General features: G+C 38.2%; 96 protein-coding genes and 1 pseudogene (2 of these 97 cut by a window edge). 57 read left to right on the plus strand and 40 right to left on the minus strand.

The annotated features are described in order from the left end of the window. Together H4J41_RS16740 and H4J41_RS16745 are read right to left on the minus strand one after the other, a co-directional pair. Nucleotides 1–1,572, minus strand: the 5' portion of a protein-coding gene (locus H4J41_RS16740) for an XrtA system polysaccharide chain length determinant (protein WP_182137255.1). The gene continues 21 nt to the left of window position 1, outside the view; the window shows 1,572 of its 1,593 coding nt (coding positions 1–1,572); it begins with the start codon at nt 1,570–1,572; its stop codon lies off the left edge, out of view. A 37-nt stretch (nt 1,573–1,609) separates the two neighbouring features. Next, nucleotides 1,610–2,233, minus strand: coding sequence for an XrtA/PEP-CTERM system exopolysaccharide export protein (locus tag H4J41_RS16745; RefSeq protein ID WP_259363405.1), 624 nt, complete (start codon nt 2,231–2,233; stop codon nt 1,610–1,612). 258 nt (nt 2,234–2,491) lie between these two features. Between H4J41_RS16745 and H4J41_RS16750 the strand changes: the two genes are divergently transcribed. After that, a complete protein-coding gene (locus H4J41_RS16750) occupies nt 2,492–3,901 on the plus strand; it encodes a TIGR03013 family XrtA/PEP-CTERM system glycosyltransferase (RefSeq protein ID WP_182137257.1) in 1,410 nt (469 codons plus the stop codon). A gap of 193 nt (nt 3,902–4,094) precedes the next feature. Here H4J41_RS16750 and H4J41_RS16755 read toward each other — a convergent pair whose 3' ends face one another. The 8 genes from H4J41_RS16755 to H4J41_RS16790 form a co-directional block, all read right to left on the minus strand. After that, nucleotides 4,095–5,081 (minus strand): polysaccharide deacetylase family protein, encoded by a 987-nt coding sequence (locus tag H4J41_RS16755; RefSeq protein WP_182137258.1) that lies wholly within the window; start codon nt 5,079–5,081, stop codon nt 4,095–4,097. Between the two features lie 3 nt (nt 5,082–5,084). Beyond that, nucleotides 5,085–6,179 carry a hypothetical protein gene (locus tag H4J41_RS16760; RefSeq protein WP_259364472.1) on the minus strand — a complete coding sequence of 365 codons (1,095 nt, stop codon included), beginning with the start codon at nt 6,177–6,179 and terminating at the stop codon, nt 5,085–5,087. A gap of 71 nt (nt 6,180–6,250) precedes the next feature. Beyond that, nucleotides 6,251–7,423, minus strand: coding sequence for a glycosyltransferase family 2 protein (locus H4J41_RS16765; RefSeq protein WP_182137259.1), 1,173 nt, complete (start codon nt 7,421–7,423; stop codon nt 6,251–6,253). Beyond that, nucleotides 7,423–7,947: a serine O-acetyltransferase gene (locus tag H4J41_RS16770; protein WP_259364474.1), complete on the minus strand. Its 525-nt coding sequence runs from the start codon at nt 7,945–7,947 to the stop codon at nt 7,423–7,425. The genes H4J41_RS16765 and H4J41_RS16770 overlap by 1 nt, the downstream gene beginning before the upstream one ends. A 1-nt stretch (nt 7,948) precedes the next feature. Continuing rightward, entirely contained in the window at nt 7,949–9,154 is a 1,206-nt protein-coding gene (locus tag H4J41_RS16775) for a glycosyltransferase family 4 protein (protein ID WP_182137260.1), read from the minus strand. Then, nucleotides 9,151–9,792, minus strand: coding sequence for a polysaccharide deacetylase family protein (locus H4J41_RS16780; RefSeq protein WP_182137261.1), 642 nt, complete (start codon nt 9,790–9,792; stop codon nt 9,151–9,153). The genes H4J41_RS16775 and H4J41_RS16780 overlap by 4 nt, the downstream gene beginning before the upstream one ends. Nucleotides 9,793–9,877: 85 nt before the next feature. Then, entirely contained in the window at nt 9,878–11,020 is a 1,143-nt protein-coding gene (locus H4J41_RS16785; protein ID WP_182137262.1) for a glycosyltransferase, read from the minus strand. Continuing rightward, on the minus strand, nt 11,010–12,350 hold the full coding sequence (locus H4J41_RS16790; RefSeq protein ID WP_182137263.1) for a phenylacetate--CoA ligase family protein: 1,341 nt from the start codon (nt 12,348–12,350) through the stop codon (nt 11,010–11,012). Before H4J41_RS16790 ends, H4J41_RS16785 begins: the two co-directional genes overlap by 11 nt. Before the next feature lie 299 nt (nt 12,351–12,649). On the opposite strand from H4J41_RS16790, the gene H4J41_RS16795 reads away from it, so the two are divergent. From H4J41_RS16795 to H4J41_RS17760, 5 genes are all read left to right on the plus strand, one after another. Continuing rightward, nucleotides 12,650–13,585: a glycosyltransferase gene (locus H4J41_RS16795; RefSeq protein WP_182137264.1), complete on the plus strand. Its 936-nt coding sequence runs from the start codon at nt 12,650–12,652 to the stop codon at nt 13,583–13,585. Between the two features lie 100 nt (nt 13,586–13,685). Continuing rightward, complete coding sequence (locus tag H4J41_RS16800; protein ID WP_182137265.1) at nt 13,686–14,879, plus strand: CDP-glycerol glycerophosphotransferase family protein; 1,194 nt, start codon at nt 13,686–13,688, stop codon at nt 14,877–14,879. A 26-nt stretch (nt 14,880–14,905) separates the two neighbouring features. Next, nucleotides 14,906–15,301: an adenylyltransferase/cytidyltransferase family protein gene (locus H4J41_RS16805; protein ID WP_182137266.1), complete on the plus strand. Its 396-nt coding sequence runs from the start codon at nt 14,906–14,908 to the stop codon at nt 15,299–15,301. A gap of 172 nt (nt 15,302–15,473) precedes the next feature. After that, complete coding sequence (locus H4J41_RS16810) at nt 15,474–16,670, plus strand: polysaccharide pyruvyl transferase family protein (RefSeq protein WP_182137267.1); 1,197 nt, start codon at nt 15,474–15,476, stop codon at nt 16,668–16,670. Between the two features lie 499 nt (nt 16,671–17,169). Then, nucleotides 17,170–19,104 (plus strand): tyrosine-type recombinase/integrase, encoded by a 1,935-nt coding sequence (locus H4J41_RS17760; RefSeq protein WP_182137268.1) that lies wholly within the window; start codon nt 17,170–17,172, stop codon nt 19,102–19,104. 276 nt (nt 19,105–19,380) lie between these two features. On the opposite strand, the gene H4J41_RS16820 is transcribed toward H4J41_RS17760, so the two are convergent. The 4 genes from H4J41_RS16820 to H4J41_RS16835 form a co-directional block, all read right to left on the minus strand. Continuing rightward, nucleotides 19,381–20,712 (minus strand): O-antigen ligase, encoded by a 1,332-nt coding sequence (locus H4J41_RS16820; RefSeq protein WP_182137269.1) that lies wholly within the window; start codon nt 20,710–20,712, stop codon nt 19,381–19,383. Between the two features lie 276 nt (nt 20,713–20,988). After that, on the minus strand, nt 20,989–21,954 hold the full coding sequence (locus H4J41_RS16825) for a GNAT family N-acetyltransferase (protein ID WP_182137270.1): 966 nt from the start codon (nt 21,952–21,954) through the stop codon (nt 20,989–20,991). Between the two features lie 139 nt (nt 21,955–22,093). Next, nucleotides 22,094–23,602 (minus strand): oligosaccharide flippase family protein, encoded by a 1,509-nt coding sequence (locus H4J41_RS16830; protein ID WP_182137271.1) that lies wholly within the window; start codon nt 23,600–23,602, stop codon nt 22,094–22,096. Nucleotides 23,603–23,749: 147 nt separating this feature from the next. Further along, on the minus strand, nt 23,750–24,607 hold the full coding sequence (locus H4J41_RS16835) for a sulfotransferase (protein WP_182137272.1): 858 nt from the start codon (nt 24,605–24,607) through the stop codon (nt 23,750–23,752). A 585-nt stretch (nt 24,608–25,192) separates the two neighbouring features. Here H4J41_RS16835 and H4J41_RS16840 point away from each other — a divergent pair. The 5 genes from H4J41_RS16840 to H4J41_RS16860 all read left to right on the plus strand — a co-directional run bounded on the left by H4J41_RS16840 (nt 25,193) and on the right by H4J41_RS16860 (nt 29,349). Next, entirely contained in the window at nt 25,193–25,597 is a 405-nt protein-coding gene (locus tag H4J41_RS16840; protein WP_182137273.1) for an FdtA/QdtA family cupin domain-containing protein, read from the plus strand. Next, entirely contained in the window at nt 25,587–26,036 is a 450-nt protein-coding gene (locus H4J41_RS16845; RefSeq protein WP_182137274.1) for an acyltransferase, read from the plus strand. The genes H4J41_RS16840 and H4J41_RS16845 overlap by 11 nt, the downstream gene beginning before the upstream one ends. After that, nucleotides 26,033–27,139, plus strand: a complete 1,107-nt coding sequence (locus tag H4J41_RS16850; protein ID WP_182137275.1) for a DegT/DnrJ/EryC1/StrS aminotransferase family protein — start codon at nt 26,033–26,035, stop codon at nt 27,137–27,139. Before H4J41_RS16845 ends, H4J41_RS16850 begins: the two co-directional genes overlap by 4 nt. A 313-nt stretch (nt 27,140–27,452) precedes the next feature. Continuing rightward, the gene (locus tag H4J41_RS16855) at nt 27,453–28,430 is read left to right on the plus strand and encodes a glycosyltransferase (RefSeq protein ID WP_182137276.1); all 978 of its coding nucleotides are present in this window, start codon (nt 27,453–27,455) and stop codon (nt 28,428–28,430) included. An 82-nt stretch (nt 28,431–28,512) separates the two neighbouring features. Next, nucleotides 28,513–29,349 carry a polysaccharide pyruvyl transferase family protein gene (locus H4J41_RS16860; protein WP_182137277.1) on the plus strand — a complete coding sequence of 279 codons (837 nt, stop codon included), beginning with the start codon at nt 28,513–28,515 and terminating at the stop codon, nt 29,347–29,349. A 114-nt stretch (nt 29,350–29,463) separates the two neighbouring features. Here the strand turns inward: H4J41_RS16860 and H4J41_RS16865 are convergent, their stop codons facing one another. Then, nucleotides 29,464–30,348, minus strand: a complete 885-nt coding sequence (locus H4J41_RS16865) for a glycosyltransferase family A protein (RefSeq protein ID WP_182137278.1) — start codon at nt 30,346–30,348, stop codon at nt 29,464–29,466. Between the two features lie 141 nt (nt 30,349–30,489). On the opposite strand from H4J41_RS16865, the gene H4J41_RS16870 reads away from it, so the two are divergent. The 5 genes from H4J41_RS16870 to H4J41_RS16890 all read left to right on the plus strand — a co-directional run bounded on the left by H4J41_RS16870 (nt 30,490) and on the right by H4J41_RS16890 (nt 36,736). Then, nucleotides 30,490–31,641: a glycosyltransferase family 4 protein gene (locus H4J41_RS16870; protein ID WP_182137279.1), complete on the plus strand. Its 1,152-nt coding sequence runs from the start codon at nt 30,490–30,492 to the stop codon at nt 31,639–31,641. 23 nt (nt 31,642–31,664) lie between these two features. Beyond that, nucleotides 31,665–32,657 carry a glycosyltransferase family 2 protein gene (locus tag H4J41_RS16875; RefSeq protein ID WP_182137280.1) on the plus strand — a complete coding sequence of 331 codons (993 nt, stop codon included), beginning with the start codon at nt 31,665–31,667 and terminating at the stop codon, nt 32,655–32,657. Nucleotides 32,658–32,761: 104 nt separating this feature from the next. Next, the gene (locus tag H4J41_RS16880; RefSeq protein ID WP_182137281.1) at nt 32,762–33,832 is read left to right on the plus strand and encodes a glycosyltransferase family 4 protein; all 1,071 of its coding nucleotides are present in this window, start codon (nt 32,762–32,764) and stop codon (nt 33,830–33,832) included. 9 nt (nt 33,833–33,841) lie between these two features. Continuing rightward, nucleotides 33,842–34,825, plus strand: a complete 984-nt coding sequence (locus tag H4J41_RS16885; RefSeq protein WP_182137282.1) for an endonuclease/exonuclease/phosphatase family protein — start codon at nt 33,842–33,844, stop codon at nt 34,823–34,825. Nucleotides 34,826–35,176: 351 nt separating this feature from the next. After that, nucleotides 35,177–36,736 carry a hypothetical protein gene (locus H4J41_RS16890; protein ID WP_182137283.1) on the plus strand — a complete coding sequence of 520 codons (1,560 nt, stop codon included), beginning with the start codon at nt 35,177–35,179 and terminating at the stop codon, nt 36,734–36,736. A 115-nt stretch (nt 36,737–36,851) separates the two neighbouring features. Here H4J41_RS16890 and xrt read toward each other — a convergent pair whose 3' ends face one another. Then, nucleotides 36,852–38,237: an exosortase gene (gene xrt / locus H4J41_RS16895; RefSeq protein ID WP_182137284.1), complete on the minus strand. Its 1,386-nt coding sequence runs from the start codon at nt 38,235–38,237 to the stop codon at nt 36,852–36,854. Nucleotides 38,238–38,561: 324 nt separating this feature from the next. On the opposite strand from xrt, the gene prsT (H4J41_RS16900) reads away from it, so the two are divergent. Then, nucleotides 38,562–41,321 carry an XrtA/PEP-CTERM system TPR-repeat protein PrsT gene (prsT, locus tag H4J41_RS16900; RefSeq protein WP_182137285.1) on the plus strand — a complete coding sequence of 920 codons (2,760 nt, stop codon included), beginning with the start codon at nt 38,562–38,564 and terminating at the stop codon, nt 41,319–41,321. Between the two features lie 251 nt (nt 41,322–41,572). After that, entirely contained in the window at nt 41,573–44,362 is a 2,790-nt protein-coding gene (prsT, locus tag H4J41_RS16905) for an XrtA/PEP-CTERM system TPR-repeat protein PrsT (protein ID WP_182137286.1), read from the plus strand. A 141-nt stretch (nt 44,363–44,503) separates the two neighbouring features. Here prsT (H4J41_RS16905) and H4J41_RS17765 read toward each other — a convergent pair whose 3' ends face one another. The 3 genes and pseudogenes from H4J41_RS17765 to H4J41_RS17670 all read right to left on the minus strand — a co-directional run bounded on the left by H4J41_RS17765 (nt 44,504) and on the right by H4J41_RS17670 (nt 45,377). Next, complete coding sequence (locus H4J41_RS17765; protein ID WP_259367428.1) at nt 44,504–44,623, minus strand: hypothetical protein; 120 nt, start codon at nt 44,621–44,623, stop codon at nt 44,504–44,506. Nucleotides 44,624–44,972: 349 nt separating this feature from the next. Continuing rightward, a pseudogene (locus H4J41_RS17665) lies at nt 44,973–45,191 on the minus strand (transposase); the annotation flags it as partial. An 18-nt stretch (nt 45,192–45,209) separates the two neighbouring features. Next, on the minus strand, nt 45,210–45,377 hold the full coding sequence (locus tag H4J41_RS17670) for a hypothetical protein (protein WP_259364475.1): 168 nt from the start codon (nt 45,375–45,377) through the stop codon (nt 45,210–45,212). A gap of 499 nt (nt 45,378–45,876) precedes the next feature. On the opposite strand from H4J41_RS17670, the gene H4J41_RS16915 reads away from it, so the two are divergent. The 3 genes from H4J41_RS16915 (at nt 45,877) to H4J41_RS16925 (ending at nt 48,295) form a co-directional block, all read left to right on the plus strand. Further along, nucleotides 45,877–46,605, plus strand: a complete 729-nt coding sequence (locus H4J41_RS16915; protein WP_182137287.1) for a PEP-CTERM sorting domain-containing protein — start codon at nt 45,877–45,879, stop codon at nt 46,603–46,605. Nucleotides 46,606–46,926: 321 nt separating this feature from the next. Beyond that, nucleotides 46,927–47,646 (plus strand): PEP-CTERM sorting domain-containing protein, encoded by a 720-nt coding sequence (locus H4J41_RS16920; protein WP_182137288.1) that lies wholly within the window; start codon nt 46,927–46,929, stop codon nt 47,644–47,646. Nucleotides 47,647–47,737: 91 nt separating this feature from the next. Beyond that, nucleotides 47,738–48,295: a hypothetical protein gene (locus H4J41_RS16925; protein WP_182137289.1), complete on the plus strand. Its 558-nt coding sequence runs from the start codon at nt 47,738–47,740 to the stop codon at nt 48,293–48,295. Between the two features lie 39 nt (nt 48,296–48,334). On the opposite strand, the gene H4J41_RS17770 is transcribed toward H4J41_RS16925, so the two are convergent. The 3 genes from H4J41_RS17770 to H4J41_RS16940 all read right to left on the minus strand — a co-directional run bounded on the left by H4J41_RS17770 (nt 48,335) and on the right by H4J41_RS16940 (nt 52,223). Next, entirely contained in the window at nt 48,335–50,362 is a 2,028-nt protein-coding gene (locus tag H4J41_RS17770; protein WP_182137290.1) for a ThiF family adenylyltransferase, read from the minus strand. A gap of 75 nt (nt 50,363–50,437) precedes the next feature. After that, the gene (locus tag H4J41_RS16935) at nt 50,438–51,256 is read right to left on the minus strand and encodes a PEP-CTERM/exosortase system-associated acyltransferase (protein WP_182137291.1); all 819 of its coding nucleotides are present in this window, start codon (nt 51,254–51,256) and stop codon (nt 50,438–50,440) included. 145 nt (nt 51,257–51,401) lie between these two features. Then, nucleotides 51,402–52,223 carry a patatin-like phospholipase family protein gene (locus H4J41_RS16940; RefSeq protein ID WP_182137292.1) on the minus strand — a complete coding sequence of 274 codons (822 nt, stop codon included), beginning with the start codon at nt 52,221–52,223 and terminating at the stop codon, nt 51,402–51,404. Nucleotides 52,224–52,337: 114 nt separating this feature from the next. Between H4J41_RS16940 and H4J41_RS16945 the strand changes: the two genes are divergently transcribed. After that, nucleotides 52,338–53,102: a S1C family serine protease gene (locus H4J41_RS16945; RefSeq protein ID WP_182137293.1), complete on the plus strand. Its 765-nt coding sequence runs from the start codon at nt 52,338–52,340 to the stop codon at nt 53,100–53,102. A 50-nt stretch (nt 53,103–53,152) separates the two neighbouring features. Here H4J41_RS16945 and H4J41_RS16950 read toward each other — a convergent pair whose 3' ends face one another. The 3 genes from H4J41_RS16950 to gpmI form a co-directional block, all read right to left on the minus strand. Continuing rightward, the gene (locus tag H4J41_RS16950) at nt 53,153–53,905 is read right to left on the minus strand and encodes a divergent polysaccharide deacetylase family protein (protein WP_310649815.1); all 753 of its coding nucleotides are present in this window, start codon (nt 53,903–53,905) and stop codon (nt 53,153–53,155) included. A gap of 94 nt (nt 53,906–53,999) precedes the next feature. Next, nucleotides 54,000–55,193 (minus strand): murein hydrolase activator EnvC, encoded by a 1,194-nt coding sequence (locus H4J41_RS16955; RefSeq protein WP_182137294.1) that lies wholly within the window; start codon nt 55,191–55,193, stop codon nt 54,000–54,002. Between the two features lie 29 nt (nt 55,194–55,222). Then, nucleotides 55,223–56,764 carry a 2,3-bisphosphoglycerate-independent phosphoglycerate mutase gene (gpmI, locus tag H4J41_RS16960; RefSeq protein ID WP_220460884.1) on the minus strand — a complete coding sequence of 514 codons (1,542 nt, stop codon included), beginning with the start codon at nt 56,762–56,764 and terminating at the stop codon, nt 55,223–55,225. A gap of 294 nt (nt 56,765–57,058) precedes the next feature. On the opposite strand from gpmI, the gene H4J41_RS16965 reads away from it, so the two are divergent. The 4 genes from H4J41_RS16965 to gpsA all read left to right on the plus strand — a co-directional run bounded on the left by H4J41_RS16965 (nt 57,059) and on the right by gpsA (nt 59,353). Then, the gene (locus tag H4J41_RS16965) at nt 57,059–57,484 is read left to right on the plus strand and encodes a rhodanese-like domain-containing protein (protein WP_182137296.1); all 426 of its coding nucleotides are present in this window, start codon (nt 57,059–57,061) and stop codon (nt 57,482–57,484) included. Nucleotides 57,485–57,511: 27 nt separating this feature from the next. Further along, nucleotides 57,512–57,766 (plus strand): glutaredoxin 3, encoded by a 255-nt coding sequence (grxC, locus tag H4J41_RS16970; protein WP_404842453.1) that lies wholly within the window; start codon nt 57,512–57,514, stop codon nt 57,764–57,766. Between the two features lie 66 nt (nt 57,767–57,832). Continuing rightward, a complete protein-coding gene (gene secB, locus H4J41_RS16975; protein WP_182137297.1) occupies nt 57,833–58,342 on the plus strand; it encodes a protein-export chaperone SecB in 510 nt (169 codons plus the stop codon). A gap of 3 nt (nt 58,343–58,345) precedes the next feature. Next, a complete protein-coding gene (gene gpsA / locus H4J41_RS16980; protein WP_182137298.1) occupies nt 58,346–59,353 on the plus strand; it encodes an NAD(P)H-dependent glycerol-3-phosphate dehydrogenase in 1,008 nt (335 codons plus the stop codon). A 388-nt stretch (nt 59,354–59,741) separates the two neighbouring features. Here gpsA and trmL read toward each other — a convergent pair whose 3' ends face one another. Then, entirely contained in the window at nt 59,742–60,206 is a 465-nt protein-coding gene (trmL, locus tag H4J41_RS16985) for a tRNA (uridine(34)/cytosine(34)/5-carboxymethylaminomethyluridine(34)-2'-O)-methyltransferase TrmL (protein WP_182137299.1), read from the minus strand. Between the two features lie 102 nt (nt 60,207–60,308). Here trmL and H4J41_RS16990 point away from each other — a divergent pair, with 102 nt between their 5' ends. Continuing rightward, nucleotides 60,309–61,208 (plus strand): cation diffusion facilitator family transporter, encoded by a 900-nt coding sequence (locus H4J41_RS16990; protein ID WP_310649816.1) that lies wholly within the window; start codon nt 60,309–60,311, stop codon nt 61,206–61,208. A 76-nt stretch (nt 61,209–61,284) separates the two neighbouring features. Here H4J41_RS16990 and H4J41_RS16995 read toward each other — a convergent pair whose 3' ends face one another. The 3 genes from H4J41_RS16995 to H4J41_RS17005 are packed head-to-tail and all read right to left on the minus strand — an operon-like array spanning nt 61,285 to nt 64,452. Next, entirely contained in the window at nt 61,285–62,355 is a 1,071-nt protein-coding gene (locus H4J41_RS16995) for an alpha/beta fold hydrolase (protein ID WP_182137300.1), read from the minus strand. Further along, the gene (locus H4J41_RS17000) at nt 62,345–63,751 is read right to left on the minus strand and encodes an ATP-binding protein (RefSeq protein ID WP_182137301.1); all 1,407 of its coding nucleotides are present in this window, start codon (nt 63,749–63,751) and stop codon (nt 62,345–62,347) included. The genes H4J41_RS16995 and H4J41_RS17000 overlap by 11 nt, the downstream gene beginning before the upstream one ends. After that, nucleotides 63,751–64,452, minus strand: coding sequence for a response regulator transcription factor (locus H4J41_RS17005; protein ID WP_182137302.1), 702 nt, complete (start codon nt 64,450–64,452; stop codon nt 63,751–63,753). The genes H4J41_RS17000 and H4J41_RS17005 overlap by 1 nt, the downstream gene beginning before the upstream one ends. A 237-nt stretch (nt 64,453–64,689) precedes the next feature. Here H4J41_RS17005 and H4J41_RS17010 point away from each other — a divergent pair, with 237 nt between their 5' ends. Then, nucleotides 64,690–65,196: a Spy/CpxP family protein refolding chaperone gene (locus tag H4J41_RS17010; protein ID WP_182137303.1), complete on the plus strand. Its 507-nt coding sequence runs from the start codon at nt 64,690–64,692 to the stop codon at nt 65,194–65,196. Between the two features lie 3 nt (nt 65,197–65,199). Here H4J41_RS17010 and H4J41_RS17015 read toward each other — a convergent pair whose 3' ends face one another. From H4J41_RS17015 to rsgA, 4 genes are all read right to left on the minus strand, one after another. Then, nucleotides 65,200–67,080 (minus strand): M56 family metallopeptidase, encoded by a 1,881-nt coding sequence (locus H4J41_RS17015; protein ID WP_182150460.1) that lies wholly within the window; start codon nt 67,078–67,080, stop codon nt 65,200–65,202. Between the two features lie 123 nt (nt 67,081–67,203). Next, nucleotides 67,204–67,590: a BlaI/MecI/CopY family transcriptional regulator gene (locus H4J41_RS17020; RefSeq protein WP_182137305.1), complete on the minus strand. Its 387-nt coding sequence runs from the start codon at nt 67,588–67,590 to the stop codon at nt 67,204–67,206. 412 nt (nt 67,591–68,002) lie between these two features. Beyond that, nucleotides 68,003–68,845 (minus strand): archaetidylserine decarboxylase, encoded by an 843-nt coding sequence (gene asd / locus H4J41_RS17025; protein WP_182137398.1) that lies wholly within the window; start codon nt 68,843–68,845, stop codon nt 68,003–68,005. Between the two features lie 69 nt (nt 68,846–68,914). Beyond that, the gene (gene rsgA / locus H4J41_RS17030) at nt 68,915–69,952 is read right to left on the minus strand and encodes a small ribosomal subunit biogenesis GTPase RsgA (RefSeq protein WP_182137306.1); all 1,038 of its coding nucleotides are present in this window, start codon (nt 69,950–69,952) and stop codon (nt 68,915–68,917) included. A 210-nt stretch (nt 69,953–70,162) separates the two neighbouring features. Between rsgA and orn the strand changes: the two genes are divergently transcribed. The 5 genes from orn to H4J41_RS17055 all read left to right on the plus strand — a co-directional run bounded on the left by orn (nt 70,163) and on the right by H4J41_RS17055 (nt 77,460). Beyond that, entirely contained in the window at nt 70,163–70,708 is a 546-nt protein-coding gene (gene orn, locus H4J41_RS17035) for an oligoribonuclease (RefSeq protein WP_182137307.1), read from the plus strand. Between the two features lie 378 nt (nt 70,709–71,086). Then, nucleotides 71,087–71,575, plus strand: a complete 489-nt coding sequence (locus tag H4J41_RS17040; protein ID WP_182137308.1) for a DUF4442 domain-containing protein — start codon at nt 71,087–71,089, stop codon at nt 71,573–71,575. 377 nt (nt 71,576–71,952) lie between these two features. After that, nucleotides 71,953–75,585, plus strand: a complete 3,633-nt coding sequence (locus tag H4J41_RS17045; RefSeq protein ID WP_182137309.1) for a hypothetical protein — start codon at nt 71,953–71,955, stop codon at nt 75,583–75,585. Then, nucleotides 75,582–75,788 carry a DUF1289 domain-containing protein gene (locus tag H4J41_RS17050; RefSeq protein ID WP_182137310.1) on the plus strand — a complete coding sequence of 69 codons (207 nt, stop codon included), beginning with the start codon at nt 75,582–75,584 and terminating at the stop codon, nt 75,786–75,788. Before H4J41_RS17045 ends, H4J41_RS17050 begins: the two co-directional genes overlap by 4 nt. A gap of 31 nt (nt 75,789–75,819) precedes the next feature. Beyond that, nucleotides 75,820–77,460 carry a response regulator gene (locus H4J41_RS17055; protein WP_182137311.1) on the plus strand — a complete coding sequence of 547 codons (1,641 nt, stop codon included), beginning with the start codon at nt 75,820–75,822 and terminating at the stop codon, nt 77,458–77,460. A gap of 170 nt (nt 77,461–77,630) precedes the next feature. On the opposite strand, the gene queG is transcribed toward H4J41_RS17055, so the two are convergent. Further along, complete coding sequence (gene queG, locus H4J41_RS17060; protein WP_182137312.1) at nt 77,631–78,776, minus strand: tRNA epoxyqueuosine(34) reductase QueG; 1,146 nt, start codon at nt 78,774–78,776, stop codon at nt 77,631–77,633. Between the two features lie 38 nt (nt 78,777–78,814). Here queG and H4J41_RS17065 point away from each other — a divergent pair, with 38 nt between their 5' ends. The 12 genes from H4J41_RS17065 to H4J41_RS17120 all read left to right on the plus strand — a co-directional run bounded on the left by H4J41_RS17065 (nt 78,815) and on the right by H4J41_RS17120 (nt 92,717). After that, nucleotides 78,815–80,341 (plus strand): NAD(P)H-hydrate dehydratase, encoded by a 1,527-nt coding sequence (locus tag H4J41_RS17065; protein ID WP_182137313.1) that lies wholly within the window; start codon nt 78,815–78,817, stop codon nt 80,339–80,341. 16 nt (nt 80,342–80,357) lie between these two features. Then, the gene (gene tsaE / locus H4J41_RS17070) at nt 80,358–80,843 is read left to right on the plus strand and encodes a tRNA (adenosine(37)-N6)-threonylcarbamoyltransferase complex ATPase subunit type 1 TsaE (RefSeq protein WP_220460886.1); all 486 of its coding nucleotides are present in this window, start codon (nt 80,358–80,360) and stop codon (nt 80,841–80,843) included. 114 nt (nt 80,844–80,957) lie between these two features. Continuing rightward, the gene (locus H4J41_RS17075; RefSeq protein WP_182137315.1) at nt 80,958–82,277 is read left to right on the plus strand and encodes an N-acetylmuramoyl-L-alanine amidase; all 1,320 of its coding nucleotides are present in this window, start codon (nt 80,958–80,960) and stop codon (nt 82,275–82,277) included. A gap of 7 nt (nt 82,278–82,284) precedes the next feature. After that, the gene (gene mutL / locus H4J41_RS17080; protein ID WP_182137399.1) at nt 82,285–84,267 is read left to right on the plus strand and encodes a DNA mismatch repair endonuclease MutL; all 1,983 of its coding nucleotides are present in this window, start codon (nt 82,285–82,287) and stop codon (nt 84,265–84,267) included. Beyond that, entirely contained in the window at nt 84,264–85,220 is a 957-nt protein-coding gene (gene miaA / locus H4J41_RS17085) for a tRNA (adenosine(37)-N6)-dimethylallyltransferase MiaA (protein ID WP_182137316.1), read from the plus strand. Before mutL ends, miaA begins: the two co-directional genes overlap by 4 nt. A 130-nt stretch (nt 85,221–85,350) precedes the next feature. Continuing rightward, entirely contained in the window at nt 85,351–85,599 is a 249-nt protein-coding gene (hfq, locus tag H4J41_RS17090) for an RNA chaperone Hfq (RefSeq protein WP_182137317.1), read from the plus strand. Between the two features lie 33 nt (nt 85,600–85,632). Beyond that, the gene (gene hflX / locus H4J41_RS17095) at nt 85,633–86,919 is read left to right on the plus strand and encodes a ribosome rescue GTPase HflX (RefSeq protein ID WP_182137318.1); all 1,287 of its coding nucleotides are present in this window, start codon (nt 85,633–85,635) and stop codon (nt 86,917–86,919) included. A gap of 66 nt (nt 86,920–86,985) precedes the next feature. Further along, on the plus strand, nt 86,986–88,131 hold the full coding sequence (hflK, locus tag H4J41_RS17100; RefSeq protein ID WP_182137319.1) for an FtsH protease activity modulator HflK: 1,146 nt from the start codon (nt 86,986–86,988) through the stop codon (nt 88,129–88,131). Nucleotides 88,132–88,134: 3 nt separating this feature from the next. After that, nucleotides 88,135–89,019 carry a protease modulator HflC gene (gene hflC, locus H4J41_RS17105; protein ID WP_182137320.1) on the plus strand — a complete coding sequence of 295 codons (885 nt, stop codon included), beginning with the start codon at nt 88,135–88,137 and terminating at the stop codon, nt 89,017–89,019. A 129-nt stretch (nt 89,020–89,148) separates the two neighbouring features. Beyond that, a complete protein-coding gene (locus H4J41_RS17110) occupies nt 89,149–89,334 on the plus strand; it encodes a DUF2065 domain-containing protein (RefSeq protein ID WP_182137321.1) in 186 nt (61 codons plus the stop codon). A 126-nt stretch (nt 89,335–89,460) separates the two neighbouring features. Further along, the gene (locus H4J41_RS17115) at nt 89,461–90,759 is read left to right on the plus strand and encodes an adenylosuccinate synthase (RefSeq protein ID WP_182137322.1); all 1,299 of its coding nucleotides are present in this window, start codon (nt 89,461–89,463) and stop codon (nt 90,757–90,759) included. A 716-nt stretch (nt 90,760–91,475) separates the two neighbouring features. After that, complete coding sequence (locus H4J41_RS17120; RefSeq protein WP_182137323.1) at nt 91,476–92,717, plus strand: malic enzyme-like NAD(P)-binding protein; 1,242 nt, start codon at nt 91,476–91,478, stop codon at nt 92,715–92,717. Between the two features lie 235 nt (nt 92,718–92,952). On the opposite strand, the gene metJ is transcribed toward H4J41_RS17120, so the two are convergent. Further along, entirely contained in the window at nt 92,953–93,297 is a 345-nt protein-coding gene (metJ, locus tag H4J41_RS17125; protein ID WP_182137324.1) for a met regulon transcriptional regulator MetJ, read from the minus strand. 233 nt (nt 93,298–93,530) lie between these two features. On the opposite strand from metJ, the gene metB reads away from it, so the two are divergent. Together metB and metL are read left to right on the plus strand one after the other, a co-directional pair. Beyond that, nucleotides 93,531–94,688 carry a cystathionine gamma-synthase gene (metB, locus tag H4J41_RS17130; RefSeq protein ID WP_182137325.1) on the plus strand — a complete coding sequence of 386 codons (1,158 nt, stop codon included), beginning with the start codon at nt 93,531–93,533 and terminating at the stop codon, nt 94,686–94,688. Nucleotides 94,689–94,784: 96 nt separating this feature from the next. Beyond that, a complete protein-coding gene (gene metL / locus H4J41_RS17135; RefSeq protein WP_182137326.1) occupies nt 94,785–97,316 on the plus strand; it encodes a bifunctional aspartate kinase/homoserine dehydrogenase II in 2,532 nt (843 codons plus the stop codon). Nucleotides 97,317–97,507: 191 nt separating this feature from the next. Here metL and H4J41_RS17140 read toward each other — a convergent pair whose 3' ends face one another. Next, entirely contained in the window at nt 97,508–98,152 is a 645-nt protein-coding gene (locus H4J41_RS17140; RefSeq protein ID WP_259364476.1) for a TorF family putative porin, read from the minus strand. A gap of 361 nt (nt 98,153–98,513) precedes the next feature. Here H4J41_RS17140 and rpe point away from each other — a divergent pair, with 361 nt between their 5' ends. Continuing rightward, a complete protein-coding gene (gene rpe / locus H4J41_RS17145; protein ID WP_182137327.1) occupies nt 98,514–99,185 on the plus strand; it encodes a ribulose-phosphate 3-epimerase in 672 nt (223 codons plus the stop codon). Nucleotides 99,186–99,246: 61 nt separating this feature from the next. Further along, nucleotides 99,247–100,251, plus strand: a complete 1,005-nt coding sequence (trpS, locus tag H4J41_RS17150) for a tryptophan--tRNA ligase (RefSeq protein ID WP_182137328.1) — start codon at nt 99,247–99,249, stop codon at nt 100,249–100,251. Between the two features lie 187 nt (nt 100,252–100,438). On the opposite strand, the gene H4J41_RS17155 is transcribed toward trpS, so the two are convergent. Both H4J41_RS17155 and H4J41_RS17160 read right to left on the minus strand, forming a co-directional pair. Beyond that, entirely contained in the window at nt 100,439–101,407 is a 969-nt protein-coding gene (locus H4J41_RS17155; protein WP_182137329.1) for an FHA domain-containing protein, read from the minus strand. Then, nucleotides 101,398–102,651, minus strand: a complete 1,254-nt coding sequence (locus H4J41_RS17160) for a serine protease (RefSeq protein ID WP_182137330.1) — start codon at nt 102,649–102,651, stop codon at nt 101,398–101,400. Before H4J41_RS17160 ends, H4J41_RS17155 begins: the two co-directional genes overlap by 10 nt. Before the next feature lie 587 nt (nt 102,652–103,238). Here H4J41_RS17160 and H4J41_RS17165 point away from each other — a divergent pair. The 5 genes from H4J41_RS17165 (at nt 103,239) to H4J41_RS17185 (ending at nt 108,919) form a co-directional block, all read left to right on the plus strand. Then, entirely contained in the window at nt 103,239–103,469 is a 231-nt protein-coding gene (locus H4J41_RS17165) for a FeoA family protein (RefSeq protein WP_182137331.1), read from the plus strand. Continuing rightward, the gene (feoB, locus tag H4J41_RS17170) at nt 103,466–105,646 is read left to right on the plus strand and encodes a ferrous iron transport protein B (RefSeq protein ID WP_182137332.1); all 2,181 of its coding nucleotides are present in this window, start codon (nt 103,466–103,468) and stop codon (nt 105,644–105,646) included. Before H4J41_RS17165 ends, feoB begins: the two co-directional genes overlap by 4 nt. 155 nt (nt 105,647–105,801) lie before the next feature. Further along, nucleotides 105,802–106,194: an MmcQ/YjbR family DNA-binding protein gene (locus tag H4J41_RS17175; RefSeq protein WP_182137333.1), complete on the plus strand. Its 393-nt coding sequence runs from the start codon at nt 105,802–105,804 to the stop codon at nt 106,192–106,194. Nucleotides 106,195–106,604: 410 nt separating this feature from the next. Further along, a complete protein-coding gene (locus H4J41_RS17180) occupies nt 106,605–107,627 on the plus strand; it encodes an NrtA/SsuA/CpmA family ABC transporter substrate-binding protein (protein ID WP_310649817.1) in 1,023 nt (340 codons plus the stop codon). A gap of 8 nt (nt 107,628–107,635) precedes the next feature. Then, complete coding sequence (locus tag H4J41_RS17185; protein ID WP_182137334.1) at nt 107,636–108,919, plus strand: GGDEF domain-containing protein; 1,284 nt, start codon at nt 107,636–107,638, stop codon at nt 108,917–108,919. A gap of 319 nt (nt 108,920–109,238) precedes the next feature. Here H4J41_RS17185 and H4J41_RS17190 read toward each other — a convergent pair whose 3' ends face one another. Beyond that, nucleotides 109,239–110,126 (minus strand): LysR substrate-binding domain-containing protein, encoded by an 888-nt coding sequence (locus tag H4J41_RS17190; RefSeq protein ID WP_182137335.1) that lies wholly within the window; start codon nt 110,124–110,126, stop codon nt 109,239–109,241. Between the two features lie 130 nt (nt 110,127–110,256). On the opposite strand from H4J41_RS17190, the gene H4J41_RS17195 reads away from it, so the two are divergent. The 3 genes from H4J41_RS17195 to H4J41_RS17205 all read left to right on the plus strand — a co-directional run bounded on the left by H4J41_RS17195 (nt 110,257) and on the right by H4J41_RS17205 (nt 112,558). Further along, on the plus strand, nt 110,257–110,715 hold the full coding sequence (locus H4J41_RS17195; protein ID WP_182137336.1) for a DoxX family protein: 459 nt from the start codon (nt 110,257–110,259) through the stop codon (nt 110,713–110,715). Nucleotides 110,716–110,787: 72 nt separating this feature from the next. Continuing rightward, entirely contained in the window at nt 110,788–111,738 is a 951-nt protein-coding gene (locus H4J41_RS17200; RefSeq protein WP_182137337.1) for a glutathione S-transferase family protein, read from the plus strand. Nucleotides 111,739–111,850: 112 nt separating this feature from the next. Next, a complete protein-coding gene (locus H4J41_RS17205) occupies nt 111,851–112,558 on the plus strand; it encodes a pirin-like bicupin family protein (protein ID WP_182137338.1) in 708 nt (235 codons plus the stop codon). Between the two features lie 168 nt (nt 112,559–112,726). Here H4J41_RS17205 and H4J41_RS17210 read toward each other — a convergent pair whose 3' ends face one another. Continuing rightward, nucleotides 112,727–115,343, minus strand: partial view of an EAL domain-containing protein gene (locus tag H4J41_RS17210; protein WP_182137339.1) — the 3' portion only. The gene runs 356 nt beyond the window's last position; the window shows 2,617 of its 2,973 coding nt (coding positions 357–2,973); the start codon falls outside the window, past its right edge — the gene reads right to left on this strand; it ends in the stop codon at nt 112,727–112,729.

Below are 115,343 nucleotides of genomic sequence, written 5' to 3' on the forward strand. Positions count from 1 at the left end.
CGCTAATATGACATTGGGTGCAATGGCATAGAGCATAAAAAATGCCAGCATGATGAAGAGCACACAATTAGAAATAATAAAAATTAGGGTTTTTCGTTTATGCCAACGCTGCAAGCCAAGATTTTCTGTGGCTGACACCACACCAAAGACAGGAATGCCTGTAATTTTTGCTACCTGGCTACTAGAGGTAACCACAGGGTTAACCTGACTAAATAACAGTGATAAGCCAACACCAACGCCAAAAGCAAAAACAGTCGAACCCACTAGAAATAGCATGCGTTTGGGCCCAACGGGTGCAGTTGGGGCTCGAGGTGGGTCAATAACTTTAAATTGTATTGGGTTGGTTGTTTCATTGGCTTGTTGAGCTAATAGTGCTGTTTCTTTGCGGTTGAGTAATTGTTCATATTTTTCTTTTGTAATATTATAGCCACGATTCAATGAGGTTAACTCTGCTTCAATTTCTGGCAAAATGTGAATTTTGCTTTCAAGCTCTTTAACTTGCCGGCGATAATCATTGGCTCGAACGGTAGTTGATGCCACTTGATTTTCTAACTGATTCACTTGTATTTGCAATTGTTGTATAACGGGATTTTGGCTGCTTAAAAGCTTACTGCCATCGTCATTTTTAGTGCTACTTAAATATTCATCAATTTCTTCACTGCGTTTATTATTTAAGTGAGCCAGTCTGCGTTTCACTTCTTTAACATCAGGGTGCATTTCAGTGTAACGTAATTGTAGTGAATCTAAATTTGCTTCTAATTCAGCAATACGATCGTCATAAGTGGTTTGAATGCTATAGGAATTCTTAATGTTATTTTGAGCATTACCGCCACTGGACGGAGAAGAGCTTAATTGCGCTTTCGCAGACTTTAATTGAGTCTCTAATTCACGTAAACTTAAATCAATTACTTTTAGTTGCTCTTTTACAAGATTTAACTTTTGATAATAGCCGCCATATTGACCGGGTAAAACGTCACTATATTTTTGTTTAAAATCGGTCAATCTAGATTCAGATGCTAATAAACGATTTTCATAGTCTTTGATCTGGGTATCTAAGAATTTTTGTGCTGAGTTGGAATCGTTTCGATTTTCACCTAACGTATTCTCAATAAACACAGTTAATGCCGAATTAACGACATTTTTTGCCATTTCAGGATCTTTATCTAGATAAGAAATGGTAAAAATATTATCTGCGCGACCACCCGTTTTTCTAATCGTAATATTAGATTTTAAGCGATCAATTAATGACTCATAAGCTGCAGGCGTAGTGGCTTGAACATCTAAATCTGTCATACGCGTTATGCGCTCTAGATTTGGGCGACTTAACAGCGTTTTAATCATTAAGCGGATTTGTGTTTCGGGATTTGTTTTAACCGTTAAACCTTTTAACAACGGACCCAGGATAGATTGAGTATCTACGTATATACGGGCTTCAGACTCATATACATTATCGAGTTGAGCAATATAAACCCACGCTAACGGGCATATTAACCAAGTTGATATGATAATAAAGCGACGCTTAAGCCAAATCCCTTTAAGGTAATCTATAATTTGTTCTATAATTTCTTGCATGCCCGGCCTCTAAAACAGGTAAATAAAGCTATTACGTTTAAAACCATGTTTCAGGTATTACAATAATATCGCCAGGTAATACATCAACATTTGCTGATATTTCCCCATTTTTAATTAGGTCTTCAATAAATATGTCATATTGTTTTTGTAGACCATTTTCTATACGCACTAATATTGCCCCGTTACCATTGGCAAACTCAGTTAAGCCACCAACGCGGATCATAACGTCTAATAAGGTCATATGTTGAATGTAGTTTACTGCTTTGGGCTGGGCTGCTTCACCAATAATGCGAATTTGCTCACTGAAGGGGCCAACAAAATTATTGACCGTTACGGTCACAACAGGTTCTCGCAAATAGGTAGCAAGTATTTCTTCAATTGAGCGGGCAAGTTCCGTGGGTGTTTTGCCTGATACGGGAATATCTTCAACTAGCGAAGTGGTGATCATGCCATCAGGACGGACGATAAACGTGCCGGAAACCTCAGGATTACGCCAAACAAAAATATTGACCACATCGCCGGCACCAATTAAATATTTGTATGAGTCAACATCAACAGTGTTGGACGGGTGAAGCTGTGCAGGAGGTAATGTAGGCGAACTACATCCGGTTACAATATAACCTAGTGCAAGAAATATAAGTGCTTTTAATGTATTAGTCATGCATTTTTCCATGGTATTAACCTTCTTATTTACAACCGTTTTTTATATAAGCAATCAGATTGTATTTGATTTTTACATCTGATGCACATTATTTAATATATTGTAAAGATATTGTAAATCAAGTGCATTAAATATACTAACATTTGCACATACTAATCTTTACATTTAGTAATGAATCAACTCTAATAAACACCTGAGAAAATAAAAGCATTGCATGCTGGTTTATTTTTATTCACTAAAAAGGAACTTTCCAACCTTATGTCGAGCCTTAAATTTCGCGACTTATCTTCGGGTAGCAAGTCTTTAGTCTTAATCGAATTTTTCTGTTTTGCGGGCGCTCTTTTACTGAGCTTATACTTAAATAGTTTATTTCATTTTGTTGCTTACGATACACAAAGTATCGCGTTAAACGTGTTGTTTATCCACGCAGTTGTTTTTGCTTTAATGGTTCAGCTTTCATGTTTGGCAATGGGACTTTATAACTCCAAGTTAAGGGAGAACTTGCGAGGCGTCATGAGAAGATTACTGGTGTCGGTCGCTATCGGTTTCTTTATTGTTTCTTTGCTCAATCCTATTTACGGTGCTGACGCATTAGCTATTGAGCTACTAGCTATGGCGTCATTGATAAGTTTGTTCATAGTGAGTGCTGTGAGGTATTTAACGCTACGAATAGACTTTTTTGGTTTCAATAAACGCAATATCCTAGTATTAGGAGGAGGTGAACGTGCCTCGATTATAGAAAGGCGAATGCGTCGTGATGTTGACCGACAAAACTTTTTTATGCATGGCTTTGTTGTCCTTAATGGCGATGCTGACCATGGCATCATCAATGAAAATATCATTAAGTTAGATACCTCATTAGTTAATTACGCGTTAGAGCATCAAATTGATGAAATTGTTGTGGCCAACGACGAGCGCCGAGAAAACCTACCTGTGGATGAACTTTTTGCCTGTAAAATTAGGGGCGTTGAAATAACAGAAATTCTTGACTTTATAGAGCGTGAAACGGGTCAAATTGCTGTTAATTTAATTTATCCAAGTTGGGTTATATATTCGAATGGCTTTGCATCACCTAATCATCTACGAAACACTTTAGACTGGGTCTTTAATGCGGGTATGGGCTTTATTTTATTGATGGTTACTTGGCCTATTATGCTCATTACTACCCTATTAATTAAGTTAGATGAGGGCTTAAAAGCGCCTGTTTTTTATTCTCAAGAGCGTGTTGGCGTAGATGGCCAAGCCTTTAGTATTATTAAATTTAGAAGTATGCGACTTGATGCAGAAAAAAATGGTGCTCAAATGGCCTCAGAAAATGACGATAGAACCACAAGAATTGGCAAGTTTATTCGAAAATATCGCATTGATGAACTACCGCAAATATATAACGTAATGCTGGGTGAAATGGGTTTTGTTGGCCCTCGTCCCGAGCGTCCAGAGTTTGTTCAGCAGTTGATTAAGAATATTCCATACTATAATGAACGTCATAACGTTAAGCCGGGTTTAACAGGCTGGGCGCAACTTAAGTACCCATACGGCGCTACAGAAAATGATTCTTTAGAAAAACTAAAATACGATTTGTATTACATCAAACATCGCAGCTTTATGTTGGATTTACTGATTTTAATAAGAACAGTTGAAATCATTTTATTTGGCAAGGGCCGCTAAACTTTCCACCCTAATGTCTTTAAACTCAAGTGCCTATGTACTTGAGTTTGAGAGATAGCTTCAAGAATAAACCCCCACATTTATGCAGGTTTACACCGTAATATTAATCACTTAAAACCGCTATTTGTTAACCGCTATTTGTTAACTGAAAGCTGACAGCTAGCAACTTAAAACTTCAAACTGTTGTGATCATTTAAAGGGTAGGTGCGTTAAGACACAACTCCATAAATCTTCTTTCAGTAAAGGGCTCAGAAATCGAGAATCGTCCTAATTGAAATTTGTTAGGCTTTAATTCTTGATTGATAAAGTATCGAAAAGTGAAAGCAAGTTGATATCCTTGTCGATCTATTTCATCAAACATGTCTTTGTTATAGGTTGAGGCATTACCCACGGGGTAAGAAATAGACAATACTTTTTGAGCTAATTTCGCTTCTAATAACATTTTTGCATGCGATAATTCATGTGATAGTTCTTTGGCACTTAAGCTTGAAAAAATACGATGCGAATGTGAATGAGCACCGATTGTCATGCCGGCTGATTCCATTTCAGCTATATGCGCCCAAGTCATAAATTCACTGTCATAATGCTCTAATACCAAGCCAGTAATCTGGCGTAATTCTACTAATTGCTTTTCTATCGGCGCCGATGCCGATTTGAATTGACTTAGTACGGCTTTAATTTTTTTATTTAACGTTGTGTTAGATAATACAACCGGCTTATGCCACGAAGGCAGACTCAGTTCATCTAAATTACACTGCCTAACATGCCAGGCGATTTCATCCCACCAGGGAACAACTTCTGATTCAATTAGCCCGGTAGCAACAAAAAAGGTGGCGGGAACATTCATGGCCCTTAAAACAGGAAAAGCTAATTCGTAGTTATCTAAATAACCATCATCAAAGGTAATGTAAGCGAGCTTTTTATCAACTATCTGGCCACTATTGACTATGGCTATAAAGTAAGCCTGATTGATAATTTCAAAATTATTTTTAATAAAAGCAACGTGTTTTTCTAAGTCTTCTACGCTACAAGAAAATATATTAGGGTCATACTTTCCCTTATTAGCGTCACCTATACGGTGAAAATTAAAGCAATAAATGCCATTTTTTCGATAACGCCATAATATTTTCGTCATGCCTAAATGACGGAAAATTCGCGTTCTAATTTTATTGATCAGCATGCGCTATTTCGCAATGAAATCAGGTTTGGGTAAGATATAATCACGGTATTGATGAGGACTTCCTGCCTCATTTGCTTCAGCTGCTTTAATCATATTGTACATTTCCCTGCTATTAACGTAATGCAGCTGATGACGCTCACCATCGTTGTATTTAGCTTCTAAATAAGAAAACATATCATCAGCAGGTTTCCCTAATATAACGTCCATATCTCTTTCTTGTGTGCCATGAGTGTGCACTTTAATGAATACCCAATCAGGCTTACCCTTAACATGCACATTAGCTTCTACCCATAAATCAACACGCTTATCAGTCGGCTCCATGCCTTTTCTAATGTCAGCGTTCTCGATTTGAGGGAAAATGCCTTTTTTTAATTTTTTCCAGTTCAACATCAATGGGCCGTTCACTATCATAAGGTCACCCCATGGGCTTCCTCCAACACTCACGTCAACACCCGTGTTATGCGATTTAGGTTTAAGCGCATCATCTTTGGCGTAATAGATACTATTAATGGTTTTAGGTTGTGTACTATGAGGGGCCGACGGATAGGTAAAGTCGGCGTAACAACCGGTTTCTTTTAAAACAATTAATTCGTCGTTTACACCACAAAGTTTACCGTCATGACCTGAATTATCTAGTGTCCAATTACCATGAATAAAGCCATACATTAATTGCCCTGTTTCTGGATGATGGGATAAAGCACCATGGTCATTATGTAAAACATGACAAAATTGGCTAATAGACGCTCTTAGGTTATCAGAGGTGTCATTGTCATGATGCAGGTGTACTTCTATCTCACCAAAACCAGCGCGACATAATTTAGCGATTTTATCTAAATGTTCAAAGCGATACTCTTCCTCGGGGTAGAAAAAGGTATGTTGAGGGTGTACGCCGTTGGCATCAAGGTGTTTACTGGCCATGGCTGGATATTCTTCACACCAACGGTCAACACGGCTGCGTTCAATATCAATGCTATTTGGCTTACCCCATTGTGGCTCATAGTGATCAACAAAGGAGAAAATAATATGTTGGGTATTTGCCGCGTTGTGGGCTGGCTTGTTCATGCGTTGTTTAATGTATTGTGGCAGCCACTCCTGCATATTTTTCTTCTTTAAAATAAGAAAAAATAGATATAAAGCTATGAAAGATAGAAATAAAAATAAAATGATCACTAGCGAGTTGTCCTTTGCCAAGTTCCCTGCACGTTGGAACTAAAATATTTAATAAATCCACGCATCAATGCCAGATTCATCGCTACAAAAAAAGCCAAAAGTGCGATTAACATTGTTGTTTTCTTGTTATCGGCCTGTTGTTTAATGCCATAAAAGGCAGTGAAATAAAATATTAATTGCGCCGCCAGTATCGCTTGATAAAAACCACTATCAAGTAACAACACATTGCTAATCAAGACGATCAACATCAAGTGTGGTACAAACCATCGGCAGACTTTATGGCTAATATAAGCGACAAAACGCCAACCTAATAACGGGTTTAAAGCCCAAGACATCTTAAAAAAAGCTTGGTAATTACCTAAGCCAATACGCACTCTTCTGCCTTTTTCTTCGGCAAGGTTTGGGGCTATCTCTTCAACAGCTATGGCTTCAGGGTCGTAAACTAAACGAAAACCTTGCTTTGCCACATTCATCGCAATTTGAAAGTCATCAACAATAGTGTTTGCAGGCAATGGCATAAAAAGTGACTTTCTAATAGCATAAATAGCCCCATTTGCCCCTTGTAGTGCATTCAGCCTAGATTCATGAAATTTTAGTACTTGTTCGTAACGCCAATATACGTTGTCTTTATTGTCACCCGTATCGCCATCTACTAGATGCAGCTCACCGCAAACTGCGCCAACTTTATCATTGTTAAAATGCCGAGCTAATTGCGCTATGGTATCAGATTGAAAATGGGTATTAGCATCAGAAAATATGATGATATCGTCAATGGTTTTTTCAACTAAGTCATTTAAAACACTCATTTTCCCTCTGTTGGTGTTAAAAATATGCACGTATAAATTTTCGATATCACAGGCTGAGAGTATGTCTGCGGTTTGATCGTTACTGCCATCTGAGCCAACTAATAACGTAAGCTTTTCTTTTGGGTAATCTAAGCTGACTAGGTTTTCTATTCTGGCTTTGATGCAAGACTCTTCGTTATATGCAGCAATAATGACAGTAACAGCGGGGTAATCCTTAATATTTAAGGTCCGGCGTTGATGTCTGCGCCATAAATACTTAGTGTCACTGAAAGCTTGTTTAATCCCACTAAAAGTAAATAAAACTAACGGGTAAATAAAATAACTGTAGATAATTATTGTGAGGCTAACCCAAAATAAGCTTTCCATTAACTCGCTGCCCCGTGATTTTTTTTCATATAAGCTTTAGCTGGTATACCCAGCATAGTGGCGCCTTTATTAGCATTTTTAGTCAGCACGGCATTAGCACCAATTTTCACATCATCAGCGACGGTTAGCCCGCCAATAATTTTTGCACCCGCACCAACAAATATATTGTTAGCTAAAATAGGTGATTGACCTTTTTCATCGCCAATAACTACGCCACTTTCTAGGGTAATATTATGGCCGCCAACCACTTTAGAATTAATAACGATGCCCATAGGGTGCATAATGACAAAGCCAGGGGCAAAGTCAGCGCCACTGCCGATAACACAAGCGTTTAAAAATTTATTAGCCCATTGAAAAAAGTAAGCCAATAAGCCAAGTTGGTGGGTAGCACACCAGCGCATACATCGATACAGCACATTAGCGCTTGTGCCGTCAGCCATGAAAATTCTGAGCATACTGACATCAGCACCATCTTGGGCAAAAATTTGTTGTTTTCTTCTTAAGTCAGCTTTTAAATTATCCATTTCAATTACCATCTCGATTTATATCTAGACTCACGAGCGATAATAACTGCGCCGCGTTATGCTGCCATTGGCGCTCGCTTTCAATATAAGCACGGGCATTAATACCGACGGCTTTATGTGCTTTTCTATCATTAACAATGTCAAAAACTTTGTCGATACAGGCTTGTTTATCGCCAGCTGGAAACAACCAACTGGTCACGTTATCTCGAACAACCTCGGCAATAGGACTAAAGTCAGGAGCGATCATGCCTTTGCCCATCGCCATAAATTCAAATAATTTCATCGGTGAACCATAATCATTTGAATCAGGTAATATCCCTAAATCCATGGCGGATAAATAGGATGAAACTTGGTGATGTGGCACTTTACCCGGTAAAATAACTTGCGATTCAACACCGGCTTCAATCACCTTGTTTTTAATGCCCTCAAAAGCGACACCATCGCCTACTAGCAATAATACTAGTTCAGGTGTTTGTTTTAATCGATGGCAAACTAAATCTACAAACCAGTCAATACCATGCCAATGCACAAATGCACCGACATAACCCAGCACTATTTTGTCTTCAATACCGAGTTTACTTCTTAAAGCGCCACCTGAGCTTTCATCAATAACAAACTTATCTAAGTCGGCCGCATTGGGTGAAACAACCGAGTTTGCAATCTCACCGTAGGCTTGCTCAGCGACTTGCTTAAATCGCGTTGAAATAAACACTAAGCCGGTAGCATTTTTAAAAGTCCAAGCCTCTATTTTTGCAGCAAGCTTTTTAAAGCTTAATGCACGCACCCTTTGAACTTGGCAAGAGTCGTTAATTTCTAGCACTATGGGTAAGCTATGACGTTTTGCCCACCAAACACTGGAAAACATAAATAAAGAATAACGTTCATAAATAAGGGTAATATTTTTTTCTTTAACCGCTTTACGTAAACGTATTAAGGCAATTAAATTAAAAGCCAGTTCAAAAATTTCAAAGACAAATTCTGGCACATGTTTAGTCAGATCAGAAAGTATGGAAAAACTACTTTTTTTAGTCGGTGCTTTTTTAGCCTGTTCAACTGCAATGTTTGTTTCTTCTGCTTCAGGTTCGGCTCCAGGTAAAGATAAAATATCCACGTTATTACCTAACTGCCTCAAGCCTTTAACAACACCTCGAATATGCACACCTTCAGCACCTCTGCCACGGGTTCTATGATGAAATAAAATATTCACTCGTATTTGTGCTCCAGTGCGCTAAAGCAGTAACCTTGCGCAAGCCATTGCGGAATTAGTATGTCAAGTGCATCAATACAACGTGTGTTGTCGTCATGAAATAGAATAATATCGCCAGACTTAACTGGCTGTTTTAGTAAGCGCTCGGCAATTTTATTAGCAGGCTCTTTTAAAAAGTCTTGAGAGTCGCGACTCCAATGCACGGCGGTAATTTTTTTCAGCAGCAGTGTCAATATTAAGCGTTTATCCCAACGCCCATGAGGCGCTCTAAATAAGGTACAAGGTTTACCCGTAATCTGTTTAATAATGAGATTAGTTTTATCAATTTCTATGATTTTTTCAGTATGTGAAATTTTATGAAACGCGGGATGACTATAAGAGTGATTCGCGATGGTGTGAGCGCGCTTGTGGATTTCGTGCAGTAAATCAGGGTTGCTTTCTGCTCGACTACCAATAATAAAAAAGGTGACCTTAATTTGATATTTATCGAGTAAATCCAACAAACGCTCGATTACGCCAGGAACAGGACCATCGTCAAAGGTTAAATAGAGTGTTTTTTCTTGTTGAGTTTTGCTCAATAAAAATAAACGGTCGGGCAGTATGATTGACCTGAGGAGATATTTTAATTTACCGAGCATTAAATCATAGTTCCATTATTTTGATTAAATCACATTGTAACAGTAACGATTAATAATCATACCCTGAATGTTAATAATATTGCTATCAAGTGTTAATTTTCATTAACATTTGCAGCAGTTGCTGGCGATTTTTTTGCCAAGAAAACTGTAAGCTATGCTGCTGTATTTTTTCTTTATCCCATGTGTTTGATAAAATATAAGCTAAGCCATTGGCCACGGCCAAGTCACTTTTGGCTGAAATTATTTTGCCACAAATTTTTTCATCAACCACTTCAGGAATACCACCAACATTACTGACCAATACCGGTATGCCACAAGCCATTGCCTCAAGTACTACATTTGGCACACCTTCGTTATAACTAGGTAAGGCTAAGGCACGAGCTTGGCTAATAAGCTCAGGCAATTGGTCATGATCAACACTGCCCAATAAAATAACCTTGTCACTGATGGCTAAATTTTTTGCTTGGCTAGAAATTTCACTGCGTAAATTACCAGACCCAGCATATAACAATTTAAGGGTAGGGTGTTTTTCACTTATTGCAGCAAAGCCTTTGAGAAGCTCAATGACACCTTTCTCTTTTTTTAAATTACCAACATATAAAATATAATCATCAGTTTTTTCTTTTGATATGGCATGCTGAACTTGAAATTTTTGCTGATCAACACCGTTGTAAATAACATGAATTTTTTCTTTATTAACACCCATAGCGATCATTTCATTAGCTAGAGCCTGAGAGACTGACAAAATGCCTAAAGCTCTTTTACTGGCATTAACTATTTGTTTGGCGCGAGCCGGCACTTTGCCATGCAAATTAATATCACTGCCATGCACTTTAAAATAGAAGTCACAATTAAATAGCTTGCTGATCCAACTAGCCGCTACAGCGTCAGGAAAGGCCCAGCTGGCGAATATTTTTTTCGGATTTTTGCGCATTAACCAGTAACCAGAATGCAGCATTATCGAGGCAAACATCATAGCGCTATAAAATCGACGACCAAACTTTGGCAGGTAAAAGTAAGGTACATATCGCAAGTTTTCTGTTTGTTTAAGCTCTTTTCTATGTGAAATCCAATCAGCAAAGGCAATGGGCACTAAAACACTTTTAGTAAATTTATCATCGAGTTGAGCAAACTGCTGACGGTTGAATGTTGCTCGATTAGGCTCCCAAGGTAAAGGGTATAAATTAGAGATTATAACAAGTGATTGTTTGCTTTTATCAGAGTTCACAAATAGTTACTCTGTGTTTGCCGCTAACGGTTAGCGGGATATCATCTACTAGATCAAACACCAGCTGTAACTCGTTTTCAGCGTATTTATTTATCTCTTTGGCAATGTCACTTCTGTTTTGTTCAGTAAAGTGCTTATTGGTAATCAACAATATCTGCAAACTAGATATTTCGCTTTGCTTAACTTGAAATTTATCTATGCCAATAAATTCTTTAAACAAGTGTGGGAAAAGCTCGCCGGGAATTGATTTGCCAGAAGCAGTTTTAATCATATCGAGTTTACGGCCATCAATACTGCTCATAATGGGTAACGGGTTTTCGCACCCGCAAGCTTGGTCTATTAAAGTGGCTCGATCACCATTAACATATCGAATTAATGGCATGCCATAATTATATAAGTCGGTAACAACCAAATCGCCTGACTCGCCAGTTATTGACTGTCCTAAATTGTTAACAGTTTCCACCACTAGGTGATCACTATTAATATGCAATTTTTTGTGTTCTTGGCATTCTGCTGACATCAGCATAAATTCACGACAACCAAAGGTATTATAAACCTCACAGTTAAAAGCTTTTTCGATGACTTGTCTCTGAAATTCGTGCAATGGCTCGGCACCCGTCAGAATCGTTTTTGGGGGGAATACCGATATTTTGTGTTCGATAATAAATCGAGCTAATTCATATAAAGGGTTCACATAAGAAACCATTGCTGTGGGTCGATAACTATTTATCTCCTCTACATAGGTATGCATATTGTTGGTGTTCATGGCGAACGAATTAAGCATTTTTCTATTGTAAAACCTATGGTACAAGTTATTTTTTATACTTTTAAATAATGTGGGTTGACCAATATCAGCCCCCCAAAGGTATAACGTTTTTTGCCCTAAGCCTGCGCCTAACCAACCATAACCGCGCCACATAATAGCTTCTCGGCGTGTATTGCTTTCTATATCAAGTTCGAAACGAAACGGTTGCCCTGTAGAGCCACCGGTCGCTTTTTTGATATTGTTTTTTGCGTTATTGGCGACAATGTCACGATAATGCTCGGTAATATCATCTTTAGTCACTAAGGGGAGTTTGGCAAAATCTGACATAGTCTTAATGTCATCAATAGAGTGTATGCCAACTTTAGCCCAAAACTTTGGATAAAAACTGGTATGTTGAAATGCATGCTCAAGTAATTTTCGCAGCTGCTGCCACTGATGTTGCTTTAACTCTTCAGGCGTCCAGGTTAAATGTTGTTCATAATGGGTGATATGTTCAACAAGATTTTTACCTTTAACAAGTTCATACATCGGCATTAATACATGACGAAAAATTGCGGTATACATCAGTAAAAACCTTCCTCTTATTTTTAGTCGTCCAATGACTTAAATTTAACAAATTAATTACATAAAAGTAACGCTTTTATAGTAATATTCTTAGATAATAAAAAATTAACTGCTTTGTTGATAATAATACCGCAGTTGTTATGACTTAAATAAAGGCATTTGTAGCGTTAACTATTTTAACTAAATATTTATGCACTTACATTTAGGGCGACATTTATGATGTTAACTTGGCAAGTTAAAGTTTGGCTACATGCTTACCTGTGTGGATTACATAGAGAAGTAAATAAAAGGAAGTTTTTGTGTCGCAAGTATTAGTTTCTGTTGTTGTACCTGTATATAACGGTGCAGAATATCTAGAAAAAACTGTTGAATCGATATTAGCTCAAAAGTATGAAAATATTGAACTTATTTTAGTTGACGACGGTTCTGTAGATAATTCAAAAGCTATTATTAGTCAACTTGTAGCGCAAGACCCCCGTATCAAGCCTTTTTTTAATAGTAATGGCGGTGTTGCTCACGCTAGAAACTTTGGTATCGCGCAAGCAAAAGGGGATTTTATCGCCTTTTGTGATCAAGATGATTTATGGCTACCAAGCAAGCTCAGTCAACAAATGCCATTGTTTAGTAATAACAAAGTTGGTCTAGTTTACTGTGGCGCCATTACTGATTATATTTTATATAAAAGGCAGTCAAAATCAGGCTTTAAAAATAAGCACAAAGGCAAGGTTTTTGAGCAATTAGTACAATTAAATATGCTCACTTGCTGTACCGCTGTAGTTCGGAAAAGCGACTTACAGCAAGTCGATGGTTTTGACGATGACAGAGCGTTAATGGGGGTAGACGACTGGCACCTTTGGCTTAAATTAGCCATGGTTTGTGAGTTTGATTTTGTTGCAGAATACCTCGCTGTTCACGTATTTCATGGCGACAATTACTCATTAAACGATGAGAAAATGCATGAAGCTGAAATGGTATGTTTAAAAAAAATTGAAACAATAGCGACTACTTACCAAAAAACTGCAGACTGGTCGTTAATCAAACAACAGCTACACCTTAGGTATGCTAAGTCTTATATTTATTCGGGCTTGTATAATTTAGCCGGTAATACTTTGATTCGTGCGCACCGAACTAAAAAAAATATTCCGTGCTTGTTAAAAGGCTGGTGCATAAAAGTAGTGCCAAACTTTATTTGGCATATACTGCAAAAAAATAAACGTAAATTAGCCGCTAAATAGTGACACTATATTCAGGTTTTCTGTTGGTGGTTTTTTCACTATAAGCGTTGGTTTAAGTAAGTTGGGTGAAGTAATAAAAAAGAATAAAAGGATTTTTTTGATGAATAAAATACAACTTGCTAGCGCATTAGTTATTAATTTGTTTTTTTATATGCTTGGTAAAATTATCCCAAAGCGTAAAAGTTTATGGGTGTTTAGCGCATGGTTTGGTCAAAAATATAGTGACAACCCTAAAGCTTTCTTTGAGTTTGTAAATAAGCATCATGGCGACAGAACGCAAGCGGTATGGATCACTAAAAATCCTAATATATTGACAGAGCTTCAGCAAAAAGGTTACTGCGCTTATCATGAGAGAAGCTGTAAAGGAATTTGGCATCAATTACGAGCGAGTAAGGCTTTTATTTGTCAGTCGCTGCACGATGATCTATTTTCTCCTTGTATAGGGCAGAGCACAGAGGTAGTTCAGCTCTGGCATGGCATTCCTTTAAAAAAAATAATGTTCGACGTCTTTGGTGGACGTGAAAATCAAAAAAACTCAATGGGGCGGTTTATTGATTGGTTGTCACCTTATAATAAACACCGAAATGATATTGTTGTCGCCACCAGCGAACTGACACAAAATATATTAGCAAAAGCATTTAGAGTTCCTCTAAACAAGGTATTAACTTGTGGCTTTCCTCGTAATGATGTTTTTTTTGAACATATTGAACATATTGAACATATTGAAAACGAACAATTTAAATGTATTTACATGCCAACATTTCGAGGTGGAATGGCGTCTGAATGTGATCTGTTTGAAAAGTACGGATTCGACATTGAGCAAATGGAAGCTGAACTTACAAAGCATAATATTAAGTTAACGTTACGCATGCACCCCGTAAATAAACCTCCCTATCAAATAGTAAAACAAATAAAAAATTCAAAAAATATTAAGTTAGATGCAGGAAACGACATATACCAAACAATCAACCAATATGATTGCTTAATCACAGATTATTCAAGTATTTATTTTGATTTTCTATTGTCTAATAAACCTATTGTGTTTGCACCGTTCGACTTAGACCTTTATAAAAAACGTGAACGAGCACTTTATTTTGAATTTGAAGAGGTGACATTAAAGCCCTATTGCTATAGTTGGAATGACATACTAAATCGGTTAATTATGCTAAAAAACAATAGTAAATCAATAGAGTATAAAAAACAGTATGATTATTTAAAAGCTAAGTTTCATGATAAAACGCACTATGATTCTTCGCCATTCTCCAATCAACTTTATAATGAACTGACCAAATAACAAATAACAAATAAGGATATAAGTTTATGAAAAAGGTACTGACCTTTGGCACATTTGATTTATTTCATATTGGTCATTTACAGATATTAAAACGGGCAAAAGCCCTAGGTGCTTATTTAATTGTTGGTGTATCAACCGATGCGTTAAATTTCTCTAAAAAGCAGCGAAACCCAATATGTAATGAACAACATCGCATGGAAATAATTAAAGAATTAAAATGTGTTAATGAAGTTTTCTTCGAAAAGTCACTGGAGTTAAAGCGCGAATATATCATCGACACTAAGGCTGATATATTAGTGATGGGCGATGATTGGCAAGGGCGCTTTGATGAGTTTAAGGATATATGCGAAGTTATTTATTTACCAAGAACACCTTCAATTTCAACCACTGAAATTATTGAAATAGTAAGAGAAATAAATTAAAAACAGCAGAACAAATGAAAACTTCCATTTGGTTTTATTAAGCACAACTACTAACTTTTAAAATACAGCCTAAACTCTGTTATTAAGTCGTGAACTGGTGGTTCATCTTTGTCATTTTAATGTCACACATTTGAAATACCCTTTAATCTCTATAGATTAAAGGGTATTTCAAATGAGCGATATTATTTTATATGGGGCTTTTGATCGTCACAATTATGGAGACTTGTTATTTCCATTAATAATGGAACGTGTCATTAAACACCAGTTCCCGGATAAGTCGGTAGTGGTAGCAGGCTTAATTAATAGTGATCTATCTGAATACGGCGCACCCAAAACTATTGCTATAAATAAAGCGTTGAAAAGTAGTAAGCCTGACGCAACGGTTATTCTTGCTGGCGGTGATGTTGTTGCTTGTGATTGGCAATCAGCATACGGCTACCTACTACCTAAGGTAATATTTCCACTATATGAGCGGATTGCTTGTTATTATTTTTCAAAAGTCACCGATAAGTTAGTTTCACGAATAGTGGGTTTAACCTCAATACTTCCCTTTAATTTAAATCGCAATGACTTAGGGGCTGCACGGAAGATTATCTATAATTCAGTGGGCGCTACAGGGGTTTCTAGCGTTACCAATGAAAATGAAATGTTGTCGTTAAGCAAAGTGATGAATGAAGCGAGTTTTGTCTCTGTTAGAGATGTATTTTCACAGACTCAATTAACAAGAATTGGATATTCATCCCCAAAACTGGCACCTGATTCAGCTACCGTTATGTCTGCATACATATCGGTTGATGAATTGGAAAAAAAATCGTCATGGGCAACTAAAAATATAATTGAAAAATATATTGAAGGGTATATCGTTTTTCAAATATCAGAAGCACATATTCATGGTAAGGAAGCCGCATTTGCCATGGCATTATCGAACGTAAGTCGCAATTGCAAGTTACCGATAGTATTTATAGCGATAGGAAATGCTGCAGGACATAATGATGCTGTAGGGGTGCATAAAGTTTCGGCTATGCTAGCTGATGATGTTACTTATGAGACCTACTTAGGTGGAAATATTTTTGATTTAATGAATATTATTCGCAACGCTGCTTGCTATTGTGGTACCAGCTTACATGGCTTGATTACTGCTATGTCTTTTGGCGTACCAAGGGTAGCTTTACTGCCCAACCTGAGAAAACAAATTAATTATATGCAAACTTGGGATCTGCCTCATATGCCTAAAGGAATTAAACCAGAAGAGCTAACCTCAGCGATAGAAGTAGCAATGGCTACACCAAATAAAGACTTAAAAGCATTAGGAAATAAATTAACTGATGCTTATATGACAAGCTTTAAGCGTTTAAGTGAAAGTTTTTAAATACAGCCTAATTAACCGTCTTTTTTCTGGGCGTTTGTTGGGTGATTTCTAATTCATAATGCTAACAAAACATTAAACAGTTATGTTTATTATCAGTTTTCAACAAAGTGGTAGAAATAGTTTCTTTGATTATTAAAGGTAACGTCGTGATGGTTCACTTCCTTTAAGAAAGCAGCTATATTTACACTTATCAAAATATATCTTAAAACTGAAAATATAAATATAATCATAGGTTTTTCCGATATCTATAAGTGAGAAATACTTTACAGATTTGAGTATGATTTTTTATTTAGCGTTTAACAAATTAAACTTGATGACTAGGTTCTCTGTACGTACAGGCGGAGAATATTAGCGGGGATTAAAAATGACTTTTAATCTGCCCTTTTGGTTATAGCATTAAATGAGTTAGCCATTTATTAAACCTATTGACTCTTAATCTTAGTCTCTTATACACCACACAAATGAGTAATAACTAGTGTCTTTCGATCGGAGCGTAGATGTGATATCTCCCGTATATCAAGCCCAAAATACAGAATTAGATTCCAATATTCAAAACGAAATTTTACAAACGAAAAAATGGAAAGTACTGATAGGAACATTTTTATTTGTTCTTATATTATCGTTAATCTTGGTATGGACGAGAGAAAATATTTTTGAAAGCCAAGCGACTATCCAGCTTTCTAAAACGCAAATACCCGTTGAGCAGTCTTCTGCTACTTTGATGACAGATAGTTTGCAAAGTCAGCAGCGCTTAACAAGCCACAGCATATTAACAGCAGTTAATCACAGTATATTCGTTAATTATGGTATACAAAGCAATGTGCAGTTACTGAGTGAAATGCTAAGTGCAGAGCTCCAAAATGGTCAAATTATTAACCTTAAGGCAACAGGTAGTAACCGTGAGCAATTGCAGCCCATCTTGTCTACTTGGGTAGAAGAATACCTTCATGCTTTCAGTGCAGAAAACAATAATAATAATGCTGACAGTATATTAAGAATAAGTACCATGCTTAGTGCTTTAGAGGAAAAAATATCGCAGCAAAAAACAGTGTTAATTGCCTATAGCCAAAATAACAACATTGTCTCTCTTGAGCGTGATGAAAATAGAATTTTAAATAAAGTAAACTCGTTGGGGAAATTGCTACATACTGCCGAACAAGACTACCTCAACCAGCAAGAAATAGTAAACCGTATTAACTATGCTAAAAAAGAAGACCAGTTAATTATTCATCCTAAAGATGAGGTTACTATTGGCACCATAAAACAAAATATAGCTGAAATTGAAAATCAACTGAGTGACTTTTCTGAGAAATATACCCGAAAATATATGGAGAAAGATCCTAGAATAATTTCGATGAAAAAAACATTATTAAACCTGCAAAACCAATTAGAAGAACAAAGTCTATTAAGCCAGACCATGTACGTAAAAGAAGCGAATAATAACTTGCTGGTAGCAAAAAGTAAGGTAAGCCTATTAACCGAGCAACTTGATACTCTCAGTGTAAAAGCGCAAGTTTTTAATCGTAGTTTAAAAGAATATACGCGTTTGAACGATTCATTAAATCAGTTGGTAACGCAAGCGCAAAGCCTAAAAGATAGCCTGCTTGTACAGGAAATGCAGCAAGTAGCTAAGTCTCAATTTAAGGTGCTAGAATATCCGTTTGTGCCTAGTTACCCGATTGCACCGAATAACCAAAGAGACTCTTTGATTAGCCTGCTAGTAGCGGTTGTTATTTCACTAATAGCATTATTTTTGTTTAGTTATATTGTACGACAAAAACAGGCATCAACAGTTTTTTCAAACTATACCGTAGTGCCCAATGACATGAGCGATAAGCGACAACTGCTTCATCAGCAAGAGGCTCAAACATCCGAAAATCAAGCACTGCTTGAACAAAAATCTGCTACGGAAAATGTTCGACTTTTAAGTGCTGGTGAATGTCATAAACTGGTGAGTTTTGCTAGTAAACAAGGAAAACTTGTTATTTTGCTAGTATTAAGTGGGGTGAATATTAAAGAGTTATTAGCAATTAAGTTACAGGATGTTGATTTAGAAAAAAACACCCTTGAAGTTAACGGAGCGTTCGCCAGAAATATAGTGTTAGCACCTGAAGTCAGTGTGCTAACTGCAGACGTTATGCAGTATAAAAACACGCAAGACAATATTTTTGATGAAGATTATTCACTTGAAGAACTATCTCATTTAATCACTAATAGCGCTCATGACGCAGCGTTAGCAAAACCAGAAGGCATTAGCCTAGAAAGCTTGCGACATACCTATCTTACTTTTCTGTCTGAGCAAGGAATAAAATTAAATGATTTGGAAAAAATAGCAGGATATATTAACCCCGCACAGTTGTCGCATTACCGTACAAATAGTATTAACACACAGTTGGAAAATACAGAAATTAGAACAATATACCCAACACATTAAATTAAGTATCTTTTGATGTGTTCAGGGCTTTATTAACAAGCCTTATAATAAATGTCAGGTAATTCTTGATACATTGAAAAACTTACAATCTGGACTAACTAGCAGGCTTTAGAGCTTAGAATAATCTCTAGTAAGTTTTTAGCCGGCTCTAGGTTACTTCCTAAAGCAAGTATGCTGTGGCTAATCATAACGGCGAGTGCCGCTAATATCCTAAATTAAATTATTGTTTTGCTATCAATAACGCAGCTAAGTGCAATTGTATTTTGGCGGCCCAAATTATAATCCTAATTTTAAGGAAATATAAACAGCAACAATAATTGACCAACAATAAAGCATAGATCGAACAGCAAGGCGTGTAGAAAAGTGTATTGCATATGCTGGATTGAGCTTTACGAGTCTAATGTGGGACGCTATTGCCATACCTAAAAAGATGAATAACAATAGTGTGAACATTCTACTGATAAAAAAGCCTGTTATCATAAAACCCACCAAAGAAAAGAACAGGGTTTTGTTTAGAAACAACTCTGCTTCTTCTTCAGGTGGGAGAGCTGTTTCAGCGTCGTCTAGCTTTTTCTTTCTAATTCTATCTTGAACAAATAGATATCCCGTTAACGCGGTAAAAATCAATGCCCCGCCCCATAAAGAATAACCAGGCACCCCTAATTCAGCAGCAACATGAATATATGAATTGTGTGCCACTAAGCCATGTTCTTCAAGAAACTGCCCCATGCCGATACCAAAAATAGGGTTGTGTAATAGCATGAGCACCCCAGCATACCAGGCCTCTAAGCGGCCATCGGCAGACTCGTCCATATTACTTTGTAGAGATGTTATTACTGTAGCGGCAATAGGGGCGAGAACTACAATGGTAATAAATAGTTTTGGCCCCGCATTCATTACGATAAAATATACCGCAATTAAAGCACCCGCACCGAGCATAGTGCCACGAGAACCCGTTAAATAAATACCATAAAATAGCGCCGCCAATACGCCAAACATAAGTATTTTACTGACCGCTTGGCTTTTTTTATAAAAATAAACAGCAAAAGGAATGTTCATTACTAAAAACATACCTAGGTCATTTGGATCATTAAAAAACCCTAAATAAGTAATGCGCCGCTCACCAAGATTAATGTAACCAACAGAGTATGTGCCTAATGCCCAACCAGCGCCTTGATATGCCGTTTGTTGTACATAACCGTTATGCACCATAAGTAGTGCAGCAAAAAGGCAAACAGCCATAAGTATGTGCTGGCGCTTAATACTGGTTATACAGTTTGAATATAAGAAGAGAGGAAATAGCGCACTGACCATTATGCGCTCAGATTGCTCTACACCTATCATGCCTGAGCCGTTCAAGAACCCTGAGACTATAATTAACGGCACTAAGCCTAATATCATCCAATGCTGTGGATACATTTTTATTGGTCTATGCATGGCAACAGTAGCGCCAAAGGCAATAATGATAAAAATTTGAATGGTTATCCACTCAATACTTATTTGAAACATTTCATGTGGACGAATAAGCACTGAGGCGGTATATAAAAATAAAAAGAAGAAGCCTAACGGGGAGTCTTCGGTTTTATTTTTTGGGAAATAACGAGCCATATTTTTATAATTCCTTTATAAATTTTTTCTTAACACTCGGAACAATACGTGTAATAACATAATGCAACAGAGTCTTTTTAATGTCCTTATTAAGTAACAATACCCAACAAATGACTATAATCATTGGCAACGTAATGTTGAATATCACGGCACAACTAGTAAACGCTGAGCTATAGTTATGATTCATTAACATAATTATAACTTATTTGACCTGGCGCATAAATTATATCGTTAAGGTTTTATTAAATAATCTAATGATAAATAAAATCAGTTTACTTATTTCGTCAAAGCTAATTTCCATTTTTCTAATACTTTATAAGCAAATAACCTTATTGGGTTTAAGTTGATTTTTAAGTTCACCATGTCTATTTTTACATTTGAAAATTTGGACTTGTAGCTATCCTGATTACTACCCATCATAAAATCGTAATAGCAATGGTTACAGTTATCTATACTCCAAATATGTAAAGCTAGCCCAGGTGATAACTTTGAATATTGCCCATCATCCCAGCCACACTGATAAAAATACAAGGTTGTAGCATCACTCAAATAATAGTTTATTGCGATAGCTTTCCCGTCAACTAAAATAGCACTCATTTTTATACTATCACTATTATTTAACAATAGTTGCTGATGAAAAGCATTAAAGTTAGGGTGAAAAAAGGCCCCTAACTGCCCTTTTTCTTGCCAACGTATTTGATGAAAGCTGACTAATGTTTGGTAGTAATCTTTAAAGTTTTCAGGTTTAATCCAAACACATTTTGCCGAATATTGTTGAAATTGGTTTAATGACCGCTTATGTCTTGATCGAGTATTTCGACTTAACTCTCTTATAGACCAACGCTTAGTTTCAACTAAGTATCTGGTATTGTTCTGTTGAATATTATATTTAAAAGCGCAAGTGATTAAGGCACAGATATGACTGTTAGATAATGCCGCACGCCAAATTATTTGGTCAACTTTCATTAGCCTTAAACACAAAGCGAGTTCTTTTAACGCGATATCTTTATATCCTGGGGATATTAAGATATCGAGATATTCTGAAGCGACTTCGGCGCTTTCTGGTTCTCCCTGGCCTAATGGGTATAAAAGCGTGGGCAGGTGCCATTTTTTTTCATTTTGACAATAAAAAGGGGCAATGGCGATTATGTTATCATTTTGGTAAATAACGATACTGTGCAGCTGCCAGCTCGTTTGCCAATAATGTGCATACCAAGTATTTAACCACACTAATGAATTCATTAGTGGTTGATTATTAGCTTTCTCGTAGTCGTAATAACATTGAGACAGCTCTTCAAAGGAGCTAACTTTTATTATTTTAATTTTTTTTAAAGCAGCTGTTGTCGGCATAGTTATATAGGTTTAGCGAATAATCATTAGTTTAAGCTATGGTCTTTTTTAATTTTATTTTATCGGCAAGCAGGTTAAATATTATTACTTTAAGATTTTGCGGTAAAAGCATAAACCAACAAATCAAGACAATAAAAGGGAAAGTAAGCGCGGCAGAAAACACTAGCTCTAACCAAGTATCGACAGCAAGCCTTTCTAATGTTGAAGACCCAATAAACGATAACGAATAAACCAGAAATATTGACATAGCCAAGCGTTGATAAATTTCACCTGTTTTATAATCATTATAGTGTTTAAATAGCGCCATTTTCACAAATACATGAAAGATTAAACTGGTAATTGCACTAGCCATAGCAAGTCCAATTAAGCCAAATTCTAACCCTAAAAAAATAGCCATAGGGATATTAAAAGCAACACCGAAAAGACTAATTAAAGACAATAGCTTATGGTTGGCTTGTGCGAGCAAAATGCCATTTGCGCTAGTATTAAAGCCAGCACAAAGTACAGAAAAAACAGAAAAATATAAAATAGAAGCTGAATATTCAAACGCTTCTCCGACCCATAAAACAATGAACACTTTGCTAAACATTAACAAACAGGTAAACATTACGCTCGCGAGAAAAATATTGATAGTGGTAGTTTGAATAAATATTTTTTCCATATTCTGTTTTTTAGCGGCCATTTTATTATAAACCGGCCCAAAAACACCGGTAATTGTGCCAACAAATGCTTGAGCATGCATAATTAAATTGGCGGCAATTTGTTGAATAGCAAGGGAAGATAGATCAAATAATCTTGTAATTATCATCGGGCCTGATTTTGAACCAATAGTTATTATAAGGCCGTTTAGCACTAAATGTTTTGAATAAGAAAAAAGTGCTTTTATTTCATTTAGGCTAGCTAATTTTACGTTAAAAGCGAGGCTAGGGAATAAACGTTTAGCATAAATGACTTTTAGTATATTGGTAAGCACATCAGAGGCTAGGGTGGCAACAACAGCCCCCCATATATTTAAGTCTGATATTAACCAAAATACGAGTAATGCTTTTACCATTGCATTTAAGGAAGATAAATTAGCGTCAATATCAAAGCGTAATAGGCCAGAGAAAAAACCATGAAAAGGGTTCATCAAAAAACCCCAAAAAATCTTTATAGAAAGTACTAATAGTATTTGAACTAGGGTTAATTGGTCAGGTCCAGTAACGCCAAAAATTGCAGGTACTTGGGTCAAGCCAACAAGTGCTAAAACTGAAAAAAGCCCTAAAATAGCAAAAAGCACTATCCCTGTTGAAAAAACAATATTTACCCGATGATTATCTTTAAGTGCAAGCGCTTGAACAACTTGTCTCTGAACGGCTTGTGGAAAGCCAAGATCGACAACATTAAACCAACCTAGAATAGAAAGTACCAATACCCATAAGCCATAATCATTACTACCAAGAACACTAATTAAGTATGGAGTGAGTAATAATGACGTGATGACGACAATGGCACGCTCTAGGAATCTAAAAATAGAACCTTTCAATAACTGCTTTTTCATGTTTTTTCTTAATGTGTGGCCTCTATGAGTTTAGAGGTATCGTGTTTAGTCATCAGACAGTTGAATTTAACTAAACCGCCTTTTACTTAAGACAATTGAGCCGTAGGTCTAGCGGCTATTTAATCAATAATTTTTTATTTTTTGGCGTCATACAGTGATATTAAATCGCGTCTTATAAAACTCCACATCATGCTTCAGCATTTCACCGACAGCGAGAATGGTACTTTCATCTAGGCTCGGGGGTTTTACTCTTCGTTGCCCTAATATTTTCTTAATAAAATTCTTCACGTTATTATCTGGATCAATGGCCCTGATCAGTTTCGCGGGCAATAAATTATACACCCAACCGAACCCTAGGTTCCTTTGCGTTACTTTATCCACTGTCTGGTTCGTGCGAATTTCTACCGTAACATGATGTGAAACCACACCAAGAAAATCAAAGCATTTATCCAAAAACGCCTGAGGACACGCCTTCAATTCATCTGAGCTGAGAACCAATACATTCTCGGAACCAAAAATATCTTCTATCAAAGGTACATAATATGAATATCGGCTGCCCCTTAGATAAGTTGCAAAACCACCATTTTTTAACGGGTTATGTATGTCGTAACCTTTAGCCTCTTCTTCGTGGATTGCCTGAAGCAATGGCCTATTTTCTTTCTCAAGCGCCCAAAGCCACCGATAGTGCGAAAGCAAACGTTCTACGGGATCTCTAAGTAGGAGGATGACTTTTGGATTTATCAGTTTCTTTTTGATACGACGAAGCGCCTTCTCATCATAACAGTAGCTGGTGCTTGATTCCCCACAAAAAGAGGGATGAAACCCTAGATCATAAGAAAATAGACGGTCATACCATGCTTCACCTTTTAAATATTGATCATCATGTGAAAAATAATGAGGCTCTTTTTCTTTTGACATACTGATTTCAGGATGCAAATCAAGATATTGGTGTAAGCTACTTGTACCACACTTGGGGAATCCAGGAATAATCAAATTACATTTCATTGATAACTCGAACTAAATTTTGCGCTCACCGCCTCATTATAAGGTACTCCAGTCATAAGAGAGAAGCGAACGTTCCATTTCAAAGGAATTGATTTTTTCTGTGGTTCTAATGGGTAATGTATTGTAGTAATTGTAACTTTTTCCTTGTTTAATATGATGATACCGTAACGAAATTTGACGAGAACACTCGGATTCACTATGGCCGCCGTTGTCCTAACCTCTACACTAAGATAGCTTATGTGCCGCTAGAATAAATATTATTTATAACAACACGAACGATATTTCATATTTACCATATCCTTGTAAATTAAAGAATGAATAAAATTCATTCACTTCTTGCCTATTAACTAACTCTTTTCGCCAAATTAATAATAAAAAGTAAGTCATTCCCCTGTACATTTAACAGCGAGTGTACATAGAATGTAAAGATAATGTAAACATTATAAAAAAATAGACTTTATTGATAATTAGATAATATGTGATTAACAATTAAGACAAAGAGCTTAAACCTGTTGAGAAGAGTTTCGAAAAGAGTCGTATTTAGACGGTAAATAGACCCAGTAATGTTAATAAAGAGTGAATGATATGGATGTTAAATTAATTAAGTTACAAAGCCATGGCGATGATCGTGGCTCACTGGTTGCTCTAGAAGAGTTAATTAATATACCTTTTGCTATCAAACGTGTTTACTACATGTTTGACACGCAAATAGAGGTTCGACGTGGTTTTCATGCCCATAAACGACTAAAGCAAATTGCTATTGCCGTTAGAGGGTCATGTAAATTTATGCTTGACGATGGTAAGGAAACCCAGGAAGTCTGTTTAGATAACCCTGCTGTAGGTTTGTGTTTAGATCCTATAATTTGGCATGAAATGTTCGACTTTTCGGAGGATTGCATTCTTATGGTGCTTGCGGACCAAGTCTATGACGAGTCTGATTATATTCGTGACTATGCCGAATTTGTTAAGGTTGCTAATAATGCTTCATAATTTATCGGATATACAATCTAAAAATATAGGTAAAGATACTAACGTATGGCAATTTTGTGTGATATTACCTGAAGCTGTAATTGGTGAAAATTGTAATATTTGTTCGCATTGTCTAATTGAAAATAAAGTGATCTTAGGGAGTAATGTCACAATAAAAAGTGGTGTTCAAATATGGGATGGCATTACAATTGAAAATGATGTGTTCATTGGCCCTAATGTGACATTTACTAATGATAAAAATCCACGCTCAAAGCAATATGCCGATATCCCTTTAAAAACAACGATTAAATCGAACGCATCCATTGGCGCTAACGCAACAATTTTACCAGGGATAACCATTGGTGAGTTTGCAATGGTTGGTGCGGGAGCTGTTGTTACTAAAGATGTAATGCCATATACAACCGTAGTTGGTAACCCCGCTCGAGAAATAATAAAATGATTCCATTTTTAGATCTAAAACAAATAAATGCCCAATATCAAAGTGAACTCAAGGCTGCTTGTGCAAAAGTTATAGACTCTGGTTGGTATGTATTAGGTAATGAAGTAAAAACATTTGAAAACGAATTTGCACAATATTGTGGAACAGTAAAATGCTTAGGTGTTGCCAATGGTTTAGACGCTTTAATTCTAATTTTTAGAGCATACATTGAACTTGGATTTATGCAAAAGGGCGACGAGGTTATCGTACCCGCTAACACTTATATTGCATCAATTCTGGCGATAACAGAAAATGGATTAGTTCCTATTTTGGTTGAACCCAATATACATACCTATAATTTGGATCCCCAATTAATTAAGAATGCTATTACGAATAAAACTAAAGCCATTTTGACTGTGCACCTATACGGACAAGTGACAGGTATGGATGATATCAATACTATAGCTACTGCGCACAACTTAAAAGTGATTGAAGACTGCGCACAGGCACATGGCGCTATGTATAAAGGACAAAAAGTTGGCGGTTTAGGTGATGCAGCAGGATTTAGTTTTTATCCTGGAAAAAATTTAGGCGCATTAGGTGATGCAGGCGCAGTAACTACAAATGATTTAGAACTAGCTAATGCAATATCTGCACTGAGAAATTACGGTTCACATGAAAAGTATAAAAATATTTATAAAGGCATTAATAGTCGCTTAGACGAAATACAAGCGGCGATGCTAAGAGTGAAACTAAAGTATATAAGTGAAGAAATAACAGCTAGAAAAAAGGTAGCTCAAGCTTATTTAAAAGGAATAAATAATCTGTTAATTGAATTGCCGCATGTTGATGATATGGGAAGTCATGTTTGGCATTTGTTTGTTGTAAAAACACCAGAACGTGAACAGTTGGCAAAGCACCTTGCCGATAATGGTATACAGTCTCTAATTCATTACCCAATTCCACCTCATAAACAGCCAGCATATAAAGAGTGGCAATGTTCTACCTTCGAAATATCTGAGGCGATCCATAATCAAGTATTGAGTATTCCAATGAGTCCTGTACTAACATCTGAGCAAATTGAAGAAGTTATTGCTGTTTGTAATGCGTTTGAGTGCAAGTGAAATCGAGTTCATTAAAGAGTAAGCTATTGTTTATCAGGGTTTTAGAGTAAGTAACGCGTGAATTTATAGTCTCTCTTATTGGATTTTATCTAATGTTGTTCCAATGGGAAATTTGGCGTTAGGAATCAAAGGCCTGAAATATTTATAGTTAATCGCATAATCGTTTATGAAAATAGTTTCGTTATAAATTATGCCGCGACCAATGTGCTTATCTGCTGGAAATCCAGGTTAAGTTAATTAAGTCTTTAACTTAATCTTTACAATACCTATTATGATTTCAGCAAACTTTTTTATAAAAACTAAGGAAATATCATTGATTGAAAATAATGCGAAGGAACGATTTCACGAGCGCCCATTAGTAACGTATATATTGCTATGTTACAAACAGGAACAGTATATTCGAGAAGCTGTCAAAAGCGCTCTTTCACAAGATTATGATAATATAGAATTCATCATATCGGATGATAACTCTCCTGATGTTAGTTTTGAGCTGATGAAAGCAGAAGTTGAAAGCTATGGCAAAACCTATAATGTCATTTTAAATGAAAATGAAAACAACCTTGGTTTAGTCCCTCACTTAAATAAACTTCTTAAAATGGCCAAAGGCGATATTATTGTACTTGCTGCGGGTGATGATATATCAGTTCCTAACAGAGTTAGCAGTACCGTTAAAATATTGGAAAATATTGACGTCACCTTTGTATCATTTAACGACCAACGAATCGATGAAAAGGGCAATGTGACATCAAATGGTACGCGAGTTCCATATGAGGGTGTAAAACTGTTTTCACTTGATGAATATATATCAGGTGAAAAAATACCTTTTAGTGGTGCTTCGCGAGGTTTCCGGAGAGTATTATACGACTATTATGGCGACCTTAATCAAGATTGCCCTACAGAAGATACGCCCTACATTATCAGAGGCTTGCTCACAGGCAAAGCTGCTATTTCATCAGAAATAGCAATAAAATATAGAGTGCATGGTGAAAATCTTTCTGGCCCAAAATATCTCCCGTTTATGAATATTAGTCATATTTCTAACCAATATCTTTCTGATTTGGATATTGCGTTAGAAAAAGGAATTGTAGATCAAACATTAAGCGAAAAACTAAAGTCTTGGATTACAACTAACCATTCTAGAAGGGTCAAATCAAATTTACGTACCCAATTATCAATCAAAAAATATACATTCAATTTTTTCTTAAACAATATATTACGTGATAGGCATTTTTCGATAAAGGAGAAGTGTATTTTGTTGATAAAATGCATTATAAAAAAACTATATATTTAGAGTGTTTTACAACTTTAAGTATAAGTAGATGAACTCATATAAAAAAAGTGGTTTTTAGTAATTTGGAATTATAGGTTAAATTATGGAATTTTTTACGAAAGTACAAAGAAAAGGGACTAAGTTATTAATTAGGGCAAAGGCTAGCGTTTTCAATAATGGCATTAATGCTTTTTGGTGGACCGGAAGAGTTAATTTCGGTGACTTGTTTACTCCTGAGTTGTTTCAATATTACGGCGTTTCGGCTCTTGAATCTAAACCTGAAAAATCCGACATTATTGGTGTCGGTAGTTTATTTGGAATGATACCATCCAATTTTGAAGGTGTTTTTCTTGGTACAGGTCTTATGAAAGATAAAAAAATGCATTTCGAAAAAGCCTCTTTTGCAGCGGTTAGAGGTGAGTTCACAAGAAGTAATCTTGGGTTATCCAATACTACTCCTATAGGTGATTTTGGTTTACTAGCTAACAAATTAATAAGTAAAAAGATAATCAAAAAAAAATACGCTGTTGGTTTTATTCCTCACTATGTTGATCAAGGTCATCCTTGGTTGAACACTATGCAAAAATACTTAGGAGTTGATGAGTGCACAATAATCGACGTTAGGAATTCTGCAGAAAATGTTACAAAACAGGTTGCTGAATGCGAGTTAATTCTTTCATCATCTTTACATGGAATTATTGTTGCCGACTCTTTAAATATTCCGAATGTTTGGGTTGAGTTATCCAGTAAAGTTGTTGGAGATGGTTTTAAATTTAGAGACTATAATACTGCGATTGATTATGAGCAGGCTGCATTAAAAATAGAAGAAAAAACAAAGTTTTCTGATATTACCAACTTTGTATCAGATAAGAATGCAGACAAAATTAGAGATAAAATAGACGAATTAGACGATATAATTGTTCAAGTAATAGGAAAATAAAATAATTAACTTATATGGGTAATATGAAAGCAGTTTGGATGATGTGATGGCGTAACCCAAGGACCTAAAGTGATAGTTACGCTATAAGAAGAAATTTTTGTGTTATTTTTATTTTTATTTTAAATTTGAATTTACTAAGGTCATAATTTTTCCTAGAGTAAACAAAATTTTTCTTTCAAGACTGCGTGATTTACCTCCAGCAGTCATAAGGGTTTTATATATATATTTAGACGTGAGCCCTTTATGTTGCCTAAATGCGTGCCAATGCTTTTTTAAAAGCTGGCAATGCCCAATCAATATAGTTCGACCATTTGATGATATGTTGCCATGATCCATTCGCCTTACCTTGGTTAGTGCTTGATTGATAAAACCTATTCTAAACCCCTGCTGAACTAGGCGTATACTTAATTCATGATCTTCAGAACATCGTATTTTTTGATCAAAATAGTTAACGGCCTCTAACGCAGCTTTAGTAATAAGTAGTGAGGGTGGAGTAACTTGCATTGACTCTAATAAATCAACAATTGTTAAATCAAAAGGTTTATTAACAAATGTTGAAAGATCCCCTGTTTTATCAAAGGTAGTGACACCAGTATGGCAGGCTGAAAAGTGCGGATGTTCTTCTAAAAAGGCTAACTGTACTTCAAGTTTAGTGGGTATCCACATATCATCAGCGTCTAAAAAAGCAATCCAAGTACTGGTTGCAGCTTTAGCACCCGCATTTCTAGCAGTAGATACGCCTTTGTTTTCTTCAAAATCTATGACTTTTATATCATCATATTGAGATAAAAAATCCAATGCTTTAGCACCACAACCGTCATTTACTACTATAATTTCTTGAGGTTGAATTGTTTGTTGCTTTATTGATTGGTATGTTTCGTCAAAAAACGCTTCAGCATGATAAAAAGGAATTACGACACTAATAGAGGGGAGCATTAAACATTCCATTGTTTGTTTCAGTAAATTAGCTACTAAATGTACTTTTATTCTAATTTCCATACAAGCTTTTAGACCTATTTCTTTTAATGATAAGGAAGATGTAGTAATTTATAAACAATAAAAGGCGATGTTTATTGTTACGGACAATTTGCTTTGGTAAGTAGATTTTATAAGGGAATATAATGCAAGTAAGGGAATATAATGCACAAAAATGAAAAGCCACTGAATATTTTACAGTTAACATTGTCATTTGAGAATGGCGGTCGCAAAGAGGCCATTAGAAACCTCGCAGCAGGTATGCAAGGAGCTGGACACAAGGTTTTTTTAGGTTGTGTTTCTCATTTAGGTGCAGATGAGATAGATTTAACCGTATTTGAAGACACCATTGTATTTGATCGGAAAAAACTGTTCGACTTTGCTGCGGCAAAAAAGTTAGCGCGATTTTGTGCTTCGCATAACATAGATTTAATACATACACATGATGCTGGCAGTTTGTTTTTTTCATCGCTCGCTAAATTTTCTTTCAATAAAACACCACCTCAAATCATGACTTTTCATCGTTCATTAAACTTTGAAACAGCAAGCTTTAAAAACAAATTACGTAATATGTTTTCGCTAATAGTTAGCGAAGGTGTCATTACTGTGTCAAATGCTCGCGGTCGAGATTTTATTGCCAGCAATTTAATTAAACCTAAACGATTACAGTTAATTAATCTTTCTGCAGATATAAACAGATTTACATTTGATCTTGATGCTAGAAATCGTATTAGGGATGGCTTTGCCATTAAACCAACCGATATTGTTTGTGGTGCCATGGGGCATTTTGGCTTAGAAAAAGGCATTGATGTAGTTATTAAAGGTTTTGCTGACTTGCAACAGCGCCTGGGTGGCGAAGGTAAGTCAGTACACTTGATGATTTTAGGCAAGGGTAATGAGCAAGACACTAAACGGTTAGAAAAGCTGATCAGTGACTTTAAGGTTGAAAGGGTTATTTTTGCCGGTTTTCATCCTGATCCTGAATCTTACTTTTCGGCATTTGATATTTTCTTACATTCTCCAAGGGAAGAAAATGGCGCTACGGTATTATTTGAAGCAATGGCGACAGGTTTACCTATAGTTGGGTCTTTAATTGGTGGTGTGCCTGAAGCTATCGTAGAAAATGAAACCGGTTTATTGGTTGATAGCGACACGCCCAAGCAATTGGCTGATGCAGCCCATAAAATAATTGTTAATAATGAGCTTAGAAGCGCTATGGGACTGGAGGGCTTTAAACGATGTTACCTCAACTTTACTCGAGAGCATTATTTTAATCGCCATGTCGACTTTTATAGAGAAGTTTTAAAACAAAATTAACCATAAGTCATAAAGGAAATGTAATGACTACTATTACCATAGTGATAACTCCAAGAGAGCGATATTACGGTGTTATTGAGTGCATTGACGCTGTTTGTGAAAATACTGATGAGCCATTTGATTTAATAATAACGGATATTGGCTACCCAAAGGCTCTTATTAAGCAAGTTGAACAACGTATTAAAAGTATACCGAATGCTAAAATAATTGATTATGGTGGCATGGTCACGCCTATGAAAGTGTTTGAGCATTTAGTGCCTATTATTAAAACCGACATGTTGGTTTGGGTTGAAACGGATACTACTGTGTTGCCTGGTTGGATGCCGCCACTGATTGAAAGTATTAATGATGGCGCTGCTTTTGTTTCTCCATTAACGCTTGAAAAAGAGGGCGTTGATCAAGGCGCTAAGATTCGAAACCATTTATATACTTGTAAAATATTGGTTGTTGAATATGAGGGTGTTGATTACTTAATTGAAGCTAAAGAATATAGAAGAGAGCTACCAGAGAATATACCGTTAGAAATTAGGCCGACAGAAACTTTTGAGTGGCATACCGTAGCTTTTAAAACTGAAGATCTACAAGAAATTGATTTTCCAGATATGGTCATGAGACAACAAATAGATATTCCTATGCAGTTAAGAGCACAGGGTAAAACTATGGTTGCCAACCCCTTTTCAAAAGTGATATTTGATAATTTATGTACTCGATTAACCATTAAAGACATGCAATATTTCTTTTTTGTTTGGTCGCATAAGCTTAATGAAAAATCGCATCGAGAGTTTGAAAAAAGATGGGGCTATAATTTTTATTCAGAGCAGTCTATTTATAATTGGGTATTTCGCCGTAAGGCTTTTTTGATTTGCCGATTCTTTTTTATTCCTATTCCCTTAGCAAATAAAATTACCGGGCTGGCTAAAAGAATTTTTTGTAAAGACTGGGATCCTTTGAAAGATCCAATCGGTGATTCAAGACAATTATCTCAAGAAATAGGTAATCCAGAGCCGAATCGTTAGTGTTTACTTAATTGTATTGTTATTTCCACCTCTTTTGAGGCTAACACTTCACAAGAGGTATTTTTACACATTCATATTTATTATATGTTCATTCTAAGTTTGTTATGAAACAAAAAAAAACAAGTAAAAAAGTAGCTCACATTATTGGTAGCTTAAAAATTGGCGGAGCTGAACGCTTTATTATCGATTTGTCGATAGCGCAAAAAAAACTCAATATACAACCTGCAATTATTTCATTAGGCAGCCCAACCGATGATTTGGTTGGTACTTGCCACGTCAATAACATTCCGGTTGCCTCTTATTCAAGTCACTCATATATAAAGTTATGTAGAGTGTTTATGGTTTTATTAAAGTTTGATGTAATTCATGTACATTCTCCTCATGCATTAAAATATTTAAGCTTATTTTTACCTTTGCTAAGAAAGACGGTTGTTTATACCAGACATGGTGCCGCACCATACTCTTCAACACCCTGGTTAAGGTTTCACCAAAAAATTAAGCAATATATAGCTGCCGTTACTTTTGTTTCTCAAGAAGGTAAAGATAACTTTCATCAAGCTCATGAATGGGGAAATGTTACTAGCGTTGTGGTTGATAACGGTGTTTTGATAGAACCAGTAAATAAAGTGCCTGCTAAAAGTGAAGTTTTAAGAATTGGTTCAGTCGGTAGGGTTATTCCTTTAAAAAACCAGATAGGATTACTTAAAGCTATTCAACGCTTACCTGCAGACTTACAAACTAATGTTGAAATACACTTTTTTGGTGATGGCCTAAGTTTAGAAGATTTAAAAACTTTCTATAAAGAAAAAACGCCTACTTTAGCTGTTACCTTTCATGGCATGGTGAACGACCGTGAACTGATTTATTCCTCTTTAGATTTACTCGTTGTTACTTCCGAAACGGAGGGGTTGTCGATGGTAATTATTGAAGCTATGGCCAATAGTATTCCCGTTGTCGCGACTAATGTGGGTGGTAATCCAAGACTAGTCAAACATGATGAAACTGGTTGGTTGTTTGAATTTGATGATGATCAAAAATTAGCAGAACAGATACTGAATATTATGAATAATAGATCGCTTGTTGATGAAATAGGTACCAATGCTCTTGCTTATATAATAGACAATTTTTCTATTGAGTCATCAGCTAAAAAATATGCTGAGCTTTATGAAAAATAGAGAAGCTACATGTTTAAACGTTTAAGCCAAGCGTATTTTATTTTCTGTTGTGGTATGTGCTTTTTGGTCACATTATTACCTTGGTGGCCGACTTACGAAATACTGACTATTCCTAAGTATGCGTTATTATTTGGTCCACGTTGGTGGTTGTTGATTGCTGTTATTGGTTTGTTGTTTTTCTGGCGTTATTTGTCAAAAGCACAATTATGGTTTTCTTCCTTGTTAATTTTATTATCACTAAATTTTTTAGACTTTCAATTGCCTAGCCCAAGTTCATACTTTTCAACTTCAACTGCAACTTCAGATGAAATATCAGTGCTTAGTGCTAATATTGGTGGTGGCGGCTCTAAGCGAGAGCTTGAGTATATTGGCTTCACTAGGAAGCCAGACATAATTTTATTGCAGGAAGCGAGAAACATAGCGCTTTCAACGCTATTTATTGATTATGATTTTAAGGAGTGTATTTCTGGTTTATGTATTTTTAGTAAATACCCTTTCAAACGAGTTAAAGTACTAAGTAGAAGGTTATTTGAGGGGTGGGGGACTTTTGCCATTTTCTATCAAATTGAAACCCAGTTTGGTCAAGTTTCTTTAGCGAATGTACACTTTGAAACGCCGCGTTCAGTACTGATGGGCTTAATTTATCGTTTTTTTGATTTTACATTGGCAAACACCATAGAGAGTAACCGGCAATTTGAAGCTGAATTAGTCAGCTTGTGGTCAAAAAACAAACCCTACACCTTAATTGTGGGTGACTTTAATATGCCGGAAGATGAAAATACTTATCAGCGTAATTTTACACATTTAAATAATGCGATTGGCATCAAAGGTATTGGTTTTAACGCCACTAAGCATACGGTATGGCATGGCGTAAGAATCGATCATATTTTATATTCTGATGACTTTAAGTTAAAGGCTGTTGATGTTGTTGAGGTTATAAATGGCGATCATCAGCCCGTGTTTGCTACTTTTAGTGTAGGTAATACCCATTAAATTTATTAAGGATTCAGCTTTACCTTTACCCTCACTTTACATAAGTAATGAGAGCAAATTTTAACAACAAGGTGCTTGATGGGTGCTTACATCGCCTTTACTCGTCATCTGGGTATATGCTTCATGTATTCTTTAATACCTTGCTTTAATGACTAACACCTCTTTAGAACATGGCTCCAGGGCATTAGTAAAACCTAATATATTGATGTAAGCCTCTAGAATAAAACAAGAATATTTTTTTGAGAAATAGCTGGCGTGTGTGCTTGAAAGCAACAATATTATTAAATATTTAGACCATTTAAATGGAGCACTTAGTTAGTATCATAGGTGTAATTAATAAAAGGATTTTTGATGTTAAAATTAGCGCTTATTGCGGTTTATATTGTTTTGGTTTTTTTCTCAACTCATAGCTTTAGTGTTGAAAATACTATTACATTTGATCTTGCCACCATTAATAAAACCATTAATGAAGAGTCGATATTTTTATTGCTACCCATTCCAAATCAACGTGTTGCTTTGAACAGTAGCTTTTTTTTAACTGCCAATAACCATCCGATTAAAGCTAACTACCAGGTACTTAATACTTGGCCAACCATGAAGAGTGAGCCATTTATTCGCCTGCTGTCGATTGACCTTAGTCGTTTGCAAGACTTTGCTGAAGCACTGGGGCCTAAAGAACTGACGCCTAAAACACTGACGCTTACTTGGTTGGATTCAGATAAAGCACTTGCTGTTCAGCAAATTAATGTTAATCAATCTAATTTAAGCCAGCTTGTTTATCCTTCAACACCATGGTTGGTGCAAAGTATATTACTACACCCGGATAAAGCAATAGACACCAGTTGGTACACCGAGCCGCAAAAAAAATACGCCCATTATTTAACCAATCAGGCCTTGTTGAGCAAAAAAGGTTATCCAGCACGCCAAGCAAGCCAATGGTTGTTTGACCGTCCGCAAGCCATTTATCAATTATTTTTAATGTCAGGTGAAAACCAATGGTTAACAAAAGCCAATAAACTTGCAGAATTTTATATTAATAATATTGATGAAAGTGGCCTATTTGTTCTGAAAAAAAACTTTGACCCTAAATATTTAATGCCGAAAGGTTTGTTGTATCGTTATTTACTTACGGGTGACGTTGAAGCAAAAAAAACACTTAAGCGAATTTTTGAACGTTCACTAGACTGGGATGAAAGTTATAGTTTAGGGCGTGGTTTTTGGACTGAGCGTAACCAAGCGGCAGCGTTAAATGTGGCTGTTTCCTATTGGGAGCTAACTCATGATGAGGCAGCCTTAGTCCGCATCAATAACATTATTGATGCGAGCGTTGCCATGACGTTTAATCCTGACAATAACTGGCCATTAAGAGGTTGTCCGCAGCATGGTTATAAATCACATGAAGGTTGGGGTGATGACACGCCGGCTTGTTCGCCTTGGATGATGGCTTTATTAGGTGATGCACTATGGCGCTTTTATCAACTAACCGGTGATGTGCGAGCCGCGTCTTTAATTGATGCCTTTGGCGACTTTATTTTGAATTATGGTATTTACTATGGTGATGCTAGGGTAAAGAATATTGTGATTGCTAAATACATAGTATCTATAGAAAACCCTGAGCAGGAAGAGTTGAATCAATGGACAGATCCGCAGCATGCTTGTGATGTTGCCGCTTTATTGGGTAAGTCAGCGTATATAAAGCAAATAACCAAGCAGGATAACTTTATGGTTAAAACCTTGTTTCGTGCTTTATTAGAGCAATGCTCAGGCGCTTATACAAAATTTAAAAAAGCACAAAAAAGCACACGAGAGAAAAATTACTGGGTGCTGAGGCCGCCGCGACGTTTTGGTTGGATGTATTCAACTACCAGTGACTTACCTTGGTTAAAGAGCTTGTTGTTAAATACTGACTAATATTGCAATAGGCTTACGTGACCTGGTCAACTAAATGTAGATACCTTAGTTAAGTCGTTTTCTTAATTTCATCATGTTGACCTGGTTAGCTAGCGTGTTAGTTGATGATATTACCTTAGAGGTTTTGTAACTCAGCTTCACAATTGTGTTGCTTGCAAGGTATAAAGGTCCAATGTAATTTTGTTTGATTGATGTTTTTGAATGCCATGGTTAATCGGGCGATTTTGAAGGCGGTAAGTGACGGAAATTGTTGTTGGTTGATTTCATAACTGACCAGAATTAATGCGCTTTTACCCTCCTTGAAAATGCGGTGTATTTTTATATTTTGATGGTTTTCTTGCCGAATGCTTTTCCAACCACTAGGTATTAAATTATTTTCATAATAACTGGGTTTACCATCTAAGGCTTCACCATTAAAAACATAAGTAAGCTTAATAGTGTTGTCGTTTGAAGGTATATTGTGAGTGACAAAAGAATAAAAATGTATTTTTGGCTGTATTTCAAAAGCAGCATCGCTGGTTAAATTTTCAGTAGCAGTAGCAGGTACAAGCATTGCGCTAAAAGTGGTTGATGACAAGCCCAACATTAATACCAATACCGTCATAGATGGATAGCTAGGGCTATTTTTGATTTGTGTTGTATTTGAGGTTGAGGCAATTAAGTCAATGTCAGAAAGCTTGTTACCCCACCAAAAAAGAAAAATCATAAATGGCACATAAAGATACCAGCCAAAAGTATTATGATCTTGCATCAAACTACTTTCCATATTGGTATATTCACCAATTAATATTAACGCTGTAATTCTTATCCAGTTAGTCAGTAGTGCCCCAAAAATAGCGAGGGCAAAAAATCCTAACGCCTTTTTGACATTATTAATATATAGAAAGCTAAATAGTGAACTGATCGCTAATGAAACGATCATGTACCTTAAACCACTACAACCATCAGCTATTTCAAAAACACCTGCAGGAATAGTGACAAAGTTACCTTCAACATAAGTCGGCACACTGGTAAAACTCATAAAGTAGGTCACTAGGCTGACCGATATTTCTTGAAGTATATTGGTCAACATGCCCCAAACTGGCATGATGAAAATTAGAAATATGCTAGGGAAAGCTATATATCTGTTCAATTTGTAAAGCAGATTAATACTAGTGACTAAAACTGCTAGCAGAGAGCACCAGTAACCTAAACTTATTTGGGCATTGCTCATTATAAATAATGCTAAACAAGAAAAAATAAATATTACCGTTGCAGGAATGGATAGTTTCTCTCGAAAAGTCAACTTTCCTGCTTTTTGCAATATATAAAACAAATACAGTGAAATAATGGGTATTAAGTAAGCATGAGAGTATGTGCCATCATCAAAACTATGTCGCCATAAAGTGACTAAAATAGGTATGTTTAATAAGGCAACGGTGAAAAAAATGAGCAAGATACCTAAAAGCGGTGTCTTAAAGAAAATACTAACAATTTCAATGTGTTTGTTAAATTTTATCATGTTATTTTATCTATAATATAACGGGAAGAATAAATGAAAAGCTTATCTAAAATTAACGCTACTGTTAATTACAATAATAAAATTTATTCAATCGAGTTATTGTTATTGTTGTTGTTATAATTAAGTTAACAAGATTTTAATGGTTTGTCTTTATTTAAAGGGTTATAAGCAGCTATATTTACTACAGACAATAAATAATAAGTTATGAGAGCAATATTTATCTAGGTATTAAAGTTAACTTTGATGAAAATTTAGTCGCAATGCTAGGTTAATTCATTGAGAGCATAGTTAAATATTAAGAATAAAACACAAGGAGTGGATGTTTTGAAATTCAATCAATTAGCAACGTATTTAGGGTTCGCGGTTTTTATATCTGCTTGTGGTGAAAATACAACGTCACAAGAGCATGTTGTCAAGGCGAAGTCTGCGATAGAAAAAAACGAACTAAGTACAAGTGAAATAGAATTAAAAAATGCTTTAAAAGTTGATGGGGAAAACGCGGAAGCACGCTTTTTATTGGGTCAGTTGTATTTATCTCAAGGTAATAGTTTAGTTGCTATTAAAGAGTTAGAGCGAGCGCATTCATTAAACTACGACGCCAATAAAGTTGTACCTTTATTGGCAAGGGCTTATTTTTTGGCTGAAAATTATGAAGATATTTCAAGCTTATCTGAAGACGGTGAATACTTAGTTATAGAGAGCAAAATTAAGTACTTAGCCTTTAAAATTATTGGCGCTGTCTTTAGCGAAAAACTTGAGGTAGCTCAAAAAATAACCCTGAAAATAATGTCACTGTCTGAGTCCAACTCCTATACCTTGTTAGCAAATGCTTACGTTAATTTTGCCGAAAATAATAATGAAGAGGCACTTTCTTTAGTATCAGCAGCTTTACTAGCAGACTCTCAAAATATTGATGCCTTGTTGTTAAAAGGTCATATTTCTTTTGCTTTAAATAAATTTGCCAGTGCGACAGAGAATTTCAAGCAATATGAAAAATACCAGCCACAAGTGGGCGTAACTAAATTGTTTATTGCTCATTCATTATTACGCGATAATAAATATGATGAAGCTGAAAAATATGCCGATGATATTCTTGCCTTTAGCAGTGAACAACCGCTAGCAAATTATGTAAAAGCTGTGGTTATGTTCGATAAAAAGGACTTTAGACTTGCCAAGTCACATGCCGAAACTGCGCTTAATCAAAACTATAATTTGCCAGTGTTAAAATTAATTGCTGGCACGAGTGCATTCAATTTAAATAATTATGAAAGCGCTTATCATCACTTAAACGCTATTGTAAAACAAATGCCAGATAACCACTATTCAAGGAAAATATTGGCGATAAGTCAGCTTCAGTTGGGGTTAATTGATGATATAAATGAAACACTCATTGGCTTTAACGCTACTACTTCTGAAGAAGTACGTTTTTTATCTAGTTTGAGCTTTCAACTTGCAGAATTAGGGGCCGTTGACCAAGCTAAGATTTTAGCAAAGCAAGCTAATGAGAGTGCAACCGAGTCGAATGCAGAGCAAAGTGTTCGTAGCGGTATATTAAAATTAATGACTAATGATCCTTCAGGGGTTGCAGATTTAGAATTAACACTTGAAGCCAATCCAAATTTTGAAGGTGCAGAGCTTGCGGTTACTTATGCTGCATTTCAAACAGGTGATTATGATAAAGCGCTTAAACTTGCTAAGGCATGGCAAGAAAAACAGCCTGACATAGCGGGTAGCTATAATATGCTCGCGGCTATTTATATTGCGCAACAAAAAAATGAGTTCGCTACCCAAGCATTACAAACAAGTTTACTTAAAGAAGCCAATAATCTATTTGCGCTTACCGAGTTAGCTAAGCTTAATTATACGGAGGGTAATAAAACAGCAGCTGAAAAATTTTCCCTGCGTGCGATTGAACAATATCCAGATAATGCAAAGGCTTTACGCTATAACTATGCATTAAAACGCGATGAGCAAGCGTTAGCTAAAATTGAGCAGGCTTATAAAAAAAGTAGCGATAATATGGCATTAACTTTGTTATATATTGACGCGCTTATTAATTCAGGTGATTTGACACAAGCGCTAGTTATTTCCAATGGCATGGAAACTAATATTAAAACACCCAAAAAGGCCTGGTTACAACGTATAGCTATTTATAAAAGGCAACAGAATGAGCTGCAATTAATTACCACCATCGAGAAGTGGTTAAAGGCTAACCCTTATCATATAGAGCCTATTTTAATGGTTTCGGATTATTACGTTAAGCAAAGACAAGTAGACAAAGCACTACATTATCTCGATAAAGCTTTGTTGGATCATCATAAAGAAAGCTTGGTATTGAAAATCGTAAAAATGCAATTGTTGTTGGATTATAATAAGCTTTATGAAGCCAAAAAACTCTATCAAGATCAACAGGTTCAGGGTGTTAAGTCTGAGTTTAAATCAGGTCTAGAAGGGCGTATCGCTTTTCTAGAAAAAGACTTCGTTAAGGCCGCTCAAAAGTTAACGCTTTTTTACCAAGCTTATCCATCACGAAAAAATGCCTTATTACTTGCCTTGGCGTTTAAAGGTAGCAACCAAGAAGTACGAGCACAAAAGGTTTTGCAGGAATATTTGGCGAAAAATGAGCAAGACGACCGTATACGAATGATATTGGCTGATAGCTATTTAGCTACGGAGCCTAACAATGCAATTTTAGCTTACGAAAAAATGCTTATTAATGAACCTAGTAATGTCATTGTTCTCAATAACCTTTCATGGCTATACTTGGAAAAAGGCGAATTAGAAAAAGCACAATTGCATTCTAAAAAGTCGATTGAAATTGCCCCTGACAATCCAAATGTTATCGATACAAGAGGCATGGTTCTACTTAAAATAGGGGAAAGGTTAGCCGCATGGAAAGCGTTATCAAAAGCATATAAAATAAGCGATGGGCAGGATATGAGTATCGCGCTTAATTATGCAGAGGTATTAATTGCCAATAACCTTAATAAAGAGGCGATAGCACTATTGCAACAATCAGCAACTAATAACAATGAACTTAGCCAGCGAAAATCGTCGCTGATGACACTTGCGAAAAAACAGTAGTACTTTGTTTTACATTGACTTTGTATTAACTATTTGTTAACAATTGGAGGTGGCAGCTTATCTTGTCTATAAACATTTACTTGCTATTGTTTGTTGTCCAAAAGTAGCAAGTAAATAAAATTTCCAATGATGCCTGTCATACTGCTAAGAATATGCTTAACTAAATGAATGTCATTAGGCTTTGGACAGCAAGTGCTTTGCTAATATGATAACCACATATGAAGATATTACAAAAAATGGAGTTTCCCCTAATGCCTCGTATAAGTTTAAAACTCATATTCGTATATTTAATAATAATAAATATTATGTCCTGCTCAGATCCGAAAACTGTTGAAGAGTATATGGCAGAAGCGCAAAGCTATTCTGAAAAAAGGGATTATGCCAGTGCAATAATCGTGTTGAAAAATGCGATTAATCTGGACAGTAATCATCCTCAAACTCGATACCTATTAGGTGTTTCTTATCTTGATCAAGGTAATTATGTGGGCGCTGAAAAAGAGCTTGAACGTGCATTAGCGCTTAATCCTAATAAACAACAGTTAATGTCAAAATTAGTGCAAGTAAAATATAAACTGGGTAAATATGATTACATTTATCAAGTAGCTGAGAATTCTAGTGTATACGAAGACGATGATATGATTGTGATCCTAACGTATGCGGGCATTGCTTCTATTAATGAAGGTAAAGATATTCAAGCTAAATTTTATGTAGAAAGTGCATTAGCCATCAGTGATAGTTCAATATATGGACAAATAGGACGAGCCTATATATCTCATAGTGAGAATGATTTTCAAGAAGGACTTAATACGGTCGAAACACTTCTAGCTACGGCTCCTAATATGGCTGATGCGATTATGTTAAAAGGTTATTTATTACAAGCAACCGAACAATTTGAATTAGCAGCGCAAACATTTTCACAATATGCAGTACTTAGGCCTAAAGATGTTCAAGTACGTTTTTTTATCGCTCAAAACTACATTTACGCACAAAATTTTGATGCCGCTGAATTAGAAGTAGATCGACTCTTAAAAGTGTCGGCTAGCCACCCTTTAGCTAATCAATTTAAAGCTGAAATAGAGTTTTCCAGGGCAAACTATCAAGCCGCTCAAGAGTACGCCCTAAAGTCACTTATGCAAGGGGAAGGCTTTCACATATCTAAAATTATTGCGGGTGTTAGCAGTTATAAGTTAGGGGATTTAGAACAAGCCTATAATTACTTAAATAGCGTGAAAGCAATGTTACCTGCTCAGCATATTGTAAGACAACTGATTATTGAGATACAGCTTAAGCTGGGCTATGAAATTGATGCGGTAGCAGACTTAAGAGCCATGGTGGAGCTAAATACAGCCGATCCAGCTTTGCTCACTATGGCTAGTAATGAATTATTGACGTCAGGTAAAAAAGAAGTCGCTGAAGAACTATTGCAATATTCTATTGATTTAGATAGCAAAAATCCTGAAGAAGTCGCTAAACAAGGTCTCACACAACTTTTCCTTAATAAAACAGAAAAAGGCATAGAAAACTTAGAAAAAGCTTTGAAATTAGACCCCAATTTAGAATTTGCCGAACAAAGTCTTGTCATGGGGTATTTAAAGAATAGCCAGTTTACAGAAGCGCTTGTATTTGCTAAGAAGTGGCAGAGTATCGAATCTAAAAGGGTGCAAGGCTATTTACTCGAAAGTTTAGTATTGGAGCAACAAGGGAATTTGGAAGAGGCCGAAAAACTTTTATATAAAGTAATAGAAATTGATGAAAACAATACGGCTGCATTGTTTAGGTTGGCCGTACACTTACATAAAAATGACATGAATAGTGAAGCGTTCAACTATTACACCAAAACGATAAAACTGCAACCTCAGCATCATAGGGCAATGATCAACTTCACCCGCTTAATTGCGTCTTCAATGACAACTAAGATGGATTTATCAAGTAAAGCAATTCAATTTTATCATACTGCACTGGAAGAGAATCCATCAAATAATTACCTGAAATTTGGTTTGGCGTTGATACATAATCAGAATAATACTCCTGAAGAAGCAATCGAATTATTTAAAGAGATTGAACAAAGCAGAGATCCTATTGTTGGAATTGAACTTGCTTTAGGTGATAGCTACAGACAAATAAAAGACTGGCGCAATGCAGAACGAGCATACCAAACATATAACAAAAATGAAGCTGAAGATTTACAGGTAATACATAAATTATTTTCACTGTATGAGCAAATGGGAGAATTTGATAAAGCCCTTGCGCTAGTAAAGGAGTCAATTACTTCTCATAAAGACAAACCAGGGTTAGTCTTGCTGAAAGTTTATTATCAATCTCTACTAGGTGAAGAACCAAATTCTCAAGATTTAGATGAAATTAAAGCGAATGAAAATATTGCGGATCATTGGTTTGCAGATAAAACATTCGGTCATTTGGCTTATCAGAAAAAAGACTTTGAAGCTTCCAGCAATTATTATAATGCCGCTTATAATAAGCAACCAAATGAAAAGAACGCAATGTATTGGGCAAAATCGGCAAGCTTGAAAGGTGATAAAGCACAAGCAGTGGAAATATTAGAAGCGCATGTCGCATCCAACCCGCTGGCGATTAAGGCGAAAATGATGTTGGCAGCCGGCTACATTGTTGCACAAAAACCAGAGAAAGCGATGGCTACATATAAAGCGGTTCTCCAAATTGAAAAGAATAATAGTGTCGCGTTAAACAACTTAGCAAACTTGGAGTTACAACAAAATAATACCACAGAGGCATTAGATTATGCTAAAAAGGCGTTAACAGTTAACCCCAAAAACGCTGATTTTATTGACACCTATGCACAAGCCCTAGTCGCTAATGGACAAATAAAGCAGGCAATTGAACAATACGATTTAGCGCTATCGTCAAATAGCGACCCTAAAGTTCAAATAATTATTCATAAGGCAGAGGCGTTAATTGCAGACAGTCAAAGTGAATTAGCCAAATCGTTCCTAACATCGATTAAAACTCAACAGCCTGATGAGCTCGAACAAATTAATAAACTACTAAGTGAAATTAATTAACTCATCATTGGCTGCTGTCAGTGGTAATTTGGTACTTAAGTACACAGTAACGCATTTTGTGTAATTGCCAGGTTTAAACAAGCTCTTTCAAACGGTCTTCGAATTGAATCATAAATTGATTCAAGGCCGTTTTCCAATTTCTTATTGCCATCGTCTATTTTTTGATGCTTGTTCAATCACTAAATAAAGTAATTTTTTAGCCGATTCATCATGCAGAAATAATTTGCGTTTTTTAATGGCCTTACGAATAACACTGTTCAATGATTTAATTGCATTAGTAGTCTATGGCTTTGCGTATATATCACTAGGCTAGTGATAGCGTGCTGACATTTTGCCAATTATCATGCTATGAGCGCGATATACTTGGGTGTTTACTATCCCTGCGTTGCTCAAGTTTTTCGATCGTCATTAAGCCTTCTTCTTCGGTTATCTAAATACCGAGTAATTATTTATGGCCGTCAATCTTGACGTTTGAAGTGAGGTCAGCGGTTTTTTTGATAAGCTGTTTATCTTGTTTGATTTTAACCACCAAACCGGCCAAATAAACGAGGGATAAACTGAGTCTAAAAGCCTCGCTTGCTATTCTTAACTTGCTCAATAACAGCATTCGTTAACCGAGAAATAAGCTTTGCTGATACAGCATATCGTACCTTTTTTTAAACGTCGCGAGAATGCCACGTGTCGTCATACCCTTGAAATACAGGTAGACAATCATGTCCTCCATCGAGGTAAAGCGGGCTTGATTTTTCTTGACGAGCAGAGGCTCAAAGCTTGCATCTCTATTACGTAGCGCGTCTAAATCGACTGCACTATCTTCTGTACGTATAGTTTTAGATGAATAACATTTTTACTGGACTGCTTGACGGGAATAACCAAGGTGCTCGCCTAATTCAGTATTGAGTGTTACCTCAACGGTCACTTTGGTGAACATTTTACGAAAATCAGTTAAGTCTACTTCACTCTTAATTGATTTGGCGGCTTTCTTCGTAAACGCTACGAGTGCTTTTTTATTCATAGTCTGCCTTAAACCCTAATCTAGGTACAAATGACAGGCAGTTACACAGATTTTGTTATAGGGCCTAATAAGGCTGTTATCAGTGTTAATTTGGTATTTATGTTTACCGCTGTCAACATAATCGTGTGTTCAATTTTACTGGCTTTGTTAACTGTTTATTTTTTAACGGCTATATTTTTCAAAATAAACAATATGTTATGAATGATAATTGGCTCAAATATATAACGGTATTAATGTTTTTTATTGGTAATTATTCTCAAAATAGACGCTTATCTTTATGCCTGAAATTTTTGATTCCACCATGCATTACATATGTCTGCTATTTTTACGTATTTACTTTGCTCACAATCTTGGTTTTCGCTAAGTTATTGTTAAATAATGTTAAATAAACAATGGCTTGATATTTGCATTTATCTTGGTAGTAGTAGTTGTTATTGATAAGGAGTTATTGATAACTAAGAAATATAGTTGTAATAAATTAATTTAATAGGAAGTAAAGATGTTTAATTTAAGAAAAAAAATAGGTTTAGCCGCATTGTTAACTGTAAGTTTAGTTGGTTTTAGTCACGCCGACATAATATTGGATGATTTTAGTTATAGCCCTGTTGTAGATATTGAGGTTAACTCAGGGTCTACATCAGAGACTACAGAAAGATTAGATATCAATGCTCTTGGTGGTGACGTAATTTACACGTTAATCTATAATGGTGGGCAACTTGATTCAAGTTCGACAAGTATAGACTTTGGTGGTGATGACGCTTTAACTTGGAATAATGATGCTACAATGCTATCTACTTTATCATTATTTTACACTGGCACTAATGGTACACCTAGTAGTCCTCTTGATTTAACGGCTAGTGGAAACCAAAATGCATTCTATTATGATATTATATTTTCTGATATCGGTTTTGATATCAGTATTATTGTAGGCTCTGGCGGCTTTGACTTTGGAACCCGCCATAGTGTTAATGAAAGTGCATATTCATCAGTATCAGCATCAGTTGGTGGTTTAACTCGTACTACGCTTAGTTTTAGTGATTTTAATGCAGTCTCAGGCTTAGGGGCAGACTTTGCCTCTGTAGACTATGTTCATGTGTTGCTTTCGACAACCACTGCCGGTGCAGATATGATGATTACTGAATTTGGTACGGTTCCAGAACCTACTAGCCTCGCTATATTTGGTTTAGGGCTAATCGGCCTAGCGTTTGCTGCAAGAAAAAAATCATAATTACTGATTTTCTTTCCTGTATTAGAAAAGTATAGAAAAAAACCTCGTTCAACGAGGTTTTTTTTTGCTAAAAATATCCTCATCATTTAAAAATCAATAACCTTTCTCTCCTTTACTTCATAGCAATGACAATTCATCAAAATAGAAGCATATTTAAATTGGCTAATTAGTGTCAGCTTTTTTTACAACTTGAGTTGTGCGAAAAGTAGACAATTTACTAGGTGGTTGTATTCAAATGATTTGTTATATTTGGCCTGTTTAATGCAATTGTTTACTCGCAACGGTTGTAACTTGCATAATTTTTAATTATGGAGAATGAAAATGTTAAATTTAAGTAAAAAAATATTAATGACAACAATATTAACCTTGGGAATGGCGAGTTACAGTTATGCGGACATAGTCCTAGATGATTTTGACTACACGCCTCAACCAGACATAGATATTGTAGTTAATCAGGGTAGTCCTTTTGATACGACCCAACGAAATAATATTAACGGCTTTGGCGGTGATGTTGTATATGAGTTAACTTATGGTGGCGGTGCCGCTAACACTGATTCATCTACTGTCACCTTTAGTCCTGGTCAAATGGCCCTTAGTAATGATGCTACAATGCTATCTACTTTATTGATAACATATTCAGAAATATTTGCTCCGGGAAATGCTACTATCGATTTTAGTTCTTTCAATGGTTTTTATTATAACCTGGTAAGCTCTGATTTAGGTTTTTCAATTGTAGTGACTATCGGTTCTGGCGGTGGCACAAATACAAGTACCTTTAGTCGTGTTTCATCTGCAGTATCAAATTTACCAGGTGAATTTACCCGTACTAATGTACTTTTTAGTAGCTTTGTGGCTGGGCTAGGCGGAGGCGCTGATTTTACTGCAGTAGACTATGTTTCAATGTCGTTAACATCAGATTTAGAAGCTGTAGACTTAGTATTTCAAGAACTTGGTGTAACAAATGTACCTGAGCCTACATCATTGGCCATTTTTGGCTTAGGCTTAATGGGATTAGCCTTTAGTGCGAGAAAAAAAGTTTAATCATCTATTGTGTCAGCAATAATATGAAGTATAAAAAAACCTCGTAAAAGCGAGGTTTTTTTATACTATTTTATAGCTCAGGAGTGTCACTGTGTTAGAAGAGTTTCTCCGCAGACAAGAAATATACGCGACTAAAAAAATATTATTTTTGTTTCTTCTGGTGTATCTGGTTTTTCCACTATATTTATTACCTAAAATTCTTCCTGAAGGACGTCCGTTAGACTTACACCTTTATTACACGCCAACACAGGCCGATACACTTATCGCATCTTATGGCGTTGAAAACCGCCTTGCATATATTAAGGGGCTCATCACTATTGATATGGTGTATCCGCTTTTTTATTCACTTTTTTTAAGCTTATTACTGACTTTTTTTATTGCGCGGTGTTATGCAAAGCATCATAAAATGCAGTACGTAAGAGTACTGCCTTTTTTTATCATGTTACTTGATATTATTGAGAATATTTGTATTATTTTAATGCTACTTGAATTTCCCAGCGCAATCGAAAGCCTTGCCTTAGTGTCAGGTTTGATGACGTTATTAAAGTGGCTACTCATTGCAATAATTTTTGTTATATTGTGCTATGCCGTGATTCATTTTTATCTGCATCGCTCTGATATTGAAGCGTCGAACAATAACGCGTTTTAACAGATAATTTTTAACACGGAGTGGGGGCTTATCATCGAGTTACTGTGAATCTTTTACATACCTAAGCTCTTCTAAGCTTAACCTTACTGATCTACTCGTAGGGAGTGTAGATCGCCCTAGGCGACCGGCAAATATAGCACGACTAGCATTACTGTCGCCTATTAAGCTTTTAAAAAAATGGTCCATTTTGATGGCATTTTCTCTGGCCTTTTTATTTTCAGTAAATCTTACATCCGTACGTAAATACTCAGAAAAAATAACAGGGGTCTGCTCGGGTTGAAAGCCAAGTTGCAACGCTGTGGCTTGCAGCCAAAATTTTTGTACTGCAGCTCCTGCCTCTAAATAGCTTGCTAGCCCAGAGGGCTCTTTGTCAGCAATAATAACAAAATGTGCAGAGCTTTTTATTGCGGTTGAAAAGTCCAATAAGAGCTTAGGCAGCAAAGTACCGGCCAGATACTTATCAAGAAAGTGAAAGCGTGACCAGCTTTTTAATGACCAACGGGATAGGGCAATAGTTAAGGGATCTATACCTAAAGACTTTGCCGGTAGTTTATCTTTACTAAATGTTGAGTTACAGTTTTTTCTCGGGCTGGTATCTTGCTCAATAGGAGTGAATTCCACTATTTTTGAATGCACGTTAAAGCCTTCTTTCATACTTAAACGAGTTGTGGCATTGCCGTACATCAACTTAGCAACTTGCCAACGTTCAGCAAAGGACTCTTTCCAAATCACTGAATAGCCTTCAGGTAGTGTTGCTTCTAATTTTTGTTTTTCGGTTGTAGATAACGGCCTTGTTCCCATCCTTTTTCTCTGCACACAACGTGTTTTTATATAAGGAAAAAGAGCATGAGTTGAAAGTGGCGTTTTAGACGCTTGTATTGCTAATTTAAAAGTAGGAAATAAGTCATAGCTTTCTTGGTCAGGATCAAGGCCGTTTTTATTGTTTATTTGGCTGCAGCATATTTCAAAATTGAGAGATTGCGCGGCAATTTTTGCATTTTCTAGAAAGCAACCAAGCGCAAGTTTACTGGCGTTACCCTTTAAATCATAAACAACATCTTTTCGGGTATCATGACCATGAATGATGCAGCTATGCTCGTCTAAGATTTCAATTCTTAGCGGTTGCATATTGTCGCCACTGGGTGACCATTTAGCGTATTCAAAAATTTGTTCTATCGGTTTCAATTCAGTATCAATCTTTATGTTTGTTGTTGGCCGCATGACAATTTTTTTAGCTATTTTAAACATTAATCGGGGTAATATGCCGGCATTACCAAATGGTCTCCATGTTTTGGCAAACTTATTTCTATAGGCATCGAAATGTAAGCCCCACGGGGCAGCCAAAACAGGCCCTCTATTAAGTAATATTTTTAAAGCATAAGTTTCGGCAATTCCGGCACATAAATTTACAGCCATGGGGGTTGAAGGCCCACGTTTTTCAATAAAACTGACGCGACTTTCATCAACAAGGTAAGAGCGCTGTAGCATAGCTGGAGATAAGCCAATGAGGAACTGAACTAGTTGGTCATTTTCAGTGTCTTTGTCGTCGAAGCGAAAGTATTGTTCGTAAGACATTTTACCCGGCATGAAACATAAAAATGCACAGCCCATTCCAAGTGGTGCTGCGGTTATAACTGGAATGCTATTCTCATAACATTTCTGAAAAACTGTTTTTCGAGCTTCTAAGGCAAAAAAATCGAGAGCATCAACGTAAATATCTACACCGCTTAGAAATTCATCTACATTATGAGAAAACACACCTTCTGGAAAAACTTGTATATCGATATTTGGGTTTATATCTTTGGCAATTCCCTCCATTACATCAGATTTTTGTTGTCCTAGGGTCGACATGAATGCACCCGATTGACGATTAAAATTGTGTACTTCAAAATTGTCAAAATCCGAGATGTTAAAATTATTGACACCTAAGCGGGCAAGAGTGATTAAATGAGCTCCTCCAACACCACCCATACCGGCAATTGCAATTTTTTTATGTCTTAATTGCTGTTGTTCTTCTTCTGTGACCCAGCCGACGTTTCTGGAAAATGCTTTATTATAATCAAACATCTACTTTCCTATTGGTATTTATTTAAGATAATGTTGTACTTAAATGTAGTGTAAGTAATAGGGTGAAAAATGTTTTTATTTGACTAATGATAAATTTTTGCAAATATCTTTAGCTATGGCTTTATATAAACATTTAAATCCAGGAGACAAATCTTCCATAAATATGGTTGCATTAATATAGTACGGTGCCCGTAAACCATGATAATCAATGGCTTCTCCAAGCTGAATATAATTGATACCAACAAACTTCATGCTACGTGCTAACCTAGGTTCCATCATGACGTAAACATGTTTAACACCTGTTTCCATACCCATTGCTGCTGCTGCCATATATAGCCCAATGGCTATAAATGGAAAGCAACGTAGTTCTTTTTCTGAGTAAGTTGGTTCGTTAATAGCACCAAGCGCGGAGCCTTTAAATTTATCAGTTTTACGTCGTCTAAATTCCGCTTTTACGGCAAGTCGTGATATTTCAGCTATTTCATGGCGTGGAAAGTTACTTGGGTGTAGTTCCATATTCTGTATGGAATCTAGGCAGTATTTTTCTATCGGTAATAGTTCAGTTTCGTTTGCTGATTTAACTACTCGTACACAGCTTGTATAAGTATCTGAAGGTTTGTGTTTTATCATTGCAAAAATAGATTGGGCATCAAATTCATCTTGCTCTTTGCCACCATCTTTTATTTTTTCATAGGCCAGTTCTTCGCAATAAACATTGTGTCGAATGCGAAAAACTTCGTCACGTAACTCATCAGTATTGGCAAATTCTGGCTGCAAGAATTGGGTGAAATGCTCAGCAATATTCATCGCATCATGATTGATTTTCATTGATGCAATGCGTTTGGTGATGGCTCCAACCACGGGCACGTTTAGTAACCTCTTGCTCCAATTCATTATTTTCAGTTCCTGACTTTTAGTCGGTTATGCATGATGATAATTATGTTGTTTTCAGTATAGCTATATAATTAATTTACCACTTTATGTAATTATTATGAAATAAAATTGTTAATTATTTATTAACATTCATGATTTTAAACACTTAACGGCCATGATTAATTTTAATGGGCACAATTTTCATTGCAGTTTCATAGCCAATATCAAAAAGGGAAAACTTTTTTTCTTTACTCATGCCAAAATCAACGGCTGAGCATAAACCGGTGTTGATAATGATAGTATTATGCCAAAAGGCGTCATTAATATACTCACGTGATATGGTTGTCATAAAGGTTCTGATCAATAAGGTTACGTAATTTACGATAGGAAATAGCCCATCTGTTTTGAGCTCGTCATATTCATGCTCACCGCGCAGACGAAAACACAATACGGGTGTGCCGTCCATAGCCCAATCTCGGTGTAAGGCATCTTCGGATAAAATACTGCCATCAACCATTAAATGTTTACCAAAGGGTTTAAAGCTGAAAACCAGTGGAATTGACATAGAAAAACGTACGGCCAAAGAAACTTTCATATTAGGTGTTCTTGCGCGGTTAAATATAACGGGTCGTCCAGTTTTAACGTCGGTTGCTACTATATGTAAGTTTCGATTTAGGTCGATAAACCTTTTACCTGCTAAGTGTTGGTCAACCCATTGTTCAAAAATGTCACCGGAACTTAAACCGCCATTACGAATTAAGCACACTAATGAGAAACCTTTAAATTGGTTGTAATCTGTGGTTATCGCAATATGTTTAATTTTTGCTATCGATAAACCAGCAGCATACAAGCTTGCAATTATGCTACCTCCTGATACGCCAACAAGATGAGAAAAATCGATATGCAAATCTTTTAATGCTTTCAAAACGCCGATATGAGCAGGTGAGCGTGTTCCCCCGCCAGCTAAAATAGGTACTATATTCGTCACATATATCTCCTCGCTGTATCCTATTATTTAATTATGGGTAAAAATGGCAAAATCGCTAGCCAAAAAATGTGCTAAGTTCAGGTAAAGCTTTAAATTTTTAAAAGGAGTGAAAATATGAATAAATTATTACCATTATTAATTTTTGTTGGGCTGATATTCAGTTCAATAGTCTGTGCTGACTTCGCGGATACGGTGAGCTTACTTAAACCTTCTGTGGTTGGCATTGGTGTTTATACGCCGACAGGACAGCCGAAAAATCAACTTTATGGCACGGGCTTTGTCATTGGTGATGGCACTTATATCGTGACCAATAACCATGTTATTGAGCAAGAGTTAGATGATAATTTATTACAGAAATTAGCCGTCTTTACCGGTAAGGGCCGAGCGGCGAAAGTAAAATTAGCTAAATTGGTTGCCCGTGATGAGGATCATGATATTGCTATTCTTAAAATTGAAGGGCAGGCGTTACCGGCATTATCATTAGCGAACAATGACTTTCGACGTGAAGGCAGTGCTATCGCGTTTACTGGATTCCCGATTGGCGCGGTGTTAGGGCTTTATCCTGTCACACACCGAGGTATTATTGCTGCCGTAACACCCACTATTATACCCGTTGATGATGCAAGACAAATAAGCATAGCTATGCTTAAACGCTTAAGAGATCCTTATTTAGTGTATCAATTAGATGCAACCGCTTATCCGGGCAACAGTGGTAGTGCTATGTATGATGTTAAAACGGGTGAGGTTATTGGCATTATAAATAAAGTTTTTGTTCAGCAAAGTAAAGAAACCGTGATCAGTAAGCCAAGCGGCATTACCTATGCGATACCCGTGAAGTATCTACATAAACTATTAAGAAAGCATAATATAAAGAGCTAGTGACTATATATGGCCTGATGATTTCATCCGCTGGTAAAGTACAAAGTCGGTTAATCTTCAGCATTTGTTTGTTGATTTGATCTGGCCGTTCTATTGTTTAGTAGCCTTGATATCGGTACTAGCTCTATGTTGTTTTTCTCGAGCAAAGGCAAGAGCTTATGTAATGATCTGATGGTTTCAGGATGTGGATGAGCGATAGCAACAACGCTACGATAACGTTTGGCATCGAGTATTAGTTGTTTAAATTGACTGAGAATATAGGCGTGTTCTAATTTATTATCGAGAAAAATATGTCGATGTAAACTAGGTACGCCAAAGCTTATGGCAACTTCTTCTGCTTGGCTAGCGCCAGTGGTTAAGCTATCAATAAACATTAAGTTTCTTTCACGCAAAAATTGCATGGTCCACGCCATAGGTTGATATAGCTCGGTAAGTTTACTACCCATGTGGTTGTTGATACCTAATGCGAAAGGAATTTCAGCAAAGGCATGAGTTAAGCTTGCTCGAATACCCGTTTCATTCATGGCACTGGTTAACGCGCCTGGGCCGAGTTTTTTGCCATTTTTTGCTTCCATTGGAATATGCAAAATAACATCATTTTTGTTTGCTTTTGCCTGTAACGCCAATATTTTTCCATAGGGTGTATGGGGAAGAATCGCGTAACTGATATTCCCGGGCAAATAGAGTGCTTGAGCGTCGCTTTTTCGATAGCCAATGTCGTCAATAATGATCGCTACTTGTGCAGGTTGAGCATAAAGCAAAGCAGGCCAAAGTAAGCTAAAGGTTAGTAGGAATCGCAGCACGGATAGTTTTTTTTGATGAGAGAATAAATCATTATTTAGGGTAACAGTTCAGATGGTCAAAATCGACTAGTTAAACGCTTAACAATACATAAACTTATTTACACCAAAGTTTAGGGTTGACGGCTATTCCGGTATGTCGAATTTCAAAGTACAGGCCTGAGTTGGCTTGACCACCACTTTGACCTACCAAGGCAATAGGTTCACCGGCTTCTACACGGTCGCCAACAGCTTTAAGTAACGCTTGATTATGGCCGTATAAACTCATGTAACCATCGCCATGATCAACCACAGAAACTAGTCCATAACCTTTAAGCCAATCTGAAAATAAAATAGTGCCATTGTGAATGGCTTTAACTTGTTGGCCAATCGGGGCTGAAAGAAATACCCCTTTCCATTTTAAGTAGCCCTGTTTACTTGAGCCAAAACGGTGACGAATTTGCCCTTTAATTGGCCAACTCAGTTTACGTTTTAATTTACTCAAACCGACTAGGTTATCTACTTTTTGTGCGGCAGCAGCCATTTTTCTCAACAAGGCAACCAATGCCGACTCTTCTTGTTCTAATTTAGCTAGCTTCTGTTGTTCGGTAAGCGCCTTTTTATTGAGCGCTTTTAAGGTTTGTTTTTGTTTGGTTTTTGATAATTCGAGCAGTTGTTTTTGCTGGTTTTGAGTTTGTGTTAATTGCGTTAATTGTTCAGCTTGCTGCTGGTATTGTGCTGTCACGTCATTCAGTTGAGTAATTGTGCTTTTAAAGGTTTCAATTTCTTTAATACGGGCAGCATTGAGGTATTGATAATGAGTAATAGTACGCTGTACGTTACTGGGTTTTTGTTGGTTAAGAATTAACTTTATATAGTCGTGATGGCCGGTAGAATAGGCGGCTCTAAGTTGCTTGGCTAATATCTGTTCTTGCTGTTTTTTGGCCAGTGTTAATTGTTTTTTTTCTGCGCTAAGTTGGCCTATTTTTTGGCGTGTTGTTGTTAGGCTAGTACTGGTGTTTGCTAAGTTTCGGGCCACTTCACCTATGGCGATATCGTCTGTTTTTAATTGTTGCTCTAGATCACTAATCTCTACATTAGTATTTGATAAGGTGTGTTTTTGTTGATTAATAGCTTGTTGAATATCAGACAGTTGCTGATTGGCTTTTGCACTGCTTTGGGCACTACTTTTAACATTAGCGCCTGTTTGGGCAAAAATATCAAACGAGCAAAACATCAGCACTAGGCCAATAAAAAAAGCGTAGCCAGTGCTAAACTGGCTACGTTCTAATATTGGCTTGCTGATATTCATCTTAAAAAGCATGTTTAGATTAAATTAAGTTAAGTTAAGGTTAATAATTTACACCCGGTCATTTCTTTGGGTTGAGGCATATTCATTAATGATAAAATAGTGGGAGCGATATCACTTAGCGCGCCTGTTTTGGCCATTTTTGCGTTTCGACCAATATAAATTAACGGTACAGGTTCACAAGTATGTGCGGTGTGCGCTTGTCCTGACACCTTGTCCATCATTTGTTCTGCGTTGCCGTGATCAGCGGTAATTAAACACTCGCTGCCAGTTTTCTCTAATGCGGTCACTATTCTACCAATACAAGCGTCGACGGCCTCGCAGGCTTTTACTGCGGCATCAAAATCACCGGTATGACCTACCATATCACCATTTGGATAGTTACAAACAATAAAGTCATGCTCGCCGCTTTCTATTGCGGCCACTAATTTATCGGTTAACAGGGTTGAGTTCATTTCTGGTTGTAGGTCATAGGTTGCTACTTGTGGTGATGGCACTAATATTCGTTGTTCACCAACAAAAGTATCTTCTTTACCACCGCTGAAGAAAAACGTTACGTGCGCATACTTTTCTGTTTCTGAAATACGCAATTGCGTTTTATCATGCTTTTCTAGCCATTCGCCTAATACGTTATTAAGTTTTACCGCTGGGAATGCAGAGGGTGCATCGATGTCGGCGGCATATTCGGTTAGCATAACAAAACTGCCGAGTTTGGGTTGTTTTTGGCGTGTGAAGCCTGAAAATTTTGTGTCAGTAAAGCAGCGGGTAAATTGGCGCGCACGATCGGCTCGAAAATTCATAAAGATCATGGCATCGCCATCTTCTACCTTAATTACTTCACCCTGTTCGTCGGTAATCGCTGAGGCTTTAACAAATTCATCATTTTCGTTGCGTGCGTAAGCAGCATGCAAAGCATCAGTCGCCTGAGTATAGTGAAACTCGGCTTGGCCTGAAACCATTAAATTATAAGCTAATTCAACGCGTTCCCAGCGTTGATCTCTGTCCATGGCATAATAGCGGCCAATGACTGAGGCGACTTGCCCGCAACCTAATTCAGCAAACTTTGCTTGTGCTTTTATTAACGAAGCTTCTGCACTGCGTGGTGGCGTATCACGGCCATCTAAAAAGGCATGTAAATAAATCTTTTTTGCGCCTTTTTCAGCCGCCATTTCTAACATAGCAAAAATATGATCTTCATGGCTATGGACGCCACCTGGAGATAATAGACCAAAAACGTGTATCGCTTTATTGTTGCTAACGGCGTTTTCTACCGCATTGACTAAAACAGGGTTGCTTTGAAATTCTTTATCTTTAATCGCTTTAGTAATGCGAGTGAAGTCTTGATACACAATGCGGCCAGCGCCTAAGTTAACATGACCTACTTCAGAGTTACCCATTTGCCCGTCAGGTAAACCAACCGCCACGCCTGAGGTCTCAATCAGCATATTCGGTTTATTCGCCATTAAGTTATCTATTACCGGGGTTTTGGCATGATATATAGCATTAGACTCTGGGTTTTCTCTATATCCCCAACCATCTAAAATAATAAGAACTGTTGATTTTTTGTTTGGCATCACGGCTTCCTTTATATAAGTAATGAGAAATAAAAATAATTTTCAACAGCAGTATATCAAGACACGCAGTGAATATCTTCTGTCTATGTAGAGAAAATAGCAGAGAAAATACTTCTGATCTCATCAGTTTTACAAGTCAATTATGGTGTGAAAAGTTACAGCAATAAGAACAAAATTTGTCGATGGGTATTAAGATATTAAGTAAATCTGTTTTTCTATGAAAAGTTCAGTTTGGGTTTAGTTTATTAGCCTGTATACTATTGCCAAATTTTAGTTAATTAGAATATAAAACTTATGGACCAACTTATCACCTTCGCAATGAGTCAATCTTTGCTCAGCACTATTTGGCTGTTTATTGTTTTGATGATTATTGTCATGACGATCAGAATTCAAATGTCACCTATTAAACAATTAAGCACACAACAAATGACTTTTTTAGTTAATAGAGAGTCTGGTGTTGTTGTTGATAGCCGAAGCGAGAAAGACTTTAAAGCCGGACATATTGTCGATGCGTTACACCTTGGCAATGATAAAGTCAGTAAAAATGATTTTTCTAGTCTTGAAAAACATAAAGATAATCCCATCATTATAGTATGTAGTGCTGGCATGAGCGCAGGCAAAGTGGCTAACCAGCTAGCAAAAGCGGGTTTTACTCGAGTAAGTTTACTTAAAGGTGGCATGAGTGCTTGGTTAAGTGCGGGTTTACCTGTAACCAAGTAGTATGCAACCAAACAACGGACTATGATAATGGCAGTTGACATATATACTAAAGTAACTTGTTTTTATTGCATGAGAGCGAAAGCTTTGCTTGATGATATGAAGGTTAGTTACAACGAAATAAAAATTGACGGTGATGCACTATTGCGTGAAAAAATGATCACACGCAGTCAGGGCAGCGCAACAGTGCCACAAATATTTATTAACAACGAGCATATTGGCGGTTGTGATGAATTACTTGCATTGCATGCGCAAGGAAAATTAGCTTCACTCTTAGCACAATAATATCAGTGAAAAAACATAGAATAAAAATGCCTTAAAAAAGGCGTAACACTTAGGAAGTAACATAACATGGCTGACGAAATTCAAAACGGCGCAGAAGCAACAACTGAACAACAAGCACCACAATTTGCTATTCAACGCGTTTATACCAAAGATATCTCATTTGAAACTCCAAACTCACCAGCAATTTTTCAAAAAGATTGGAAACCAGAAATCCAGTTAGATATTGATACTAAATCAACTAAACTTGCTGATGATACTTATGAAGTAACTTTGTCGTTAACCGTTACGGCTAAAGTTGAAGACCAAACAGCTTTTCTAGCTGAAGTACAACAAGCCGGTATTTTTACCATAGGTAACCTGCCTGAAGCACAGTTGGCCCATACTATTGGTGCATTTTGTCCTACCACTTTATTCCCTTACGCGCGTGAATCAGTAGCGAACCTAGTTAGCCGTGGCTCTTTCCCACAAATTAACTTAGCCCCGGTAAACTTTGAAGCTTTATTCGCCAACTATGTACAACAACGTGCAGCACAAGCGAATGCCGAACAAGCACCAGCAAGCACAGAAACTCACTAGTTTATGAGCCCTGATTCTGCAGCAATTTCCGTTATTGGCGCTGGCTCTTATGGCACAGCGCTAGCAATATGTTTAGCCCGTAATGGTCATAAAACATTGCTTTGGGGACGTGATGCTAATCACGTTGCTGAAATGGCGAGTACACGCGCTAATGAAAAATATTTACCCGGTAGCCAGTTTCCAGAAGCATTAGTGGTTAGTGATGATTTGGCCAACGTAGTCGCGGCCAGCAAAAATATTTTATTGGTGGTGCCGAGCCATGTATTTGGTGAAATGCTGGAGAAAATTAAACCTTATCTAAGAAAAGATACGCGTTTGGTTTGGGCTACTAAAGGTTTAGAGCACGATTCAGGGCGCTTATTGCAAGATGTAGCACGAGAAATCTTAGGTAATGACATATCGTTAGCTGTGCTTTCTGGACCTACTTTTGCAAAAGAAATGGCCGCAGGATTACCAACGGCGATATCTTTATCTTCAACCGATGATGCTTTTGTTGAAGATATATCTAACTTATTACACTGTGGGCGAACCTTTCGTGTTTACAGTAACAGCGATTTTATCGGTGTACAGTTAGGCGGAGCTGTTAAAAATGTTATTGCCATTGGTGCCGGTATGGCTGATGGTATTGGCTTTGGTGCCAATGCACGAACGGCTTTAATTACCCGTGGCCTAGCCGAAATGACCCGCTTAGGTTGTGCATTAAACGCTGAACCGTCAACATTTATGGGCATGGCAGGGCTAGGTGATCTAGTATTAACTTGTACTGACAACCAGTCACGTAACCGTCGTTTTGGCCTAGCGTTAGGCGCTGGCGCAGGTGTTGAGCAAGCGATTGCTGATATTGGCCAAGTGGTTGAAGGTTATCGCAACACTAAAGAAGTTTATATGCTGGCACAGCGCATGGGTGTTGAAATGCCGATTGTTGAGCAGGTTTACCAAGTACTTTATTGCGGTAAAGAGGCCAGATTAGCCGCGGCAGATTTATTATCTCGTGATCGTAAATTTGAATAAGGTTAACTAAACCAACATTGTTGGTGACTTAATAAATAGCGGGCAGTTTAAAGAATTACCAAACGTTGAAAATCACCCGTAGGCTCTATGTAGGTTGGACTTTAGTCCATCAAGTTAAATGAAATTTAACGGTTTTCGCCATAAATAACATTAATTTTTTCAATCTATATTTACAGATTATAAAAAATAATACCCGCTACAAATGTTTGTTTGCCCATCACTTTAATCCCCTGATCAACGTTCCACGGACTCAAGTCCGACCGACAATAAAACTCTGAACGTTGAAAATCACCTGTAGGCTCTATGCAGGGTGGACTTTAGTCCATCAAGTTAAATGAAATTTAACCAGTTTTAACATAAGGTTCATCAGGTTATAACTGACCTACTTTTACACTGAGTCTGCAAAGCCTAGCTGGCGCCATGCTTCATAAACTATCACAGCGGTGGCGTTTGATAAGTTCATACTACGGCTATCTTTTAACATAGGTATTCTGATTTTGTCTTTGTCAGGTATTTGTTGTCTAACATCCTCGGGTAAGCCGCCGGTTTCTGAGCCGAATAAAAGATAATCACCGGACTGAAAACTGATATCACCATAATAGCCGGTAGACTTTGTGGTCACCGCTAATATGCGCTTAGGTTGCTCACTTTCAATAAAACTTTGATAATTCGCATGGCGCTTAAGTGCTGCAAACTCATGGTAATCTAAACCGGCTCTGCGCAATTTTTTATCTTCTAGGTCAAAGCCGAGTGGTTCAATTAGATGTAACCTAAAGCCGGTATTAGCACATAGGCGAATTATATTACCCGTGTTGGGTGGAATTTGAGGTTGAAATAAAACGACATCTAACATATCAAGTGCTTAATAAATTATATAATTAAGTGGTATTATACCGTGCTTGATTCGGCTTTGCTTTATCAATGTTCAGCAATATTTATTCATTAGGAGGACTTAGTGCAGGCTAACAAGATAGATTCAAACCAATATGCTTACTTAGTAAAGCTAGCAGCATTTGCGGCAACAGCAACGGCGTTGATTTTAGTGGTCTTGAAGCTTTATGCTTTTTTTGTCACTGATGCTAGTGCCATGTTAGCTTCTGCGACTGACTCGATTTTAGATTTATTCGCTTCCATCATGAATGTGGTGATTTTACGTTTCGCTTTGGCTCCGGCCGACAAAGAACATAAGTTTGGTCACGGCAAAGCGGAAAGTTTAGCCGGATTGGTACAGGCCGCCTTTGTGTTGGGTTCAGCATTATTACTGGTGTTTAATGGTGTTGATCGTATTATTAATCCACAAGAAGTGGTGCGCACTGAAGTGGGTATTGTGGTCTCAATTATTGCGATTGTCTTGACCTTGTTGCTGGTGATACTGCAAAAATATGTCATTAACCGGACAAAATCTGTCGCTATCAGTGCCGATTCTTTGCATTATCAATCTGACTTAATTCTGAATTTAGGCGTGCTTGCGGCCCTGTTTTTAAGCCAAGGTTATTGGTTACAAGCGGATGGGGTTTTTACTGTTGCGGTCGCTATATTTCTGCTCATTGGCGCAGGTAAAATTATCTGGAACAGTGTTCATCACTTAATGGATCATGAACTTACTGAAGAAGAGCTTAATACCATTAAGAAAATTATTTTGGCGCATGAAGGTACTCATGGTTTACACGAGTTGAGAACACGACAAGCAGGGCCAGATCGTTTTATTCAATTTCACTTAGAATTAGATGGTGAGTTATCTTTGTCAGAAGCTCATAGTATTGGCGAGGCCATTGAAACAGAAATTATTCTAGCCTTAGCACCCTGTGAGGTCTTTATTCATCACGATCCTTTGTCAGCGTCTAACCACGAATAGGCTAAAGACAAAAAGCCGATGACTAAGGCATAACTTCTTATGTTTTAGTCATCGGCTCTTGGCGCTTAGTTATGGGTTACTGATGTTGTGAAAACCATGTGATGGTTTTATCTATCGCGATATCACGGTATTGGTCCACTTCAAAAAAAAGCTCGTGATAGGCGCCAGAGATGACTATGGGCTTACCGCCCGGGCAAGCATTGTGATTAAAATTATTGAGTGTTAGACAAAAGTTATCTTGCGCATGATTATCAACAATTTGTTCATTTTCTGCTTGCAACATTTGTATTGGTAACGACAATTTTTCGATATCAATAAATAAATTATCCGAATTTATCATGGCTTGCTCTAGCCAATTAAAAGTGACGCCACCGAGTTTTAGTACTGGCTGAGCTTGATATAGTGACTGAAAACGCTGATAACGCTTTGCTGAATGCATCAAGCGATTTTGTGCAAATGAACTTTGATTACTATCACTTTGGCCAAAAAAATACCATGGTGTATTAGACAGCCAACGGTTTATGGTTGAGCCTGTTTTGATTAATGCTTTCGCTAACCAATCTGGTGTGCCGCCACTTGATATAGCTATCATGGGAGAGCTTAAACTTAATGCTTTAACCTTATGTGGGTAAAGTTGCAGGTATCTTAATGCAATAGCGCCACCCATTGAATGTGCTAGCATAAAAGAGCTTTGCTGATGTTGCGGGTATTTTTCAGGTAAGACCTGATGGAGCAATCGTTGTAAATCTTGCGCGTATTGGTCAAAATTTTCCACATAACCCTGTAGGCGGTTTGTGGTTAAACGCATCGAAAGTCCTTGTCCTCTATGATCAATAATAACGCTATCATAGCCTTGATTATCTAGGTCATAAGCCAACTCTTGATATTTTAGGTAACCTTCTGAACGCCCAGGTACAATAACAATATAAGGCTTTTGAGGGCGTTTAAAGTTAGTGGCATAAGCGATACGAATATTGTCATCTGTTTTAAATGACGCTTGAGTTACTGATTGCCAAAAGTTTTCAATGGCGGCAATCTTCTCTAAGGTAAGCGCTTGCTTACTCTCTAAGGCTTTTGCATTGGTCATTGCTGAAATTCCTAAAAATAGCCAAAAGAAAATTAGCGGATAAAGTTTTTTATGATTCATTAGCGCTATTTTTACTGATATCAAAGGGTAATTCAATGGTAACCGTAAGACCATTATCGCTATTGTTTTGCGCACTAATATTGCCATTATGTGCAACAATAGCTTGTTTTGCTATTGCCATGCCAAGTCCCGTGCCACCTGTGGCGCGATCACGTGATTGAGCAACCCGATAAAAGGGTTCAAATAACTTAGCTAAGTCATCAGCGGGAACACCGATGCCAGTATCAATTATCTCGATTATAAAATGGCTGCTAGTTTTGTGTAAATGTACCTTTAGCTGATCGTTTGCGTGGCTATATTTTATCGCATTAATTAAAATATTATTGATGGCACTGGATAATAAGTTTGGATCTGCTTGCATCAGTGCTGACCTTTGACAGTCAAAGGTAATGGTTATTGATTTTTCATTGGCGATATATTGTGCGTCTTCAATGCAGAGGATTAATAGCTGTTTAAGATCGACAAACATCAATTCTATTTGGCTAATGGTGTTCTCCATTCTTGATAATGATAAAACATTAGCGATCATCTCGTCGAGCCGAGCGACCTCGAGTTCACACCGTTTCAAATGTTTGTGTAATAGTGCTTCGTTTATATTGTGTTGTTGAGCAAGCCCAAGCGCGATTTGCAATCGGGTCATGGGTGAGCGCAGTTCATGAGAAACATCGGCCATCAGTCTTTGATGAGCGCCAATGTTTTGCTCTAGTTTTTCAGCCATTAAGTTAAAACTAATCGCACAAGCGCCAATTTCATCATTGCGTTGCGCTATTAAGGGAATGCGGGCGCTAAATTCACCATCACCAAAACGTGCGGCGGCTTTTTGCATAGCTATTAGTGGCTTGGTTAACGAGCGAGTCAGTAGCCAAAGTAAAATAGAGCTGATAATAATAGGAATAGCGAAACGCGGCCACACGGGCATACGGTCTATAATGTTGCCAAAGGGAGGTTTTCGGTCGCGACTAGCAAGAAATAACTGATAGGGTATACCGGCAATATCAATCGTTAACGGCCCGGTCATACGATAGAATTGAAACTTAACTGTAGTGAGGCTCTCGATATTATTTTCGGTTAAAAACTGTTGTAAATTTTTTATTTGCCACTTATCAGCAGCGTATACGGCATGAGTTGAGATGTTTTTTAATAGTAATTCACGGCCTTCTTTTTGCGACAAAATGGCCAGCACTTGTTGTGGTGAAGAGACTCGATTCGCTTTAATTTTTTGGCTAATTCGCTCTACTCTTGTAATATCAGAGTGATGCGTTGGGATAATAAAACTCTTGTTTCTAAATTGTTCAGATACCAACCTGGTGACGCCAATGGTCAATATTACAATTAACCAAAAACAGATAAATAGTTTGGCGCCAATGGAGGAAAATTTCCCGGCAATTTTCAACATTAATTGAGTTCTCCAGTCAAGAAAATATAGCCGGCACTGCGAATAGTCTTAAGTTTGTCGCTTGGGCTAAAGGGTAATAATTTTCGTCTGATATTACTGACATGCATATCAATACTGCGGTCAAACGCACTTAATTTACGCTTTAATACCTGTTCTGATATTTCACTTTTACTGACAATTCCCCCTGGCTTTGACATTAAATGCTCAATGATCTGGTATTCAGTGCCGGTAAGTTCAATAAGTTGGTTATGGCAACTCACCTGACGGGTCGCGTGGTTAAGTTTAACGCCGTTAACTTGCAGTGCAGTGCTTTGTGCTTTGCTATTTTTTACAATCTCTATACGGCGAAGAATGGCGTTAATACGAGCGAGTAGTTCACGATGTTGGAACGGCTTGGGTAAATAATCGTCTGCGCCAAGTTCTAAGCCTAATATTCGAGAGGCATTATCACCTTTGGCAGTTAGCATTAATATTGGGGTTTTGTGGTTGCCACCCAGCGCTTTTAGCACTTCAAAACCGGTTAAGCCTGGCATCATCACATCTAATAAAATCAATGAAATTTTATCATCATAGGCTTTTTCTAATCCTGAGATACCGTCATGGCAAGATATTAATTCAAAGCCTTCTGTGGCCAGATAATCAGATAATAACTCAGCAAGCTCTGTGTCATCGTCTATTAAAAGAAGTTTATGCTTTTTCATGGTTGCTCTCGTTAAGCGCTAGGGTCAAGTATTCAGTACTTATACTCAAACCCTTGAAACAAGGATGTTGAGGGCGTTTGGGTATAAGCGAAACGGATTAATTATGTCGTCTAATTAGCACCATAATAACGTATAAGTTAAGCGCCAAGGGCTATCTTTACAAAACATTTACGTTGCTTTGCGTTTACTTTCGTTGCACAAATTATACTGAGGGTGAATTAATTGAGGAACAAACTTATGAACACACAAAAACTGTATTCGACAATAAAACCCCATGCGGCAGTCAGCATACTTGTGCTTAGTATTATCAGCCTTAGTAGCTTTAGCGCCAATGCTATGGGTCACGAAAACAAACATCATAGCCATCACAATAGCCATGACATGAGTCATCAACAGCATCAAGGTCGTGAACATCAGCAGGCAAAGCTAGACAAACGCTTACATCACTTAGCGAAAAAGTTAGATCTAAGTCAAGCACAACGCAGTGAAATTAAGCTGATTTTTGTCAGTATGACAGAAGATAAACAGGCTAAAAAGCGCGTTATGTCAGATTTTAAAGCGCAAGTGAAGCCATTGCTGCAAGCGAGCGAATTTGATGAAAATCAGTTTGCAGCTATCTATGCCGAACATCAGCTGAATTTTCAGCAAGCTGCAATGGAAAGGGCAAAAGTTCACCATGGTGTTATGCAAGTGTTAACAGCAGAGCAGCAGCAAAAGTTTTTAACTATGGGTAAACACCGTTAAGCTTTACTCTAAAAGACTAAAGGAGAATATTTTTGACATTGTGCTTTCTACTGCGCGGCCATTTTCTTTTGCAGGTAGAAAGCGCCATTTTTCCATGGCGTTACGAATGGTATGGCGAAAGTAGCTAACTCTGCTTTTAGACTCAAACTGAATGTCTTGAACTAAGCCATTTCGGTCTATACTAAACTCCACCATGATCTCTAATTCTATGCCTTTTCTTTTTGCTGAAGCCGGATATTTAGGTTCAGCTGAATTTATTAGTCGCGCGGTTACCGTACTCGTTTTAAAAGCCTCATGCTCGATGACACGCTTGTTTAATTGGCTTTGACCTAGGCGTGTACTACTCAACTTATTATCTGTCTGTTGTGGGTAGTTAGTACCAAATTGGCTTGGGTTTAATGCCGTTATTTGAGTATCTCTGGATGTTATGGGTTCGTTTAACAGTGAATTAACTTGTTGCTTATACGGGTTTGCCTCTACTCCAACATATGTAGAGTCAGTGCGTTCAAAGGCTAATGTTGAAATCGATTTTTTGCTTGCTATGTCTGGCCGTTGCTTAACTTGTGTTTCCTGTTGTAATTCTGCGTGATGTTGGGCGACATTTTTTTTATTATTAGGATTTACACGCACAAAAGGTAACTCGTTATAATAGGAGCTAGTTGAATTATCACTCAAAACGTCAAGCTTATCTTTTGCTACTATTTCATTGGTTTTTTGTTTTTTATTAATAGGTTGAGCTGAGATTGCTACTTTTTTGGGCGCCGGTAATGCACGGGCACTTGTCTGATCGCTAGCTAATAAATGACTAGCAAGTGTGGTGTTGGCATTTGTTTGCTGAAAGGTTTCAGGGCTCGGCGTTATTGAGTTTTTATTTTGCACTGTTACAGCGTTATACATTGTTACAGGGTTATATAATGAAATACTCCCCGACTGTAGATCAATAATCGGTAAGGTTAGCGAGTATTTAGACAAGAGAAAAATAATGCTCAATAAGATGGTAAATGAAGCAAGCCATTTGCCGGTGTCGGCAGTTTTTGTGCAGTGCTGCTGCTGGTCTAATAGTCGAACCACCCGTTGTTTTAAATCACCACCAGAAGCCGCCATGGCCATATTTGGAATGGTGTGATGGCGATGTTGCTCACACAAAGAGGCGGTATCTGCCAAGGTATGCGCATAGGCCAATGAACTGCCACCGTGTTGCACGGCAACATCATCGCTACAATACTCTCTTTCGTTACGCATTTGTTTTGACACCCAATTAACTGCAGGATGAAAAAACAGTAATATTTCAACAAGCGTTTGTAAAAAATTGACCAAGTAATCATGACGTCGAATATGTGCTAATTCGTGTAGCAACAGCATATCTAACTGTTGAGGGGTTAAGCCTGACAACATACTAAATGGGATCAGCACCACAGGTTTTAACCAACCTATTGCCATAGGAACATCGGTTTTGTTAGAAAGTAATAAGGCCACTTTTTTCGACAAGCCGACTTTAACAAGCAGCACATCAAAACGCTTTTGCAGTGCAATATCAACGGCAGTACAGCCCTGCAATGGCAGTTTATTAACATTGTACAGCTCGATAATTAACTTAAGCGCAAGTGTGGTAACAACAGTAAACCAAAGCATGGCGACTAGAGGGAAATATGCTAACCATTCCATATACCAAGCGTTTGCGGCTGTTTTTTGTAGATAAAAATCTTGATCCAGTAAAGGCTGAGCATGAACAAAGTTTGTTACTTGACGAAAATCAGTATCGTAAACAAGAAAAAAAGTGATGATAGGTAAAATAAGGTTGGCTAGCATCGCCATAGAGCTTAATGCGTAGCGTAATTGAGATTTTTGATAGGATATTAGCGACAGTAAGGCTTTTAATACCACTGCAATTAGAACTCCTTGCCATAAAAAATGGATAAGAGTTATGGCTAAAGCCGCCAATGATGGACTATGTATTAAGCTTTCCTCAATCATGCCTGTTTAAGTTACCTTGTGAGTCTTAGTTAATTAAGATTGTTGTTCTAATTCATTGAGTAACTGTCTAATATCTTCAATTTCTTCTTTGCTTGTTGAATTATCTAACGCTCGCATGACTAACTTTGATGTTGAACCACCAAAGGCTTTTAACACTAAATCTTTTAATAAAGACGATTGTGTAACCATCTCGCTATTCGAGGGCGCATAAACATGCGCTCGGTTGCTTTCGTCGCGAATAACTAAGGTCTTTTCGTGCATAATTTGTAATATCTTCAGCACAGTTGTATAACCCGTTTTTTGGCTTTGGCTAACTGTGTCATGGACTTGTCGAACTGTAGCTGGTCCGATTTTCCAAAGAATATTAAGCAGCGTTAGTTCCGCCTCTGTAGGCTTAATATTTGATTTATCTCGTAACATTGAGATTCCTTAAGGCAAATTTATTTAAAATTATACCAAGCGAACTAATTTTCTGCTTACTGTGAGAAGTAGTCAGTTTGGTATTGTTATACGAATATACTCGTATCTTATTATTGCTATCCTAGCTTGCGACGAATAAATGAGCAATAGTAATAGTTGAATTGCTCTATTTAATTATCATTATATTCACATCATAAGTACTGAAAATATTTATTAGCCGATCGTGTTAATTATTGCTCTTACAGTATGATGTGATCGCTGTGTAAATTTTGTCAATATACCTACACAGGCGCGCCGCTTGCTAAAAAGCTAGCAGTGAACTCTCAATAAACTCACCACTAGCCCCTTGATGGGATATTATTTACATTTTTTGTAATGCTTATCGCTGAGCTTTAAAGCGATGGGATAACATTTATGCACTGGTATCCAATGTCACTAAATCAGCATAATGTTCACCCAGGCGAGTCACTGTTTCTGGCCCCGCTTGCGGGTTAAATTTCACCATATTCGGCGCAAAGGTGGTAACAACAGTGGAGCCGAGTTTAAATCGACCCATTTCAGCGCCTTTCTCTAGAGTTATTGCCCCCGCGCCCTCTGTTGGATATTGCCAGCGAAATACATCTTTACCTGCAGGAGGTGTTATCGTGCCAGCCCAAATGGTTTCAATACTCGCGACTATGGTTGCGCCGACAAGCACCATCGCCATCGGGCCATGTGCGGTATCAAACACTGTGACTACACGCTCATTACGGGCAAATAAGTTGGGTACATTATTGGCGGTTAACGGGTTTACTGAAAACAAATCACCGGGCACGTAAATCATTTCTCGTAAGGTGCCGGTAATCGGCATGTGAATACGGTGGTAATCTTTCGGCGCCAGATAAATACATGAAAATTCACCATCTTGAAAAGGTGCTGCCGTTGCTTGATCGCCACCCAGTAAGGTTTCCAAACTGTAGTTAAAACCTTTCGCTTGAATAAGTTGCCCTTGTACAATCGGCCCTTGTTGACTAATAGCACCATCAACAGGATAACAAATAGTGTTTGGGTCTGCGATTATAGTGCGTGCGCCTGCTTCTAATTCACGGGTAAAAAAGTCATTAAAGGTGGTAAAATCAGTGGCGTTTTTTAACTTAGCTTCTGCCATATTAATGTCATAAGCTTTGATAAAATAACTGATGGCCTTAGTGGTAAGCCAGCCAGCTTCTGCCGCGGCAAATTTACCTACCAGTCGCGAAATCGCATGTTTTGGCATCAGGTGTTGTAGGGCGATTTTCAATTTATTAACTAGCACTATTTTTTCCTTATTATGGGGTTAACTGTCTTAATCATTAAAGCGTGAGGTTAGGGTATTATCACCTAAACTGGCTAATATTTTTTGGAAACTGGCTAAGCGCTCTGGGAATATCTTGCCTTCATCTTTCGCCGCAATTAAGGCACAGCCGGGATCGTTTTGGTGTTTACAGTCACGAAATTTACAGGTCCCTATGTAGGGGTCAAATTCGATAAAGCCATTACTGACCTGTATGGGTGATAAATGCCACAAGCCAAATTCTCGTATGCCGGGTGAGTCAATCAGATCGCCACCTTGTTCAAAATGATATAATCGAGCAACCGTTGTAGTGTGCTGACCCAGCCCTGAATTTTCTGAGACAATTTTAGTGACGACACCTAATTCAGGCATCAAGGTATTAGTTAGCGTTGACTTACCAACGCCAGACTGACCAACAAATACACTGGTATGTTGGCTAAGTTGACACTTTAACTCGGCAATACCTTCACCGGTTTCGTTACTCATGTAAGTCACTTGGTAACCAATTTTACGGTAAATATTCAGTTGATTTTCAATTTCATCACGATTGCTATCATCGAATAAATCAATTTTATTCAATAAAATAACCGGGGTAATACCGGTTTGTTCAGCCGCGACTAGGTAACGATCAATAATGTCGGCATTAAAAGCGGGTAACACAGATGAAACAATCAGTATTTGGCTAATATTGGCTGCAATAGGTTTAACACCGTCGTAAACGTCAGGGCGACTCAGTACCGACTCACGCTCATGAACGGCTTCAATTACGCCTGAAATACTGTGTTGCGTTTCTTTGCCTTTACGCCAAAGCACTTTGTCACCACAAACCAAGGAAGCAATACTGCGGCGCATATTACAACGAAACACTTCGCCATCGCTGCCCTCTACATCAGCATGTTGGCCAAAACGACTAATGATAGTACCGGTTTCAACTGCAGCGAGTTCATCATCTTGCCATTGTACTTTTTCAGTAGATTTACGTAATTTCTTACTTTGGTTCGCTTTGATCTGTCGCGTTTGACCTTTGGTTAATTTTTTGGCTTTAGCCACAAGTTATTCTCTTTTTATGTTAACTCAGAATTTGTATTTTTAATCTCTGTTGGTAACCGATAAATAAATTTAATCGTGTTACCTTCTGCCGTATTATATACTCAAGTAGCGCTTAAATGCATGTGTAATCGTGCCTTTACAGGCGTACTCTCTGTAGTTTATCTGCTAATATATATAATTTGATCCACAGTAAATAACGTAGGAATGACAATGAACGCTAACGATAGCAATTTAATTTGGTTAGATTTAGAGATGACCGGCCTTGAACCGAGTACTGACGTTATTTTAGAAATTGCGACAATCATTACCGATAGCCAACTTAATATTTTGGCTGAAGGCCCAGTGTTTGCTATTCATCAAAGTGATGAAATATTAAATAATATGAATCCTTGGTGTATCGAGCATCATGGCCAATCAGGTTTAACCCAAAGGTGTCGAGAAAGTAGCACGAGTTTAGCGCAAGCAAGTGCTGAAACCTTGGCATTTTTTAAGCCATATGTTACACAAGGTAAATCGCCTATGTGTGGTAATAGCATTGGGCAAGATAGACGCTTTATTAATAAATACATGCCAGAATTTGAAGATTACTTTCACTATCGTAATCTTGATGTGAGCACAGTAAAAGAGTTGGCCCGTCGTTGGAAACCAGAGGTATTAGGCAAAGTGGTTAAAACGGGAGCACATTTAGCCATGGATGATATTCGTGAATCAATTGCTGAATTGAAAGTTTATCAAGAACATTTTTTTAAGCTGTAGTAGCGGCATTTAAAACTGAGTAAAGCCTATAATTAGACGCATTAGCGTCTTTTTTATGCTCAGGCCTCACTGAGATATTTTGGCCTTTGAGGCATTTTTAGAGCTTAATCTGGCTCCTACACTTCGCTGCTACATTTGGTCCATCGTTTACAGTTATTCAAGCACCTGTGCGTTGTTGTTAGCCATTCAGTGCGCGCAGTATTAATCACCTTAATGATTCTTCCTATATTAGGCTAATAACTTATATGACGTTTAGCCGGTGGTTTTAAGGCGTTATTATGTAAACTTTAAAGCGTAATAAGATAAAAAAACTTGAAGGTCTGACCAGTTTGCTTGACAATCATTAACGCATTTTGAAAACATTTATCTAGGATATTTATGGTTAATCGCTTTAGTCGAATCGTTAAACAAATTAAAAAGTTTCCAAAAATCAGTCATTCATTTTTGTTAACAAAATTATTTTGCTCTCAGGTTAAATATGCCAGCACGTCAAAGGTCACTCTGGTCGATATAGAACAGCAGCAAGTTAAGTTGTCTATGGTCAATCGCAAAAGAGTACAAAATCATATTGGTGGTGTGCACGCTATTGCCGCGGCGTTATTAGCTGAATCGGCGACAGGTATCGTTTTTGGTTTGAACTTACCCGATAGCTGTCTGCCTTTATTAAAGTCGATGACGATTAACTATCAGCGCAGAATGCAGGGAGATTTAACCGCTATTGCAAGCATTTCAGATCAGCAAATTGCATTATTGACCCAAGAAAAGGGCAATATGGACATTGCGGTTACCATCACTGATGAATCAGGCGAACAGCCAATTGAATGTATAATGACATGGGCATGGATCAGTAAAAAAACCAAAAAGTAATAAGCGCTAATCATCACAAACATTAAAAAATGCATGTGGGTCAAGGTAATACTAAGTAATCGCTGATCTCTTTCAGCGCGCTGTGGTTACACTTTGGCGCTTATGGGATCTTAGCTCGTTACCGCTGATTTATCCCGACTTGCTCTTATTTCCTAGCTTAACGCTGAAACTGCAGCTTGCAGTGGAACGGATATATATAGGTTAAGATAAAATGCTCTGCTGGCATGATTAATCTTTGCTAATTAATCTTAAAGCCATACACTATTAATGGTATAACTAATTTTTGCTAAGTTGTTGCACCATACAGCTTGGCGTCACTGGGTTATATAGGTATATAAAAATATTATCTATTTGATTTATTAGGATATTACCCAAGCATGGATTCAACACTGCCGCTATATCGTCAGCTTAGCCGCCAATTTTTTTTATTGGCCTTGAGCTTTTCCTTACTTTTTTTGCTGGGGTTTTGGTTGTACTTTCAATCGGAACAAGATTTAGCGCTAGTTAAAGATCAACAATTGCCTGCCCTTGAACAACACCATCAACGACAATTGTTATTAATTAAAAATAATCGCTTACTCAATGATCTGCTTGATAGTAGGTCGGCGCTAAAATTTGATGAAAGTTATCAAACACTGAATGAAAACTTAAAAAATATTTCTGCGTTAAGTCAAAATAATAAGCGGTTATTAGCGCAGTTAACTCAGCGTTTAAAAATGCAGGCAGAAAATGTCACACGCTTAACTGAAAGTGCTCGACGAAACCTTCAACTTAAAGACAGTGTCATTATTCAATTGATCCTAGTCACTGATAGTTTATCTCATTTAATCGCTGAGCAAACAAGTCAGCAAAAGGATTTATATCGTCAAATCAGCCAAGACAACTTAACCAAAAGGGTAATTACCCTACGGGCGAAGGCATTAAGTAACTTAGTGAATAGCTTAAATATTAATCGTGAGTTGCATCAAGGTATCATTGATACTTTAGTGATGTTTAACCAACTTGATTTACAGTATGATTTAGTCGAATTTAATTATATTCAGCAAGAGATTCAACTCGATATAATGCGTTGGCTGGCAAATGCCAGTAATGTGATGAATGAAAATTCAAATGAAACAGGCTTAGTTGAACAAATATCAGTGCTTAATCGCTTGCTGTTTAGTGAGCAAAACACTTTTGCAAAATGGCATGGTCAATTACGCAGGGCCGTTGACTTGCAGGCTGAATTAGCAAAACAGAAAGCTGAGTTAATCCCCTTACTTGATCACACACTTGTCGTGCAACCCCTTAAACCATCGCTTATCAAACAACAGTTTTTCGCATCGATGGTCAAGGCTAATATTGACGTGCAGCCTAAGCATTACACTTGGCTTATTACCGGTGTTTTTCTTTTACTTAGCCTAATTTTTATCAGTTTTCTTTTCAGTTTACGCAGAAAAATAAAATGCTTTGGTAAACAAAGTGCCGCTGTCGTTGAAGAGTTTGTGACTACAGGTCATGTGGTAGCAAAAATACCTGGGCTTGAAGTCACAACAATGCTTAATGCTATTAAGCAACTGTCTCAACCTTTACATCGTGAAGCCGACTTTGAACAACAGCATCAAGAATACCAAAGGCAAATAGTATTCATGTCTCGTCATAGCGGGGTTGTTTTTTGGCAAATGCCTTTGCGGTCAGAAAAACAGCAACAACAATTGTCAGCTTTACTCGGTGTTGACGTTAACAATCAACATTGGCGTCAGTGCTTTAGTCGGGCCGATGTTCGGGCTATTTTGTCTCTTGCGCGACACGCCAAAAAGCATCAGGGTGTTGAAAAAATTTCGTTAATTAGCAATCAAGAACAAGCCCTGGCTTTAACGCTTGAATATGTTGCTGGCCTTTGGTGTGGCAGTTTATCTAATGCAGAAGAATATCAAGTACTTAAAGATAGTAATGCACAGTTACAACAACAACTTAAACAGCAAAATCAAGCAGATAAGCTCGCTATTATTACCCGTAGCGACAAAGCGTTAGGCCTAGTGAATAGCCTAATGTTACAAAGACAGTTAGTGTCGATTACTCAGGGTGACGAACAATTTGCCTACCAGCAATTACGGCAATTAGCGCGCTGGAATGAACAACAAAAAACTTGTGCCCAATTACGTTTAAACGATTTTGTCTTGACCTTATCTAGGGTAACACTGGCTAATGAAATGCATACAGTTTTAGCTAATGTTAGTTTGGCTGCAGGGCAAAGTAACAACTGCATTTATTTGCACATGGCAGAGAATTTAGCCTCTTCGGTGACACTTGAAAGTGAATTGTTTCAGGCCATGATAGCGACAATATGTCATAAGATACTAAAGGAGCAGCGGGGTGCGGAGCTTAATATCGCTTTGCAAGTTATCGACGTAAATAGCGGCCAACAAACTGTACAGATAAGCTTTTTGCTTAACAAGCCATCTGATGCACAGATGCTATCTCAGGTGATTAACGAGTTAGCGTTCGATGATGAAATAACGGCTGACTTTGCTCATGCTACTGAGCATTATTTACGAGATTTGCAGTTAGTTTTTAATGTCAGTAATAAAGCTAGTCAACTGTTAGAATCGGCTGGAAAATTTTCTTTTGAATTTTCGTTAACCATTGCCGAGGAGCTGAATAAAACTAGCGAACACCAACCAGTAAACTTAGCTAAGTGCGCACTTTTAGTTATTGCCACTGACAAAGTTAGCCGTGAAAGAATTTGTCATCAACTCGGCCACAGCAAAGCCATAGTGGAAACAATGCAAGATTTGTCGCTATTTCGTCGCCAAATGAGTATAAAGCACCTAATGAAGTATCGCTTGGATGTGATTATTTTATCGCCTGAAGTCTACTGTTCAGATTATGATTTGATCACCCAACACTTGTCGAGTTTGCCGGCTAAAATACAACCTAAAATATTAGTTATTCAGCCACTTAACTGTACTAGATTACAAAGAGCAGGATTGTTTTCAGCCAGTAATTTACCTTGGTTTGCCGGTGAGTTAATCACCAATATTATCGCGTTGTTAAGTAATAACAACCAGATTAACTTATTAGTTGAGCCAGAGATTTTCTCACCTTATCGTTTTATACCTAGCCAAGTTGAAGTTTTACTGGGTGTGATCATGACCAGTAAACATCAAGTTTTGCTGAGAATATTGCATTGGCTTGGTTTACAGGTGACTGTGGTTTCTCAACAAGACCAGCTCGAACACTTATGGCAGTCAGGGCGTTACTTAGTAGCTATTGGTGAGTTTTCCAGTTTTAACCATACTGTTAACAGTACTGTTAATAATACATTAACGCCTGTTCGTGGCCTGTTTGCTTTGAGCAATAATAAAGATAAGTTAGACGATTTTTTCGACAAATGTAACTTACCAACGTCTTGGCATAGTGGCTATTTAGCCCCGACATTAGATATTCAACAATTAATTCAGCAATTATCTCCTTGGTTAAAGTCAGCTGCAGGCACAGGTGATAATCAAGCCATATTAGCCTCACCGGCAGATAAGCAAGATAATAAGTACAGTGTCATGCCAAATACTGTGCCTGACAAGAGCGATGTGACTGTTGAGCAAGTATTGAATATGGCTGATATTGAGCAGTCGTTAGACTTCTCTTTTGGCTTTGAGCAAATAAATAAACCAACAGCAGAGGCTTTGGATTTAACCCAATACGCAGAAAATCAAGGCTCTGCTGAGTTAGCCGCTTTTATGTTAGATGAATATTTAGCAGACATTAGCACCAATCTCCAAGCGTTAAGTTCGGCACTAGCGGCGCAAGACTACCGCCTCGCTTTAGCGCTTTTACAGTCGTTAACTACCTTAGCGAATGTTATTGCCGCCAAACCTTTATTGGCGCAATGTCGACAGTTAAGTCAGTTGCTTAGCCCAAAAGCGTTAAATGGCGCTTTTTCAGTAGCAGAAAAAGAGCCATTGCAACGTCAGCTAAATCACCTCAAACTATGTCTATTACAGCTAACTGAATTTGCAGAAGCGATATGAGTGTTCAATACTACCAGTCAAAAGACAAAGTTAAAGATGTTGCTAGCCCTTGTGTAAGTCATTGTGGCCTCAACGAGGACGATGTTTGTTTAGGCTGCTTTCGCAATATTGATGAAATTATGACATGGCGCCAGCTTGATGTAGCAGCAAAAAAAGCGATACTTAACCAGTGCCGACAACGTCAACAACAATATGGAAAGTAGCAGGCTAAAACAATAGCCAGTAAGGTAAATCATGCAAGATGTTGAAAAAAATACCTTAGCGCAACTTGATCAACTTAATGTTTTAGTTATCGACGATAACCTACTAGTACACAGTGTGTTAAAAGCAAGCCTATTTGCGCTTGGTATAAAGGAAGTGCGCTGTGTGCAAAATGCCTATTATGGTCTTAGGTTGTGCGATGAAATGCATTTTCATATTGTTATTTGCGCCTTTAACATTCAAAGCGACAAAGACGGCTTTCACTTATTAGAAGAATTGAAATTTAAAGGCCATGTGACTAAAACTACGGTATTAATATTCCTCAGTACAGAAACCAATGAAGCCTTGGTTAACTCTATCATCGAGTTGCAACCCGATGACTTTTGGACAAAACCGTTAGCGATAAAAAAAGTCAGAACCCGCTTCATCGCGATATTAAAGGTCAAGCAAGTGCTTTTTAATATCAACAATGCGATAGACAAAAAAGCCTACGCCAAAGCACTTTATTTTGCCGATCGACACCTGCAAAATGAAAAGTTAGCCCATTATCATCCTAATATTAACCGCATTAAAGGTGAGTCATATCTTTCCTTGCTTGAGTTTGAAACAGCAGAAGCTTTTTATCGGAGATTATTTAAAACCTATAAATACTCCTGGGTATATTTAGGCTATGCCAAAGCCTTGTTAAAGCAAGGTCGCTTGGGTGAAATTAGCGATATGGTAAACAGCTTGATTGATAAGCCAGACACACGTTTTGGTGCTCACGATATGATGGCGCAGTATTTCATCGAACAAGAACAATATCAGCAGGCCTATGAAGAAATTAAAAAAGCCATGGCACTGGCACCGAGAAATATTGAACGTAATAGAAAGTCGTGGGATTTAGCCCGCTTAACTCATGATTATAAAGGACAATATGTAGCGACGCGCAACATAGCACAACAAGCGAAAAACTCTATTCATGACTCCCCCGCACTTTTACTGAATGTGATCAGAGCGGGTATTGATTTTGCTTGTGCAACTCCAGATGACAGTGCCAATGAAATATTGCGGCAAACTGATCGTTATATCAGACAATTTGAGCATGACTGCCTAGATTTAAGCCTTTTTAAACAACCATTATTAGTGGTTAAAGCTAGGTTACACAATGTCCGTAATGAACAAGCTAAAGCGATAAAATTAGTTGAAAATCATATGTCGCTTATACCCAGCACAGTAGTAGAGGATAATTTAGATCGGGTGAAAGTATTGCATGAGTTAGGTATGCGTGAAGAGGCGATAAAATTGCTTGCAGCCATCAATCATCAAATTGCCGGTAATTCGTTGAATAGCCAAGTGGTTAGGCATTACATAGCGCAAGAAAGCCAACAGCGTGAAGAGATACACTTTACTGCCAAAGAACTTAACCGCATGGCGGTTGAGCATTTTCAGAAGCATCGATTACTACCGGCGTTAAAGGCCATTCAACAAGCATTACAACTGAGTCCAAATAATGTCAAATTACTGTTTAGCCAATTAAAAATATTGATAAAAATTAAGCAAGAAGATCAGGACACACCTGAGCATCAGGTGACAGTCGAGGGTATTCTTGCTGTGCTTTCAACGCTAAATTTTGAAGGTAAAGGCCTGGCAACGCTGAACGAATTAACGCTGAAATGGCAAAAATTAAACTAGTGGCAAACGCCATGATTTTTACCAAGCTCATTAATTTCCTGATCATTTCACCTGGGTAAAACAATTCACTACTGCGTTATTAAAATAACTGCCATGGTTTTGTTGGTTTTTTCCACAAATAAATCAGACCCGCTAATTAATGAAACGGGTCTGATTTAATGCATTAGGTGCTAAGCATCGCGAGGCATACCTTTTTCAACCGAACGAATTAATCGTGCGGTTAAACGTAAATTTTGATCTTTAGTTAAAGCTTGTTGTTTAAGTTTTTGTTGTGCTATTGCCCACTCAATATGTTCAGCAACCATAGGGGCTGAGTTTGCTATTTTTTCAGTTAACGCCTCAATATTAGCTATTGAGAAATCGGCATTACCCAGGGCAACGGCGATATTTCGCTGCCAACACTGAAAGCCAATACGACGAATAGGCGAGCCTTCAGTTTTACGTAAAAATCTTGCTTCGTCCCACGAAAACAAAGTTAATAAAGTGATATTGTCTAAGTTTTGTCGAGGTTTAAAATCATCTTCACTGCCAAGCTTGGCAAACTTGTTCCACGGGCAAATTAATTGGCAGTCATCGCAACCATAGACTCTATTGCCAATTAAAGGCCTAAATTCTACCGGTATGGCGTCACGTAATTCTATCGTCAGATAGGATATACAGCGTCTTGCATCGACCACATAAGGTTCAACTATGGCTTGAGTTGGGCATATTTTGATACAGGACACACAAGTACCACAGTGATTTTCTACCTTAGTATCATGAATTAAGGGTATATCAACCAAGAGCTCGCCGATAAAAAACCAAGAGCCCGCTTGCTTGTTAATCAGTAATGAATGTTTACCCACCCAACCTAAACCTGCTTTTTCGGCCAGAGGTCTTTCAAGTATTGGCGCAGAATCAACAAAAGGGCGATAATTAAGATTGTTACAATGGGTTTTAATTATCTCACCTAATTGTTTTAGGCGTTTGCGCATTAGTTTGTGATAATCGCGACCCAAGGCATATCGGCTGATATAAGCATGATCGCGATTTTTTAAAATGCGAGCAAATTTCGCATCGGTAGGCAAATAATCCATGCGCACGCTGATAACATTCAGGGTGCCGGCAACCAATTCCTTTGCTCTGGCCCGCATTAAGCCATGGCGGGCCATATAATCCATAGTGCCGTGATAGTTATTTTCTAGCCAACGGGTTAAAGCGTCCTCGTGTTCAGATAAGTCGACATCGCTAATACCCACTTGTGAAAAGCCAAGTTCTTGGCCCCAAAGCTTGATTTTTTCTGTTAAATCTTGATAGTTAAGAGCAGGTGTAGTCATGGCAGCCGAATGTTCAAACGATAAAGGTGGTATTAAAAGTGTCGAATAGTTTAACACATCATGCTTATAAGGTTAATCAACTACAACGCTATGAGGCTGACGCCGCACAAGCAGTCGGTATCAATTTATTTCAACTAATGGAACGAGCAGGCCGTGCGGTGTTCAGTCAAATACAGCAGCATTTTCCCGCCGCGACTAAGCTCCTCATTGTTTGCGGTAAAGGCAACAATGGTGGCGATGGTTATATTGTTGCCAGATTAGCCCATCAAGCCGGTCTAGCTGTCACTGTGCTGGTTAATGCTGAGCGCGAATCTATTACGGGCGATGCACAACAAGCGCTAACCTTACTTACCGTGCTGCCAGTAAAAATTGATTTTTGCCCGCAAAGTGAGGCAATGGAAACCCTTGTAGCTGGGTTTCAAGCAGGTGTTATTGTTGACTGCTTATTTGGTATTGGTTTTAGCGGGGTATTATCTTCAGCCCTTGTCGACTTGATTACCCAGATAAATAACCAGCCATGCCCACGGGTGTCGGTTGACGTGCCGTCAGGACTTAATGCTGACTCAGGGACAGTATCAAGTGTTGCGGTCAAAGCCGATTTAACGGTGACATTAATAGCCTATAAGCAAGGTTTATTGACGGGGCAAGCCGCAAACTATGTCGGTAATCTTCAGCTTGAAAGGCTAGGCGTAAATCGGGCGTTAGCGGCGTTAACCTCAGCAGCATGTTTTCGCCAAAGTGAGAAAAACTTACCGGCTATTCTACCCAGAGCCCCTTGCAGCCATAAAGGTAATATTGGCATGTTGCTAGCGGTTGGCGGTTTTCACGCCTTTACCGGCGCTATTTGTTTGGCTGCAGAGGCCGCTTTGCGAACGGGTGCTGCACTAGTTGGTGTTTGTTGTCACGAAAAGTCACGTAACACTTTACTGACCAGACAAGCAGAGCTGATGGTAGTGGCAAATTCAGCCGAAAGCTTAAAGCGTTCAGCGCTACTAAAAAAAATAAAAGTCATCATACTTGGCCCTGGCTTAGGGCAAGAGCTTTGGTCAAAAGCGTTATTTAATTTGGTGATTAAGCGGCCTGAGCCAAAAGTAGTTGATGCTGATGCCTTAAGGTTACTTGGCAAAAGTGCATTAAAAAATGCTCAATGGGTATTAACACCTCATTCAGGTGAAGCTGCGGCTTTACTATCATGCTCGATTGCTGAGATTGAAGCGGACCGATTTTCAGCGGTAAAAAAAATAGCGCAACAATATGGCGGCGTATGTGTGTTAAAAGGTGCCGGTACACTGGTATCTAATGGCGATATTGTTTGGGTTAATAGTACGGGTAATGCAGGCATGGCCAGTGGTGGTATGGGTGATGTGCTCAGCGGTATTATTGGCGCACTAATCTTACAAAGTGAGGATTTATTTGTCGCTGCCCGCTTAGGTGTCTATATTCACGGTCGTGCAGCTGATATTATTGCCCAAAAGCACGGTCAAATAGGGTTACTTGCGAGTGATCTATACCCCGAAATTCAGCGGCTAATTAATGGTAATTACGCTGCAGATAAGATACTTTAGAAGTAATAACAATACGATGAATAATTTTGTGACAAAAAAAAACTTTATATTAGCCGATGAATTGGCAACAATCACTTTGGGTAAACAATTAGCTGATATTGTAAAAACAGAGTTGAAACAAGGGATTATTGTTTACCTAAATGGTGATCTTGGTGCCGGAAAAACTACCTTAACACGAGGTTTTGTGCAAGGAATGGGGCATGTCGGTAATGTTAAAAGCCCAACCTATACCTTAGTTGAACCCTATGACTTAGCAGACTGGCAAGTGTATCATTTTGACTTATACCGGCTAGCTGACCCTGAAGAATTAGAGTATATGGGCATTCGAGATTACTTTAATAGCCAGTGTTGTAGCTTTATAGAGTGGCCTGAAAAAGGTCAGGGCATGTTACCAGAGCCAGATATGATTATAGACTTGGCTTATCATGATGAGCAGCGTCAGGTTTCACTCTTGGCTAAAACAGTTTTAGGTAAACGCTTACTGTCAATTTTAGCGCGATAGCGCGCTTTATTGCTCACAGATAGTTTCAGCGCAGTTCAAGTTTCAGCGCAGTTCAATAAGAAAAGTAACAGCTAAAAAAGGCTGTTGAAAGGCCCTTAAAAGGTAAGTGATTCAATGCGTTTAGCAAGTTTTTCAAGAAAAATCATAGTCATACTTATGCTCTGTCTAGGCATAGTAAGTATTGCTAACGCCAGCAACAGTATTGACAGTGTGCGGGTCTGGCCTGCGCCTGAAAATACCCGTATTGTTTTTGATCTTAGTCAACAACCTGATTTTAAATACTTTTCATTACAATCCCCTCAACGCTTAGTGATCGATTTTAAAAATAGTACAAACTATGTCGATTTAATGTCGGTGATAAAAGCTGACCGCCGAGTGAAAAAAATTCGCACGAGTCGCTCAAAACAGCAAGGAACGACTCGCTTAGTACTTGAGTTAGCGGATAACTTTCGTATCTCTGTATTTCCGCTGGCGCCTGCGGGGCAATACGGTGACCGGCTGGTTATTGATCTCTACGACAAACAAAGTCAGACCATTGCACAACACGACAATAGCAAAGGTAAACGCGACATCGTTATTGCCATTGTTGCCGGACATGGTGGTGAAGACCCAGGTTCTATAGGTGCTGCAGGAACTTATGAAAAACGCATAACCTTAAAGATAGCGCAAAAACTCGCTAATTTAATTAACGAAAAGCAAGGTCTAAAAGCGGTGATGATCCGCAGTGGTGACTATTATGTTAACCATGATCGTAAAACTGAATTAGCCAGAAAATCCAAGGCTGATCTGCTTATTTCTATTCACGCTGACGCCTTTACCTCATCACAACCCAACGGCGCTTCAGTGTTAGTACAAGCTACGCGTCGTGCTGATTCAGAATTTAGCCACTGGATTCAAAACCGAGAAAAAAATTCCGAACTACTAGGTGGCGCAGGTGCAACTATTAGAAAAACTAAGGATAACAACTTAGCAATAGCACTGGGTGATATGAAGAAAGAATACACTATGGCAAGCAGTTATGATTTTGCTGAACATGTGGTTAAGCAGCTTAAAAAAGTCACAAGGCTACATAAGCATAAGCCAGAACGTTTAAGCTTAGCGGTATTAAAATCTAATGATATTCCGTCAGTATTAATTGAAACCGGTTTTATTTCTAATCCACAAGAAGAAAGACGTTTAAATAATGCCAATCATCAATATAAGTTGGCTAAGGCAATATATATTGCGGTAGATGACTACTTCTCTCGTAATCCACCTGATGGCACATTAATCGCTGCGACACGATTTCGTGAACACAGGGTCAGCCGCGGTGAGTCGCTTTCTGTAGTTGCTCAGCGTTATAAAGTTTCCGTTAGAAAATTAAAATCTGCCAATAATCTCACCTCTAATGTGGTTAGAATTGGCCAAACACTCAAAATACCACAGGCAGATTAATCTTCGCATGACCATTGCCATATTACCCGCTCGCCTCGCCAACCAAATTGCCGCTGGTGAAGTCGTTGAACGTCCAGCCTCGGTTGTTAAAGAACTGGTAGAAAATAGTATCGATGCTGGCGCCACAAGCATTAAAATAGACATTGAAAAAGGCGGCGCCAAACGCATTCGCATTATCGACAACGGCAAGGGTATTGCCAAAGCAGAGTTAGCGTTAGCGCTGAGCCGACATGCCACTAGTAAAATTAAAGACCTTGATGATCTTGAAGCCATTAGTAGTTTGGGCTTTCGTGGTGAGGCATTAGCCAGTATTAGTTCTGTCGCACGGTTAACTTTAACCTCTAAGCCTGAAGCACAAGCGTCAGCGTGGCAAGCGAATGCGGAAGGGCGTGATATGGCGGTGTCAATCAAGCCTGCTGCTCACCCAAATGGTACAACAATTGATGTGAGCGACTTATTTTTTAACACGCCAGCAAGACGAAAATTTTTACGCACAGAAAAAACAGAGTTTGCTCATATTGAAGAAGTGATTAAACGCATTGCATTGGCAAATTTTGCTATTACTTTTGTGCTTACCCATAACCATAAAGTGGTTAAACAATTTCGCGTCGCTAATTCATCAATACAGCGCAGTAAAAGGGTTGCACAAGTTTGTGGACAAAAATTTATTGATCATGCGATAGAAATTAATTGCGAACATGACGGCCTACATTTACAGGGTTGGATTGCCCAACCAAGTTATTATCGTAACCAAAATGATCTTACCTACAGTTATGTTAATAATCGTATGATGCGCGATAAGTTAATTAATCATGCCATTCGTCAAGCTTATGCCGATTTATTGCCCAGTGACAGCTACCCTGCATTCGTCTTGTTTCTACAACTCGATTTTTGTGAAGTTGACGTTAATGTGCATCCGTCTAAACATGAAGTACGTTTTCATCAAGGGCGTTATGTGCATGACTTTATTTATTCGGTCTGTAATCGTGCCTTAACTAATGAGTTAGCGCTCAAGGTTGATAATAGTACCGGCGAAATTTTAACGCCTGATAACGAGGTTCAAAGCCCTCAGCAAGCTGAGATTCAAGCCGCTAGCTTCATTACCCCTTTACGGGCAAGTACTGATAGTGATCGGCAAAGTAATGCCTTAGCTAGAGATCAGGCTGCAAGCCAAAAGGCTGAATATAGCGCTGATAACAAAGACCCGCGAGTTAGCAGCAATTTTTCTCAAGCTAATGCGCGACATTATTCGACAAAAATAAATCCTCAAGCGAGCAAAGCCTACAGTGATTTAATGACACCATTAGCGCTTAATTCACAGGTAACTGAGCCTGAACTACCCCCAATAACGACTGATGTCGCACCAACAGCCGCCATGCCAATATTGGTAAATACCGCATCATCAAGTCAAGATGAAATGACAGATGCGACAAAAATTTTATTCTGGCAGGCACCACATTACCTTGTTATTCAACAACGCCAGGCGTTACGTTTATTATCAGTGAACAAGCTCGAACACTTGTTACGGCTGCAAGTTATCCAGCAACGTTGGCATGAAAAATTGGTCAGTCAGCCGTTATTACTGCCAATAAAAATTAAGGTCAGTGAAAAAGTAGCAAAATTTGTGCAAATAAATGAAAAACAATTTCAGCATATGGGCATGGAAATTCGTCAGTTACAGACCAGCACATTACAAATTCGACAATTTCCTGCTTTGCTAAGAAATAAAGATATAGCTAATAGTTTTGATAAGCTAATTAAACAGTTAGACGTTGAAAATCAAGAGAGTGTCTACGCAGAAATTGATTGGCAAATGGCATTAGCTAGCCTTATGCTAAGCGAAGAATGTACGCAAGCACAGGCATTACAAGTTTGGCGAAATGCTGAAAGTGATTTTAATTGTCAATTTGAACAGCAACTACGCTTGAATTCGGTCGCCATAGACCTCACATCTTCAGTAAATGAGTTAGATAAAATATTACCGAAATGACTAAGCTGGCAAACCAAGAGCATATTGACGATAAACAGCCACCCGTTATTTGTTTAATGGGGCCTACAGCCTCAGGTAAAACTGCTCTAGCAATGGCATTATATGATGCACTACCTTGTGACATTATTAGTGTTGATTCAGCGTTAGTTTTTAAAGGTATGGACATTGGTACGGCGAAACCAACAGCGGATGAATTAGCGGCTTATCCACATCAATTGATCGATATTAAAGATCCAAGCGAAAGTTATTCTGCCGCTGATTTTTGTCAAGATGCGCTTAAGGCCATTGCAAAAAGTCGAGAAAATGGTCGTATTCCTTTATTGGTCGGCGGTACTATGATGTACTTTAAAAGCTTGATTGAAGGTATTTCGCCATTGCCTCAAGCTGATCAAAGTATTAGAGATATAATAGCGTTAGAAGCGGCTAACAAAGGTTGGTTGGCTATGCACGAAGAGTTGCAAAGTTTTGACCCTGTTTCAGCAGAGCGCATTCATCCTAATGATCCGCAACGACTTGCAAGAGCGATAGAAGTTTATCGAAAAACAGGTAACACTTTGACACAATTGACCGAAATAAAAGGTGATAAAGTCAACGGGAATATTTTACAATTTGCGATAGCACCGAAAGAACGTAGTGACTTGCATGCACGAATAGAGTTACGCTTTACGCAAATGATAGCACAAGGCTTTGAACAAGAAGTTACTGGCTTGAAAGCAAGGGCTGATCTGGACCTTGACCTGCCGGCTATCCGTTGTGTTGGTTACCGACAAATGTGGCAACATTTAGCGGGCGACTATGATCACGATGAGATGGTTTTTAGAGGTGTTTGTGCAACACGTCAGTTAGCAAAAAGACAGTTAACCTGGCTACGGAATTGGCAAAATTTACATTGGTTAGATATGGAAGATGAAAATAATTTAAAAGTTATTTTATCGGCAGTAAGCAAACTTTAAACATTGATGTATAATTAAAACAGCTGTGTATTAACCAGCTAGTTTTATTGAATAATTTTAATAAAGTATTTTTAATAAAGTATTCAACAGAATATTTAACTTTCACTAAAAATAAAAAAGGTACCTAATAATGGCAAAGGGGCAATCTTTACAAGACCCATTTTTGAATGCGTTACGTCGTGATCGTATTCCTGTAGCAATTTACTTGGTTAATGGCATTAAACTACAAGGGCAAGTAGAGTCATTCGATCAGTTTGTAATTTTACTTAAAAACACCGTTAGTCAAATGGTATATAAGCACGCTATCTCAACGGTAGTACCCGCTAGAGCAGTAACTAGTATGCCAGTCCCACAAATGAATCAGGACATAGAAGATTAATGCAAAAAGTTAGTATTGTATTGAGTCGCTCATTTGTTTGATAGATATCAGGCAGGTGAGCGGGCTATACTTGTTCATTTAGATTTTCCCGATGATAATACCCGTGAAGACTTACAAGAGTTTGAAATGCTTGTAAGTTCTGCTGGTATAGGTGCGTTAAATACCATCACAGGTAAACGCGCTACTCCGCACCCGAAATATTTTGTTGGTACAGGTAAAGTGCAAGAAGTTGCTGATGCTGTACGTATGTTCGATGCGAATATTGTCTTGTTTAATCATAGTTTATCGCCATCTCAAGAAAAAAACATTGAAGCCTTGTGTCAATGTCGTGTGGTTGATCGTACGACGCTAATTTTAGATATTTTTGCCCAACGAGCTCGAACTCACGAAGGTAAATTACAAGTAGAATTAGCACAGTTACGCCATATGAGTACACGATTAATACGCGGTTGGACTCACTTAGAGCGCCAAAAAGGTGGTATTGGTTTACGTGGGCCAGGCGAAACTCAGTTGGAAACAGATAGGCGTTTATTACGTGATCGTATGGTCAATATCCGTAAACGCTTGGGAAAAGTTGAAAAGCAAAGACAACAGGGGCGTCGGGCGAGAACTAGAGCTGAAATCCCAACACTTTCTTTAGTGGGCTATACCAATGCTGGCAAATCAACATTATTTAACCAAATAACCCAGGCAGGCGTGTACGCTGCCGATCAACTGTTTGCCACTTTAGACCCCACTTTGCGTAAAATTGAAGTAGATGAAGTCGGTCGTGTTATTCTGGCTGATACCGTAGGATTTATACGTCATCTACCCCATGATTTAGTGGCCGCATTTAAAGCGACGTTAACTGAAACAAGAGAAGCAGAGTTGTTGCTGCACATTATTGACATTGCTGATGAACGACGTAGCGAAAATATTGAACAAGTAGAAGAAGTTTTAAAAGAGATAGAAGCGGGTGATGTTCCGCAACTATTGATTTGTAATAAAATAGACCAGTTAGATGATGTTGAACCCAGAATTGATCGTGATGATCAAGGGCTACCGATTCGTGTTTGGCTGTCAGCCCAAAAAGGCATTGGCATTGAGCTTTTATTTCAAGCACTGTCAGAACGATTAGGTAAAAAAATTATCAAACACCTACTTTGTTTACCGCCTAGTGCCGGTAAACTTCGTGGTCAACTTTACCAGTTAAATTGCATTACTGATGAGCATTATGACGAGCATGGTAATTGTTTATTAGATATAAAATTACCGGTGAGAGAATGGAATCAGTTACTAAAACAAGACGAAGCAGAAATAGAGCACTTTATTCACACTTAACAGACTGATATATTAGCGTGGTTAATATAGCAGTTAGCGCATTAATTTTTTATAGCGGAGAATAGCATGGCTTGGAATGAACCGGGGAACAATGAGAAAGACCCCTGGAAAAACAAAGGTGGCAAAAATCAAGGCCCACCTGACTTAGATGATTTATTAAAAGATATCGGCAATAAATTTGGCGGTATTTTTGGTGGCAACAAATCAGGAGGCGGTGCGGGGAAAAACTTTTCTAGTATCGGCATCATGGTAGTGCTTATTGTGGCTATTTTGGGCTACGCCTTCGCTGGCTTTTTTACTATTAAAGAAGCTGAAAAAGGTATCGTTTTACGCTTTGGTCAGTATGCTGGCACGGTAGAACCTGGTTTACGTTGGAAGTGGACGTTCGCTGAACGTATTATTCCAGTTGATATGCAAACCACACGTAACCTTCCTTCTTCAGGCTTTATGCTAACAAAAGATGAGAATGTTGTTCGTGTTGAAATGCAAATTCAATATCGTGTAGTTAATGCACGTAATTATATTTTCAGTGTTACTAATGCTGATGAAAGCTTAAGCGAATCGCTTGATAGTGCTCTGCGCTATGTGGTTGGTCACTCAAGAATGGATGACATTTTGACCAGTGGTCGTGAAGCTGTGCGCCAAGCAGTATGGACAGAGTTAGAAGAAATTATTAAACCTTATAATTTAGGTTTGATTGTTGTCGATGTTAACTTCAAGGACGCTCGTCCTCCTGAAGAAGTCAAAGACGCTTTTGATGACGCCATTGCTGCACAAGAAGATGAAGTGCGTTTCTTACGTGAAGCGGAAGCGTATGCAAGAGGCATTGAACCTCGTGCTCGTGGCCGTGTTAAGCGTTTAGAGCAAGAAGCATTAGCTTATAAAGCGCAGATACTACTTGATGCAGAAGGTGACGTTGCTCGTTTCAACAAGTTATTACCTGAATATCAAGCAGCACCTGAAGTTACCCGTCAGCGTATGTATTTAACGTCGATGGAAAAATTTTATAGCAACACCAGTAAAGTAATGGTTGATGTTGACGGCGGCAATAGCATGATTTATCTACCACTAGATAAAATTATGCAACAGCAGTCTAGTAGTCAACGTGCTACGCAACAATCAGTACCGGCGATAAACCAGTCGTCAAATAGTACTAATACTGCACCAGCATTATCCGGTCGTAATGATCGTTTCAATAATGGGAGAGACTAAGCCATGAAGAATTTTATATTGGCAATTATTGCCTTAATACTTGTGCTAACAGTTTCGTCTGTTTTTGTTGTGACTGAAGGCCAACGTGGCATAGTTTTCCAGTTCTCAAAAATTACGCGTGACGGTGATACCGGCGACATGAAAGTTTATGAGCCAGGTTTACACTTTAAATTTCCATTTATTAACACAGTACGTAAACTTGATGCGCGTATTCAAACTTTGGACGAAGAGCCAGATCGTTTTGTAACATCTGAGAAGAAAGATTTAATGGTCGACTCATTTGTTAAATGGCGTATTGTTAACTTTTCAACCTATTATTTGCGTACTTCAGGTTCAATTGAGAACGCTCGCGCGTTATTGAAACAGAAAGTAAATAATGGCTTACGTACCGAGATTGGTACACGTACGATTAAAGAAATTGTTTCTGGCGATCGAGATGACATCATGGCCCAAGCATTAGAAAGTGCTACCAGTAGCCGTGAAGATTTAGGTATTGAAGTGATTGATGTTCGCATCAAAGCTATCAACCTACCTACAGAGGTCAGTAATTCAATTTACGAACGTATGCGTGCTGAACGTACCGCTGTGGCGAAAGAACATCGTTCACAAGGTCAAGAGCAAGCTGAAATCATTCGTGCCACTATTGATGCTAAAGTAACGGTTATGTTAGCAACAGCACAGAAGAATGCACAAGAAGTTCGTGGTGAAGGTGATGCCCTAGCAGCAAAAGTCTATGCCGACTCTTATACACAAGATGCTGAGTTTTATAACTTCTTCCGTAGTTTAGAAGCTTATGAAAACAGTTTTAGCTCTAAGAGTGATATTTTAGTTATTAAACCTGACAGTAATTTCTTTAATTACCTAAAGAATGGTAAAAAAACTAATTAGTAGTTAAGGTTAAAGAGTAATTTAAAAGCCATGACATTGTCATGGCTTTTGTGTTTTTATCACTTGAAAAATGTACTCAAAGTGTTCTAGATTTGGTTTTCATTGTATGGGTTTATATAAGGAATTTACATGCTATCTACGTTGCTAATGGCATTGGCTATTGCGTTAATTATTGAAGGAGTGATTCCGGCACTATTTCCGAATAAATGGCGAGCCTATGTTTTAAAACTAGCCAATGAACCGGTTAATACTATTCGTCAAATAGGTTTATTTTTGCTGTTAATCGGTATTATGCTGTTTTGGACAGTAAATTAATTCCTTTGCTAACTCTGCACTACCACAGGTTTTTTTAATAACGCATTAAAATTCAACAATTATTGCTTGGACTCAATATTGATATTTGATAGAATCCTCGCCTAATTTTCTTACCAAAATGTGAACATGGGTAAAAACGTCGTAGTTCTAGGCACCCAATGGGGTGACGAAGGTAAAGGTAAAGTCGTCGACTTACTTACTGATAAAGCCAAATATGTAGTGCGCTATCAAGGTGGCCACAATGCGGGTCACACACTAGTCATTGATGGTGAAAAAACCGTTTTACATCTTATTCCATCTGGCGTATTACGTGACAACGTAAAATGTTTAATCGGTAACGGTGTTGTTCTTTGTCCTAAAGCACTTATGACAGAAATGGCCATGTTAGAAGAACGTGGCGTACCAGTACGTGACCGTCTTTTAATCAGCGATGCATGTCCATTAATTCTTCCTTATCACAACGCATTAGATGCCGCTCGTGAAAAAGCGCGTGGTAGCAAAGCTATTGGTACTACAGGCCGTGGTATTGGTCCAGCTTATGAAGATAAAGCTGCTCGTCGTGGTTTACGTGTTGGTGATTTATTTTGTGCAGAATCATTTGCGGTGAAATTAAAAGAAATTATGGAATACCATAATTTTGTTTTAACGCATTACTACCAAGCTGAGCCAGTAAGTTATGAAGAAGTACTTGCTGATGCTATGGCTGTTGCTGACATAATTAAAGGCATGGTTGCTGATATCTCTGAAATGCTAGATCAAGCGCGTAAAGCGGGCGAATCTATCATGTTTGAAGGTGCACAAGGTACATTGCTTGATATTGACCACGGAACATATCCGTATGTCACCTCATCAAACACCACAGTCGGTGGCGTTGCTACAGGCAGCGGCTTTGGTCCACTTTACTTAGACTACGTGCTAGGTATTACTAAAGCATACACAACACGTGTTGGTTCAGGTCCTTTCCCAACTGAATTAAATGACGAAGTGGGTAATCACTTAGGCACTGTAGGGCATGAATTTGGTGCAACTACTGGCCGTGAACGTCGTTGTGGTTGGTTTGACGCTGTCGCTATGCATCGTGCGGTGCAAGTTAACAGTATTAGTGGTTTTTGTTTAACTAAGCTTGACGTTTTAGACGGCTTAAAAACATTAAAAATATGTACTGGCTACAAAACAGCTGAAGGCGACATTATTACTGTGCCACCAACAGCAGCTGAGGGTTACGAAAAAATTACCCCAGTGTATGAAGAAATGCCAGGTTGGAGTGAAACCACCGTTGGTGCTACGTCTATTGACGCTCTACCAGCTAATGCGATTGCTTACATTAAACGTATTGAAGAAATTACTGGCGTACCTGTTGATATTATTTCAACTGGCCCAGATCGTATCGAGACCATGATTTTAGTTAATCCGTTTGACGAATAATTAAATTTCTACGTTTTAATCACTTTTTAAAAACCACCTGCTAGGTGGTTTTTTTATCGCTAAAATTCAGTCACTATTTACCTCTGCATTTTTAAATCCCTTTGACTAATTTAACCGATCTATTGTTTCACCAGCAAAAATGTATAAATACAAGGCATAAAATGTAGTCAGTAGTTATGCTACTTAGCAGTTTTATAATACGGTATTTTCTGATGTTAACCCTTCTAAGTGAGTAGATAATTAATCCACTCGGTATGGCAAGCTAGTCGCAGTATCAGCATTAAAATTTAGCTTAAGCCTTTTTAATCTGGGCGAGAGCATAGTTATAAAGATCATTAAAAGCATGGTTAACACTATAGTTAAAAGTAAAGACAGATCTACTTTGGTTAATTTTGTTAGTCAGTATGAAATGATACAAAAGCACAAAGCTTTACAAGTAAAACAAGCGGCTTAAACTTAATCTATATAATTAAACTGCTTATGGTTTGATAAAGTATGCTAATCGCTATTTTTATATCAATAGTTAACGCTTTATGTCCAATATTTAGCTAGGTTATGTGAAATATCAAACTATTCAGGCTATATTAATTATAGCTTGTAGCGAATTAATATATACAAAACAGCTTGAAATTAGACATCGCATTGCAATAGTATATAAATAACCATAATAGCTCTAACGTAAACTCACGCATAAGACTCACACATTAGGAATAAACATGACAGATCTTCGCCAACAAGCACTTGATTATCACCAATACCCAACGCCGGGCAAAATTAGTGTTGAATTAACGACCCCTGCTGAAACAAGCAAAGATCTCTCGCTCGCTTATAGCCCTGGTGTTGCCGAACCTGTTCGCGCCATTGCTGAAAATCCTGATGACGTTTATAAATATACCGGCAAAGGTAATACCGTTGCTGTTATCACCAATGGTACCGCTATTTTAGGTTTAGGAAACTTAGGGCCAATGGCCTCTAAACCTGTGATGGAAGGCAAAGCGTTATTGTTTAAACGTTTTGCTGGCATTAATTCGTTTGATATTGAAGTTAACCATAAAACCGTTGAAGACTTCATTAACACGGTAGCTAATATTGCTGACAGCTTTGGTGGCATTAACTTAGAAGATATTAAAGCACCTGAATGTTTTGTTATTGAAAAGGCACTCATTGAACGCTGTAAAATACCGGTATTTCATGACGATCAACACGGTACTGCTATTGTAACGGCAGCGGGAATGATAAATGCGCTAGAAATTCAAGGTAAAGAACTTCGACACGCTAACATTGTTTGTATGGGGGCTGGCGCTGCAGCGATTGCCTGTATGGAACTGTTGATTAAATGTGGCGCACAACGTGAAAAAATTTATATGCTCGACACTAAAGGTGTTATTCACACCCGCCGTGACGATTTAAATGAATATAAAAAATTATTTGCTAACAATACGGATAAGCGCACGCTAGAAGACGCCATCGATGGTGCTGACGTATTCATTGGTGTATCTGGCCCTAATTTACTATTACCTTCACACATAAAGCTTATGGCCGCTAAGCCAGTGATTTTTGCGTGTTCAAACCCAGATCCAGAAATTAAACCTGAACTGGCTATGGCAACACGCGATGATTTAATTATTGCTACCGGTCGTTCAGACTACCCAAACCAAGTAAATAACGTACTTTGTTTCCCCTTTATTTTCCGTGGCGCTTTAGATGTGCGCGCACGTATCATTAATGATGAAATGAAAATTGCCGCCGTACATGCCATTCGCACCTTAGCAAAAGAGCAAGTGACGGCAGAAGTATTAGCGGCTAGTGGCTGTGACGAGTTAAATTTTGGTAGAAATTACATTATCCCAAAACCTATGGACTCACGTTTACGTTCGGCGGTAGCCATTGCGGTTGCTCAAGCGGCGGTAGATTCAGGTGTTGCTGCGCTACCCATGCCAGAGAACTATAAGGGTTAGTTATTAATCTTGCCGATAGTCTTGTACAAATAGCTAGGCTATAGTAAAGCTATTAATATTGAAAAGGTGTCGAATTGACGCCTTTTTTGATTAAGCCATTCATTAAAAAACGTTAAGGTATGTTAGGCGGAAAATATCCTCTTTTGGCTGTAAAGACCTTAAACTGCAATTTATGGCAATAAAAAAGGCGCATCAAGCGCCTTCTATTATTTATAACCTAACGGTTTTATTGCATTTAATCTTCTGTTTCTTCTTCAATTTCCGCTTCGTATGCACTAAAGTCAGTTATGCCTTTTGCTTCCAAAGCCCGGCGAACACTCGCGGGTAATTTTTGTGTGTTGTCTTTAGCCAAGTCACTATCATCAGGTAATGGTTGGTCAGTAAAAGCGTGTAAAAACGCTTCACATAACAATTCACTGTTGGTGGCATGACGCAAGTTATTCACTTGGCGACGTGTACGTTCATCAGTGAGCACTTTTAACACACGTAAAGGGATAGACACGGTGATCTTTTTGACTTGTTCACTTTTCTTCCCGTGTTCGGCGTATGGGTTAATATACTCGCCATTCCACTCTGCCATGAATATTCCTCTATGCTAATTAATTGAGATAAACTTATCGATGTTAAACCTGTCTGGTAGGCCAGTTTATGATAAATTTATTCTTACTACTTGATTTTACTGGTTGTGGGGCCTGAGTCAATAACGAATGTGTAGAAGTTTAGAAGTCTAAAGTACTTGACCCAAGAACTTAAACCATTTAGATTGATAGACGTCCAAACATCTATACAGAAAATATTTTTACCGGAGTACACATGAGCGAGAAAAAAATTGCCACTACCGCTGTTCGAGCAGGTATTAATAGCGACCAACACCATGGTGCTGTTGTTCCAGCTCTTCACCTTTCAAGCACCTATGCACTGAAAGGTTTTAATGACAAGCGTCAGTTTGACTATTCACGCACCGGTAATCCAACTCGCGCTACGTTTGCCCAAGCTATTACAGATTTAGAGCAGGGTGCCGTTGGCATAGTGACAAATACCGGCATGTCAGCTGTGCATCTTATTTGCCAATTACTTGATACACAAGACACGGTTGTTATTCCGCATGATTGCTATGGTGGAAGTTTTCGCTTATTTACCCATCTTGCCAAGCGGGGTCAGTTTACGCTCGTGGTGGTTGATCAAAACGATCAACAAGCCTTGGCGCAAGCCTTAGCAACAAAACCTAAATTAGTCTTAGTTGAATCACCGAGTAATCCATTGTTACGCTTAGTTGATATTGCTGCCATTACCAAACAAGCCCATCAAGTTGGCGCATTAGTGGCGGTTGATAACACCTTTATGTCGCCGGTATTGCAACAACCTTTGTTATTGGGTGCTGATATTGTTTTTCACTCCACCACCAAATACATTAATGGTCATAGCGATGTAGTGGGTGGTGTGCTAGTCACCAAAGAACAAGCTTTAGGAGAAAAACTAGCTTGGTGGGCAAACTGCATTGGTATTACGGGTTCAGCTTTTGATAGCTTTTTAGCTCTGCGTGGCTTAAAAACTTTGCCCATACGGATGAAGCAGCATCAAATTAATGCCAATGCCGTGGCAAAATTTTTGCAACAGCATTCGGCTATTCAACAGGTTTATTTTCCGGGTTTAGCTAGCCATCCGCAACATGAATTAGCTAAAAAACAGCAGTATGATTTTGGCGCTATGATGAGTTTTGAGCTTAAAGGTGGCGTTGAAGCGGTTAAAATACTGTTTGATAAACTTGAACTTTTCACCTTGGCACAATCACTTGGTGGTGTTGAAAGTTTGATCTGTCATCCCTCAACCATGACCCATGCTGGGATGGAAATTGAAGCACAACTTACCGCCGGTATTACCCAGTCATTAGTGCGACTTTCTGTTGGTATTGAAGATATTGACGATATACTGGCCGACCTATCTCAGGCGCTCGATGCCAGCCAAGCTTAAAGCGGTTATCCATAGTTATCAATGTACTTTGGCTGCGTGTTATATATCAATAAATTAAAGGCGGTATGACAAGGTTGTCATACCTGTGGTAGTAAAATGATCGGTTCAAATACAGCGGTAACGCTTAGCTCTGCAAAAAATCACTTGGCAAAAGTTGCCTGTAATGTCCATAAATTTGGTGGTAGTAGTTTAGCTACCAGTGCTTGCGTTGAACGTGTGGTGGATATTATTCGTCAGCATTGCCAGCTCAATGACATTATTGTGGTATCTGCTAATGGCAATACCACAGATGCATTATTTACTCTTTATCAACTCGCGGTTGAGCTTCAGGAAATAACTTCGCTGAACACTGAGCAAGTGAGCACGAGTAATGACCTAAACACCTTACGTGAGCATTTACGGGTAACTATTACTGCCCTTGATGCGACGCAAGCTCAGTTAATTGATGAACTGTTAAATGCCAGTAGTGCCGCCAGACTGAAAAGTTTACTCAAGCAAGATGTTGCACAAATAACAGAACATTTACTGAGTGATCCGCTAAGTGCTCCCCTTAGTGAGCCATTGAGTTATCAAAATGACTTATTGGCCTTTGGTGAGGTTTGGTCCGCGCGCTTGTTATCTGCGGTATTGAGTGAAAGTGTGTGTCCAAGTTATATGTTGGATGCGAGAGACTTTCTTTTGCTAAAAGATGAAAAAAATTGTGCTATTGACTATAGCGTGAGCCAAGAAAACTTTTTACCGCTGCAACAACAAGACCAACTGGTGATCGTTACCGGTTATATTGCGCGTAATCAACAGCAACAAGCCTGCACGTTAGGGCGCAATGGTAGTGATTACTCAGCAACTATAATGGCGGCACTATCAGGTGCGGGCAATGTAACGCTTTGGACTGACGTTGATGGTATTTATAGTGCTGACCCAAGGCTTGTCCCCTTAGCGAGAAAATTACACCGTTTACCTAATGCGGTTGCCAATGAACTTGGCCGTTTGGGTAACCCAGTATTACATGCCAAAACCTTACAGCCATTAACCAACCATAATACCCATTTACATGTTGCCAGTAGTTTTGCACCTGAGGTTAGCGGTACTGAAATAGGCAAGTTTGGCCAAATAGCGAAACAAGAACTTTCAGTCACCAGTTTAAACGATTTAATATTAGCGAAATCAAGCAGCTTTTTAGCTAAGTCTGGCGAATTAGCGGTAAGTGAATTTTCACCGATTTGTTACAATCTTGACGAAGGTTACCTAGTCGTCACGCAGGCCCAACAAAAAGCGCTTAGCCAATGGTTAGCAAGTCATGACACCGAAGTGACCTTTAGGCCAGTAGCGATTATTGCCATTGTGGGTCATAGTGTCGCGAAACAAGGCGATATGCGCGCTAGATTTAAAAGAGCGCTTAAGCATCAACAATGCTTACATTTTTTACATGCCTTTAATGAACACAGTTATATTGCGGTTTTACCTGAGCCATGCTCGAGTGAAATACTCAATAATGTTCACGCGGATATGACCAAAGACGCGAAAAACATTGCCCTTGTTGTCGCCGGATTAGGTAATGTTGGCCAACGATTTTTAACCATGTTACCCAAGCAAATAGCGCGTGTCGCAGGCTTAGACAATGTGCATTTAGTCGCCTTAGTGGGGGCAAGTAAAGCCTTAATAAATACCGATGGCATAGATGTCGCTAATGCTCTGTTACATTATCAACAACAAGCGCAGCCGTACGACAGTGAGCAACTGTTAACTTGGTTGACTAATCACCCTTATGACGAGTTGATTGTTGTTGATATCACACCCAGTGAAGACTTTAGTCAGTTGTATGAAGAATTTTTTGCCCGTGGTATTCATGTTATTGGTGCGAACAAGTGGGCGGCATCTTCAAGCACTGAAAATTATCAGCAATTGCTTAAAACAGCAGAAAAAAATAATAGCTTATGGTTGGGTAATACCACAGTTGGTGCTGGTTTGCCTATTAACTCAAGCATTAAAGAGTTGATGAATAGCGGTGATAAAATAACGGAAATTTCGGGTATATTCTCGGGCACTTTATCCTGGCTATTTCAATTTTATGATGGCACAACGCCATTTTCTGCGCTGTTGTCAAATGCCTTAACGCAAGGGTTGACTGAGCCGGATCCGCGAGAAGATTTATCCGGGCGAGACGTACAGCGTAAATTATTAATTTTAGCGCGTGCCGCAGGTTTTGAATTGTCGTTAGCTGATATTGACTGTCAGAATTTAGTGCCAGAGTCATTACGTGGTATTAGCTTAGAGGCGTTTCTTCAACGAACGTCTGAGCTTGATGAGTTGTTTTTATTGCGCTTACAGCAAGCACAGGCAAAAGCCTGTGGAATTCGTTATGTTGCTCGCTTTATCAGTGATCATGGTCAAGTGAGTGCGAAAGTTAGCTTGGAAGAATTAAGCCATAACGACGCGTTTTCACAATTAACCCCATGTGATAATGTTTTTCAAATTAAAAGCGAGTGGTATCAAGAAAATGCGCTGATTATTCGTGGCCCAGGTGCTGGGCGTGATGTCACTGCGGGTGGTATTCATGCTGATTTAGTCACTATTTGCCAGCAGCTAAATTATCGTCAGCAGCACGTTAAAATCAAAGGGTTAAATTAAACATTTTTGCTAGCGGGAAGTGATGCCAAGGGGTATAAATAGCGTTAAGCAGGAAGGTTAAGTAAAGTTTTGGCGCGATTCGTTATGATCAAAGTATCGCGCCAAATTCATCAGGAAATTAATTAACCTGGGTTTTTATTAGCCAACAAAACAGTGTATTCTTGTTTTGTTAGCTGTTAATTAGCGAGGTCTTAGAAAGATGTACCTATGCTAAATACTAGGTTTTCGTCACTTTCAGTACCTGATAATTCTTTTGAATTAGCCACAAGCGCAATACCCACGTCGAAACCTGAAACTTCTGTACTGTAACCTGCTTCTAGGTAGTCGCCATCAAAATCGTCACCCCAAGTGCCGTAAGTGGCATAAAAACCTTTATGTTCAACCGTTGCAGATAAGAAATCATAGTCTTGGTTTGCAGCACCTTCAACTTCCCACTCACCGACATTATAAGCAAGTGAAAACATGCCGTAACTTAAGCCTAAGTTTACTTCATTATAAGAAGTATCAAAATCACCGGTATATTGGTAAGTTGTAAAGCCAAGGCTATAGCCTACACCACCCTCGAGTTCGCCGCCGTAACCGCCATAAACGTCTACTTCTAAACCCTCTTGTACGTCAGCTGCCCAAGTGCCAATATAAAAACCACTGTTTTCATAATCAACACCCGCACTAGCAGAGGCGGTGTCTGTTTGTACTATGCCACGGAAAATATATTGTGATACCGCACCCACATTGGCACTTAAGCCTTCTATGTCAGTAGCAGATGCTGACGTTGCTGTAAGTGCAGAAGTTGTTAATATCATCGAAATTGCTAGAGAGGTCATTGTTTTGTTCATGTTTTAGTCCACTAAGTTTTTATAATTACTAAGGACATTGCAAAGACAGTGCCTATTTAATTAAATTTTTATAAAGACTTTATTTTCAGTGGCTTAGTGATTTTATTGAGGTGTTTCTTGGTTGAGTCAATTGACCATTTTGTACAGGCTTGGTGCAAAAAAAAGACGAATGTACAAAAAAGGTGCACAGCATTGCTGACAATAACCACCCGTATTGAGCTCAATATTGCGTCATGGGCGAAAACTTCAGCGTTAATCTAGCCGTTATTATTGCTTTTAATATCGATTTTTGTGCGGGTTCTCAGTCGCAAAATTATGGTAATTGAGGTAAAGTAGCGAAAATTTTTTTAAGGTTATCATTATGTCTAATTTTTTAATTGCTCCCTCAGTTTTATCGGCAGACTTTGCTCGTTTGGGTGAAGATGTTGCTAATGTGCTCAGCGCTGGTGCTGATGTAATTCATTTTGATGTAATGGACAATCATTTTGTGCCCAACCTGACCTTTGGTCCAATGATCTGTAAGTCATTACGAGATTACGGTATTACCGCGCCGATTGATGTGCATTTGATGGTAAAACCTGTTGATCGCCTTATTCCTGACTTTGCCAAAGCGGGCGCTGATATTATTACCTTTCATCCAGAAGCGAGCGATCATATTGATAGAACTTTGCAGTTGATTAAAGATCACGGCTGTAAAGCAGGTTTAGTGTTAAACCCAGCAACGCCGCTGCATGTGTTAGATTTTGTCATGGATAAGCTCGACGTTATTTTATTAATGTCAGTGAATCCTGGTTTTGGTGGGCAATCTTTTATTCCTACCACCTTAGATAAGTTACGTTTAGTCCGTGAAAAAATTGCAGCCAGTGGTTACGACATCCGCTTGCAAGTTGACGGTGGTGTTAAAGCTGACAATATTGCTGAAATAGCCGAAGCAGGGGCTGACATGTTTGTTGCGGGCTCAGCCATTTTCTCCAAGCCAGATTACAAAGTCGCGATTGATGAAATGCGTGCAGAACTTGCAAAAGTAAAATAAAAAAATATTGATTAAAACACGATTAAATCACATTACATTAAGAAAAATTGAAGGATAAAAAATGAGTAAACCTATTGTATTAAGCGGCTGTCAGCCATCGGGCGAGTTAACTATTGGTAATTACCTTGGCGCGTTAAAGCAATGGGTGGACATGCAAGATAGCCACGAATGTTATTACATGCTGGTTGATCAACATGCGATTACGGTGCGTCCTAAACCTGAAGATTTACGTAAAGCGACCTTAGATGGTTTAGCCTTGTATTTAGCTTGTGGTGTTGATCCAGAAAAAAGCACCATTTTTATTCAGTCGCATGTGCCAGAGCACGCGCAATTGAGTTGGGTATTAAATTGCTACACCCAAATGGGTGAGTTAAACCGCATGACACAATACAAAGATAAGTCGGCAAAGTCTGAAGCTAATATGAACTCAGGTTTATTTACTTATCCGGTATTAATGGCGGCAGATATTTTATTGTATGGCGCGAACAAAGTGCCGGTTGGTGATGACCAAAAGCAACATTTAGAATTAGCCCGCGATATAGCGACTCGTTTTAATAATCTACATGGTGAAACCTTTAAAGTACCAGAGCCTTATATTCCAGAATTTGGCGCCCGGGTGATGAGTTTATTAGAGCCCACTAAAAAAATGTCAAAGTCTGATACTAACCCGGGTAATTTTATTGGTTTATTAGAAGACACCAAGAAAATTACCAAGAAAATTAAACGTGCGGTAACTGACTCTGACGAGCAAGCCAATATCTATTTTGACATAGCTGAAAAACCAGGTGTGTCAAACTTGTTGTCACTTTTATCGTGCACAACCGGTAAATCAGTGGCTGAACTTGTGCCTGAATATGAAGATAAAATGTATGGTCATTTAAAAGGTGATGTAGCTGAAGCCGTGGTTGCTTTATTAGCGCCCATTCAAGCGCGTTATCATGAATTTCGTAATGACCAAGCTTATCTAGATGAAGTGATGCGCAAAGGTGCTGAAAAAGCCTCTGCGCGTGCGAGTAAATTGCTTGCTGAGGTTTATCAGGCGGTTGGTTTTATTGCTAAGCCTTAATCTCTGCACTACTCATGCTGACGAGTTATTAAACTAGCGACTAAGTCAGTCACTAAGTAAATCACTAAGTAAATCATTAAGTCAGACATAAAAAAGCCGTCGTATTTACGACGGCTTTTTAGTTTTTATTTTTTCAATTCAGTCTTAAATCTGTTTAAGTATTTAAGTATTTAGGGCTGAATGACTGCTATTCTTTATTATCTTCAGCGGCCTCTTTCGTTACTTTTTCAAATAACTTAGCACTGTCACTGACAAAGCTTTCAACATCACTGCTCGGTGTAAACAAAAAGGCTGGCGACATGATGGTGGTGTCAAACTGCGGCCGGGGATTAAAGTCGGGTTGTTTACTTAATTGGACGATAAAACTACCGCCAAATAACAACAATACCAAACATAAAGACACGAAACTTCTGCGTTTTAATGTCATATGAAAGCCGACGTAACAGTTGAGCCAAAACAAACAAAAAGCCAGCAACAAAGGAACAATGGCGAGCAGCCATAACATTGAAGCGTTGCTTGAGGTATTAAAGTGCACAATGTTTTCAAAAATATCACTGAGCCACATTAAGTTGAAGAAGATATAGCTAATACCCATTTGGGTCCAAAAACGGCCATCGTGTTTGGTTAAATGCGACACTAAAGCAATACCGGCTGGCCATAAGGCAAAACCTAGCGTTAAGCCAATGGTGGGCACGAGTATTTGCGTTAAGCTAACTTCGTTAACATTGTTTAAATTAATAATCCAACCGCCAATAAAGGCAAATAAGGTCATGCTTAATGCCACTACCATAGGGTGACGCGCTAAGTTAATTAAGCCTTCAAACGGGCTAATCGCTATGCTTTTTGAAACCGGATGGCTGGGAAAGACAAAACGAACTTGGCTTTTTCCAATGGTGATAATATCGCCAGAACGTACTTGGTGTTGAATAACGTTGTCTTTACTGTTTTCAAGATAACTACCATTAATTGAACCTTGATCATTAACTAGCCAATGTTCACCATTAAAATGCAGTTGCAGATGATCAGCGCAAACGTGAGGGTCACTAATGATAATATCGTTATCGTAACCGCGGCCAATGCTAATGTTATTTGAGGCAAACTTGTGGCGGCTTAATAATTTATGACCATGACTGATTTCTTCAATGATTATTTCCATGAAACCGACTCCATAAATTTAGCTAGAAAGGCTAATGAGGTTTCTTGTGCCACACCTGAAATCGTAAAATGGCTGAGCAATGCGTATTGTTCGTGATCTACCGAGATGGCAATGTAGAGCACATCGTAAAGTGCGGGGAAGTCTTTATAAGCGCGGGTACAAAATACTGCTTTATTCTTAATATTACTGCTGTTGGGCGTAACGATATCATGGTGGCATTGATATTCAGTAACATCATCTTTACCGGCTTTATTACCTGGCGCGGCTTGATTTAACTGACGTTCAAAAATATGGTAAAACTTAGTGCTACCAATTTTATCTGATTCCATATAGCGGTATTCCATTTCTAACGAACCAGTAAAAAAGTCAGAAGAAATGTAAGTGTTCTCATCTAGGTCACAATTAGCAACAGCCGCCATAATTTGTGCGTCGGTTTTATCTGAGTTGGATTCACCCCAACAACGTACAAAAGGTACGTCAACGGTTGGAATTAAGCCTCGACCCAAAGGTTTTAGTTGCCAATCACTGTTCAGTATTGTGGTGATTAACTTTTTTTGATTTTGCATAAGTTGTGCAGCCATTTGCTGCTCAATACTTTCTGGTGGGCTATTTTTATAGGCCTGATAAAGCTCAAGTAGCTTGTCGTGCGGCACTAAAAAGCCAATTTGATTACCCGAAGTAGCGACATTAATACCAACAACTTCGGTATTTTTGTTAACCACTGGGCCGCCACTCATACCTGAGTTAACCGAGCCAGTAAAATGAATGCGATCATTAAATGATTCATTTTTTAAACCATTATAAGTGCCGGGCACGACTATCATACCTAAATCATGTGGGTTACCTAATGAATATAGTTCTTCACCTTTAGTCGGGGCTTGTTGGGCAAGCTGAAAAAAGGGCATTTCAGCCGTGACTTCACGTTGCACTATGGCGAGGTCATTAATGACATCAACACTTTTTAAGGTTAATGGCGCTTGGTTACCTTGGTTGTCTAAATATTCAATCTTGTATTTATTGGGATGACGTGCAAAACCGGAAATAACATGATAATTAGTGGCAATAAGGCCACTGCTGCTAATTTGAAAACCCGAACCAATGGATGATTTTTCACCACTGGCTTTGTCAATTAAGCGAATTTGATAAAGTGATGGGGCCAGTTGTTTAAAAATTTCTTCGGCCTGCTCAGCTGCGAAACTTAATGTACTAAAGCACATAAGTAGCAGAGCAAAAATAGCTTTCATTGCATATCCTTTTGTATTATTACTTTGGGAACTGTTTGATATTTAGGCAAAGCAGAACTTGTCTGACTACCATTGTGCCAGTGTAATCAAATTTGTCATCTTTTATCCGACAATATGACTATTTTGCTTGATGCAATGCACTAGTGTAACGGGATGAAAAAAAGCCACGATGAATAGCTAAACTAATTTGCGCTATTTGCATATCCGTTTAATACCTGTAGAAGCTTATGAAACTAATAGGCGTCTATTTAAGCAGTAACATCTTTAGATGATTAGGTTTATTACTGGCATTACATTTGTGTTCTTTTTGTCTGCAGATAAGCGAAATAAAATCATAGGGTTATTGTTCCAGATTAACTACAAGTGGCGAAATTTTTATTGGTGAAATACTCGCAATCACCCTAGCAGATTATTGTGATGAACAGCCAAATTGCTCTGGTGTGTTTTAACCCACATAAGTGGCTAATAATTTAATGAAACGGGTATCAGATCAAGCTAACGTTAAAACGTTTATTTAATATCTTGTTGTCTGCTACTAGTTTTAGTATGATTAAATGATAATTGTTATCATTTAGATATAGGCTACTATGACCTTATACGAATTACCCCTTAATCAACCAGCTCATATCAGTTATTTACCGGCAAACTTTGCGTTAAGTGCGCAGTTAATTGAACAGGGCTTCGCCTTGAAAAGTGAAATATCACTAGCCCATAAAGCGCCTTTTAACGGTCCACTTGCCTTTCATTTGCATGGCACAAAAATGTGCCTGCCAGCGACCATTGCCAAGCAAATCAACATTAAGTTATTAACCAAATGATCGAACAAAATATTGCACTGGTCGGTTTTGCTAATTCAGGCAAAAGCACACTTTTTAATGCCTTGGCGGTGGCAAAACAGAAAACAGGTAACTGGACAGGTGTCACAGTTGCCGCCAAACAGCAGCAATGTCAGCTAAATAAAAAGCTGACATTGCTGTCTGATTTACCTGGCATTAGCTCTTTAGCGCAGCGAAGTCAGCAAAGTAAAGATCTGTCGGTTACCCATGACTTTATTAAGCAAAATCACATTGATTGTTTAATTAATGTGATTGACGCCACACAACTTAAGCGCCAGCTGTATTTAACTACACAGCTGCTTGAGCTTGGTTTACCTATGATAGTGGTGCTAAATAAATCAGACCGTAAAGAAGCCGCTAATATAGATTTACAAAAACTGTCTGCTCAGTTAGGTTGCCCAGTAGTTACTGAAAATAGTGTTGGAAAACATGCGGGCAAAAAAATTACTGCCGCATTACAACATATTCCTAGCCCCCGGGTCGCTGGGCATTTATTGACCCTACCCGAAGCATTAGCTGATTACTCAGGCATGCCACTTGAATTAGAACGCCAAGCTTGCGGCAACACACCAGGCTGCCAATCAACTGATAAAAAGGCTATGGCGGTCATGCAAGCAAGGTATGACTTTATTTATCAACTGGTTGCTGACGTGGTTACGGCCCCCAGTAATAATACTCAATTTAGTGACAAGTTAGACCGTTGGATGTTGCATCCGGTTTTAGGTGTACCGATTTTTTTAGTGATGATGTACTTGCTATTCATGTTTGCGATTAATGTTGGCGGTGCTTTTATTGATTTTTTTGATATTTTAGCGGGCGCAATATTTGTTGATTATCCACAACACTTTTTAAGCGCTTTTAACTTACCCGCCTGGCTAAGTACTATTATCAGTGGTGTCGGTTTAGGTATTCAAACCGTGGCAACATTTATTCCTATTATCGCCAGTTTATTTATTGGTTTGTCACTGCTAGAAAGTAGTGGTTATTTAGCCCGAGCTGCATTTGTGGTTGATGCCGCGATGCAAAAAATTGGTTTGCCGGGTAAAGCCTTTGTGCCATTAATTGTTGGTTTTGGTTGTACCGTGCCAGCGGTGATGGCAGCACGTATTTTGGATAATGAAAGAGAAAGAATCACCACCATAATGATGTCGCCATTTATGTCTTGCGGCGCTAGATTACCGGTTTATGCCTTATTTGCGGCGGCTTTCTTTCCAGAGTCAGGGCAAAACTTAGTATTCTTGTTGTACCTTATTGGCATTGCTGCTGCGGTATTGACTGGGCTGATGTTAAAGAAAACCATTTTAATGGGTAAAAACTCTATTAATATTATGGAATTACCTTTGTATGAATGGCCAAAACTGTCATATTTGTTGAAACGGGTATGGCAACGCACACGCTCTTTTATTGTTGGCGCGGGTAAAACCATCATAGTGGTGGTCTGTGTTTTAAACTTCTTTAATTCTTTAGGCACAGACGGTGAATTTGGTCATCATGACACGCAAGACTCTTTGCTAAGTAAAAGTGCGCAGGTGCTAACACCCTTGCTTGCGCCCATGGGGGTTAAAGAAGATAACTGGCAAGCCAGTGTCGGTATTATTACTGGGCTATTTGCAAAAGAGGCGTTAGTGGCTACTTTTAATAGTTTATATTCACCGGTTTCACAAGCGCCAACAGCACCCGATCCTATGCCGGTATTATGGCAGCAAGCGCTAGCCAGTATTAGCGATAATTTACAAGGCATAGCAGCAGATGATCCCTTAGGTACTGACATTGGTGATGTGTCTAGCGTAGAAGTTGCCGCACAAGCACAAGGCGTTGAACAAAGTACCATTACCATTATGCAAGCGGCTTTTGCGGGTAAAATTGGCGCATTTTGTTACTTGCTTTTTATTTTACTTTACACACCATGCGCGGCGGCAATGGGGGCAATTAAAAATGAAGTGGGTACACGTTGGGCAATGTTTGCCGCATTGTGGAGTTTTACGTTAGCCTACTTATCGGCAGCAGGATGTTACCAACTTGCGGTGTTTTCATCACAACCTGTTCACTCGTTCATCAGTATTGTGGTGATCATGGCAGTATTTTTTAGTATATATTACGGTTTAAAACGAGCAGGTAAAAACATTCTGACCATACCTACGTTGGTTTCTTATCGTTAACACTCAGGCCTTTAATTATCGTTAAGTCATCAATTCGACTGATATAGCACCTGATAACGCTATCTTTGCACAACATAGCGTTATTTATCTTGTCGAACATTACTAAACAGCTTAGGCTATATTGAATCTTAGTTGTAAAAAGCAGTATTGAAAATATGGATAACATACAAGCAAAGCGTTATTTACTGAATAAAACTGAAACTATTGAATATACTCCATTTGGTCCTGATGTGAGTGTTTTTAAAGTAAAGCATAAAATGTTTGCGACATTATCGCTAGGCAAAGGTAATGAAAAAGGCACTAATGGTAAAATGGCAGGGCATTATTGCATCAACTTAAAATGTGACCCTGACGAAGCCGTTATGCTACGTGATGTTTTTGATGCGGTTATACCAGGTTACCATATGAACAAAACGCAATGGAATACGGTTATTTTAGATGGTTCAATTCCACAAGGTGAAGTTGAACGCATGATTGATAATTCCTATATGCTAGTAGTAAACAAGATGCCCAAGCAAGACCAGCAGTCGCTGCTAATGCCTTTATAAAATTAACATTAGCGCTAAAAAAGCACCAAACTGATGAATGGTGCTTGCTAACCTGAACTATTAAGCTGATGGCCTTAAATCTAGCTAAGACTAATGCTATTAGTCCTGAATCCAAAACCAAAACCCAAAATAGCCAACGCCATAGTATTGAGCTTACAGACCTTGTCTGCAATAACTGCTCCCCATTGCATTTACATACAATTTGCTGAATCGTTAACCTGACACTCACCTTGTTTTTAACAATATCATCAATTCAACCTTGTAATCATGATGCTTTTTGTATTCTTGAGTGTCTCCACCACACAATTAATTTATGCCACCTAAATACTGTTATTTTAAATAAAGCTCAATACTTATGCTGTATTTGTTGCTAAATTAACATCAGGATAAGATAAAACAACAGGCTGATAGTGTTGAATCTAAAATACCCCTTGGTATCTTCTATAACCTTACTCATTATTTTGGGGCTTGGGATCTTGTCTTTTAATCTACAAAGTTTTTGGCATCAGGACAAATACTCGGTGATTATTGCGGTTTCTAAAACTCCTTTGTCTACGCCTTTTTATATTGCTAAAGCGATAAATTCTTTTGATGACACCTGCGTTAGGGTTAAGTATGAGCAGGTAATAGGAGGTAAATCTGCATTTGATAAGGTGATGAGTGGTGAGGTTGATTTTGGCACAAGTTCTGATTCGGTTATTGCTTTTCAAAGTTTGACTACGCCATCATTTGTCAGCCACGCGATGTTTGTCCAATCTGATAATGATGTGAAATTAATTACCCATTCTGCCGATAACATAAAATCAGCCTTGGATCTAAAAGGTAAAAAAGTGGGTGTTACCCAAGGTACTGCCAGTGAATATCTGTTAAGTACACTTTTAGCGATTGAAGGCTTAACTATGGCTGATGTGAAGTTATATTATGATAAACCGCCACAATTGCTACAAGCTTTTAGTCGTGATGAGGTTGACGCTATTGTGTCTTGGGAGCCCTTCGTTTTTCAATTGTTGCAAGGACTTGATAAAAAAATAAAAATTCATGATACCAAAAGTTTAAGCACATTGAGCTTTAATTTAATTTCTCAAACCGCAGACAGTCAAGGGGTAGAAAAAGCAAAATGTGTCATTCAAGGACTACAAACTGCCATCCATTACATTGCTTCGCATCCACAAGCCGCTAAAAAAATAGTGATAGATGAGCTAAATTTAGATCCCGCATTTATTGACTGGGTGTGGCCTGATTATATTTTTAAGCTCGGATTGAATCAATCATTGATATTAAACATTAGATCTCAAGCACTATGGGTAGTGGAAACACAAATGAGAGTATCTAATAGTGCGCCTAACTCATTGCGCTTTGTTGATAGTAGGGCATTGCTACAGGTCGATCCTGGAGCCGTAGATATACCGCTGCAGATATTCCCCGGTAAATAAGGTTTTTTATGAAGATAAGCTTACAGCAACATATTTACTTTTTTACCCTGAGTACCGGTTTATTGTTCACTGTACTTGTGGGGAGTATTTTATGGTCCACTCAAGTAGTAGAAGTCGCTTTAGAACGAGAACAGTATGCCAATAAAGTTGAAAATCATACTAACATTTTAAAGCAATTGCTTATCAATGAAGACATTTATGCCAGCGATTACAATACCGATAATTGGCTGGTTTTAGACCGTAAATTTAATGAGTTACTGAGACGTAATCCTAGCTTGACACCAGAACAACAAACCATTCAAAACAGTATTGAAAGCCAGAATAAGAATGTACAAAGGTTATTTAATACCATCAATAAAAATCAACTAAAAAATGCCGATGAGAAAATTAAAAAGCATTTAAAAACCAGGTTGATAACGCAATTAGAAGCTATTCGATCTGACACAATACAGCTCTCCAGCATAGTTCAAAAAGACATTGCAAACGTTATTAAGCAACAGATCATATTTATTCTATCTATACTCGCTCTTAGCCTTTTTATTCTAGTTTATGGTGCGGTTAAATTAGTTAAAATTTTTAGCACATCACTCAATGAAGTCAAAACAGCCTTTGAAAAAAATCGCAGTGGTAACTTTCAAAAAATACAACTTTCTAATCAATCAGAAGAGTTTAATGGTATCGCTAATGCCTTTAATAACATGAATAAAGAATTGAGTGAAACGACGATTTCTTTAGAGTCAATGACCAAAATTGTTGCAGAAAGAACTCAAGTATTAGAGCAACTATCTAACACCGACCCTTTAACCAAAGTGGCCAATCGTCGGGCACTGTTTGAACGAGGCAATGACGAGTTTTCTCGTGTACAAAGAAGCAAAAACCCATTGGCTGTCATTTTGTTAGATTGTGATTTATTTAAAAACATAAACGATCAGTTTGGTCATTTATTCGGTGACGAAATTTTGAAAAATATTTGCAAAGTGTGTACTGAAGAAATACGCAGTATTGATTTTTTTGCTCGTTATGGCGGCGAAGAATTTATCATTATTTTACCCGATAGTGGTGTCAACGCCGCAGTAGAAACAGCCCATCGTATTCAACACGCTTTAGCTGATCATTGCATAACATATGAAGGTGAAGATATTTTTGTGACTGTCAGTATTGGTATTTGTACTGTTAATGATCAACATATTGATTTCGAAAACTTAATAAAAGATGCGGATTTAGCTATGTATCAAGCCAAGGAAAATGGCCGCAATAGAATTGAAGTGTTTGGCGATAGTATCGTTGATTAATTGTAACATCAGTAATGGTCATTATCTCAACATGTGCGTAGTAAGTGTGCGGAGTAAGTTAGGCTCATTGCATGCTTTTAAACATAGCCCTCAAACCACAGTATTGAAGTTAGCCTTTGCGAAAGTGATAGAGCTTACTGTTCTACCGCTTATTGTTCTACAGCTTATTGTTCTAAAAAAACATTCTAAAAAAGCATGCTAAAAATTATTGCAAAGCAATTGGTTATTAGTGTTTATTAGTGTTTATGAGTTAGGTGTATTGTATCTAGATATTAAAGGGCTTTAATATCTATGCGATTATGTCATGCTTAACACTAGTTTAACACCTTGATAAAATTGTGATTAACTTATTTAAGCCCTTGCCTTTGTTCGTTATTTTCCATGCCATAAATAAGTCTTGAGGTGGACGTTCTTCAGCTAATTTGATCACAATGAGCTCGCCTGACTCAATGTGATCTTGGATCAGGTTTTTGGGTAAATAGCCAATACCGATTCCGGCAATAATAGCGGCAGTTTTGATGGCAATAGAGCTGACAAAAAAATGTTGGCTGCCTGCAATCATATTAACCGACCATGGAATTTGATGCTGTGCTGAGTCATGAACAACCACATTTCTATAGCCTGATAACTGTTCTAATTTAATCGGCTGCGTAATAAGTGATAACTCATGTGCTTTATTGACCACTAACACACTGTTTAACTGAGCTATTTTTATTGCTCGGATACCTTTTTGATTAGGTACCGGTGCAGGGGCGCCAATCACCAAATCAACTCGGTCGTCAATTAACGCTTCCCACGTGCCGTTCATCACCTGTTCTTGCACATCAATCTCAATACTGTGATGTGCAGCTAAAAACCCTTCTATGCCATTAAAAATAGTTTTTATATCCATAATTGAATCACAAGCAAGGCGAATTTTTGGCTCCCAGCCATTAGCAATGGTTTGTGTTTGCTCTGACAAGGTATTGATTGCACTTAAGACTTTTCGCCCCTCAGACAATAAATGTTTGCCTGCTGGCGTAAGAACAGCACGACGACCTTGGCGCTGAAATAGTGTGACATTTAACTGCTCCTCAAGCTTCTGCACAATATAAGAAAGCGCTGAAGGCACTTTATTTAATTGCTCTGCTGCGGCCGCATAACTGCCACGAGTTTCAATGGCGTCTAATACAAGTAATGCTTCTAGGCTGATAGCGGGTGTCTTCATGTTGTTTAATCCAAACACTTAATTGTTCAAATTATTTGAACATAACAAACAAATACTAGGGGTTATTCAACAGCAATTCAACTTATACAATAGTGACATATTCAATTAACAACACTTAAAGGCATTTAGCATGGCAATTACCAACATCATTAATAGCATCACTAAAACTGAACAATCTTTGTCACCATTACCACTACGATTAATCGCAGGGCTTATTTTTAGCGCTCACGGTGCGCAAAAATTATTTGCTTGGTTTGGTGGTTATGGCTTAGAGGGTACAGGCCAGTGGATGGAATCGATAGGGCTTACGCCAGGATTTTTAATGGCATTGCTGGCTGGTAGTGCTGAATTTTTTGGTGGCTTATTACTCATCGTGGGTTTTCTCACTAGACCGACAAGTTTTGTTTTAGCCGTTACTATGATAGTTGCCATTTTTAGTGTCCATATAACGAGTGGCTTTTTTATCAGTAATAATGGCTATGAGTTTGCTTTAGCGCTATTAGCTATGACTCTTGCCTTATTTATTCAAGGTGGCGGTAAATACTCAATAGATAACACAGCTTATCGGCAGTTAAACAAAAATGCTTAACTGGCGCTTACTATCTTTTATCACAAGCATTAGCCATGCTATTGGCTAAAGAAAAAAATTTAGGAGTTTATTATGGGATTAATTGTTAACGGTAAATGGGTCGACCAATGGTATGACACCAATAAAAGTAAAGGACAATTTGTACGTCAAGATAGTCGTTTTAGAAATCAAATATCAGCCGCAGAAAATAGTCAATTTAAACCCGAGGCAGGTCGTTATCATTTATATGTTTCATTGGCTTGTCCTTGGGCACATAGAACCCTAATCTTTCGCCAATTAAAACAACTCGAAGATGTTATTTCGGTCAGTGTTGTAGAAGCCGCCATGATGGAAAATGGTTGGGAGTTTGGTGAAAAAGGTGATCCGCTTTATCAGTTAAATTATGCCTACCAGTTATACTTAAAAGCAGATCCCAGTTACCAAGGCCGTGTTACTGTGCCTATTTTATGGGACAAAAAGACTCAAACTATTGTTAATAATGAATCAATTGAAATCATGAGAATGTTTAATTCAGCATTCAATGAATTAACCAGTAACGTTGATGATTATTACCCACTTGCTCAAAGATCAGCAATAGACAACGTGAACGCTCGTATTTATGGCAGTATTAATAATGGGGTTTATAAAGCCGGATTTGCCACCACACAAGTCGCTTACAATGAGGCTTACCAGGCCTTATTTGCTAGTTTAGACTGGCTAGAAGATCTTTTATCAACACAGCGTTATCTCGTGGGTGAAAACATTACTGAAGCGGATTGGCGTTTGTTTACTACCCTGATTCGTTTTGATGCGGTATATCATGGTCACTTTAAGTGTAATCGCGAAAAACTGATTGAGTTTCATCATATTAGTAACTATGTTAATGAGCTTTATCAAGTATCTGGTGTGAAAGGAACGGTTGATCTGGAGTACACGAAAATTCATTACTACGCGAGTCATTTAACGATTAACCCTACTCGTATTGTCCCTTTAGGTGCGCGTCAACACTTTGATGCGCCACACGATAGAGACCGTCAATATTAAGGGCTAACAAGTGTTAATCGTTTAACGATCAAATACCGCTTTATAGCGCTAAAAATTTATTACCAACGCCATGAGTTATAAAGTTTCATTCAATGAGTGTGGAGGAAAGACCATGATCAAACATTATCCCTATAAAAGCTTAGGCAAAGCTAACTACGGCTGGCTGAAATCTAACCATCATTTTAGTTTTGCTAATTACTATAATCCAACACGTATGGGCTTTGGAAAACTACGCGTAGTCAATGACGACTGGGTAGAAGCCGGTATGGGCTTTCCTTCGCATCCACACCGTAATATGGAAATTATTAGTTTTATTCGCTCAGGTGCTATTACTCATCAAGACAGCACAGGTAATAAAAGCATCACTAAAGCAGGTGAAGTACAAGTGATGAGTGCAGGTACGGGCATTGTGCATTCAGAGTATAACCGTACGAATAAACCGTTAACTTTCTATCAAATTTGGCTTGAAAGCAATAAAGATAACGTAGCACCGCGCTGGGAAAGTAAAAAATTTCCTAGCGAGTATGGCTCAGCACTGACGTTGTTAGTCTCAGGTTATCCAGAAGATAAAAGTAAGGCATTGTTTATTAACCAAGAAACGAGAATCTATGGTGGAAAATTAACTAAAGGAAGCGTTATTGAACATAAAATCAGCCATCAAGCTTATATTTTAGCTTCTGATGGCATGTTTAAAGTAGAAGACAGCTTAAAAACGGTAACCATGAACAAGGGCGATGGGCTGGAAGTTACCCAATCCAATGCCATTTTACTCAGAGCTGCTACCGACTGTGAAGTGATTATTATCGATACTATCGCTTAGTTTTTCCTACATATAAAGTAGACCAGCTAATTAATGAAACGGCTATAATCATTAAAAAACAAGGTGTTCACTAGAATGTAAAGCCTAACTATTGCCACAAATAATTCACATGTAAAGGTGTTAATTGGACAATAGCCAGTGCTAACCGTAATAATTAAAGGAGATTTTTTAGGACAGCCAAGCGCTATCAGGCTGCCAACTGTCCAGCCATGTTAGCACTGCACTGGCGGGCATTGGCCTTGCAATGCCGTAACCTTGTGCTAATTTACAACCCAGTTGTAATAATTCAGTGCCATGTTCAACCGTTTCTACCCCTTCTGCTATCACCTCAAGCTGGAAGGCTTTCGCCAAGCTAACAACGCCCTTCACAATGGCTAAGTCATCGGGGTCAATGAGCATGTCGCGTATAAAACTCTGATCTATTTTGATCTGGCTAGCGGGTAGGCGCCTGAGATAAGTTAGCGAGGAATATCCAGTACCAAAATCATCTAGGGCAAACTGCACACCCAGGCTAATACAAGATTTCATGGTCGCTATAATATAGTTGATGTCATTTAATGCGCTGGTTTCCAATACCTCTAGTTCCAATAAATGGGGTGACACATCAGGATGTGCCGCCAATAATGTCGCCAGGCGTTCAACAAAATCAGTTTTTTGGAGCTGATAAGCACTGATATTGACGCTAATCGGTAACGTAATGCCGATACTTTGCCACTGGCTTATTTGGCTCAGCGCGGTATCAATAACCCATTCACCTATATCTAGACTAATAGCGTGGTTTTCTATTAGCGGTAAAAAATCTAATGGCGGCACTAAACCACGGATAGGGTGTTGCCAGCGGATCAAGGCTTCTACACCCACTACTTCACCCGTAGACATATTCACTTTCGGTTGATAATACAAAACGAACTCACCTTTATCGAGTACTGCACTGATATTGTTAATTTTTTCCTGTTCAAGGTTAACGGCGTCATCGAGGGCGCTATCAAACAAGTGATAACAATTTTTACCCGATTTTTTCGCCATGTACATGGCTTGGTCGGCATGACGGATAAGTATTTCTGCATCGGATTCATCTTGAGGGTATTGAGTAACACCTATGCTAGCCGATACATTTAACACCAGATCATCAACTATTACTGGCGCTGAAACCACCAGCAGTAAACGCTCTAATATCTTGTTAAACTCTTCAGTTTTCGTTAAATCGGTTAATACCAAGACAAACTCATCACCACCAATACGAGCAAGTGTATCGCCCTCACGTAACGCCTCTTTCATGCGTAGTGAGATAATAATTAATAGTTCATCACCGACATGATGGCCATGGGCATCATTAACCGTTTTTAAATCATCTAAATCTATAAATGCTACAGCGAGGGAATTATGCTGGCGATTGCTTTGTAATATCGCTTGGTTCAGGCGCTGAGCGAGTAATGTGCGATTGGGCAAATCGGTTAAGTCGTCGTAATGAGCCATGCGCTGTAGTTGACTTTGATGGGTTTTGTTAAGTTCTGTAATGTCAGAATAGAGTGCAACATAATGGCTGATTTCGCTAGCCGCATTTTTCACCGCACTTAGGGTCAGGTTTTCTGGGTATACTTCACCATTTTTACGACGATTCCAAATGGTGCCAACCCAATAGCCTTTGGAGTTAACCGCTTGCCACATCAAAGCATAGAACTCAGCTGACTGACTGTCTGATTGAAAGAAGCGTAGGTTTTTACCGACCGCCTCTTGATGTGAGTAACCGGTAACTTCAGTGAAGGTGTTGTTGACTTTGATGATGCTCGCACTCGCATCAGTGATGATAATGCCTTCACGGGTGTGAGAAAATACAATAGCGGCAAGGGCTAGCTCAGCTGCGCGTTTATCTTTCTCTTCGTTGGCAAGTTTAAGCTTTTTCTCACTTTTTTTATGTTCAGTAATATCGGTACGAATTGAAGTATAGCCACTAAGCTTTTCGTCTACATACAAGGGTATAATGGTGGTATTAACCCAATACTCTTGTCCATCTTTGGCAAGATTACAGATGTCATCATTCCAGGAGCCGTCTTTAGATATAATTAAATACATCTCACGCCAATAGTCTTTCGGTTGCTGCTTAGAATTAAGCAGGCGATGATTGGCTCCAATGAGTTCCTCTTGACTATAGCCACTGACCGTACAAAATTTGGTATTGGCATAGTTAATCGTGCCTTTAACATCAGTAATCGACACTAGCGAATGCTCATCCATGGCCGCTTTTTGTGCTAGAAGTGCAGCCTGAGCAGCTTTGACCGCCTGAGTGTCTTGTTCTGTTTGTGCTTTAGAACGGTGATCAAGTTCATGTAAAATTTCTGCTTTAACTAGTACTTCTGCGTTTAAGCTGTTAACTAGTTGTTTGTACCTTAGTAAGTGCGGAATGAGCATAGTGAGCAGTAATAGCACTAAAATCACCACAGTGACAATTAAGGCTAATGTGGTTGGAGGGACTGCATCGATGACTTGGTCTGTAGTTTGCGGAATAAAGTGCACGGCTGTCATCGCGCTATAGTGCATACTTGAAGATGCCAAGCCCATAACCACAGCACTCACTAGATGTTTTTTAGTTATAAATTGATACTGGTGTTGATTAATAGCGGCATACTGTATCTTTAGTGCCACCATAGCCAATATCACCGCGATCAAGATAGACAAATAAACTAAGGTCATATCATGAACCATTACGGCTTGTAATCTCATAGCGCCCATGGCTATGTAATGCATAAGGCCAATACTTGGACCTAACAACAGCCCAGCGATTAAT

The organism is Colwellia sp. MB3u-45, assembly GCF_014077005.1.
GTDB lineage: Bacteria > Pseudomonadota > Gammaproteobacteria > Enterobacterales > Alteromonadaceae > Cognaticolwellia.

What these genes read in the sequence shown, in the direction of transcription:
- H4J41_RS16995 (WP_182137300.1), bottom strand. Translation starts at nt 62,355, where the DNA reads ATGAATCATAAAAAACTTTATCCGCTAATTTTCTTTTGGCTATTTTTA.
- xrt (WP_182137284.1), bottom strand. Translation starts at nt 38,237, where the DNA reads ATGATAAAATTTAACAAACACATTGAAATTGTTAGTATTTTCTTTAAG.
- H4J41_RS16845 (WP_182137274.1), top strand. Translation starts at nt 25,587, where the DNA reads ATGCTTCATAATTTATCGGATATACAATCTAAAAATATAGGTAAAGAT.
- H4J41_RS16810 (WP_182137267.1), top strand. Translation starts at nt 15,474, where the DNA reads ATGAGCGATATTATTTTATATGGGGCTTTTGATCGTCACAATTATGGA.
- H4J41_RS17165 (WP_182137331.1), top strand. Translation starts at nt 103,239, where the DNA reads ATGACCTTATACGAATTACCCCTTAATCAACCAGCTCATATCAGTTAT.
- H4J41_RS16965 (WP_182137296.1), top strand. Translation starts at nt 57,059, where the DNA reads ATGGACCAACTTATCACCTTCGCAATGAGTCAATCTTTGCTCAGCACT.
- H4J41_RS16745 (WP_259363405.1), bottom strand. Translation starts at nt 2,233, where the DNA reads ATGACTAATACATTAAAAGCACTTATATTTCTTGCACTAGGTTATATT.
- H4J41_RS16805 (WP_182137266.1), top strand. Translation starts at nt 14,906, where the DNA reads ATGAAAAAGGTACTGACCTTTGGCACATTTGATTTATTTCATATTGGT.
- H4J41_RS16840 (WP_182137273.1), top strand. Translation starts at nt 25,193, where the DNA reads ATGGATGTTAAATTAATTAAGTTACAAAGCCATGGCGATGATCGTGGC.
- rpe (WP_182137327.1), top strand. Translation starts at nt 98,514, where the DNA reads ATGTCTAATTTTTTAATTGCTCCCTCAGTTTTATCGGCAGACTTTGCT.
- queG (WP_182137312.1), bottom strand. Translation starts at nt 78,776, where the DNA reads ATGACTACACCTGCTCTTAACTATCAAGATTTAACAGAAAAAATCAAG.
- H4J41_RS17205 (WP_182137338.1), top strand. Translation starts at nt 111,851, where the DNA reads ATGATCAAACATTATCCCTATAAAAGCTTAGGCAAAGCTAACTACGGC.
- asd (WP_182137398.1), bottom strand. Translation starts at nt 68,845, where the DNA reads ATGCCAAAACATGCGATTTCGCGACTGGTAGGTAAATTTGCCGCGGCA.
- hfq (WP_182137317.1), top strand. Translation starts at nt 85,351, where the DNA reads ATGGCAAAGGGGCAATCTTTACAAGACCCATTTTTGAATGCGTTACGT.
- metB (WP_182137325.1), top strand. Translation starts at nt 93,531, where the DNA reads ATGAGCGAGAAAAAAATTGCCACTACCGCTGTTCGAGCAGGTATTAAT.
- H4J41_RS16870 (WP_182137279.1), top strand. Translation starts at nt 30,490, where the DNA reads ATGCACAAAAATGAAAAGCCACTGAATATTTTACAGTTAACATTGTCA.
- gpmI (WP_220460884.1), bottom strand. Translation starts at nt 56,764, where the DNA reads ATGCCAAACAAAAAATCAACAGTTCTTATTATTTTAGATGGTTGGGGA.
- H4J41_RS17140 (WP_259364476.1), bottom strand. Translation starts at nt 98,152, where the DNA reads ATGAACAAAACAATGACCTCTCTAGCAATTTCGATGATATTAACAACT.
- H4J41_RS17000 (WP_182137301.1), bottom strand. Translation starts at nt 63,751, where the DNA reads ATGTTGAAAATTGCCGGGAAATTTTCCTCCATTGGCGCCAAACTATTT.
- H4J41_RS16885 (WP_182137282.1), top strand. Translation starts at nt 33,842, where the DNA reads ATGTTTAAACGTTTAAGCCAAGCGTATTTTATTTTCTGTTGTGGTATG.
- H4J41_RS17115 (WP_182137322.1), top strand. Translation starts at nt 89,461, where the DNA reads ATGGGTAAAAACGTCGTAGTTCTAGGCACCCAATGGGGTGACGAAGGT.
- H4J41_RS16825 (WP_182137270.1), bottom strand. Translation starts at nt 21,954, where the DNA reads ATGAATTCATTAGTGTGGTTAAATACTTGGTATGCACATTATTGGCAA.
- H4J41_RS17040 (WP_182137308.1), top strand. Translation starts at nt 71,087, where the DNA reads ATGGTTAATCGCTTTAGTCGAATCGTTAAACAAATTAAAAAGTTTCCA.
- hflC (WP_182137320.1), top strand. Translation starts at nt 88,135, where the DNA reads ATGAAGAATTTTATATTGGCAATTATTGCCTTAATACTTGTGCTAACA.
- H4J41_RS16875 (WP_182137280.1), top strand. Translation starts at nt 31,665, where the DNA reads ATGACTACTATTACCATAGTGATAACTCCAAGAGAGCGATATTACGGT.
- hflK (WP_182137319.1), top strand. Translation starts at nt 86,986, where the DNA reads ATGGCTTGGAATGAACCGGGGAACAATGAGAAAGACCCCTGGAAAAAC.
- H4J41_RS17020 (WP_182137305.1), bottom strand. Translation starts at nt 67,590, where the DNA reads ATGTTACGAGATAAATCAAATATTAAGCCTACAGAGGCGGAACTAACG.
- H4J41_RS16800 (WP_182137265.1), top strand. Translation starts at nt 13,686, where the DNA reads ATGAATAAAATACAACTTGCTAGCGCATTAGTTATTAATTTGTTTTTT.
- trpS (WP_182137328.1), top strand. Translation starts at nt 99,247, where the DNA reads ATGAGTAAACCTATTGTATTAAGCGGCTGTCAGCCATCGGGCGAGTTA.
- H4J41_RS16830 (WP_182137271.1), bottom strand. Translation starts at nt 23,602, where the DNA reads ATGAAAAAGCAGTTATTGAAAGGTTCTATTTTTAGATTCCTAGAGCGT.
- H4J41_RS16850 (WP_182137275.1), top strand. Translation starts at nt 26,033, where the DNA reads ATGATTCCATTTTTAGATCTAAAACAAATAAATGCCCAATATCAAAGT.
- mutL (WP_182137399.1), top strand. Translation starts at nt 82,285, where the DNA reads ATGACCATTGCCATATTACCCGCTCGCCTCGCCAACCAAATTGCCGCT.
- H4J41_RS16770 (WP_259364474.1), bottom strand. Translation starts at nt 7,947, where the DNA reads ATGGATAATTTAAAAGCTGACTTAAGAAGAAAACAACAAATTTTTGCC.
- H4J41_RS16765 (WP_182137259.1), bottom strand. Translation starts at nt 7,423, where the DNA reads ATGGAAAGCTTATTTTGGGTTAGCCTCACAATAATTATCTACAGTTAT.
- H4J41_RS16820 (WP_182137269.1), bottom strand. Translation starts at nt 20,712, where the DNA reads ATGGCTCGTTATTTCCCAAAAAATAAAACCGAAGACTCCCCGTTAGGC.
- H4J41_RS17175 (WP_182137333.1), top strand. Translation starts at nt 105,802, where the DNA reads ATGGATAACATACAAGCAAAGCGTTATTTACTGAATAAAACTGAAACT.
- H4J41_RS17670 (WP_259364475.1), bottom strand. Translation starts at nt 45,377, where the DNA reads ATGAATAAAAAAGCACTCGTAGCGTTTACGAAGAAAGCCGCCAAATCA.
- H4J41_RS16760 (WP_259364472.1), bottom strand. Translation starts at nt 6,179, where the DNA reads ATGCAGGAGTGGCTGCCACAATACATTAAACAACGCATGAACAAGCCA.
- H4J41_RS17075 (WP_182137315.1), top strand. Translation starts at nt 80,958, where the DNA reads ATGCGTTTAGCAAGTTTTTCAAGAAAAATCATAGTCATACTTATGCTC.
- H4J41_RS17160 (WP_182137330.1), bottom strand. Translation starts at nt 102,651, where the DNA reads ATGAAAGCTATTTTTGCTCTGCTACTTATGTGCTTTAGTACATTAAGT.
- H4J41_RS17050 (WP_182137310.1), top strand. Translation starts at nt 75,582, where the DNA reads ATGAGTGTTCAATACTACCAGTCAAAAGACAAAGTTAAAGATGTTGCT.
- H4J41_RS16790 (WP_182137263.1), bottom strand. Translation starts at nt 12,350, where the DNA reads ATGTATACCGCAATTTTTCGTCATGTATTAATGCCGATGTATGAACTT.
- miaA (WP_182137316.1), top strand. Translation starts at nt 84,264, where the DNA reads ATGACTAAGCTGGCAAACCAAGAGCATATTGACGATAAACAGCCACCC.
- trmL (WP_182137299.1), bottom strand. Translation starts at nt 60,206, where the DNA reads ATGTTAGATGTCGTTTTATTTCAACCTCAAATTCCACCCAACACGGGT.
- prsT (WP_182137286.1), top strand. Translation starts at nt 41,573, where the DNA reads ATGCCTCGTATAAGTTTAAAACTCATATTCGTATATTTAATAATAATA.
- H4J41_RS16880 (WP_182137281.1), top strand. Translation starts at nt 32,762, where the DNA reads ATGAAACAAAAAAAAACAAGTAAAAAAGTAGCTCACATTATTGGTAGC.
- H4J41_RS16780 (WP_182137261.1), bottom strand. Translation starts at nt 9,792, where the DNA reads ATGCTCGGTAAATTAAAATATCTCCTCAGGTCAATCATACTGCCCGAC.
- H4J41_RS16755 (WP_182137258.1), bottom strand. Translation starts at nt 5,081, where the DNA reads ATGCTGATCAATAAAATTAGAACGCGAATTTTCCGTCATTTAGGCATG.
- gpsA (WP_182137298.1), top strand. Translation starts at nt 58,346, where the DNA reads ATGAGCCCTGATTCTGCAGCAATTTCCGTTATTGGCGCTGGCTCTTAT.
- H4J41_RS16865 (WP_182137278.1), bottom strand. Translation starts at nt 30,348, where the DNA reads ATGGAAATTAGAATAAAAGTACATTTAGTAGCTAATTTACTGAAACAA.
- H4J41_RS17770 (WP_182137290.1), bottom strand. Translation starts at nt 50,362, where the DNA reads ATGTTTGATTATAATAAAGCATTTTCCAGAAACGTCGGCTGGGTCACA.
- metL (WP_182137326.1), top strand. Translation starts at nt 94,785, where the DNA reads ATGATCGGTTCAAATACAGCGGTAACGCTTAGCTCTGCAAAAAATCAC.
- H4J41_RS17195 (WP_182137336.1), top strand. Translation starts at nt 110,257, where the DNA reads ATGGCAATTACCAACATCATTAATAGCATCACTAAAACTGAACAATCT.
- H4J41_RS16750 (WP_182137257.1), top strand. Translation starts at nt 2,492, where the DNA reads ATGTCGAGCCTTAAATTTCGCGACTTATCTTCGGGTAGCAAGTCTTTA.
- H4J41_RS17005 (WP_182137302.1), bottom strand. Translation starts at nt 64,452, where the DNA reads ATGAAAAAGCATAAACTTCTTTTAATAGACGATGACACAGAGCTTGCT.
- H4J41_RS17185 (WP_182137334.1), top strand. Translation starts at nt 107,636, where the DNA reads ATGAAGATAAGCTTACAGCAACATATTTACTTTTTTACCCTGAGTACC.
- H4J41_RS16955 (WP_182137294.1), bottom strand. Translation starts at nt 55,193, where the DNA reads ATGAATATCAGCAAGCCAATATTAGAACGTAGCCAGTTTAGCACTGGC.
- H4J41_RS16890 (WP_182137283.1), top strand. Translation starts at nt 35,177, where the DNA reads ATGTTAAAATTAGCGCTTATTGCGGTTTATATTGTTTTGGTTTTTTTC.
- orn (WP_182137307.1), top strand. Translation starts at nt 70,163, where the DNA reads ATGAACGCTAACGATAGCAATTTAATTTGGTTAGATTTAGAGATGACC.
- H4J41_RS16935 (WP_182137291.1), bottom strand. Translation starts at nt 51,256, where the DNA reads ATGAATTGGAGCAAGAGGTTACTAAACGTGCCCGTGGTTGGAGCCATC.
- H4J41_RS17110 (WP_182137321.1), top strand. Translation starts at nt 89,149, where the DNA reads ATGCTATCTACGTTGCTAATGGCATTGGCTATTGCGTTAATTATTGAA.
- H4J41_RS17010 (WP_182137303.1), top strand. Translation starts at nt 64,690, where the DNA reads ATGAACACACAAAAACTGTATTCGACAATAAAACCCCATGCGGCAGTC.
- secB (WP_182137297.1), top strand. Translation starts at nt 57,833, where the DNA reads ATGGCTGACGAAATTCAAAACGGCGCAGAAGCAACAACTGAACAACAA.
- H4J41_RS16835 (WP_182137272.1), bottom strand. Translation starts at nt 24,607, where the DNA reads ATGAAATGTAATTTGATTATTCCTGGATTCCCCAAGTGTGGTACAAGT.
- H4J41_RS16920 (WP_182137288.1), top strand. Translation starts at nt 46,927, where the DNA reads ATGTTAAATTTAAGTAAAAAAATATTAATGACAACAATATTAACCTTG.
- H4J41_RS17155 (WP_182137329.1), bottom strand. Translation starts at nt 101,407, where the DNA reads ATGGAAATAATCATTGAAGAAATCAGTCATGGTCATAAATTATTAAGC.
- H4J41_RS16860 (WP_182137277.1), top strand. Translation starts at nt 28,513, where the DNA reads ATGGAATTTTTTACGAAAGTACAAAGAAAAGGGACTAAGTTATTAATT.
- H4J41_RS17120 (WP_182137323.1), top strand. Translation starts at nt 91,476, where the DNA reads ATGACAGATCTTCGCCAACAAGCACTTGATTATCACCAATACCCAACG.
- H4J41_RS16915 (WP_182137287.1), top strand. Translation starts at nt 45,877, where the DNA reads ATGTTTAATTTAAGAAAAAAAATAGGTTTAGCCGCATTGTTAACTGTA.
- H4J41_RS17190 (WP_182137335.1), bottom strand. Translation starts at nt 110,126, where the DNA reads ATGAAGACACCCGCTATCAGCCTAGAAGCATTACTTGTATTAGACGCC.
- H4J41_RS17055 (WP_182137311.1), top strand. Translation starts at nt 75,820, where the DNA reads ATGCAAGATGTTGAAAAAAATACCTTAGCGCAACTTGATCAACTTAAT.
- feoB (WP_182137332.1), top strand. Translation starts at nt 103,466, where the DNA reads ATGATCGAACAAAATATTGCACTGGTCGGTTTTGCTAATTCAGGCAAA.
- H4J41_RS16945 (WP_182137293.1), top strand. Translation starts at nt 52,338, where the DNA reads ATGAATAAATTATTACCATTATTAATTTTTGTTGGGCTGATATTCAGT.
- grxC (WP_404842453.1), top strand. Translation starts at nt 57,512, where the DNA reads ATGGCAGTTGACATATATACTAAAGTAACTTGTTTTTATTGCATGAGA.
- H4J41_RS17045 (WP_182137309.1), top strand. Translation starts at nt 71,953, where the DNA reads ATGGATTCAACACTGCCGCTATATCGTCAGCTTAGCCGCCAATTTTTT.
- tsaE (WP_220460886.1), top strand. Translation starts at nt 80,358, where the DNA reads ATGAATAATTTTGTGACAAAAAAAAACTTTATATTAGCCGATGAATTG.
- metJ (WP_182137324.1), bottom strand. Translation starts at nt 93,297, where the DNA reads ATGGCAGAGTGGAATGGCGAGTATATTAACCCATACGCCGAACACGGG.
- H4J41_RS17200 (WP_182137337.1), top strand. Translation starts at nt 110,788, where the DNA reads ATGGGATTAATTGTTAACGGTAAATGGGTCGACCAATGGTATGACACC.